Here is a 115343-nt window from a genome sequence, read left to right as displayed (position 1 = left end):
ACCCCAGCCTTAATTTGATTGAACGTCTGTACTTGCCGTCGCATACCTCCAACAATCATGGAAATGCCAAGTGTAAGCAACAGATTTGCCAAGATGCTTCCCACAATACTGGCCTTCACTAATGTCGTCATACCATGTACAAGAGCGATCACAGAGATCAATAGTTCGACTGCATTGCCAAATGTAGCACCCAATAATGCACCGATGGACGATCCGAATAATTCACCAAGGATGCCCGTTTCACGGCCAATAATCCGAGCAAAATACACAATAGCAAAAGCCACAATGACAAACTGTAGTGTTGGGTTTAACGGCAATCGATCGAGCACATAAGCCAAGATAGCTATAGCAACAGCCATAGCTATCTGCCACCATCTCCCTTGCATGTGACGCCACGCCCCCTACATTCACACCTTCTATCTAACCCTCGCTCACCTTCTGCATAGGGGCAGACTCAGTTATTACATCTGGCACCCACATACGTCTATCATCAATTGCCGATGTCTTATAGGAAGTAGGCATTGTACTTAGAACACGCGCCTGTTCCTGCTTTTGTAGCTGATTGATTACTGTCGCACGTGATGAACGAATATACCTCGCTTCAGCCACAATATCTTCTAGTTCTTCTCGCGTCAATGCAATCGCTCCATGAATGTGCTCTTTGATTTCAAGAACACCTTGAACGGCTATAACCAATGCTTTTCGCATCCATTTTTTCGATGTGGGATGAGTAACTGCTCCCACGGTCAACATACCGGCTCCAATCAACCACTTATTCTCGCCTTGCGCCATACCACTTCAGCTCCTTACCCATCCTATGATCTCATAGAGGAAACTTAATCCATGCCAAGACATTATGTTTTGTCTCTTTACTCTTTACTTTAATGTATCCAAATAGATCACTTACAAATCCACTCCACACTTTTGTAAGCGATGCCTTATCTACTTGTCCACTTTGAAATAGACTCAAACTCAAATCTAATGCCTCATGAACCAATACTTGGGCTTGTTTCAAGCGATTTTCTACATCCTGAAACATAGTAATTCCCCCTTACACGTTCGAAGGTTTGCAACAAATAGGCAACAAACGATCCCCCAATGGCCATCAGTAAATAAGGCATTGGCAATGGGGTTGTTTGAAAGATTCTTTGTAATGGCCTACTATAAATCGATCCAATCACTAAAATAAACGATCCCAAAAACGTGGCACGCAATATCTTGTCTGTTGGAATCGGTGAAGTCACCCGTTCATCATCGCGATGCCAGCTCTCTATATGCATAAGTTCTGCTAATGAGAGCGTGACCATGGCCATGGTCTGGGCCATAGCAACACGTTGCGACATGTTTAGGCCTAGCGCAAATACCAAAAGTGTTGGTAAGCTAATGGCAACAGCGTGTGTGATGATTTGTCGAAGATAGCGGACATCGAGCAAATCTCGTTGCGGTTTTAACGATTGGCTCACTCGCCTAGTTTTGCTCGATCTCGTCACAAGTCCAATCGTAGGAGCAGCATCTGTCAAAAGATTGACAAGTAAAATTTGAACAGGAACAAATGGCAAAGGCATCCCTAAAAATACTGCAAGTGCTGCATAGATTACTTCACCTAAATTCCCAGAAAGCAAATAACCAAGTGCTCGTCGAATATTACCAAGTACCTCTCTCCCCTCTCTTACACCTGAAACAATCGTCGAGAAACTTTCATCCGTCACGGTCATCTCACTTGCCTCACGCGTAACTTCTGTACTATTTTTTCCCATCGCAATACCGACGTCCGCTTGCCGTACTGCAGGAGCGTCGTTGACACCGTCTCCTGTCATGGCTACAACTTGTCCACGACTTTTTAGTGCATCCACAATGATTAACTTATGCTGTGGTGCCATACGCGCAAAAATAGAAACCCTTTGCACAGCATCCGCTAGCTGTTCTGACGTCATACGTTCCATCTCTTCACCAGTCAGTACAGCTGTGTTATTGTCATCATCAACTACTAAGCCAATGTCACGTGCCACTGCACATGCTGTATCTGGATGATCACCTGTGATCATGAGTACCCTAATCCCAGCATCGCGACATAATGAAACGCTCTCTTGCACGTGAGAACGAGGTGGATCGATCATTCCGACAATGCCTACAAAGATTAAATCCCGTTCTAATTGATCGCGCATATCATCATTCATCTGCGGCTCAGTCAACCACTGCTTTTCCTCATCGACGAGAGGACGATACGCCACGGCTACCACACGCATTGCTTTTTTTGCATACTCTTGTGCCTCATCAATCATTTTTGTTCGAGATGCTAAGGAAAGTGGTTCGATCCCTGTTTCACCAAGTAAAAAAGTCGATCGAGCAAGAATTTCCTCTAGCGCTCCTTTTGCTATGAGTTCTACTCCCTGCTCATCTTTACAAATCACGCTCATTCGTTTTTTTTCAGATTCAAATGGCCACTCATGAATTCGTTCCACACCTGCCATGTCTCTTACATCTATCCCCGCTTTTAACGCCATTACAAGTAGTGCACCATCTGTTGGATCACCACGTACTGCAAATTGATCTGCATGCATACTTTGTGGCGATTCAGCACTCATCCCATAACGCTTATTGTTGTATAGGAGTTCTGCATTATTACATAAAACACAAAGACGAGCTAACGGTTCCACAAAGTGCGCAGGCGATTGTTCATCGTGATCATGAAAAGTTGTCGTGATATGGCCACGCGGATCATAGCCATTACCTGTAACATGAAACCGCATTTTTGCGGTCCACATATGCCTCACCGTCATCTCATTTTTAGTGAGCGTCCCTGTTTTGTCTGAACAAATCACAGTAACTCGCCCTAGTGTTTCAACAGACGACAGTTTTCTTACAAGCGCACTTGATTTCCCCATACGTCGAACGCCTGCGGTGAGTCCAATCGTGATTAAGAGAGGCAGTCCCTCAGGAATCGCCGAGGCAGCAAGTGCCATTCCTGTGAGTAGCATGTGAGATAGTGGTAAGCCTCGCCATATGCCAACCAAAACGACTAATGCTACTGTCCCTAAAATAAAAAAAACGAGGAGTCGCCCTAAGGCATGTACTCGTTGCTGAAGTGGGGTTTGTGTCACATCTGTGATCGACAAAGACGAAGCAAGTACCCCCATTTGCGTGTTAGCACCAATGGCAGTCACCATCATTTTTCCTCTTCCGCGCGTGACCCCTGTCCCCATAAACATAGCTTCGGATGATCCAATAGCACATCCATTTGCTACACCCGTATCCAATTTCACGTCTCTATTCTCTTGCAAAATCTTTTCGACAGGTTGCGACTCACCAGTTAACATGGATTCATCCATCCAAAGTCCATACGCTTCAATTAATATGCCATCTGCGGGGACACGATCGCCCGCTTCTAATAAAACAATCTCACCTACCACAACTTCCGAAGCTGGGATCACCTGTGCTATACCATCTCGAATCACTGTGGCTGCGTAGGAGGTTAATTGGCGCAGCGCCTCTGTCTCTTTACTGACTCGCCGTTCTTGTAAAGCACCTACGGTTCCATTAACCGCCAAAACCAAACTGATGGTGAGTGCGTCAAAAAACCGCCCGGTTAGAAGTGACACGCCTGCAACACCAACCAAAGTTAAAGACATCCAATCACTGATCTGCGACCACATCACTCGCCATACAGAAGGTTTTCTTGGTGTTGGCAAGACATTATACCCATACGTGGCTATCCGTTGCTCCACCTGCTGCACTGTCAGTCCTCGCGACGTATCAGTACATGAACACTGTTCAAGAGGAGGAGGTAATCTTTGTTCATCATCATTACGCCACTGATCACAAGGCTCTTCTTTTGGGATCACTATAGGTAATGGTGTTACACCATCCATTTGAACTTGTCTCATATGTGCAAAATAGGAAGCACTCACCACATGAATTTGTCGATTCACATCATATGGAAAAATGATTTCGTCTACTTGTTCTTCAAAGCTGATAAGTATCCGTCCTGTAGCATCATCTGCACGAATCTTTGCTTGTGGAAGATAGCGTGTTAGATGCTGATAAATCATCTTCGCTAACACCTTATTTCCACGCATATACGGTACGGCAAATCGCATACGTCCAGGAATTTGACGAACTAATTCACACTCCATGTGTACAGACATTGCTGTTATCGCCACCTTATTGAATCAACTAGACACAAGAAACTGATGCTGCAAAAGCTGTGTTGTGATCCATGTATGAACTTATCTTGAATTAGTATCACTCCAGCAAATTCACATATCCGCGGAAATCACATCCAATTATTTTTAGACATCATGGCGAATCACACAAACTGTGGTAAGATGGCATGTAGAAAGGGGCGGTACCTTTGTCCTTATCCCCTTCTTGGCGTCGCACGCTGTCTTTACTCTGGATTGGCGCCATCGCTATTCTGGTTGCAGTATTTGCATATCAAGAACGCGACGATATAGTACGCGCTATTCCCTACCTCAAGCGTGCAAATTATCGTGTATTGATCTCAACAACGATGTGTGAGATCATCTACTTTATTTTGCAAGCGATAGGCACAACAATTTTATACAACGTATACAATGTACGAGCCAGGTTATCTATTGTAACTGGGATGCTATTTCACGCAACGATGCTAAACGAAGTCATGCCTACATCAGGAGCCTCAGGAACCGCTGGGTTTATTTATTGGGGAAACCGTATGGGTTATGGTTTGCGCACCTCCATTAGCATCAGTATCTGGCTAAGCTTGCTTAGTTATATAGCGATCATTCCGCCTGTTATCGCTTGTATTCGCGTGCTTTTCATGTTGCCAAAAGGTCCCCAAGCAATCATTTGGAACGCTGTTACAATCGGCATCGTTTTCACTATGATCTTGGTACTAGTAGCTGTCCTCTGGACACTCTACCGTGTTCTAGCAAAGTGGGCAGGCACATTCGTCCCATCTGTCAAAAATCACATGTTCGCACGACTTGTCGGGAAGATTCAAAATAAATTACACTGGTATACGAAAAATGAGTTGCGCAAAGAATGGAATATAGTTAGTAGCCATCCTTGGCGTATGTTCATCACCTTAGTTTTGCTGTTTTCCATATACCCTGTTCGCGTATGTATGTTGATGCTGTGTTTTATGGCTATACACTATCCAATTGGATGGTCAGTAGCGATTTATGCGTATTCGCTGACCCTTTTGTTTTCTGTCGTTTCGTTAGCACCAACGACACTTGGGGTAGTAGAGATTGCGTTAACCACTGCACTTAGTTGGTTTGGGGTACCTTTACCCATTGCTTTAGCTGGGACACTGCTCTACCGCATTTCATCATTTTGGTTGCCTATACCGGTAGGTTTGCTTTATCATCCGTGGCTTTTATCGCAAGTTCAACAACACATAAAAGCGCCGTAACTGTATCTGCCCCTTAACGCATATAAATGTTAGGAAGACGTGCAGGAAAACTGAAGATCTTGGAGAACATATCAATACAAGCGGATTGGTTCCGCGATAGATTAGGAGGCTCTACATGAAAGAAGAACGAATGTCGTCTTCCGGTAGCAAAGTCCGAGAGGAGTGGGATCTACGAAGCGATGATATGGTTTCACGCAAATTTAGTCAGGTGATTGCAAACGCTGTAGAACAAGCGCTTAATCACTCATCGAGAAAGAGTTCAAAGGATAATGTGGCTATTTTCGTGGATTATGACAATGTTTACTGGACGCTTATGAATCGCTACAGACATGATCCTGATCACGAAGATATAGATAAAAATCTTTTTGATCGTTTATGGACATTTTATGGTATGGATAATATCCGAATGTTTAAAGCGTATGCAGATTTCGAACAAGTAGATGCGAATCTTACCAGTTTACAAAAGAAACGAATACAAATTCGCCATGTGTATGCCAATGGTAAAAACGAAGATAAAGCAAAGAACGCTTCCGATATCGAATTATCTATCGATGCCATGGAAACTTCATATTCAGATCCTAATATCACCTGCTACGTCTTTGTAACTGCTGATAGCGATATGATTCCTATCATGAGCCGAATGTTGTATAGAGGGAAGCACGTAGAACTTTTTTATGTTGAAGATGCCATCGCTAAACATACCGATATTCGCAACTATGCGCACGAAAGTTACGATTTACTTGAGTTTTTATGCGTTGACATCAGTCCAAAAAATCCATCAGATTTTGTGGACGAAGCCATAGACTATATTACTGAATGGCACGCACAACCAGCCAATAAAACAAAAAATCTAGGACCTAAGTGGTTACGAGATGGGTTAGCTGATTATTTGGCTATTCCAAGCAATACAGCAAGTCAAGTCATTGATCTCCTGCATCGAGGCAATTATATAAGAGAAGAATTGCGCACAAATGAATACGGTACGCATAAGAATATAGTCTTAAACTCAGATGTGGATGTTCCAGAAGAGCAAATTTCTACAAATTTCTAAACAATACTCACATCGATCATGCGCAACAACAAGGTTAGTTAAAGGATTTTCATTTATCACCCCACGACCGCAAATAAATTCCATAAGTCGAATCTTGACAACATATGTCGACTGAGTTTATTATGAAATTGGTTATGAGTGCTCCTATGATATCCGCCCTTATTGCTCGTCATTATGATGTGCGTCGAATAGTCAAAAAGAAGAAGGCCATATGGCCTTCTTCTTTGTATGATCATTACTTTCTTTTTAATGAACATCGTTTGTGTAGTTTTCCAGATCTTAATTGCCCAGAATATGATATCCACTATCTACATGAATCACTTCACCCGTGATGCCACGTGATAGATTACTCATAAGAAATAATGCAGTATCTGCTACTTCAGAAACATCTGTCGCTCTGCGCAAAGGAGCCTTTTCTTCAATCGTGTGTAAAATTTTATTAAAATCTTTTACACCTTTTGCTGCTAACGTTCGAATAGGTCCTGCAGATATTGCATTAACTCGGATTTGATGCTCACCAAGATCGTTGGCTAAATAGCGCACACTCATGTCCAGTGCAGCTTTAGCAACTCCCATGACGTTATAATTTTCGACGACGCGTTCTCCACCTAGATAGGTCATCGTCATAATGCTTCCACCTTCAGTCATGATTTTCTGTGCGCGATGAGCCACAGCAATCAAAGAATACGCTGAGATATTTTGCGCAAGTAAATATCCATCACGCGAAGTATCTACAAATAATCCGCTTAAGTCCTCCACCTTTGCATACGCGATGCTATGCACAATTCCATGTAATACATGGACATTTTCTTCAAGATGGTGAAATAACGCATCCAATTCTGCATCATTTGTCACATCACAACGCAATAAACGCGATCCTGGCATGCCCTCGTTAACTAACGATCGAACACTTTCTTCCATGCGCTCACCTTGATATGTAAAAATCAACTTGGCGCCAGCATCGTGCAATGTTTGAGCAATCGACCAAGCAATACTACGTTTATTAATAACACCCATCACTAAAATATTTTTATCTTTCACTAACATTGATTATTCACTCCTGGTATTTTTGTTTAAACACTCTTTATTCATGTTGAATATACAACAGTAACAATCGAAGAGTCGCTGCAATAGCCTCTCGGTGAGTCCGTTCATACGAATGTGACGAGTCAATACCCGCACCAATGAGAGCTGTGGCTAGATCATATCCTGCGCGTCTTGCAGCACTAGCATCTGATGCATAAAACGGATAAATATCAATGGCATGTGCGACGTGATTGCGCTCAGCTAGATATACAAGCTGTCTCCTTAAATCATAATTATAAGGTCCGCTGGAATCTTTAGCACAAATAGACACAACATACTCTGTAGTTTCCAAACCATCCCCAATCGCACCCATATCCACTGCAATGTATTCAAAGGCAGTTTCGGGAATATTGGAGTTACCTCCATAACCAATCTCTTCATCTGTACTAATAAGAATAGCAAGACTATATGGCAACACAAGTTGTTGCTCCTTAATCACTTGTAATAATTCCAATAGCATGCCAACGCTTGCTTTGTCGTCTAGATGGCGTGATTTCAAATGACCACTTGGCAAAAGTACGGCACGAGCATCAAATGAAACCATGTCTCCAATACGAATGCCTAATGTACGTACATCTTGCTCATTGTTCACCCTTTCATCAAGGCGAATCTCCATCGTATCCTCAGTTCGTTCTTCTGCTTCTTTATAGACATGCGAAGATGCTTTATGAGCAACAATCGTACCAGTATAGGAAGCGCCTTCTAATGTATGTACTAAGCAATATTCACCTTCAACGCCATGAAATCGAAACCCGCCAATGGGAGACATTTTCAAACGTCCACTCGGAAGAATCTGCTTAACAATAGCACCTAGAGTATCCACGTGTGCCGCGAGTACACGAGTTCGTTCCCGCTGCCCTGGCACCTGTACAACTAATCCACCTTTAAAAGTTTTAGACACTGAGAATCCCATCTGTGCAATCTGGCGATAACAATAATCAATTGCACGATCTGTAAATCCAGTGGGACTCGGTATCGAGACTAACTTGAGGATATGACTAATGGCCAGTTCAACCGCATCGTCAAACCCATCTTCGTTCGCTTCTGTATACTTCATGCTTCATTCACCTCAAAATGGCCTATTTTACTCACTGTTTATCTATTGTATCATGATTACCCTATACTCGCATGGCCTGTTCCACAACAAGGCCACCCACGTATGATGAGTGACCTAATAAAAACATATATCCCATTTTAAAAAAAACACATATGATCGTACTACTTGTCCAATAACCAATCATTGACTACAGTCTTCTTTACATACGGTGGCGGGACTGGCACATCGCGCAACGTTGTAGCCACAGACATTGCTATCGCACGTGCGACATGTTCGCGATAAACTGTGGTGCGAAGCCGAGCAGCATCGCTGTTATTTGTTAAAAAGCCTACTTCTATAAGTACAGTTGTACACGGTGAATGCCTTAATACAAAGAAGTTTTTACGAGGTAGGGGTCGTTGGGTAGAACTCGCCACCTGATTCAATGCATGTTGGATATTGGTTGCAAGCGTTTTACCTGATTCTGACGGTGCATAGTAAAATACGATTGGTCCGCGATCATTGACATTAGTTGAACTATTGATATGAATCATCAAAGCGCCAACTGCCTGCGACTTGCGAATAAAGTCCAAGCGATTTTGCAGATCTCGTTTATGTCGACCAGATAGTTTAGATGGAAATAACTTCGATACATCTGTATCTGTATCTCGCGTCATTTGCACCTGATATCCAGCCTGAACAAGATGTGCGCGAATTCGCTTCGACAGATCTAACGTCACATCCTTTTCAATGAGACCAGCTCCAGAAGCTCCTCCATCCACTCCACCATGACCTGGATCAATGACCACTACTTTCGTTTGTGCCTGTGCAGATTGTGGACTATGCATAAACAGCACGGTCCCTATCACTAGATACACCATGACCATATGACGCAAAAGAGATCGTCTGAAAAAAAATATCTTCACTACACCACGTAATTGACTCACGTTCGCATCACCCTGTATGTACAGTCTGCGAACTTGCCCATTTTCATTCATGCACGCAAAGTTTTTTGCACAATTTCCATAATCTGTGGACTTGTAAGTACTCCTAATGCCACTTGATCCTCTTTTGTTCCCTTACGTAAAAGCGAGCCCGTACGGCTTTGTTTTGCATGCACATAGTTTTCTTCACCAGGAGCCATTCTCACTTGTTGCGGTGGAGGCGCACCAAGTTCTGACAATACTTGGCGCACTTGTGCTTCTTGTGCACGCAAGACGATCACCGCCTCTTGCGCAATCCGTTGCACAATGCAGTGTTTCGTTCTCTGATCTGTTACAAATGCATGAAATAAATCTGCCGATGCAAACCGCAATAAAAGAACATCCCACAATACCGCTCGATCATATGCAGCGACCCAATCCTCCACAGAACGAATGACACTTTTTGCAGGTGCTGTCGCACTAAATGTAGTAAGTGCCCGCTCAATATCTTCCATTTGCCAACCGCGATCACATAAAAGTAAAACAGAATCTCTAGTAAGATGATAAGCTGACATTTCGTCAGCGCGTTTCAATTCAGCTAATTCTCCCACTAAAAAATGAACACATGTTGGTGCTTCTTCTGGAACGAGGATGTCCAGATTTGGTTGTACAAAAAACTCTTCACTCACAGATTCCGACCACTTTGGTATCCGCACTAAAAATCCATACTCAACATGTCTACCAATTTCTATCAATCCACATGCTGACGCTATGCGAATAAAATGATCAAGTGAATTTGACCACGAGGGAGGATGCTCCATTGGTTGCAAGATAAGCAAACCGCCTATAGCACGATCTAAGGATAACCACTCGCCTTGCGGCAATTGCCTTAACCAAACCGAAAGCACCGCCATCACATGGGGATGTAGACCGCCCACTAGACGAGGCAATGAAGCCATTAACTGTTCTCGCAACGCCTCATCAGACATCATTAAAAAGCGGTGCAACGCTTTACCGTGTAAGCGCACAGTGTCTGATGAACGATCAATAACGCCCATATCTTCTAACACAAAAATGCTCGCAACGACTCCAAAGGGTACCGCTTCCCAACTTCCAGTCCCTTTAATGCCTTCTATTTGCATCGTGCGCAAATAGCTTTTTAATTTGGGTAATTCTCTTTTATAGGGGATGGATGCTTTAGTCAGTGGCAATGGATATTTTGTCAAATAGATAGTAAACCGTGCGATATCTCGTATGAACATCCGACCATACCGTTCCAATATATTGATCTCACCTACGACCGCAGTGTCGTTGGCGACACGAGGCGTCTCATCCATCAAAAGTTCTACGATATGTGGCACTACCATTTCCTTCATCTCTTCTGGTAGACTATACGCTTCACCGACGTACCACGTCTCTGCTCGAGATAACATCCCTACCCCTACCAATTGTTCAAGAGCATTTTGCAAGGTTGCTCGGTCCTCAGGAAAATATTCTAATAAAGTAGGTAATAATCGCACTGCTGGAATTGCCATCGTGTATCCATCCGCTTGGATTTCAAACAGCGCAGCCATATATACACGTTGCACAAGGGACGATAAAGAATTCCAGACGAGCAAAAATCCTTCTTTTGTTAGTAATCTCTCTGCAATTGCTAGTGCCAACTGATTGCGATCTTTTGAGCCTTCTTTCATTTGCAAAATGTTTTGCAGCACTCGTAACTGTTTTGCCCCAAGAGACAGAAGCACATAAGGCAAACTCACTTTTGTGCCACCTCCAACTGGGATAATTCTGCATGGTCTAAAATTTGATATTCATATCCCTGCTCTGTAAGAAAGCGTTGCCGGCTCAATGCAAACTCCTGATCTTTTGTTTCTTTAGCTACCAGTGTATAAAAATGTGCCAATACACCTTCGGCCTTTGGACGCATAATCCGCCCCAACCGTTGTGCTTCTTCTTGTCTCGATCCAAAGGCGCCAGACACTTGAATAGCAACACTTGCATCTGGTAAATCAATGGAGAAGTTCGCCACTTTCGATACAATGAGGACTTGTATCTCCCCCGTTCGAAAAGCTGCGTATAAACGTTCTCGCTCTTTTTGTTTGACCGACCCCGTGATGAGTGGTGCTTGTAACCTTGCTGCGATGCGTTCCAATTGATCGACATACTGGCCAATCACGAGAATCGATTCCTCTGGATGGAGCTTAATCAACTCTTCCACGGCCTCATCTTTAGACACGGCTTCTGCTGCTATACGTGCCTTTTCGCGCAATTCTGCTTGGGCATATGTACGCCGCTCACCATCTGTAAGTGCAACGCGAATCTCTGAACATATAGCTGTTGCAATCCAACCTTCTGCCTCAAGTTCTTTCCATGGCGCATCGTATTTTTTCGGCCCAATCAAAGAAAAGACCTCATCTTCACGCCCATCCTCCCGCACAAGTGTAGCTGTCAATCCTAATCTACGCCGTGCTTGAATCTCGGCGGTCACACGAAAAACAGGTGCCGGCAATAAATGTACTTCATCGTAAATAATCAGTCCCCAGTTGTGTTCAGAAAGAAGAGACAGATGTGGAAAATGATCTTTTCCACGTGGCCGATAACTCAAAATCTGATATGTCGCAACAGTCACGAGTGCTGTATCTTTCGATTGGCCACTATACTCCGCAACTTGATCTGCAGTAAGCGTTGTTTTATCCAGGCATTCCCTCATCCACTGTCTCGCAGCAGTGACATTTGCCGCCAATATTAGCGTAGATGTTTGCAACAATTCCATAGCCCGTAATCCAATAATCGTTTTACCTGCTCCACAGGGTAGTGTCAGAACTCCAGAACCACCAGTCAATGCCCCACCTTCGTGAAAAGCATTTGCTGAGCGTTCTTGATAGTCTCGCAATTCAAAATCACGTCCATCAGCCAACTGTTTCACTAAGCTAAAATGCAAAGGAAGCCCTTCCGTATACCCAGCTAAATCTTTCACTGGATAACCAATCTTCGTAAGTGCCACCTTAATCGTTCCCCGTGATAGTAAAGGAACTTCTACTTCCGTATCTGAAATCACTTGTCGCACAAGCAAGGCGATCGTTTTATGACGAATAATCTCCGTGAGTACCAGGGGATCTTCAGAAGCTAATATAAGCCCATGTTCGCCTTTGCGCAATTCAAGAATGCCATAGCGATCCATGGTTTCAGAGATAAATCTCGAAATAGCAAGTGGAACATCATAGCGACTCAATTCAGATAATCTTGTTACGATTTCTTCAGAAGAATGACCTGCTGCAGCTGCATTCCAAAGCGACAATGCCGTGACCCGGTAGGTATGAAAATGATCCGGGCTTTTTTCTAACTCCGCAAATTTCGCTAAAACTTGCCGCGCTTCTTCCATGTGTGGATGATGCACATCAAGTAGTATCGAACCATCCATTTGCACAATCACCGGGCGCATCACTACATCCACCTGGTCCATCACACTCCTGACTCATCTAGTAATCCAGTACCTCTATCTTTGCACATAAAATAGCCATAAAAAAACATATTCATATAGTATACCACTTTGTTCTAAGTGTTAACCATACCTTGCCGTTCTTGCAGGGTGCAAGGTATGCATAAGAAAAAGAGACAGCGTAGCAGTTGCGCTGTCTCTTTTTGATCAAGCCCATAGATTCTCTAGCCTACTAGCAACAATTAATAATGTGCAAGGACACGCTCCGTCATTTGATCGGTCGTTACAACATCGTCCTGCCCGCGCGCTAAGTCTTTCGTGCGCGCGCCGTGGGCAATTGCCTTTGCAACTGCTTGCTCCACACGCGTTGCAGCATCATCTACATGTAATGAATACCTTAGTAACAATGCAACAGACAGAATAGCACCAAGTGGATTGGCTATTCCTTTTCCTGCAATATCTGGCGCCGATCCATGAATGGGTTCATATAAACCAATCCCTTGGCCAAGACTGGCAGAAGGTAACATCCCAATAGAACCAGTCAACACGGCTGCCTCATCACTTAAAATATCTCCAAATAAATTTTCCGTTACCAAGACATCAAACGATTGGGGGTGTGTCACAAGATTCATAGCACATGAATCTACTAATTGGTGCTCAACTTCGACATCCGGATAGTGTGAACTTACGTCCTGAACAATCTCGCGCCATAACCGCGAACTATCTAACACATTGGCCTTATCAACGGAGGTGAGTTTTTTTCGCCGCAAGCGAGCAGCATCAAATGCTGTGATCAATACCCGCCGAATCTCATTTTCCGAATAAAACATCGTATCATACGCAAACTGCATACCATGTGCGTCTGATCCCCGTTCACGTTTTCCAAAATAGGCGCCACCTGTCAGTTCGCGTACGATCAGCAAATCCACACGTTGCGCAATCTCTCTGCGTAGTGGTGAAGCGTCTAACAACTCACTAAAAGCTTTCACCGGACGCATATTTGCATATACACCCAGTGTTTTTCGCAAAGCAAGCAACCCTGCTTCCGGACGCAAATGACCTGGCCCCACATCCCATTTGGGACCACCTACAGCACCTAGAAGAACAGCATCTGCCTTGTGTAATGCCTCAAGTGTAACATCAGGTAATGGCACACCATAGGTGTCAAGCGCTTTTCCACCAATAAGGTGTTCACTCATCACAATCTCAACAGACTGCCCCTTAAGTGCATGTTCTAGTACCTGTACTGCCGCCCGCGTCACATCGGGTCCAATGCCATCTCCTGGTAATACTACAATGTGATATGCCACGTTATCCCCTCACTTTACCAACAATGCAGGTGCAACTCGCATGATGGTGTAGCGGTTAATCGCATCAATATACGCCCTAGCAGATGCATCTAAAACATCACTCGCCACATGCCTACCTGTAAATAGTCGATGATTCACTCGCACTTGAACGCGCACTTCACCAAGCGCATCTTGACCTGGCGTAACTGAACTGATTTGATACGTTGCAAGCTCAACCTCTTCACCTGTGGCGCGATCAATCGCGCGGTAGATCGCCTCTACTGGTCCATTGCCAACTGCCGCTTCTTCGCGCACTCCTTGTGGCCCCGTTACTCGAACAGTTGCTGTAGATAGTGGCTGATTGCCACACGATACATGTAAGTAATCCAAGGTATACGTGTGTTGCGCTTCACCATAAACACGTTCATCCACCAGTGCGAGAATATCCTCCTCGGTCACTTGTTTCTTCTTATCACACAATTCCTTGAAACGCATAAATAAATTTTGTAAATCTTGATCGGACAACACATAGCCAAGCTCTTCAACATGTTTAAAGAATGCATGACGTCCTGAGTGTTTGCCTAGCACAAGTTGCTTATTTTCCACGACTCCAACCACTTGTGGATCGATAATTTCATAAGTCGTACGTTCCTTCAGAACACCATCTTGGTGAATCCCCGACTCATGTGCAAATGCATTTGCACCTACGACTGCTTTATTGCCTGGGACAACCATACCCGTTAATCGACTGACTAATTTAGAGGTACGCGCAATTTGACTGAGCTCTAATTTCGTGTCTACACCGTACATATCTGCGCGTAACGCAAGCGCTACAGCCACTTCTTCAAGCGATGCATTCCCTGCTCGCTCCCCGATACCATTCATGGTGACCTCTACTTGGTCAACACCTGCCGAAATTGCCGCCAGTGTATTGGCCACAGCAAGACCCAGGTCATCATGGCAATGTGCGCTAAGGAGAGCAGAACCTAGCTCTACTTGTTCACGCATGCGAATAAACCTTTGTGCGTACTCTTGTGGGAGTAAGTAACCTACAGTATCTGGAAGATTGATAACAGTAGCACCTGCTGACACAGCCGTCTTAACAGCTTGCACTAGAAAATCAAAATCTGTTCGCCCTGAATCTTCTGCAGAAAACTCAACAAAAGGCACCTTTGTTCGTGCAAAACGAACAGCCGAATCAATTTGTTGTAACACTTGATCGCGAGTCATACGCAATTTGTGCTGCATATGGACGTCTGAAGTGGCTAAAAACAAGTGAATACACGGTGCATCAGACGGGCTACATGCTTCATATGCGCGTAATATATCGTTTTCTGTCGCACGCGCTAGAGAACACACGGATACTCCCTTGACAGCACGTGCAATGGTCTGAACTGCAGCAAAGTCACCTGGTGAGGCAGCCGCATAACCAGCTTCAATGACATCTACCCGCAATTTCGCGAGCTGTCGTGCAATCTCTAATTTCTCTCCAGCAGTAAGACTCACTCCAGGGGACTGCTCCCCATCTCGCAGCGTGGTGTCAAAGATTTGAATGTGCTTCACAGGCAATTCCTCCCTCTCTAGCATCGTCTCTCTATTTACGCGCTTCCCTCATGTCGATCAAAACGTCTATCTTCTATTTTCCGATGAAACCCATCATAGAGCGCAAACTTTTTCCAACTTCTTCGATTGGATGATCAGCATTTTGCTCGCGCATCGCTAAGAAAGATGGACGTCCGGCCTGATTCTCCAAAATCCAGTTGCGTGCAAAAACGCCTTTTTGAATGTCAGAAAGCAACCCTTTCATGGCCTTTCGCGTTTCCTCTGTTACGATCTTTGGTCCTGCATTGTAGCCGCCAAATTCGGCTGTATCACTGATTGAGTAATTCATGCGGGACAATCCGCCTTCATAGATCAAATCAACAATCAACTTCACTTCATGACAGCATTCAAAAAAGGCAATTTCCGGTTGGTATCCTGCATCTACCAATGTCTCAAACCCAGCTTTAATGAGGTCTGCAACGCCGCCACAAAGCACCGCTTGTTCGCCAAACAAATCGGTCTCTGTCTCTTCTTTAAACGTCGTCACAAGAACTCCGGCTTTTGTACTCCCAATGCCTTTTGTATACGCTAATGCATACTCAAAAGCTTGCCCACTTGCATCTTGATGAATAGCAATTAAAGATGGAATACCGCCACCAGCTTCATAGACTCGGCGAACAAGGTGCCCCGGACCCTTAGGAGCAACTAATACCACATCAATATCATCAGGTGGAATGATTTGCTTAAAGTGAATATTGAAACCATGTGAAAACATCAACGTTTGCCCTTTGTGCAAATAAGGCAATATTTCTTCCTGGTAAACTTTTGCTTGTCGTTCGTCAGGAAGTAAAAATTGTAAAATATCCGCTATTTGTGTCGCCTCTGCCACAGACATCACACTAAATCCATCTTCTTGTGCTTTGTCAGCTGACTTACCTGGCCTCTGTCCAATGATAACCTTTACGCCACTATCGCGAAGATTTTGGGCCTGTGAATGACCTTGACTACCATACCCAAGAACTGCAACCGTTTTACCATGCAATAATTGTAGATCCGCATCATTTTCGTAATACATTTTCATTGATTAATACACTCCCTAGCCATATCAAGTTGTCGTTCGATACCTATGATTCGTAGTTTCTCTTTTCTCTCTATGCTCTCTCTTTTGTCTCAGGTTATTTAAACATATTCAACTGACCACTTCGCTTGAATGATCCTCTTCTTGTGCGACAGCACGCAATAATGCAGTGACTCCTGTACGCGCGATTTCAAGAATTCCAAATGGGCGCAATAATCCTATCAACGCGTCTACTTTTTCTCCAGAACCCGTGACTTGAACCGTCAACGATCCGTGGCCAACATCCACAATCGCCACCCGAAAAGGTTCGAGTATATGGGAAATCTCTGGTCGTGTCGTTTTATTTGTGGTGACCTTAATCAGAGCCAATTCGCGTTTCACAGCTGGATCTTTTGAAATATCAGTCACCTGAATGACTTCAATCACTTTATCCAACTGCCTCATAATCTGTAGGGCAGTTGCATCATCACCACTACTTACAATGGTCATTCGACTTAATCCAGGTTCTTCGGCCGCACCAACGGTAATACTCGCAATGTTAAAGTCACGCCGTGAAAATAGTCCTGCCACGCGTGCCAATACACCTGGCCGATCATTAACAAGTACAGATAACGTGCGCTCCATCACTCACTCCTCCCATTCTAGAGTCATTTCATCCGTTCCTTTGCCTGGTGGAACCATGGGGAAAACATTTTCTTCTTCTTTTACAACAAAATCAATGATTACAGGACCTTGATAGGCAAATGCTTCAGTAAGCGCGGCCTCTGCCTGTGCAAAGGTAGTGGCTCGCAATCCAAGTGCACCATAAGCCTGTGCTACTTTCACAAAATCCGGAGAGCCAATTTTGCTTTCTGCATATCGACTTTCATAAAAAAATTGCTGCCACTGCCGCACCATGCCAAGATAACGATTATTGATAATCGCTATCTTCACAGGCAATCCGTTTTCTACGACCGTTTGCAATTCTTGAATATTCATTTGAAAACTAGCATCACCAGCTATACAAACTACTGTGGCGTCAGGTTTTGCCACCTGTGCACCAAGAGCTGCTGGGAACCCAAATCCCATAGTTCCAAGACCACCTGATGTTACAAATTGGCGTGGTCGTGAAAACGGATAAAAGAGCGCTGCCCACATCTGGTGCTGTCCTACTTCTGTAGTCACAATGGCATTTTCGTGCGTATGTTTTGCGATTAACTCAACCACCTGTTGTGGTTTTAAATCCTCGTCGCTTGCATGATACTGTAGTGGCCACTCTTCATTCCACAGTAATATTTGTTCATGCCAACCACGCGTATCCAAGTGCACATCACGCAAAAGCATTTCTTTCAATGTAAGTCCTACATCTGCTACGATCGGTATGTGAACAGCGACATTTTTGCCGATTTCCGCAGCATCAATATCCACGTGAATTTTAATAGAATGCGGTGAAAATCGTTGCAATTTTCCTGTCACTCTATCGTCAAAACGCACGCCTAGAGCAATTAATACGTCACATTCAGTTACCGCGCGATTTGCTGCATACGTGCCGTGCATACCAAGCATGCCTGCAAATAAAGGATCGCGAACTGGAAATGCCCCAAGCCCTAGCAAGGTAGATACAACCGGAATCTGAGACCGACTTGCAAATTGACGAACGAGCTCTGACGCACCACTGCTAATGATGCCGCCACCAATATATAGTAGTGGCTTTTTAGCCTGATTGATTGCCGCGATCAGCGCGTCAACCTCTTCCTTCTTCGGAGCACCCGGTAGCTTATAGCCGCGAATATGCGACTCTGGCAATACATGATCACTCGCCGGACCAGACGTAATATTTTTAGGCAAATCAATGAGTACAGGACCAGGACGGCCAGTCGTCGCAAGATGAAAAGCATCCGCAACGATCTGAGGCAAGTCCTTAATATCGCGCACTTGAAAATTGTGTTTTGTCACGGGCATTGTTATACCGATGATATCCGCTTCCTGAAAGGCATCCCGACCGATACTCTCTGCTGTGACTTGCCCTGTAAATATGACGAGCGGAGTAGAGTCCATAAACGCATCGGCAATACCTGTTACAAGGTTTGTTGCTCCCGGACCTGATGTAGCAAGAACAATACCCGGCCTTCCTGTGACACGCGAGAATCCTTGCGCGGCGTGAATGGCACCTTGTTCGTGACGTGTGAGTATATGTCTTATGGGAACCGAATAAAGTGCATCATAAATAGGTAAAACTGCACCACCCGGATAACCAAAGATCGTATCTACACCTGCCTGCATAAGCAGAGAACACAAAAGCTCTGCCCCTGTTCGCACCTCATGAGAATCAGAAACTGCCTGGTCTATCTGCGGTTTCTGTATATCTTCTTCCATTGGCAAAATAGCCGCATCGCCGCTCCCACCCATATCCAGTCTCCCCTCCGGTTGATCTTCATCATGTGCGTAGTGGCACTAACTCATGATTTATGAAAATACTCTTCGCCCTTGTTGTCGAACGATTTTTCGGAATTCAGACAATAATTGCTGTGTGATTGGTCCAGGTTGACCACTGCCAATCTCTCTTCCATCAACTTCGATGACTGGTATGACCTCCGCGGCAGTCCCTGTTAGGAAACACTCATCCGCAACATATACATCATGTCGCGTAAATGGCGTTTCCGTTAATGGCAATCCCATCTCCTCGCAAAGATCCATAATCGCATGACGTGTTATGCCATCGAGCGCACCAAGATAGGTCGGCGGCGTATACACTTTGCCACGCTTCACGATGAAGACGTTATCACCAGACCCCTCGCAAACATACCCTTGAGAGTTGACTGTAAGCGCCTCAAGCGCACCTGCGCGTGCAGCTTCCAATTTTACCATCACGCTATTTAGATAATTGAGTGATTTCACTTGCGGGTTCATGGATGCTGGACTATTCCTTTGCGTAGGTACTGTCACGATACGCAACCCATTTTCATAAAATTCCTCTGGGAATAGACGAACCACATCTGCAATGACGATGACGTTGGCCCGTGGGCAATTGCGTGGATCAAGACCCAAATCTCCATCCCCACGTGATATGACGACTCGAATATACCCGCTCTCCAACTGATTCGCTCGCACGGTTTCGATAATCGCATCGGCCATCTCCTCATACTCTAAAGGAATGGTCAGTAAAATAGATTTTGCTGATTCATACAGCCGAACTAAATGCTCGTCAAGGCGAAAAATGACGCCGTCATAAATCCTAATCCCTTCAAAAATACCGTCACCATATAAAAATCCATGGTCAAAAACGGATACAACAGCTTGTTCTTTTGAAACCAGTCGACCATTCAAATAAATTTTGCGTTCTGGCGACTTTACCTGCAGTGACTGTACTTGTGTTAGGTTTTCTAGTGAATTTTGCAAATGTTCCACCCCGGAATGTTCTGAGTTGTGAGTCGCCAAAAGAATAGACAAGCCCTGTGACAGGAACCTAGTATAGCTCGAAAGCTAACTAGCCAGAACCTGCCACAGGGCTTTTATCCCTAAGGTGTGCACTTAATCATCAAGTGTGATGTCGCTTGGACCAGACCCACAATCGGCGGAACCCTAGACATCCTTCTGACAAACCATGTTGCTACGTTGATTGTACGAAATTTTCATTTATTATATCTTCCAATCCAGCAAAAGGTCAAGAATTTATTGCAGTCTATGTGAAAAAAATATATAATGTCCGTTATAAGAGTACAGTTGTTTCTAATACAAGGACATAAGGTGAATAGCATGGCAGAAGATTCATATTACCTCATTGCATATTCACATCTTCCCGATGTGATTAAGCGAACGATTCAAGTGGCTGACTTCCTAAAACGCCAACCGCGTTCTAGCGTATCCGATGCAGTACGTGCAGTTGGCATTTCGCGCAGTGCATATTACAAGTACAAAGATGCTGCGAAACCATTTCATGCAGTTATGCAAGGGCAAATCGTCACCATCGCACTTACGTTAAAACATCATTCTGGAAGTCTATCAGAGGTGTTAAACACACTAGCCGTGCAAAGAGCAAATATATTAACCATCAATCAATCGCTTCCACTGCAAGGCAGTGCAACTGTAATTTTATCTATCGAGACACGTGAATTGCGGGCAGAATTAGAAGAAACACTGCAACTATTGCGCGGATTAGATGGCGTTTCACAGGTAATGATTGTCGGTCAAGGGTAAAATCTACGGGACGAGGTGCTGAAATGGAAGTCAACATTGGTCTACTAGGTTGTGGCACTGTAGGTTCCGGAGTTGTCGAACTGGTACAAAAGCGCAGTGAAATGATCGCTCGGCTCACTGGTTTGGAGCCCATTATCACACGAGTACTGGTCAGAGATTCACACAAATCTCGTCCAGTTGTATTTAAACATGAACAGTTAACCACAAATGCGAGTGATATTTTAGAAGACCCAGAGATTCGTATGGTCATCGAAACAATTGGCGGCATCGAACCTGCTCGCACATTTATCTTACAGGCCTTACGTGCAGGCAAACATGTGATTACAGCCAATAAGGACCTGATTGCTGAACACGGTGCAGAGATTCTTGACACAGCTGAACAAGTCGGCATGGACGTTTACTATGAGGCGGCTGTAGGTGGTGCTATTCCTTTGATTAGACCTCTCAAAGAATCACTAACAGCCAATGAAATCACCGATCTAAAAGGGATCATAAACGGTACGACCAATTATATCTTATCCAAGATGACAGCCACGGGAGCTGACTTTGACGAGGTATTACAAGAAGCACAAGACCTTGGGTATGCTGAAAGCAATCCAGCGAGTGACGTCGATGGGCTAGATTCTGGGCGCAAGTTAGCCATTTTAGCTTCGATTGCTTTTCACGCAAAAGTAACCTTAGATGACGTAGACGTGACTGGCATTCGGACGATTAGCGCTACAGATGTGGCCTATGCCCATGAACTCGGTGCAGTGATCAAGTTACTTGCAGAAGGTACTGATCGCGATGGTAACCTCTCGCTTCAGGTACGCCCCACACTCGTCTTAAAAGATCATCCACTCGCCCATGTGAGCGATGCTTTTAACGCGCTCTACGTACGCGGCGACGCGGCTGGTGACTTGATGTTCTTTGGACGCGGTGCTGGTTCCTTGCCCACGGCAAGTGCTATTGTAGGCGACATGATTGAAGTGCTGCGCAATTTGCGCATGGATACTGCTTTGCGCGTTCGCCATCTCCTCTTGCCGCACAAGCGTGTTCGGCGAGGACAAGGTGAACCTACACGATATTATCTGCGACTTACGGTTCGTGATCAGTCCGGAGTGTTTGCTCAGATCGCAACCATTTTTGGCCTAGCAGAAGTTAGCATGGAAACTGTCTTACAAAAGAGATCTAGTCATGAGACAGCTGAGATTGTCATTGTCACACATGAAGTTGGGCAAGAACAATTAAATCAAGCACTGACTACCTTGTATGCAACTGACAGTGTGCTAACTGTCCACAACGTTATGCCCGTTACAGGAGGTGCACAGTGATCAACGAACGCAATCAACCCGGACTCTTAACTCGCTATGAAGCTTTTTTACCGCTCACTGAGCAGACGCCACGGTTAACGCTTGGCGAGGGCAATACGCCACTTGTATACGCAAAACGACTCTCAGAACAACTTGAGCTAGATATTTATTTAAAATACGAAGGAGCGAATCCCACCGGCTCATTTAAGGATAGAGGCATGGTGCTAGCTGTTGCAAAAGCAATGGAATCGGGAAGTAAAGCTGTCATTTGCGCTTCCACAGGCAATACATCTGCGTCTGCAGCCGCTTATGCAGCTCGTGCCGGAATGCGCGCAGTAGTCGTCATTCCAAACGGATACGTAGCTCTTGGAAAGCTCGCACAAGCGACGATGTATGGGGCGGAAATCGTCGCCATTGATGGAAACTTTGATCAAGCGCTACAAGTTGTACGGGATATCGCCGATACTGAGCCTATTACGCTTGTGAACTCTGTGAATCCTTTCCGTTTAGATGGGCAAAAGACAGGGGCATTTGAGCTATGTGAACAACTGTCACAGGCACCAGATTATCTGGCTATACCAGTTGGTAATGCAGGAAACATCTCCGCTTACTATAAAGGCTTTATAGAATATGCAGCAACTAACCACACATCGATCCCACGCCTCCTTGGCTTTCAAGCAGCAGGAGCTGCACCTATTGTAGAGGGTCGTCCCATTGAACATCCCCAGACGATTGCAACTGCCATTCGCATTGGTCATCCAGCGAGTTGGCAACTTGCCTTAACTGCCGTACGCGAAACAGATGGTAGCATCGATGCAGTCACAGACGAAGAAATTTTAGCTGCTTATCAGTTGCTCGCACGCACGGAGGGCGTCTTTGCTGAACCCGCATCCTGCGCTTCTGTAGCAGGTCTTATCAAACGCGCAAAAGCTTCACAACTGGATAAAGGAAAAGTAGCTGTTTGTATTCTCACTGGAAATGGTCTAAAAGATCCCGATACTGCCTTTGGAACACAATCGATAACGCCAACTGTAGTCTCTGCAGACAGACGCGCAGTGTGGCAAGCAATCGCCGGAGGTCAACTGTGAGAATCAGCGTATATGTACCTGCTACAAGTGCTAATCTTGGACCTGGCTTTGACTGTATGGGCATTGCTCTTGACTTGTGGAATGAGCTTCATGTTGAACGATCGGAGCAAACGATCATCGATATTGATGGAGTCGGTGCAGACTTTTTGCCGCGCGACGAATCTAATCTTGTCTTGCAATCCATGCGGCTAGTGTACGACCGTTTCCAATTGCCTGTGCCACCCATTCACTTGCGCATGATCAATCGCATTCCCATTGCCGCTGGACTCGGCTCTAGTGCGGCTGCTTTAGTAGGCGGATTACTTCTAGCCAATAACCTACTGGACTCACCCTTATCACGAGCGCAAGTTCTGCGCCTCGCCGTACTCGACGAAGGCCATCCTGATAACGTTGCACCTGCATTTCTCGGCGGTGCAGTACTCGCCTATCTGCATGAAGATGGCGTCACACATGTCAATTTGCCACTGCGCGATAACTTTACGTTTATCGCTGTAACACCTGATTTTCCACTACTCACAGAAACCGCACGTAACGTTTTAGAGCCAACGGTTACCCGTGCTGATGCTGTATTCAATATTGCGCATGCCGGGTTTTTAACCGCCGCTCTTACGACTGGCAATACTGAACTTTTGCGCAAAGCATTACATGATCGCTTACACCAAGATGCGAGAAAACACTTGATACCAGGCTTTGATCGAGTTCGCCAAGCGGCTAAAGCAACAGGCGCCATTGGAATTGTACTCAGTGGGGCCGGTCCAACTCTGCTTGCTATTGTCGATCATCCCCCACGCGCAACAGATATCGCCGCTGCGATGACAGCTGCATTTGCACAAGAGGGAATCACAGCTACTGCTAGAATTTTAACTCCTGCACAAATTGGAGCGTATACTCACACAAAGATGGTTATCAAACAATAGTTTTTGCACAAACTCATCTGAGCAGCACTTACCAGCAGATCGGAGTGAACGTTGTGACTTCCCATCATGAAAAACTAGACGACATGACGATTGCATTTGTAGGTGCTGGTTCCATTGCAGAAGCACTGATCAAAGGCCTCACTGAAACTGGCATTGGACACGCGACACGCCTGCTGGTCGTCAATCGCCACAATCCTGCCCGCCTGGCTTATTTAGAGGCACAGTATGACGTAATTGCTGGCAAAGACATACGCCAAGCGGTCGTCGATGCAGATATTATTTTATTATGTATGAAACCAAAGGACATTCATGAAGCATTACCTGTTATTGCAGCGCATGCTCGCGTAGACGCTCTCTATATCTCTGTCGTGGCAGGATATACGATCCGCAGTATACAAGAAATGATCGCATGTGGGAATCCATTAGCTAGTACTCCCCGCATCGTACGCACGATGCCAAACACATCGTGCGCTGTAGGAAAATCCGCTACAGCTTATGCTATGTCAGATTCTTGCACTGCACGCGATCGCGTTTATGTAGAGGCGATACTTTGTTCTGTAGGAACATCCTGCACAGTAGATGAACACCTCCTCAATGCAGTCACTGGACTCTCTGGCAGTGGCCCTGCTTATGTTTATTATTTAGTAGAGGCGCTGACACTAGCAGGCATGGATGTTGGACTTGACGAACAAACTTCCTATTCCCTCGTTATTCAAACACTCTATGGAGCTGCACACATGCTTACCCATACAGGAGAATCCCCAGCCATCTTGCGCGATCGCGTGACATCTCCTGGTGGCACAACGTTTGCTGGCATTTCAACATTACAACAGTTCGGATTTGAACATGCTATCCGCCAAGCTGTCGTCAACGCAACAAAGCGCGCCACAGAGCTCGGTGATCATTCCTATCCCCCCACACCTTCGTCCAAGTGATGCTCGATGTGGGGATCATCTATACCCAGATGTGTCTTGTGCATCTATACGATTTCAGCTATCATAAAGTGAGAGTCTAACCAATTGTATTTATCATGAGATCGGAGTGGTTCATTGTGCAGTATCGTCGCCTAGGTAGATCAGGTACAAAGGTTAGTGAAATCAGCCTCGGATCTTGGCTTACATATGGAGGTTCCGTCGGACGCGAGACGGCCATTAGTTGTGTGCATCGCGCATACGACATCGGCATTAATTTTTTTGATACAGCAAACGTATACCACAGGGGAGCAGCTGAGACGGTCCTTGGAGAAGCATTAAAAGGTCTTCCCCGCACTTCTTATGTCCTTGCAACAAAAGCGTTTTGGCCTATGGGTGATGGTCCAAATGACCGTGGATTATCCCGTAAACACATCATCGAGCAGTGCAATCTCAGTTTGCAGCGACTCGGTGTTGACTACGTGGATTTATTTCAATGTCATCGTTACGATCCCGAAACCCCTCTAGATGAAACCTTGCGCGCTATGGATGATTTGATCCGTCAGGGTAAAGTATTGTATGCAGGTGTCAGTGAATGGTCGGCCGTTCAGATCGATGATGCCCTTCATACCGCTGATCAAAGAGGCTTTGATCGCATTGTCTCAAATCAGCCTCAGTACAGCATGTTAGAACGTTATATCGAAAAGGATATCCTGCCTCTCTGTGAGCGCGAAGGTGTCGGTCAAGTGGTGTGGTCTCCTTTAGCACAAGGAATGCTAACTGGAAAATACAAACGCGGTCAAAATGCTCCAGAGGGAAGCCGTGCAGCCACTGCGAGTACTTCACAAATCATTGGGCGTCTCATGACTGATGAGAACTTTACAAAAGTAGAACAACTTCAAGAAGTAGCAAATCGCAACGAGATTTCTCTAGCCCAGTTAGCGTTAGCTTGGATTTTGCGGCAAAAGAATGTCTCCTCAGCTATTATTGGAGCCAGTCGACCCGAGCAAGTGGATGAAAATGCGAAAGCTTCTGATGTTACATTATCTGTAGCGGACTTAGAGCATATTGAAACCATTCTCGCATAAGCACATCTCTTCATGTTTTTTGTTTCAGCAATGATTCAGCAAGGAAGGCTGCCATATGACTGGCGGCCTTCCTTTTTTCAGAAGAAATTCATCATTCCCCTCCCCTTTGCTGTAAAATTTCGATACAATAAGAATGAAAGAGGGAGTGATCTTTGTGAATCATGAAGCATTTGTACAATCGCGTCTAGATCTTGTTGTTCGATCAACTGAAATTGACGTAAATGGTCATGTAAATAACGCAAAATATCTAGAATATCTAGAGTGGGGGCGCGAGGATTTCTATGAACAAGGCAGCCTGCCGTATGATGTGCTATTAGGATTAGGATTGATCACTGTCACTGCTAATATCAATATTAATTATCGCAAAGAGGCTAAACAAAACGATCTGCTCACAGTCATCACGCGTCCAGGCCGCATCGGTAATACAAGCTTTACATTAGAGCAAACCATCATCAATACCACGATGGATCTACTCGTGGCTGACGCATCAGTGACGCTTGTCATGGTGGATGCAACGACGCGCAAAGCAGTACCCGTTCCAAATGTCATTCGCACATTTTTCGTATAAGAGCCTGTTCAAAAAGTGGGCAGGTAAGACCCGTACAGTGCAAGGAAAGCGAGCCACGAATGTGGACTGAGCGTACGTTTTGGGTACGTGAGGGAGCGTTCTTGGCGCTGACGCTGCCATGCGCCGGGGAGTTCTGATCCCTTTTTTAACAACCTCTATAAGTAACACGCAAAAAAGATTTCTCTATAAAAACATTGCATAAGCCGTCAGGGGGTGACCATGTGGCAAACAAGATCATCTTGACAGGTGGCGGATCAGCCGGGCATGTCACAGTGAATATCGCGCTTCTTCCAGAGCTTACAAAACGCGGTTGGAACATGGTCTATATCGGTTCAGAAGACGGTATTGAACGAGAATTGATGACACCCTATACAAATGTGCCCTACTACGCCATAAAGACCGGAAAACTAAGGCGCTATTTCGATTGGAAGAATTTTAAGGATCCATTCAAAGTGATTACTGGTGCCTACCAAGCATATGACATTATACGCAAAGAAAAACCACAAGTGGTTTTTTCAAAAGGCGGCTTCGTATCTGTGCCCGTGGTCATCGGAGCATGGCTCAATCGCACGCCGATCATTATTCATGAATCGGATGTAACTCCAGGATTAGCCAACCGAATAGCTATCCCTTTTGCTACAAAAGTGTGCACGACATTTGAAGAGACAAGTGCACATGTGCCAAGCCAAAAGGTTGAGTATATCGGGGCTGTTATCAGAGAAGAATTGCTACAAGGCAGTGCCATCAAGGGAAGAAATACCCTCTTTTTTACAAGGTCCAAACCAACTTTACTCGTTATGGGCGGAAGCCTTGGCTCAAAACGTCTCAATGAGGTCATTCGGGACAGTCTTCCACTACTTTTACAAGAATTTCATATCATTCACATCTGTGGTAAAGGTCAAGTGGATGAAACTTTAACCCATCAAGCCTACCGTCAATTTGAGTATGTAACCGATGAGTTACCTGATTTTTTGGCTACTGCAGACCTCATCATTTCACGCGCTGGTTCAAATGCTATTTTTGAATTTTTGACATTACAAAAACCGATGATTCTCATTCCATTACCTACATCTTCAAGCCGTGGCGATCAGATAGTCAATGCAGCATCATTCCAAAAAAATGGTTATGCTGAAGTGATCCCAGATGAGCAGGTGACAAAAGATCGCTTAGTTCAGACCGTCCATCAGGTCTATGAGCAACGTTCCATCTATATGGGAAATATGCAAAAAGTAAAAAAACGAGATCCTCTTTTGGCGATCATTCAATTAATCGAAAAAACCGCTCTTTCTGATAGAAGCAGGAATAAAAAGGAGAAGTAATATGAATACCACAAACACAAATGCATCCAACCTATCACCATACGAATCGATAGGCGGTGCAGATACCATTTCCCGATTAGTCGACGCTTTTTATCCACGCGTCATTGCACATCCTGATTTAGCACCGATCTTTCCAACAGACATCACCCCTGTACGCGATAAACAGTATCTTTTTCTGACTCAATTTTTTGGAGGTCCGCCACTGTACACGAAACAATATGGCCACCCTATGTTGCGTGCACGACACATGCCACATCAGATCACAAAAAAACGTGCGCAGGCATGGTTATCGTGCATGCAACAAGCGATGGATGAGATTGGATTGCAAGGTGAGATCCGTGAGTTTATGTACTCTCGCTTAGCTATGACCGCGCAACATATGGTCAATCAAGAAGATGATGAACCAAACCCACTTCATCTCACATGATTGACTTCATACTGCCTAGATGACTAATAACTGATAGTAGGCCATGACGCAAGGGTTTGTTGCAAACTCCCTTGTGCTTGGTCATCCTCAAGGACTTGTTGCTTTTGTGCTAGAAAGGTAGACAGCTCTTCTGTAATCGAGTGTAGCAATGAAGCGTGTGATACATGTAACCAATTGTTATAGAGAGCATGAAACCAATGCTCTACATCTTGCATGTAGGACTCCACCTGTGCGATACCAAATGGTTCTAATTTTTCACCCAATCCTTTGCGTCCACCTTGTTCAAAAAACTGCTCAGCATTACGAAACTCACCACGAGCTATTTTTTGTACCTGAGTGGACACTTCAAATTGTGGATGTGGAGGCAATTCATCTGGCGCAGAAGGGATATTATCCGACTGTAGGATATACCCAAGCGGTGGGAGTTTTGCCACCTCTCCTACTCTATGTAGTCGCTCTTCTAAGAGCTTTCGTGCACGTCGGTCTATCCGTATCATCGTCGCTCTCACCTCTTGTTCTACAGCGAGAGTAAGCATACGCATCCACTCTTGCAGTGCAAGTTGCACCTCCCGAGCATCACCTTTGGTAAGATTAGCCGGATGAAAAGCCTGCACGATAAGTTCCGAATGATTAAAATGAATTCTTTGTTTTACATGATAAAGTAATTCACTCAGTTCTTGTTCCAAAGCTACTTCATCTAAAGCGATATCTTGACTAAATAACTCTGAGAGTTGTTGTGCTTGCTGCTCTTGTTTTTCAAACTGTGCCAAAAGTGTTGCACGATCTCCCTCTAACGCTTCAAGGTAACCCTTTATACTTTCAAACACCTGTGCTAGCTCTATCCTTGCTGCTTTCATAGATACAGAAACGAGCCGCCCTGAAGTAAACTCCTTGAGTTCATCGACTAACTTCGTCACTCCAGCCGATTGCCCCAACTGTTCAGCTGTTGGTAGGGCTGCATCGGCAGACAAGTGTAACCTCTGTCTAATCATTCGCTCTATGCCTGTCGCAAGGGGTGACGTCTCTTGCATCATCTTTGCTGCAAGTCCCAATTGACTCGATAAAGCAAATAACCGTGTAGTACGCACACCCAGTCGAGCCAGATTGGCCGTAACATGTTCCTTAACAGTCTCTAGTTCCTCTTCTGAAGAGCGCAGGTCAGATGCATTGATTACAAAAAACATTGTGTCTGTAGCAAGCGCTTCCTTAACTCTCCCTAATTGCATGAGAAACTCGCGATCCGGCTGTGAAAATGCATGATTATAATAAGTGACAAAGACGATCGCATCTGCATCTCGCATATAGCGAAAGGCAACGTCTGTATGGCGAGCGTGGAGTGAGTCTACTCCTGGCGTATCAACTAAAACAACACCATCGCGAGCAAGGATGGAATCGTGATACATATCTACACGCGAAACAAACGCTGCATGTTCCTCAGTTGCAACCATCACGCGTAGTTCTGATGCTTCGATCGCAAGGGTTTCCCCGAGATTTTTTTCCATCGCTTGATATCCCCGTGCAATGCCACGCAAATAACTATAATGCGGTTTTACATGATCCTGCAACTGTGCAACATCAAGGGTATTTAGCGACTCACTAAGTCCCTCCAAGCTTGTAGGTAACTCAAGCATCGCAGCTGAAATCGCTACTTCCTGCGCAACAAGTTCAAGTGTCTTGAATACCACTAGGATCGTACCATGTGGATACTCTTCAGTAGGTGGCAATACGCGATTAATAGCAGCTGTTGTTGGATTTGGCGAAACTGGAAGTACCTGTTCACCAATTAACGCATTGATCAAAGAGGATTTTCCAGCAGAAAAGGCACCAAAAAAAGCAACTGTATATTGTTGTTCTATAAGGCGTTTCGCCCGTTCATCCAACCTTTTTGCGTAGGATTGTAACAAAGGATGTACGCAGGCGGCAGAAGCAACTTGCAACTGGTCAATGACACTTTGCACTTCATCTATCGTGCTACTCACGGTTATTTCCCTTCTCCCTGTTCATCGGCAATCAGAAGTGCACGCAATGATGCAATCCATTGCTCACGCTTTGTAGCCATCTCCACAACTTGTAGCGCAACTTCGTAAGTCGAATGTAACTCTGCTAATTGCTCCGTAAGCTCCCTTTGCTCCAACGCAAACTTCTCTGTAAGTCCAGATTCCAAATCCTTACCCAAACGATGCGCCTTCATCACATAATGATCCCTGATCGATTGTTCTACATGCTTTGCATATTGATACCCATATTCACGATCACGACGTGCTCCTTGTGCGATACACGACTCCATCAATGACTCATCGCCAAAACCCTCTAATGAGGCAAACCCATCGCCTGCAAGCGTCGTCAGTACCCCTTCATCACGCGCTACTTGCATCGCAGCTTGCTTCATGTGTAGTTCAATACCCGACTCTACGCGCACCTTTACATCTGCAAGAAAAGTTTTTAGGCGTCTTTGCCTCTCTGCTTCCACTTTAGCAGCTGTCGAGAACAGTCCAACCTTAAAATGGTCGGAGAGCGACTCGATGTATGCAACTGCAAGTTCTGTAGTTTCATACGGCATGATGATGGCTTGCATTATTGTGCTTGTGAGTTTCCCAACGAACGCCTGCACTCGTTCCAATTTCTTTGTTCGCTCTTCTTCCATTTGCTTTTCAATGATCTGGTATTGATCCAATACCTGTCTGGCTGTTGCAAGCGACATCTCTTGTGATGACAGATTGTCTTGCTCGATTAGCCATGCATCGTGTTCAGCGATCAATGATTGCAAATCAGCCGCGCCTCTTTCAAACGTCTGTGAAGAACGTGCAAGTTCTGGCAACTGATCACGTAAGACTACAAGTTGATTATCTGGAAACTCTGGGTCGAGTGCCGATACATAATACACAATACATGATGCTATTTGCCATTCCTCTAAAGCCCGCTCGATCCCTGCTTTAAATTCATCAAAGGAGAGCTCAAAATCATTATGCTTATCTATCTGATTGACAACTAAAACTACACGTTTCCCCATATCGATCTGTTTTCTTAAAAAAGATAAATTCATATCTGATAACACATGATTATAGTCAGCCACATACACAATCAGATCGGCAAGGTATACAATTTGGTGCGTATGTTCTGCATGCCTAGGATCAGTCGAATCCACTCCAGGTGTATCAATAAGAACGAATCCATCCTGCAAATATGGGATATCATCATAAATACGCACCTCATCAATCCGATCACCATCGCGACAAAGTTTTCCGATCTCATCTGATAGATCACTGATCTCAATGACATCTCCATTTGCTGTAAGTGCCTCTGCATGCGGATATCCATACTCTACATGCACTACATTTGCACTAGTAGGCAATGGACTACTTGGCAACAATGACACGTCTAAAATAGTATTGATTAGTGTTGATTTCCCCGCTGAAAAATGACCAGCAAAAGCGAGTACCACTTGCCCATTCATCCATTTTTGAGCGATCAGATCACTACGTTCTACGCGTTCCTCATCATGTTTTGTTGCAAAACTCGAACGCAGGCGGTGTACAATCGGCAATAACCCTGTCAAATCGTGCATTTTCGTTACTTCATCTGTTGGCACTCGACAAACCGCCCTCTCACACTCTCAGTATTCAACTCACCATCCATGACATCACTCCCTAGTTTACCGAGGATTGACGAGATTGACAAACGGCACCCACTCTATATGAACAAAGGAACTTCTTTTGCATACTGCACAAAAGAAGTTCCTTTGTTGTCGCTACGGATTTATTGCCAAGATCTTTGTTGCGGTTGCCACGCTTGATTCTGCTGTGGACTCTGGGATGATTGGGATGGATCTTGCCAATTTTGTGTGTATTGCCACGGCTGTGCAGCTTGCCAGGGTTGTTGATTTAGGTTATTTTGCTGTGACATTGGATTGCTTTGCCAAGGCTGCTGTTGCTGTTGTGCTGGCCGTCCCATCTGACCGCCTACACCTGCCGACTGTGCCATCTGCATATTTTTTTGTGCATCTTGGCGATGCGTCTGAATAGCCTTTGTCACATCCTGACGATTAGCAGAAGGTCCTGCTGGATACCACCCTTGTCTTGACATGATTTGATAACAATCTGCCTGTTCACTAAGAGTATCATTTAATAGGCGTTGCATAGTTTGACGCACCTGTACACAACTAGATTCAAGGACAGCAGTCGTATATTCACGAGCTTGATGTTTAAGTAACATCAAAATTTCGTGAAAATAATCTTGATCTTGTAGCTGAGTGCCCATCATTTGCGATTGCATCTTGTATAACCCCTCCTACATTAGTGAGCCAATGATTCGTGTTGCTCTAAAACGCGAACTAACTCTTGATGACGCCGCTGGTGCTCACTGACCACATGCTGCAAAAATTGTTTCACTTCAGGTTGTTTTGATGTTGTAGATGCTACAACACACATTTTTTGCAATAAATCTTCTCCACCGAGCATGTCATTGACGTAGGCCAATTCTTTAGAAGTAAGTGCCTGCACGTAAAAACCTCCTTATCTAATCCTCGGGTGATCCATCACAATATGGGATTTCCCGCTTTTAGCATGCACGCAACTCGCTATCCTATACATAAACGGACTTTCTTCCGAGTGATTTTTACGCCATAATGAAACAAGTAGGTTTATGTTCAGTATGAACTGAGAGGGGTTATCCGTGATATGCAACATCTATTTCACTACGATGAACGCTTGCAGCTTGAAGTCCCCACGCTACAGCAAGCATGGACAGCTTACACAGAAGATGAACGGCGTTCTATTCTTGAATATTGGGAACCTATGCGAGGAAAGATTCCTGGAGTCATCGGAAAATATGAAGCGCATATTTCGCAACTGCACGAACAACTGAATAACGAAGAGGATTGGGACACTACGCTACAGATCATGGATAACATCAATGATTATGCAAGCCGCATCAACGACCTCAATATTCTTTATCGCATGCAACCAGATAGCCAATTAACAGATGAATTCGAAGTTGAGTAAAGGGCGTGACTCCCTATCACCAAAACAACATCTTTTTTTAGGTTCGAACACAAAGCCATACTCAAACAACAAGAGCTACCCAGTATAGACGCAGACATCGTGCTTGCCCATCTTACGTACTCCGCTGCAGGATTCGTTCAAACTGCATATATTGCTTATCCAAAAGACTTTCTTCAACCAGATAAACTGGGAAACAAATGGCCAGGTTTTGTCTACTTGCGTGGTGGTATGAGAAGTGTTGGTATGGTTAAACAAGAATGGCTTGTACGTTTTGCAAAACGCGGTGCAATAGTCATCGCACCGACATATCGCGGCAATGAAGGAGGGGAAGGGCGCGAAGACTTTGGTTTAGAGGATCGTGCAGATGCTTTTGCTGCCATTCGCTTATTGCAGAGCATGCCTTTTGTCGATGCCCAAAGAACAACTGTGTACGGTTTTTCTCGAGGTGGACCGCTTGCTTTATTTTGCGCCATGGAACCATCTCTCTCTTTACAAGCAGCGATTATCCATGGTGGTGTCGTTGATCTAGCACTCACCTATGAACAGCGTGTAGATTTACGTCGCATGCTCCGCAGGGTGACAGGTGGCACTCCTACAAAAAAAGCTCAAGCTTATCGATTGAGGTCACCTATTTTTCACATCGCAAACGTTCACACACCGCTATTAATTATTCATGGCAAACAAGATATTCAGGTCGACTTTTCACATGCTGCATTACTAGCAGCAGCGTGCGAATCAGCCAGCATTCCATACACTTTGTGGCTTCTCCAAAATGAGGGACATCATCTACATCCACTTGATTTTGATATACTTACCGATCGCATGTATGACTTTATCCATTCTCAAGCGCCTAGTCCGATTATGGCAATATCTTTTTCCGATCTATAAAAGAGCATACAAAAAAGAGTGCTGAGATAACCCAGCACCCTTTTGTATAGATATTAAAGTTTAGAAACGTTGGCCGCTTGAAGACCACGGTTGCCACGAACGATCTCGAAGCTAACACGTTGTCCTTCTTCCAAGGACTTGTAACCGTCTCCCAAAATGGCGCTGTAATGTACGAATACATCGTCTCCACCTGGAACTTCGATAAAACCAAAACCTTTTTCTGCATTAAACCACTTAACTGTTCCTTCTTGCATGCTGCTGTTCCTCCTACGCCACTTATATAGCGGCACCATCAATTATGCGCCCACAGAAGTCGTAACTGTCATAAAGCATATACTTCAATATACAGTTACTACCACACGCACAAAAGTCCAACTGTATTCAGGAACAGCGCACTTAACTGGCTCTTCCGTTCCAAACAACAGGAATCTTTAGCGTTACACTTGCTGTGTTCGTCTATGTCATTATTGCATATGGACAATGAAATGTCTAGGACTTTTGCCGTGATTCAAATTATTTTTTTTCATACTATGGAAAGTACCTCTGCAAACCGCATACAGGGACAATAAATTAAGAAGTACAATCCTCAGGAGGATCGCTATGTCATCGCGCAAACGAGAGCTCGGAAAATGGTTATTGTATAAATGGTTTTACCGGGATGTGTCTCTGCGTTCTTATCTACCACCAACTCGACCGCTAACAACCGAGAACCTTGATATCTACTTACAGCGATATCGGTCCATTTACCTAAAGCCAGTTGCAGGTTCGCGAGGCCAAAATGTCATGCGTATTTTCATTCACAAGGACGGCACCTACGGACTTCATCGAGAAAATGAGCGGCCGCGCTCTTTTTCGAACCGATCTGAATTGCATCGAACGATCTTACAGTTAACTCGCAGTCGCACATGGATTGTTCAACGAGATGTTCATCTTGCCACTATCCATGATCGCCCGTATGATGTTCGCGTGATGATGCAAAAAGACGAACACGAGCAATGGCAATGCACTGGAATATGCGCAAAAATCGCCGGCCCCCATTCGGCTGTGACCAATATTGCAAGAAGTCACGGACGCGTGGTGAGTCTAGCTGATGCACTCCGTCAATCACATGGTTATACTGCATGGAAGTCCTCCCGCATGCAGCAGAAGTTGTGCAAGCTGGGTTTCAATGCTTGCAAACGCTTAGAAGCATATCAAGCTTACTCAGAGATAGGACTTGATGTCGGCATTGATAAAACCGGAAAGTTGTGGATCCTCGAGGAAAATACAGGTCCTAGCCATGCGTTATTTGCACACTTAGCAGATCAAAGAACTTATTTACACATTCAAAAAGTGGCACGTGCCCGAAAAATTGCCCGTCGTACTCACCGTGCGAAAAAGGGATAGCACAACTTGCTACATCAGTTTGAAGGCGTAAGGGGACATCCGCTTTCTTACCTTACGCCTTCACAAAGAGCTATCTTACAGGGCCGCACGTAAAATCGCTGCCACATCTTCTTTAGCTAGTTTTTTATAGTTTCCAACCGGGCCAACGCGCACTGCATGTTCAGCCATCCGATCTAAGTCTTTATCCCCAATATCATAATCTCCAAGCGTACTTGGCGCATCCATAGAGTCAAAAAAGTGACGAACAGCTTGAATACCCTCTTGCGCTACTTGTTTTGTGGTTTTACCTGTTGGGTCAATGTGGAAAACGCGAGTAGCCATTTGATAAAAACGTTCTTCCCCAGCATCCACAACATAGTTCATCCAATGAGGGAAAATAATCGCCAATCCACCACCATGTGGAATGTCATAGATGGCGCTGACTTCATGCTCCATAGCATGTGTTGCCCAATCTCCTTGAACGCCCATCGATATCATTCCATTTAACGCCATCGTTCCGCAATACATCATGGTTTCACGCGCAGCAAAATCATGCGGATTGTCTAATACCTTTGGAGCATTCTCGATAATTGTCTGCATGACGGATTCCATCATGCGCTCTTGCAAAAAAGTATTTGTAGTATGGGAAAAATACGCTTCTAATACATGACTAAACATATCCACAATACCGTACACAGTCTGCTTTTTTGAAACAGTAAACGTATTTTCCGCATCACAAAATGAAAATTTCGGAAATGTATGCGGTGAGCTTGAACCGATCTTCTCCTGTGTTTCCCAATTCGAAATAACTCCACCTGAATTCATCTCAGAACCAGTAGCCGCCAATGTTAGGATCGTGCCAAATGGAAGTGCATCTTGTGGGCGCTCTTTGCGAGTATAGAAGTCCCATACATCGCCATCATACTTTACCCCTGCTGCAATGGCTTTCGTAGCGTCTAGTACAGATCCACCACCCACAGCCAATAAAAGGTCAACGCCCTCTTTTTTACATAACTCGATCGCCTTATGTACAGTACTAAGTCTCGGATTTGGTTCGATTCCTGAAAACTCCAGTACGGTAACTCCACCTGATTTTAGCAAGTCGACAATTTTATCATATAAACCAAATGTCTTAATACTCCCGCCACCATAGACAAGTAATACTTTAGATCCGTATTTTTTTACTTCTGTAAGAAGATGTTGTTCAATTTGTCCTGCCCCATAATACAGTGCTGTAGGATTCCAAAATGCAAATGGATTCAACGATTGTAACCTCCCAACTCTGTCTGACTGACCTTAGCCAGTATAACTACTCTATCATGTACGCATGCAAAGACCAAATCTGCGACAACGACCCATTTCTCTCCGTTCATTATGCTGCGAATAGACTGTGCCGACTTGACACACGATACATTTGAATCAAACTTTGTTTGAAATGGAGAGATACATTATGGGAGAACGCACACAGTTTGAACCCGGAGAAATCGCACCAAATAATGGAATGTACGTGGAGATCAGTGAATCACCGCACACAGGATCTGTCCCACATGGTGAAGTAATTCAATTAAACCGAGGAGATCATTTTCCTCCAACACAAAATAAAGATCGTAAATGGACTCATAAGAAAAATTAGCCATTCATGATGAATAAGGGGTGTAATGAGTAGGCAGAAAGATACCTTCCTACTCATTACACCCCTTATTGTCGCACTTAACGAATGGACCCTGTTTCCTCATAACGCTTAGCTAAAATGTCGATTTCTTTTTTTAGTTCGGAAACGAGATCTTGTTCAGGAATTTTTCTAATGACTTCACCATAGCGAAATAAGAGACCTTCACCTCTAGCTCCCGCAATACCAATATCCGCCTCACGCGCTTCACCAGGGCCATTCACAGCACAGCCAAGAACAGAAACCTTGATCGGCGCCTTAATGTTTTGCACATATGCCTCAACTTCGTTTGCAATACTTATTAGATCAATATCAATACGACCACAAGTCGGGCAAGAGACGAGTGTCACCGCATTGGATATGATGCCAAACGTTTTCAAAAGCTCATGTGCAACCTTGACTTCCTCCACAGGATCAGCTGATAATGACACCCGAACTGTGTTTCCAATGCCCATTGAAAGAAGTGTACCAAGGCCTGCAGCACTTTTAATGGTACCACTAAATAACGTACCCGCCTCTGTGATTCCTAGATGGAGAGGATAGTCAAATGACTCCGCCGCAAGTCGATATGCCTCAATCGCAAGCGGCACATCCGAAGCTTTCATGGATACAATAATATCATAAAAATCAAGTTCTTCTAAAATTTTGATGTGATGCAATGCGCTTTCTAACATGCCTTGTGCCGTAGGATATCCGTATTTCTCAATAATATGTCGTTCAATCGAACCTGAATTTACCCCGATTCGAATCGGAATACCTCGTTCCTTGCACGCTTTAACGACCTCTTCAACCCGATCCCTATGACCGATATTGCCCGGATTAATCCGCACCTTATCAATACCATTTGCAATTGACTTTAACGCTAAACGATGATCAAAATGAATATCTGCAACTAATGGAATGTGTATCTGTGCTTTAATACTGCGAATCGCATCTGCCGCCTCATCGTTGTTGACAGTGACTCGCGCAATTTCGCACCCTGCCTCTTCGAGACGCAAAATTTCAGCTACAGTCGCTTTCACATCTGCTGTTTTGGTCGTGGTCATACTTTGAATAAATACTCTATCACTGCCACCAATCGTTACATCTCCGACGCGAACGGCACGTGTATCTTTGCGCTGGTACATATTCATGCTCCTTTATCTCGCAAATGCAAGTATGCTACTCATCTATTATACGCCAAGCTGCACCAAGAGACGATAGATTCTGTTTAAGTGACACAAACCACTCATACGTTTCTTTGACCGGAAAAGATGCAAGCTGCTGAACTAAAAGGTATACTAAGCAGGGAAAGCAAGATGAATAAAGGAGAATGTGCAAATGAAAAAAGCAATCTTAACGATGGAAAACGGGAACGTTTTAGAGTTTGAATTGTATCCCCAACACGCCCCAGGCACTGTAGCTAATTTTGAGAAATTATCTAACTCCAATTTTTATGATGGACTCACTTTTCACCGCGTGATCCCGGGATTTGTAAGCCAAGGCGGTTGTCCAGTTGGCAATGGCTCAGGTGGTCCAGGATATACGATTAAATGTGAAACACAAGGAAATCCCCTCAAACATAAAAGAGGCGTACTATCTATGGCCCATGCTGGTAAAGACACAGGTGGTTCACAGTTTTTTGTGGTTCACGATCGCAAAAGCACGGCTCACTTAGATGGAGTACATACTGTTTTTGGTGAGATCCTCTCAGGGGAAGACTACATTGATCAGATCCATCAAGGAGATCGCATGAAATCTATTCGCGTTGAAGACTCTGAAGCATAAGCCTCACAATGTAAACTTTATGCAGGAGTTTTCTAAGATAGCCCCTCACCTTCTAGGATGTGGGGCTATCTTCTATTCTAACCTCGCGCAATTGGACTATCTTCGAAAGAACACCAATCGCTCCAACTGCCTGGGTATAATTTTGCTTCTATCCCTGCCACGTGCAAAGCTAGAATATCTGCGCAAGCACTAACACCCGATCCGCAATAAACTACGACTTCTGACCCCTTTTTAATAGCTGAAAAATGATGTGCCATAGCTACTTTCGGATCATCTGCCTCATAAAGCGGTACTGTCTCTTCCCACGGATAACAAATGGCAGTGGGGATATGCCCTGCAACGGGATCGATCGGCTCAATCTCCCCGCGATAGCGTTTCAAGGCACGAGCATCGATTAGCTGAATCGCAGTCCCTTGATTTGTAACGTGTTTCATTAATTCATCGCGCGACACAATCATCTCTGGGTGGGGTCTATACACTTCGAAAGCTGTCTGATCGAACGAACGTTCCTCAGTCACTGTCTGTTTGAGTTCGATCCCTGTGGCAAGCGGCAATCCAGCTGATATCCAATTTGCCATTCCACCGATGAGTACCGACACGTTGTCATGTCCAAAATAGCGTAACAGCCACCACAAATGGGGCGCCATATCTCCCTTCTCATCATAGGCAATCACCGTTTTCTCCGGTGTAATGTCATGTTCTATGAGCCACGAAGAAAACTTCGCAGTCTCAGGCAATGGATGTCGCCCGCCATGCTCTTCCACATCAGAAGAAAGATCCACCTCCAAATCAGCAAAAATCGCTCCCGGAATATGTCCTTCTTGATATGCCATATAGCCTGCATGTGGTTTCCCAAGAGTCGCTCTGCAGTCCACTATCACTAGATCTTGATCATCCATATGTTTATGTAACCAATCATTTGTAACAAATACTTCTTGCACAGTCATCAACCTCTTTTCATGCGTAATAAACACCTTCCATACGCCTATTGCTTAAAGAGCCTGTTCAAAAAGGGGGCAGGTAAGACCCGCGCAGTGCAAGGAAGCAAGCCAAGAATGTGGACTGAGCGTACGTTTTGGGTACGTGAGGGAGCCTTCTTGGCGCTGACGCTGCCATGCGCCGGGGAGTTCTGACCCCTTTTTGAACAACCTCTTAAATAAAATTATAACATGCTTTACTCATAAGGTTAGTGGTATAACTAGGTGAGGATTTGCATTTAGATTTGCACATTTACAGTGTCAACAAGTACATAAGGAGGCTCCCCCATTGAATGACAAAGTAGACCAGTATTTTTCTAAAGAGAGAATCCATCACCTTGAGCAACTAAGCGCTTTGCTTCGGATCGCAAGCATCAGTGCGCTGTCAGCTCATAAAGCTGACATGGGGCAAGCTGCAGAGTGGATCGCAGATGCCTTAACACAAGCGGGACTAGAACACGTCGCCATCATGCCTACCAAAGGAAATCCAGTTGTCTATGCTGACTATTTGCATTCACCAGGAAAACCTACCGTATTAATCTACGGGCACTACGATGTCCAACCTGTGGATCCGTTGGACCTATGGGACAACGATCCGTTCGATCCGACGATCCGCGATGGGAAGATCTATGCACGCGGAGCTTCTGATGATAAAGGTCAAGTATTTATGCATATCAAGGCCATCGAAGCACTCCTAAAAACAACACACGCTCTAGCAGTAAATGTTAAATTTTGCATTGAAGGTGAAGAAGAAATTGGCAGTGTTCATTTGCCTCTATTTGTCGAGGAGCAAAAGGCATTATTAGCTGCCGATGTTCTTGTCATCTCCGATACAACTATGTTGGGACCAAACGCCCCTGCGATCTGTTATGGACTACGCGGCCTATGCGGACTACAAATTGACGTCCAATCTGCAAAGTCAGATCTACACTCTGGACTATACGGAGGAGCAGTTCCAAATGCCTTACATGGACTGGTTGAACTTTTGGCCACCATGCACACGAAAGAAGGCGCTGTTGCAGTACAAGGGTTTTATGACGATGTCGTTCCACTTACAGATGATGAGCGCAAGGAACTTGCATCATTACCGCATGATGACGAAGAGTATAGGAAGGGATTGGGTCTTCCGTCCTTATTTGGAGAACCAGGGTATTCTACAGTAGAGCGGTATATGGCTCGTCCAACGCTTGAGCTAAACGGCGTTTACGGAGGATTTCAAGGTGAAGGAACAAAGACTGTCATCCCTGCACGTGCGCATGCTAAAATCACCTGCAGATTGGTCAACAATCAGGATCCTGTGCACATAATTGAACTGATTGAGGAACACGTAAAATCTCACACACCTGTTGGTGTAACTGCAAAAGTCACGCGTTTTGATACAGGACGTCCGTTTGTCACAAGTTTTGATTCCGCAGCTATTCGAAGCGCTGCAAAAGCGTATGAAGTTGGTTTTGGCGTTAAACCTTACTATATGCGTATGGGGGGCTCGATTCCTATTGTCGAAGTGTTTGATCGAGTCCTTCATATTCCAGTAGTACTTATGGGATTTGGTTTGCCAGATGAGAACTTCCATGCTCCCAATGAACATTTTTCACTCGATAATTTTGATCGGGGACTACGCACTCTAGCTTATTACTATGAGCATTTAGACACGATCTAGACACGATCCTTACTCACAAGAACAACACCGCAAAAAGAGAATACCCTCACACATTCAAGTGAGGGCATTCTCTTTGCAAACAAACACAAACTATTACTTTACATTAATAACCATAACAACACATAAAACCATTAAATAGATAAGCGAAAACTTGAACATATCCGTAGCCCAAGCAATATCGTCTTTCGCCTTAAAACCCTTAATCCCTTTCACAAGCCAAATCCCGCCAAAAATAAGTGCTGTAAAAAAGTAGATCCAACCTTCTGCATGAACGATTGTTAACAACAATGAGGCAGGAATAAGTGTAGCAGTCCAAATTACAATTTGTCGCTTAGTAGGTGGAAAACCATACACTACAGGGAGTAATGGAATACCCGCAGCTGCATAGTCTTTCACACGACGCATCGCTAATGCCAAAAAATGCGGTGGTTGCCAGAGAAACATGAAGATAAACAAGAGCCATCCAGACATCCCTAAAGATCCAGTGATAGCCGTCCAACCGATTAGTGGTGGCATGGCTCCTGAGACGCCACCAATCACCGTGCTAAGCGTTGTGGTGCGCTTTGTCAAAGCGGTATATACGATCACATAGAAAAATAATCCGATCAGTGCCATTACAGCAGACAATGTATTAGCAAATATACCAAGCAATGAGATTCCAAGAATTCCAAGGATTGCTCCAAGCAAAAGCACGCTCCATGCTGGAATACGTGAATTTGGTAGCGGACGATCCTGTGTGCGAGCCATAAATTGATCAATATCTTGATCCATGTAATTATTAAATGCACAACCAGACATAACCACAAGACCGCTACCAGCAAGCGTGATCAGTGTAAGTCCAAATGCCGGTCTGCCTTGTGATGCTAACCACAATCCAACAAAAGCTGTCATCATATTAGACATCGTTATTCCAGGTTTTACTACATTTACGTAATCACGCATAATATCCCGAAAAGACCCTTGTGTCAAAGATAATGATGGATTAGACGGAGATTCTCCAGTCATACTTAGCGGTTGATCCACAATATTCACCTCCCTACTTCATTCTTACACAGTGTACTATGTTAATCAGTCACCTGAATAAACCATACGATGCTATTGTACACCGTATAGTCCATTTAGACTACTAACTCTTAAAAAATTGCTTTCTTATAGTGCAAATATACCACGCCCATATCTAGTCAAGTCAACCGACGAAATTGTCACATCTTTTCGTCGAGTACAATCCATTCTTGCAAACGCAACCTTTTGATCAACCGCTTATATGCTTCTCGGTAATAGCGCTCATCAATAGGGGGAAGCGTAAGACATTGCATCGCTTCATTTTCTATATGTCCCACCACAACATCCATCCATTGATTCACTAGACACTGCTGATCGAGTGAAGGTTCTATCAATAAATCTCCTACTTTACCTCGTACAATAGTTGGAACAAATTGTGGCCATTCCTTTTGCGTATAAATAGCTTTGCGATAAAATGTTTCCACGAGGCCTTCTCGATCGTTCACCGTATGCACCACATTTACAAATGCACTAATAATAGCTACATCTTGTATCCGTCGCTGTGCTATCCCTGCAAATTTTACACCATGAATCGCCAAGTCAAAGCGACCCGGACAATAGGCGCCATCCACTTCACCAATCGTCACATTTCCCTCTTGCATGCAAGACTCCTGCAACCACTTGGCAAACATCCAAAATGCCTCATCTAAATTGGGCGGATAGGGAATAATCATCGATACATTGACCACACCCAGATCCAGTGCAACAGCCAATCCACCAAATGGACGAACAGCTACTGCAATGCCTTGTTTAGTCAGATCCAACGCTACCTCCTTTACTCCAGGTAGTGTTGCGTCGCGAGAGCCTAATAAAAGAGCATGTTTATGTCGCCAAAAATGTAGTATAGGAATACCAACATCCCTACTGTACAGAGACATAGCCTCTTGTTCAATAAATGGCAAAAGGGCGCTCGCCTGATACACCGGCCGCGCCTGCGATAAAAATATCCCGTTTGTAAAGATTGTACGTTGTTGCAACAGCTACTACCCTCTTCCAGCAAGTAAATATCTACGTGATGATTCTATCACGTATCACATACGAATATCCCGTTCAAGATACTCAGCACGCGACAAGTCTGCACTTTCCACACCCAAATTAATATCTCGAATATCTTCTGAAAAGGGATGTAGTGAAGCTACAAATCCTTTGGGTCTATTTTTAAATGTTAAAACTTTAGATCGAGCCATTGCCTCTGCACCTAAACGAATGTCGCCTAGCACAGCTCCGACATATCCACCTGCGTTAATCGCTTGTATATCAGCAAAATGAGCTGGTAAAACTAGTACATCATCTGATAGATTTTTTACTTCGCGCAAGACCACATTAAACAGCTTGTCTGCCCATTCTTGTGCGCTTCCTTGCAAATCCGCAATGCCTACTTCACCAACTGTAAGGACGTCCGCAGAAAGCATCACTGTGTTCTCAATGACAAGTATGGTATTTCCTCCTGTTTCACCTTCTGTATCTAAGATCTTTACTTGAATATCAATAGAGCCAATATGCATGGTTCCTTGTTTCAACATGTGCACAGGCAGATCTGATTGCCTGACTTCACCATGTGCAATCAAGTATTGTGCATTAGTACGTGCCAGAAGACGCATAGCTCCAGAAATATGATCGGTGTGTACATGAGTATCCACAATATGCGTTATTTGCGCATGCTCACGCTCTGCAATTGCCAAATACTGTTCAATATGCCGCGAAGGGTCTATGATTATGGCCTGACTAGCCGTAACAAGTGCATAAGATAAACACCCTGAAGCCAGTCTGTGTATTTGAATAAGCTTCAACTGCGGGGTCACCAGGATGGTTGATTCAACATAAAAGTCATCCCATTCATAAGGTCCACCTTCTAGATATGATACGTGATAACCTTTTCCTTGTAGCCTCGTAGCCACACGAACTGCAGCGCGATCATAGACAGAAACCATCACTATACGTGAGTTTTCAGGAAGCAATCGATCATTGACTTCATTTTCGTTGAAGTCAAAGTAGGGAATGTTAACCGCTTGCAGCGACATTCCTTTTAGTTGCCAATTTTGAAACTCGTTTTTTGAGCGAATATCAAGTACCGTATATGATTCTCCACGGGCCATTCCCTGCATTATCGATTGAACTGTAATCGTATCGAGAGTCATTGCCTGCTTCCCCCTGTTCACTTGGCACACTAAGGCATAAAATCACCATCTGTATTGTGTGCAACTGACGTTTAGGACATGCAGTTAACGAAGACAACTCAACAGCAAACACAACCAGCCCGCTATAAAGGCCAATCCACCAAACGGAGTAATCGCTCCAATGAACCGCTTTCCACCCATAGCAAGCACATATAAACTTCCAGAGAATAGGATGATTCCTACGACGAAAAGTCTCCCTGCAAAAATCCCAAGCCCCACGTTGGACAGGTGTGGAATAATAGCGCCGAGTATGACTAATCCTAGGGCATGATACATTTGATATTGTACACCGGTTTGGTAAATCGCCAATCGATCTGATGTCAATCGCGCGCGCAATGCATGTGCACCAAATGCACCAAACGCTACTGCTAATAGAGCAAAAATAGATCCTAACACGAGAAAGGATCTATCAAGTGGAAATACAATAGTAGAAGTCATGTGACACTCCGTTCTTTCTAACTTATGAAATTGTTCCTGCATACACATAAAGAGATGTAACGACCGCTTAACCCATCTCATCAAATTTACATTTATTAGCAGCTTAGAACTCTTCTCCAAGCTCATTTTTACCTAACTGTGGAGGTTCCTTTACTAGCTCGTTCTTTGCTTGCAAATTAGCCCCACCAGCCATAGTCCATACTTGAGATAACTCACCATAAGATTCCGTTTTCATCGTAAACGCTAGTTGCTTTTGCTGTACATATTCACTAGCAAGCGCTTCATCTACTGAAAGTACGGGCTGCAGACAGCAATCGACACGCTCACCAAACGTTGTCCAATACTCCAAATCGTAAGTTGCAAACAATTCACAGAGTGCATCATATAATTCACGATCCTCTGATACTGTTTTCATCTGCGCAAAAATCCATTCCGGATGATGGGCAGCCTCACAAAAATTCGCCCAAAATTTCATCTCTAACGCAGCTAAACTAACAAAGCGATGGTCGCGTGTTTCATAGATGTGGTAGCACAATAACTCACCTGACAGTTCAGTCAATCCATGTGTACTATGACTACATTGCGCAGCGAGAGCATGGGTTGTCAACATACCAAGTAAAGCATCCGTCATATTTACATCCAGATAACTTCCCTTGCCTGTTTGTGAAAGTTGATAAAGAGCTCCAAGAATTGCTTCAACTGCGGCAAACGCTCCTAGATGATCAGCCCATTGGACATGTGGTACTATCGGGCAACCAGAGGAATCTACTAATTGAGATAGCATCCCGCTTATCGCCATATAGTTAAGATCATGACCTGCACGTTGTTTATTTAGCCCCGTTTGACCGTAGCCAGTCAATGAACAGTAAACAACTCGTGGATTGAGACGAACCGCCTGCTGATATCCAATGCCAAGGCGATCTGCTACACCAGGGCGAAAACTTTCAATCACGACATCCGCGCGACTGATAAGCGCTTGCGCCTTGGTCACATCTGCTTCCTGAGTAAGATCTAGTTCTATACTTTCTTTATTGCGATTATTCGCCAAAAACACAATCCCAGCAGGTGCATCTTTTGCCCCGATAACACGTGCAGGGTCGCCCCCAGGTGGTTCAACCTTGATTACACGTGCACCCATATCAGATAGTCGCAACGTAGCATACGGTCCTGGTAATAAACGAGTAAAATCAACGACAAGTAGATCTGCTAATAACACAAGGACACCGTCCTCTCAAAGTGGCTATAGCCCCATGTGCTTTGCAATGATTGTCTTCATGATTTCATTAGTCCCAGCGTATATGGACATGACTGCTACATCCCGATATCTTCGCGCTACCTTGTAATCTTCCATATATCCATAGCCACCGTGCAGTTGAAGGCAGGTATTGACCACTTCTTTTGCCATATCAGTTAAAAACCACTTTGCCATCGATACATCTTCAACAATTTCCTCATCAGCAAGGTGTCTTGTAATGAGGTGGTCTAAAAACGTGCGACTCACACGTACTTTTGTGGCCAATTCTGCCAAAGTAAACCGCGTATGTTGAAATCGACTCAGTGGTTGGCCAAACGCTGTGCGACTCTTGACATAAGCGATAGTATCTTTTAGAACTTCTTCTGCTGTTACTTGCCCAGCAATGGCAACAACTAGTCGCTCTTGCTGGAGCTTTTGTGACAAATAGCTAAATCCTTCTCCCTCGCGTCCAAGCAAGTGCCCAACTGGTACACGACATTGATCAAAAAGTAACTCTGCAGTATCCTGACAATGTTGACCAACTTTTTCCAGTTGTCTACCTCGTGAAAAACCTTCCATTCCCCGTTCAACCCACAGCAAACTCATCCCTTTATGTGGCGGATTAGCTGATGGATCGGTTTTACACACAACAAGCACAAGGTCAGCTTGAATACCATTTGTAATAAAAGTCTTTTGCCCATGTACTACATACTCATCACCATCGCGTATCGCTGTAGTAAGCACTCCTGCCAAATCTGATCCAGCTCCAGGCTCGGTCATCGCAATAGCGGTCACAATGGCCCCGGAAGCACATCCAGGTAACCATGTCTGTTTCTGCTCCTCTGTCCCATACTGCAATAAATACGGAACAACAATATCACTGTGTAGAGAAATACCTGTTAATCCCGATCCCACACGTTCCAATTCTTCATCAATAACTACAGAATACGAGAAATCTGCTCCTGAACCACCGTACTCTTCTGGAATGGCAGGTGCTAAAAAACCTTGAGCACCGAACTTTTCCCAAAAAGATCGTGGAACCATGCGATCTGCTTCCCACTGATCATAGTATGGCACAGCCTCTTTTTCTAAAAATCGCCGCACCGAACGGCGAAAAATAGCATGCTCTTCTGTTAAATAGGCATGTTGCACCAAAACACCCCTCTTTCGCATACTGTCAGATCCATGTAGCGCAACGCCCCACTCTTACGATAACCGTTCAATAATCGTAGCGTTGGCCATCCCACCGCCCTCACAGATGGCAATAAGACCATATTGTTTTTGCTCTCTTTGCAATGCATGTACGATAGTTGATGCGATCCGCGTTCCTGTCGCACCAAGTGGGTGCCCGAGCGCAATGGCTCCACCCATGGTATTTACGCGCTCCATAGGCGCTCCAACTTCTTTTTGCCAAGCGAGCACAACAGATGCAAACGCTTCATTGACCTCAAATAAATCAATATCACTAATATTCATACCAGCGCGCCGCAAGACTTTTTGGGTAGCAGGAATAGGACCTGTTAACATCGTAACAGGATCTACACCAACAACTGCAAATGACACAAACCGCGCAAGAGGCTTTAGTCCTAACTCTTTAGCGGTCTCTGCTGAAGCAATCATCACAGCACTCGCCCCATCGGAGATCTGACTCGCATTACCCGCTGTGATTAACTCTAGTCCAGGAAATGCGGGCCTTAACGTCGCCATCTTCTCGATGTTAGTCTCTGGTCTGATCCCTTCATCATCAGTAAACCACAAGGAACGGCCGTCTTGTGAGATAGGCACTGACACGATTTCATTGCGAAATTTCCCTTCTGCTCGGGCAGCTTGTGCCAACTGATGACTGCGATATCCGAATTCATCCAGTTGTGTACGACTTAAACCGTACTTTTTGGCAATCATCTCCGCACCAACCGCCTGATTAAACCAACCAGATTTCATATGGTAGCGCTTCGCAATATCTGCTGTAAGTGGTGTACTCTCATCACTAAAGGACTGTAACATAGGAATCCGAGTCATGGATTCAACACCCGCAGCAATAACCAGATCATATGCACCTGACATCACGCCTTGGGCAGCAAAATGAAGCGCTTGCAGACTGGATCCACACTGGCGATCCAGCGTAACGGCCGGCACTGATTCTGGCAAACCAGCTGAGAGCCAAGCATTGCGCCCGATGTTTACAGCCTGTTCGCCAACCTGATCTACGCAACCGACAATCACATCATCTATACGTTCCGGAGCAATCGGATGGCGACCTATCATCGACTTCAATACATGAGCTAGCAAATCAACAGGATGACTATCTTTAAGTGTTCCGTTGCGCTTCCCTATTGGTGTGCGGATAGCATCGACAATAACAGCTTCAAACATGTACTCACGCCCCGTTTATTTTTATTAGTTATCAATTGATTATATCAGGTTCCGCTTTCTACCACACTCACTTTTTTGACTAGTCTTATACTATATAGGATAATTTCTCTAGTCAGTCCAAGTCCACTTTGAAATTGGGGCAACATGGTATACTAATGAGGCAGGAGAAGGAGGGGAAATGTTAATGTTTGAAAACCCTAATTCCGAACAGATGGCCACCATTTTAAAAGGTGCCAAAACAATAGCGGTGGTCGGTTTATCTGACCAACCAGACCGTGAAAGCTACGCAGTCGCCAAAGAAATGCAAAATCGCGGGTACCGGATCATACCAGTGAACCCGAACATATCATCAGCACTTGGTGAAAAAGCATACCACTCTTTGCAAGACATCCCAGATCCATACGAGATCATCAATGTTTTTCGACGCAGTGAGGCACTTCCAGCTGTCGTAATAGAAGCAAATGCGACCGCGTGTCCTGTCATTTGGGCTCAGCAGGGCGTCTACAATGAAGAAGCGGCAAAGTTAGCTGAGGCTGCGGGAAAAACGATGATTATGGACCGTTGCATTATGGTCATGCATAGTTTATTTGTAAAAGGAAAAGCCTAAATCACTTGATTCCAGTACAGCAAGGCGGTCCTTGCCAGCCCGCTTTGCTTGATACATTGCTTCATCCGCTTTTTGTATCAAGAGATGAATCGCTTGTGATGTTGCGATTTTCATCGTGGCAATCCCCATACTCACGGTTAGAATTAGAGACACTTCACCAATTACAAATGGCTTTTCACGAAGAGCGGTAAGAATAGCAATAGCCGTATTTTTACACTCATCGCCATCCCCTCTTCTTGCTAAGATAAATTCCTCTCCTCCATAACGCGCAAACACCATATCAGAATCTGTAATGGTGCTTTTTGCAGTCTCTACGATGTGACAAAGAACGCGATCTCCCATGCGATGACCATACGTGTCATTGATCATCTTAAAACCATCCACATCAAATACACATGTAGAAATAAATTCGTTCTCTCTCTTCTCGTCTTCAGACCATGCAGTCATCGTTTCCATAAATGCATATCGATTCATCAATCCTGTTAACATATCTAACGTAGCTAGCATTTGAAGACGATGTTGTAATGTGAGATTGGCAACTAAGTTACCAACGTGACGCCAAAAGATAGATAAAATAGCTACCTCAAATGATTCCAGTTGACGAAGTAAAACATATCCACGAACGAGTTCATCAGACATACGCAAAACAGCCATATACCTGTTCGCGTTATTGGCACACAACGGAATGTGACTTAGTTCCTCGCAAGGTATGATCGTACATTCTATGATTTGTGTAAATAACTCAGGATCATCTATGACCTCAGTAGATGTTTGAAATACTTCTTGCAAAGCGAGCTGTACTTCCTGAAAAAGGGATGCATCGTATGTAGCACGTGCTGAAATCCGCAGTACAGTTGGATTCAAAATGTCCAATAATCGCATGTGAGCTAACTCTTGATTGCGAATTCTTCTTGCATACAGTTCATCGCCAATACGCATTGCAATATCCATTAATAAACTAATGTCATCCTCGCTAAACAGATCATCATAACAGCGATATAAGCTCAATATCCCAAGTGGCAATCCAGAGCGTGTGTGCACTGGCAAAAAAAGCGCATTTTTTACCGCATAGTTTTTAATAATAGGCGTGCGAAAATCACTTTTTACATCCCATGTCACATAAGGGCGTGTCCAGAAATCCGAGATACTGCCCATCAAATCACTAAATAAGTCATTTGATTCTGGATAGCGATTTGCAAACAAACCCACGTGCGCTTCTAAGTGTGCATGACTATTAACACCATCCCACTCAATCAATGTGACGATGTCTGCTAAAAACAGTTCCCTCATTTTGGCTATCAATAATTGCAGGACATTTTCACGTTTTGATACATTTTGCATCAGCTTGTGAATTTGATCAATCCGATTCATTTGAATCAATTGTTGATGGTAAAGAACAGTCAACTGCTCATAACTCAACAAATTCCCCATTTAGCCCTACTTCTTTCTCTTTAAGGTTGCCTTCTTTACAGTGCAAGACATACCACACTACCATTGTAATACCCAACTCGTCCATGTAAACGGGCAAATTCACCATAACTATACAATCCCACAAGTGGAACGCCTGACCTCACTGCCTGTAATACGTTCCATTCATCTGAGACCGCTTCGTCAAGTACGTTTGCACGCGCCACACAGCTAAAGACGATCGCTAACTGCGGCTCATGCAAAGAGCCAAGCATCTGAAAACTTGCATCTAAAGCCTCTGCGCTCGCTTTTAAGAGACCCTTTGTATCAGCTCCCATGACGGCAATCAAAGCTCCATCCCTTACACTGCCAAAACACAGTAGTGCGTCACCTTGCTCGCGTAAAACATGCCGAATCTCGTATTGTTCATCCGTCGAGATCATGCCAAGTGGGTGATTTTGTCCGATGCGAGAAATGCGCGAAGAAGACAATGCCAATGCATCTGCGCCTAACACATCTAAATAGGTCTGTACTGCCGGTTTACCATCAAGTTCATAAACTAGCGACCCTTCGGCACGCGTAACTCGTAATAGTCTGCTGTGCGGTTGCCAGCCATGCCTAACTCCAACGCCAATAGGATCCATGCTTTGCATAAACATACCTACAGCAACATGTGAATAAACCTTGCCATTTAAAAATTGATAGGTCTTATTCATCATGCGATCATCTCCTGCAGCACCCCCTATAATGGGGATATCTCCACCGCAAAATGTATAAGCTCCTTCCAAAATCTCTTGCTGATTTGGCGATAAGCCATCTGTCAATAGTAAAAATATCGAGTATGGATCCGTACGTTGAACCTGTTCATAAGCCTTTTGCGCACAGAGAAATCCAGCTTCGTTCTCTTTTCCTTGAAGGATAGGTTCTATTGCCACTCCGAAACGATGGCGACTCGATCGCAAAGTAACAACCACGCAACTATGTATGGAAAATCCGAGAGGACTTAACTCTCCAGCTGTAGTACACCCGACCATCATCACATGTGGAAATGCTTCACTTAGACTAGTGACTAAGATTTCTGGATCATAGTGTGCAGAGGCAAATAACAAGATCATATCTGGAAGTTCATGAGCTTCCATTTGAGCCATGGAAACTGCCTCGCGTATAGCAGTATATGTATCTTTTGCATTGCTTACGCCAATACCAATATCCATATAGACATTCACCACATTTCAACAGCGATTATGAGCAAAGAGATCACATGATGTTTTACTTCAGTCTACGTTTTACACGCAAATTTGTCCACAATTAGCATGCCTCTGGATTGTGATATACTTAGATCGCTTTCTGTACGAAAGTACATGTAACTGAAGTGAGTATAAGAAAGAAGGTTACTGCAAGATGTTTCGAACACTCCTAAAATCAAAAATTCATCGCGCAACAGTCACTCAAACGGATCTTCACTATATGGGGAGTATCACCATTGACCAAAACCTCATGGATGCAGCAGATCTTTTAGAAAATGAGCTCGTTCAGATTGTCAATATCAACACAGGTGCTCGTTTTGACACATACGTGATACCAGGTGCTGCAGGTGCAGGTCAGATTGGGTTAAATGGTGCTGCGGCAAGGCTTGCTGAACCAGGTGATCTAGTCATTATTATGTCTTACGGAATCTTTGACGCACAAGAATTACAAGGGTTACAACCGACTGTCGTCATGGTTGATGAGCACAACGCACCACTCGCCAAAGTTGTCAGTGAAGCTGCTCATAATGAACAACTTGCATCTACAGCAAGAGCATAAGATTCACTGACTTGATATTGCTTCAAAGCATAGGTGATGCTATCATCAAAATGTATAGTAAGATCCGGAGCGCGGCGTTTGCGAACGCCGTATTAACATGCGTCTGGACATTTGACTCAAGGAGGTTTTACATATGCGTCTCGTAGGTCATCCAGCACCTGACTTTGACATGCTTTCCACTAAGGATTTGAATAGCTTAGCAACACGCGTGAAACTATCTGATTACCGCGGGAAATGGCTTGTGATGTTTTTCTATCCTATGGATTTCACATTTGTATGCCCTACAGAAATCACCGCGATGAGCGACCGCGCACAAGAATTTTTCGACCTTGATGCAGAGATCCTCGGAGTGAGCACAGATAGTGTGCATAGTCACAAAGCATGGATTAACACTCCACGCGACAAAAACGGCATCGGTGATATTCGCTTCCCACTAGGTGCAGATATGACAAAACAAGTGAGTCGCGATTACCAAGTACTCATTGAAGAAGAAGGTATTGCTTTGCGCGGACTTGTGATCATCGATCCAGAAGGCGTATTAAAGTATCAAGTCATCCACGACTTGAACATTGGACGTAGTGTCGATGAGACATTGCGCGTGTTAGAAGCATTACAAACAGGTGGATTATGCCCTGCGAACTGGAAACCAGGCGACAAAACACTGTAAGGTGGTATGACACATGCCAATGCGCGTAGGAACATCATTCCCTGGTTTGGAAGGCGCCACGCAGTGGATTGGCGTTGAGACCGCACCACAACTGAGCATTGGACAACCCATCCTTATTCACTTTTGGGCTGTTTCATGTCATATATGTCACGAAACAATGTCTGAAGTGATTCGATACCGTGACATGTATGTACCACAAGGGTTACAATTAATTTCTGTGCATATGCCACGTTATGAAGCGGACACAGAGTTACAAAAAGTATTCGAAGATATACAGACCTATGGTATGACACAAACCATTGCTGTTGACAACATGCATAAGGTCGCAGAGTTATATCAAAACGAGTTTGTTCCTGCTTACTTCTTGTTTGATCGCGAAGGCAATTTAAAATTTCGTGCAGCTGGCGATAAAGGATTGCAAAACGTAGGCAAGAAGTTAGAAGAGCTGTTTGCATAAACGCATGTAAAACATATTGCCCACCGAGGCGAGCGCCTTGGTGGGCAATATGTTTATGCTTATACTTTAGAGTAAAACTTGCGACAACATGTCCCATATGACAATATTAGATATAGACAATGATAAAGGAGGATGAGTTTTGCACAAGTATTGGTTTCACATTGGCTGGTTTCCAGTGCGCTCGTATAGTACTATTTTTCTGCTTGCATTTATATTAGGCCTCGGTTTTACGATCTACGTCATTAAAACGGAGAAAAAAGAAAAATATATCCCAGCATGGCTAGATCTAGGCCCATTACTTTTCTTTGGTGGGGTTATTAGTGCTCGGATTTGGCAAGTTTTTTTCTTTAATTGGACATTTTACTCTAAGTACCCCGGACAGATTATCGCCGTTTGGAATGGTGGACTCTCCATTCAAGGTGGTATTGTGGGGGCAATTATCACCGGTTGGATATTTGCGCGGATCAAAAAAATCCCCTTTTGGGAACTTGCTGATATGGCTGCTCCAGGGATATTGCTAGGACAAAGTATAGGCCGAGATGCAGATTTCATGAATGGCAGTGCGTATGGATCTCCCACAGGTAGTAATTTTGGCATACTCTACCCAGTGGGAACACTTGCCCGTGAGCAGTACGGCAATCACCCGCTGTGGCCCGCCATGTTGTGGGAAGGACAAGCTGATATCCTCCTCTTTGCCATTCTTATGATGTTAAAACTAAAAAAGTGGCCAACAGGTTGGCTCTTTGTTTATTATATGATCAGTTACAACATCGTTCGCTTTTTCCTAGAAATGTTGCGTGGAGATAGTCCTCGTTTTCTATTTAACTGGGATGCTGCACAGTGGACAGCCATCCCCATGGTGGTCGCAGGAATCATTGCTGGCGTCTGGCTATGGTTCGATGAGCGTAGGAGGAAAAAAACTGCTTCCCTCGATGAAACTGCACCTATGCTAGACTAAGCTCTTTGATTGATAGGATGATTGTGATCTGCATGATCGATGCTGCGATTCCAGATGAGGATCATGGCATTAGCTACAAGAATAGACATCGTAACATAGAAAACATCTCGTATCGTGTAAGCCGCCGCAATGGAGCTCCCGATCAACGGCCCAATTAGATTGCCAAGGAAAAGAGAGGACGAGTTCAATCCAAATGCGGTGGCTTGCATATTGTTAGGCGCCATTTTCTTCACTAGAGCATTGAGGGAAGGGATCATTCCTCCGATAAATAGCCCTAGTAAAAACCTTCCCACTAATAAGGTGCCGATACCATGTGCAAGAGCTTGCGGGAGATAAGTTACTGCTGCCATGATAAGAGCTACAATCAATACTTTGCGCTGCCCAATGCGATCACCAAGTCGCCCTAATGTTGGCGCTCCAATCAGATTGGCCACGCCTGATGTAGCAACAACCAACCCCGCCATTATAGCCAAATGCCGTCCATGATAAATAGTTTTTGCGTATATAGTAACAATTGGTTCAATGCTCATCATGCCAGCCTGAGTGACAATGGATGCGATAAAGACAGGCATAAGTGGCATCAATAACCCCCACTCACGTTTAACTTGTACCTTACCTTTTTCTATTTTTTGATGATTTTCTTTCACAAAGATCATCACGACTATACTCGCTAGAAGCAATAATGCACCGGTTAAGAAAAAGACTCCTTTAAAACCAAACGCTTCAGCCAGAACACCACCTATAACCGGTCCAATTAGAGCACCTGCAATACTTCCCGTTTGTAAGGTACCTAATGCCCTACCTGCATATTCATCGGGCGTAATCGACGCTTGAAGCGAAACTGCCATAGAAATAAATCCAGCAAAAATACCGTTAATCAGACGTAACAGAAGTAGCTGCCAGGGTGCAACCACAAAACCCATGAGTGCAGTGACAATTCCCATACCAATACCGGCACGTAATAGCATCATTTTTCTTCCGTACCGATCCGCAAAACTCCCCCAAATTGGTTGAAAAATAAACGCCGTTACAAATTGTGCAGAAAAAATCCACCCTGACCACTGTTCCATCGAAGCTAACTGGTGTATGCCAAGTGTTTCTATATATAAAGGAAGAAATGGAACAACTAAACTTGTCCCTGCCATGACTATAAAATTAGCTGCCCATAATATCCACAACGTACGTTTCCAACTCAACTCATGTCGCCCCAATGTCAAACCCCGTACCAAAGGAACGGGGTTACTAGATATTTCGTTCTTCAAAATAATATCATATTGTCATGCCATTGTAACTACAAGGTTACTTGCATACTCAGTTGATTTAAATGCTCTTTCTCTGAATCACTTAGATGGAACGTTAGCACCTTAGCATTGGCTGCAGCTTGAGAACTACGCGATGCACCCGGAATAGCAAAGACATAATGCCCATGATAATGAATCAACCAGTTAAGTGCCACTTGTCCTGGTTCGACCTCATACTCAAGTGCTAGTCGCTGCAACTCCTCAATCAAAGGCCAGGTTTTTATTAGCCGCGCTTGCCTAAAGCCAGGTAGCCATCGTCGAATTCCAGAAGGTGCAACAGATGTAGCTTGTGCTTTCGCTCGATTCAATTCTCGACCTACATCTGATTTACTTTGTGAATGAAATTTACCAGTTAATATCCCTTGTTCAAGTGGTGAATACGCAATAATAGCCATATCTAATCGTTTAGCGGTATCTAGTATTCCATTTTTTTCAATTCGACGGTCTATCATACTATACTTTACTTGATTAGAAATAAGAGATAAACCATACTGTTGTAATACTTGATGCGCTTCCTCCATTTGCTTGGCAGAAAAGTTACTAACTCCTGCATATTTGATATGACCTGCTGTGATGAGATCCTTCATCGCTTCTAACTGTGCACGGATCGATGATAGTGCGTATGGCTGATGAATCTGATATATAGAAATAGGATAGGGTTGCAAGCACTCTAGGCGTTGCATAATGGTATCGCGAATGGAGCCTGCAGTGCGAGCTACTGGCCACCATTTTGTCGCTATAATCGCATCACTTGGAGGGACGTTTAGCTGTTGTAGTGTGCGAGCAAGCGCCTTCTCCGATTCTCCTTTTCCGTATATCTCAGCTGTATCAAACCAGTTTACACCATGTTGTAAAGATGTTTGAACGATGTCCACGATGGTCTGGTTGCTAAGTGCCGGCCAGTATTTCCCGACTAACCCGTTACCCTTACTAAATTGCCAACATCCAAGCCCAATGGGCGATATGTGTAGGTTGCTTGTTCCTAGTTGGCGCAATATGTGCGTGGGCTTGTTTGATGGTCCATGCTGCTCTGTCATAAAGCTACCCATGTTTAGCCACCACCTTTCTGTCAGATCGGCGCTTGATTGAATGATCTGTGATTTTTATGTAGTCTGATGATCTTTGTATTTTATCATGGGCGATGGATCGACAGCTAGCTATTTTGTTGGAGGTTGTAAGCGCAGGGTGGATGACGCTGTCTAGCCTCATGCATTGCTGCTACTTTACTCGATAGGGTGAGCCGGTCAGACAATGATGCTGCGCCCACGCAAAAGAAGCCGGATGTCAATTTTCAACCCGACTTATTGCTTGTGTCTATCATCGATTGTGAAAGCAAAATCCATCTTCATCTAAAAGATTGAGATTACACCTGCTGTAACATGAACTGATCCATTTGATTCTCAGTGTTAATCACTTTAGAGTTTGACTCATACCCAGTTTGTGCAACGATCATATTACTCATCTCGCTCGTCAAATTAACGTTGGAGCCTTCAAGTGCTCCCTGCTGAATCCCACCCATGCCACTAGAATCGCCTTCACTATATGAATTAGGTCCAGCAGCAGGTGACGCACCATTAGCCTCATACAAAGAATCACCTGCTTTAATTAAACCGTCTGGATTAGTGACATTTGCAAGCGCAATATTATAACTGTAATTTGAACCAGAAGCAGGAATTACAGTTACTAGTCCACTTGCACCGATAGTAAACTCGGAACCAGTGCCTGATATTTGTATGGCAGTCAAAGTGGATGAATTAGTTACACCTCCTGAACCAGAAACACCCATTAAATAATATCCATTAGGATTGACTAAATAGCCATTTGAATCTACATGGAAATCTCCTGCACGTGTATAATATAAATTACTACCCGTGATAGAAATCCCACTAGTTGCGCCAGTAACTGGACTCAACATAAAAAATCCCGAACCGTTAATTGCTAGATCGTCTGGATTTCCTGTATTTTGTAATGATCCTTCAGCAAAATTTGAATAAATCGAAGCGACCTGTGTACCTAACCCAACCTGTACTGGATTCGTACCGCCAATTCCCGATGATGTGCCTGCGGAACCGCCACTCATGGTTTGGCTGAGGAGATCCTCAAAAGTGGTAGAGGAAGATTTGTAGCCTGTTGTGTTTACGTTTGCAATATTGTTTCCTATGACGTCCATCATTTGTTGGAATGCATTCATACCGGATGTTGCGGAATCTAATGCGATAGGCATGTACGGTCCTCGCCTTCTAGAATATATTTCATTTAGCTATGTAATAGATGATAAAACTCATAAATAGAGACGAGTGGTAATCTACTAAAACAGTAGCATAGGTAGAGTAGATCGTCAATGCACATTTCGGCAAATTACAACAAATTGAATGCTTAGATTGGTCGATATTTGTCATGTTTTGAGTTCCGACTGGATTGATTCTGTTAAGTGAAAGCGGTACGCTTAGTTTAGTAGCGGAACGACTGTATATGATATGCTTACGGGTAGGTAAAGGAGAGATTTTATTATGTCTGAACCAACACAAACGATTGAAGGCTGGTATGCGTTACATGATTTTCGTACGATAGATTGGCATGCATGGAAAGCTGCAAGTGAAGAGATACGAGCAGATGCTTTACGCGAACTAACCGCCTATACTGAAAAGTATCGTGCTGACGACCAAAACCGCACGGGCGGATTTGGCGTATATACGATCGCAGGGCATAAAGCGGATCTGTTATTTGTTCATTTTCGCTCTACCGTAAGTGATCTCATGGACAGTGAAACGGAGTTCGATAAGACAAGCTTTGCTACTTTCACGAAAAAACCCTACTCTTATTTGTCCATCGTTGAGTTAAGTAGCTACTTATCAAAACCAGATATTGCGCCAGAAGATGATCCGCAGTTATTGCCTCGCCTACGTCCACAGCTTAGCGAAATGATGCCGCATATCTGCTTCTATCCCATGAATAAGAGGCGCTCTGGCAACGACAATTGGTTTATGCTCAGTATGGAGGAACGCGTACAATTGATGCGCAGTCACGGTATGATTGGACGTAAATACGCAGGTAGAGTGACTCAAATCATTACAGGATCTGCAGGCCTCGATGATTGGGAGTGGGGAGTCACGCTCTACGCCAATGATCCACTAGAATTCAAAAAACTCGTATATGAAATGCGCTTTGATGAAGTCAGTGCGCGCTATGGAGAATTTGGCGTATTTTATGTTGGACATGTCGTTAACGATCAAGAATTGGTTGATTTTTTGCAGCTATAACAACACAGCAAGAAATAGCAGCATCACATGCACAATCTCTATGACAAGCCAAAAGGAAACAGCGGCTCCCAATGATGTGGGGCCGCTGTTTCCTTTACTATCACCTTCTAGAAAGATAGACGAACGATCATGTACCCTAGCCTAATTCGCAGGTGCTGTAGCAGGAGCACTCGGACTAGTAGTACCAGAAGTCCCAGTACTACTACCAGATCCGGCCCCTGGTCCCACTTGGCCTTGGCCACTGCCTACACCTGGCGGGCCATTGCCGCCACCTGGACTATTTCCTGACCCAGACGGTTGAGTAGTGTTTCCACCTGTCCCAGTATTTGTACCATTGCCATTACCGGTAGTTGATGTACCACCACCAGCTGGATTGGAACCAGATCCATTGCCTGCTGGAGTGGAAGGTGTACTTGGATTAGTATTCGTTTGCCCTTTACCCGTTCCAGGGGCAGTAGAGGCTGGTGGTGTTCCGTTGTTAGTACCCGTTCCTGTCGTACCATTCGTTCCCGTTGCTGGACTAGTTGGCGTCGTTGGCTGACTACTACCCGCTGGAGTCGTTGTACTCTGCCCTTTCGCCTTTTGTTTTTTGGCGCTTTGACCAGGTACTACTCCTGGAAAATCCGGTCCAGCCGCTGGAGCCACATCAAATGATCCGCCTGTTGAAGGTAACCCCTGACTTAAAATAGCGGAAAAGACTCGTGGCGGAAAGCTACTAGACCACTGTGGCAAACTATTGGCTAGCGTTGTATCTGGGTAACCCTCCCACACAGCACCAACCACATTTGGCGTAAATGCAGCTACCCAAAGATCGCTGTCTGTATGCGATGTATTGGTATACGCCACAGATCCTGTTTTCCCTGCAACCTCGTGTCCTGGTACCGCAGCACCTGAAACAATGCCATTTACGACGTTATTGCGTAACAGTGCCACCATCTGTGTCGCCGTGGATGGAGACATTACAGTAACCGGTTGCGATTGATTTTGATAGATCACTTGTCCCTGAGCATTAATAATCCGATCAATCAAATGCGCAGGCATCCGCACTCCATTGTCATCAAACGAGCAATATGCATCTGCTAGTTGCAATGGCGAGATACCAGGGTGAATATTGCCAAGTGCAATGGTTAGATTTTGATTGGCCGGACTAGAAAGATTAATTCCCGTTTTTTCCGCAAAGTCAATTCCCGTTTGAATGCCAATCTTATCGAGTAACCATACAGCTGGTACATTCCACGATTCCGCTAATGCCCAGCGTAATGTTACATAGCCATTTTCTGTAGGATGCGTTTCCCAGTCACTCACCGTATAGCTGCCAAACGAGAGCTGATTATTGACACCATCTTTTAAGGCAGAATTTGCGTTCCACTGTCCCGACTGAAGCGCCGGACCGTAAACGACTAACGGTTTCATCGCCGACCCTGGTGAACGCTGTGTTGACACCGCATAATCAAAACCACGATACGTGTATTCATTTTGCCGTCCACCCACCAGAGCCATAATTCCGCCTGTATGAGGATCGATAAATGTAGCCGCTCCTTCAATTTCTTCTGTTGCCGTTGAGAGCGGAGTTGGATAATACGCTGAATCATTAATAACGTTATAAGTCGCCATTTGCAATTGTGGATCGAGTGACGTATAGATTTTCACGCCACCTTGAGAGAGCATTTGCGTACTTAAGTGTAACTGATTCAACTCTTGATACAAAAAGTCCCGATAATAATCATACTGCGGTGGTATGCCTGACAAATTATTCGTTTTTGGATGTAGTTCAAGTGGTTCTTTTTGAGTTTTAACCATTGTCGCATACGAAATATAATGCTGTTCTTCCATGCGTTGCAGTACTTCATTGCGGCGTTGTAGTGCAAGCTTTGGATTCACAAGCGGATCATAGAGCGATGGAGCTTGTGGAAGTCCAGCTAAAAGTGCACTTTGTGGCAACGTCATTTGGTTCATTTGCGATGGCTTTAACCCAAAATACGTATAGGCTGCTTGAGAAATACCTGTAGCCCCATTGCCAAAGTACACATGATTAAAATACATGTCAAGAATTTGCTGTTTAGTATACTGCCGTGAAATTTGAATGGAAAGCAATAATTCCTCTAACTTATAGCCAATCGTTTTATTGTCATTTAGGTACACAAACTTCGCCAACTGCTGTGTAATGGTACTTGCGCCCTGCCCTGTATCTCTATGCAATAAGTCATGAAACGCCGCACGAAAGTAACCTTTAATGCTAAATCCAAAGTTATGATAGAATCCGGCGTCCTCTGTTGCAATAAGTGCCTGTTGTGCATTTAGCGGTATATCTTTTAATGGAACTTGCTGAATTCCAGCTGGTTGTATCTTAAAAGCCAATTGTCCATATCGGTCAAATACTTCTGTCGGCGTACTTGACTGATCGAGCATGCTTAGATTCACACGCGGAGTTGCAAAAAACCAGACAAAGCCTACAACCAACACTGCGAAGATCAACGTGCTAAAGCTCCCTATCCAAGTAATCTTTACCCATCTAGGAACGCGTTTTCGCGACCGTCTCAGCTCCGTTTTTGTAGCAGAGCCTTTGGTTGTTGCTTTCCCTTTTTTATCCATTTCTATCCTCCCTCTACTGCTGGCGACGTTAACATTGTAATAGAGGTCTCATAGTTGTGCAAAGTTTTAAAGCAGATTGTCATCAGAACGCCAAACTTTCTCTGACATCATTCAATACCCTCTATACGTCGATTCTTGTTGAATACCCGGAATATTCCACGGACTACCATACGCCGCTTGAATATAGCGAATCGCGGCGATCGCATTATCAACCGGATTCCAAATATTATCATGCCCAGCTAAAGCGTAGCGCGCAAATGTTTCTGGCAACATTTGCATGAGCCCTGACGCATGTTCACCATCAACTGCAACAGGACATTGCGCAGACGGATTCCCCCCGCTCTCGTATTGTACCAGAAGTAGCAACCATGGTAACCATGATCGAGGTACATCCGTGTCAGAAATGGCTATCGTAAGGTCATTTTGTACAGCAGCAGAGTTCAATAGTGCTCCTGCAGGTGGGGCTGTTACTGCGCTGTAATTTTTCGCCTTCTTAGCAGCCTCTTCCGCTGCCATCCGCGCTTGCTCCATCTCTACTGCAGCAATTTGAGAAGCGAGCCTTTGCATCATCTCAATCTGCTGACCGCGATTGATTTGAGCGACGCTTTTTAACGTCTCAACATGTGCAATTAGATTTTTTTCCACAGTAAATGATGCGGCTATTTTTTCCCGCCCCGCCTTAACACTAGCATATACAGCTTGCGCTCGCTGCTCATCCAATTTTTCGTGAGCCGTGAGTACCTCGAATTTTTTTAAAATACGGGCATCTTCTGTAAAGACTTCCTTTTGCTGAACCAATAAAGCATCCATAGCGGATACTCTATACAAAAAATCGGAAAAACTATGCGCAGCTAACAATACTTCTATGTAGGGAAGTGACCCTTGTTCATACCAAAATTCCAGTTGACCTCGCAACTGTGTATCAGCCACTTCAGCCTTACGTGCAAACTTATCCGTCATTCTGCGATCTTGTTGGATCTGTGCGTGAAGCAATGCTATGATGTGCTCTTGACTCCTCTGTTGCAACTCTGCGCGAATCAGTGACTGTTCTGTTTGTGCCAAACGACTCGCAACTTGTTGTTGCGCTTTTGTCAGGGATACCATTTGCTCCTGCAACTGAGTACTTCGCACTTTTGCTTTTCGATAGTCCTTTTGTAAATGCATAAGTGTTGTTTCTTTTGCCTGCACCTCTGTTGAGCGTACAGCAAACATAGAAAATGCAAAAATGCCACAAAATAATATCATTATGCTTCGATACATGATGGTCTTATTCATACTCTCATAGTAACATGATAGAACAAACTCGACTAGCCTATGATAACAGGAGTTGAAAACTTGTATAACACTTACTATTCTCTACTCTTTGTCACTGTGATCGCTTTTCTATCCCCATGGGCATCTTATCGGTTAACTCGCGGTTTAGTCCCTGCTATTGTAGTTGAAATTTTGCTTGGTATCATCGTAGGCCCTAGCGGCTTTCATTTAACCGAAAGTACAAACTATGTAACTTTTCTCTCTGACCTTGCATTCTCTTATCTTATGTTTTTATCCGGTCTTGAAATAGATTTTGATCTCATCTTGCAAAGTGGTCGTAACAATGAACGTGCACCATGGCTAAAGGGCATCTTGTTTTTCATTACAGCCATGGTCGCTTCAGGAGTTATTGCGTACCTGTTATACGGTCTGCATTTGGTTCATCACCCACTATTTCTAACATTTATCTTGAGTACAACATCGATAGGAATCGTCACCCCTGCTTTAAAAGAAAAGGGATGGCTTTTAGTTCCATTTGGCCAAGAAATTTTAGTTTATGCTTTATTAGCTGATATCATGACGCTCATATTTGTTGCAGCCTACACCACATGGCATACATCTGGCAATGCGGCAAGCGTACTTCTCGTGCTCGTCTTGCTGTTTGTCTTCGTAGCAGTTTACAGAGTACTAAAAGCGGTAAAAGGCATTCACCTCTTTACAGCGGTTGAAAACGCCACTAGTGAACTGGGTCTGCGCGGTTCTTTTGCTCTCATTCTCATCTTTCTAGCACTCGCCCAATTGCTCGGAACACAGGTTGTCGTAGGTGCATTTTTAGCCGGCGCCATCATCAGCTTGCTATCAGAAAAACACTCGGAGCTCACACAAAAATTAAATTCTATAGGATATGGCTTCTTTTTACCCATCTTTTTTGTCAATGTTGGTCTGACCTTTAACTTATCATCGCTCATTGGAAATGCTTATTTCTGGATTAGTCTTGGCATTATTCTTATTGGTATGTATGTAAATAAAATGATAGCCGCTTTATGGTGGATGAAGGGCTTTAAAACAAAAGAACGAGTTGCTGCTGGATTTCTGCTTGGATCGCAATTAAGCTTAACCATTGTAGCCAGTAAACTAGGCCAACAAATTGGAGTCATTCCGTCAGGACTAGCAAACGGTCTCATTCTTTTAGCTATTATCACCTGTCTCATCTCACCTGGTGTGTTCACACGACTTGTGGGATCCCAAACTCAGTTGAAACCACCCAACGCAAACTCGTCACTTCCTGTGGACTTTTTGCCAGAGGGCTGGGTCATCGCTCAAGTTGACGTACTATCACCGCGTTTTAGTCACACGCCCATGCGTAGATTATTACTGCCGCATGATGTCTTGTTTATTTCAATTGAGCGTGGTGAAGAAAAAATAGTTCCCCGTGGCCATACCGTTCTTGAACAATTTGACGTAGTGCACCTGATGGGTTCTATGAACTCCATCGACCGTTTGCGGAATCGTTTCAATAGTAAATAGACGCTTGAATTCACCATCTTTTAGAGTGGTAAAAGAGGACGCAGTAGGAGGGATAGATGAAAAGTGCGCACCCGCATATACTCCAATGGCGTGTTACATTGGTTAAGACATTATCTTCGCGTTCAAGTGCTCACGATCATAGTGGCTATCCTCTTTATTGTGACCATCCCACTTCCATCTATGAATCATCTTCACTTGACTCGTCCTGATCGTGTCTCGATGGTGGCACAGAAACAGCATGTATTATCAGGCACAATCCATCACCAAGTATTCATTCGCGTCCCTATCATCGGACAATTGCCCCAGCTAGAGAATGGATGTGAGGTGACAGCACTTGCGATGCTTTTGCAATTTGACCACATCCACGTAAGTAATCTCACACTTGCCCATCAAATTGCACGCGACAAAACTCCACTCGTCGAAAATAACCAGGGTCAGATCGTTAGTTGGGGCAATCCCAATGACGGGTTTGTTGGAAGTATCACTGGTAAGCAACCTGGATTTGGCGTCTATCATCACCCAATAGCACAATTACTCACTGATTATGTAAAAAACAAAGCGCGAGATTTGACTGGTATTCGCTTTGATGCACTACTTGCTATCATAAAAAGTGGTCGCCCCACGATAGTATGGACGACCACGACGCTTGCACCTGTGCATACATTTGTCACATGGGAGAGTCCTACAGGACCTGTTCATACAACCCTCGATGAGCATGCTGTTTTACTAATTGGTTATACGCAAACCGATGTCATCATCAACAATCCACTTAGTGGATCATTACAATACATACCAATAGGTCCATTTCGCCAAAGCTTTGTACAGATGGGCAGACAAGCTGTGACAATCGCTCCGTTAAATGCTCAAAACCTACGCTAACGATTAGATGCGGAAGCTCGTAACTAATCTAATGTTGAAACAAGCTACGTTAAACCTACATAGATGCGCATGAGATCAACTACATCTTTATGCCCCAATGATTGCGATAAAGCACTTCAGTAAATGGCACACGTGCGCGCCAACCAGATGTTTGAAGAATCGGTTGTTGTGGCCACTCATCTGTATAGCCAAGCGTGAGCAATCCAGCTGGCGTAACATGTGGCGGAATACGCAAAATCTCTTGAACATCCGGCTTCTGATAAATACTCACCCAACCGAGCGCGATATTTTCCGTACGGGCAGCTAACCACATGTTTTCAATCGCACAAGAAACTGAAAAGAGATCAGTTTCAACAATTGAATTGCGCCCTAAGACATGCGTTCCGCCACGTGTGGGGTCATTGGTTACACAAATTGTCAAAGGTGCCTCTAGAATTCCTTCTACCTTTAATCGCAAATACTCATCTCGTTTAGGATCCGCAAAATGGAGAGATGCAGCAAGACGTTCTCGCTCTACGATATCGCGCAATTGCAGTTTAACGATAGGATCTGTAATTAAAATAAAATTCCACGGTTGCATAAATCCTACTGATGGCCCATGATGTCCAGCATTTAGAATGCGCAATAACGCATCTTCTGGTAACGGTGTGGACACAAATCGACGAATATCGCGCCGCAAATAAATCGCTTTGTACACAGCTGCCCGTTCCTCCTGAGTAAATTCCAACTCTGACTGTGAGTAGACTAACCCAGGTTCTTCTCCTACACCGGACAGTTCCGACAGAGTCGCTGCAACCTGTTGCACATGATCCTTATCTCGTTGGCTCTTTGATAAGTTGCTTAATGGCAATCTCTGATCTGCAGAATCTATTTCTTGCGGCTGATCAACTGAATGAAGATGATCCCCTTCGGATACCCCTGCTTCTTCAAACGTTGACATTTCCTTCATGACACGTCCTGCTCCCTGTAAAACAAGAATAGCGGTAACGCCACCAGAAGCTTCTCCAAGTCTCATAGAGAGATCTAAGACTGGACGCAGTTGCAATGCACGTAGTGCCAAATCATGTCCAGGTTCTGGAGAGCGATGACCCGCAATCACGTACTGGACGGCACGAGGTTCAAGCCGTGTTGCTAGCAACACGGCAACCGTACTAATCAATCCATCCGCTATAACGACCGCGCGCTTTGTAGCAGCCCCGAGTAAAACTCCTGCCAACCCAGCAATTTCAAGGCCACCTAACTTACTTAAAACATCAATGGGATCCGATGCATCCGGTTGGTGCATCTGCAACGCGCGCGTAATCACATTCGTTTTGTGTGCTAACGTCGCATCGTCAATGCCCGTACCACGCCCTACAACATCTGCTACAGTCGCGCCAGTAAGTGCGCAAAAAATAGCAGCACTTGTCGTCGTATTTCCAATGCCCATTTCTCCAAGCACTACAACGCGTTTCCCGCCATCTGCGACTTTCTGACCAATCTCTATACCAGTTGCAAGCGCTTGCCATACCTCAGTAAGTGTTAGAGCCTGTTCCCTACAAAAGTTACGCGTACCGCGCCTTACATTGCGAGCGAGCAATAAGGGGTGGTCAATGCTTTCTTTTACCCCGATATCAACCACATGCACCTGTGCTTGCGCTTGCCGTGCAAGGGCATTAATGGTGGCCCCACCATGTAAAAAATTCAATACCATCTGCTTGGTCACGTCAGCTGGATAGGCCGATACTCCCTCTTCGACCACGCCGTGATCACCTGCCATAACCACTACATGCGTTTGATCAAACTCCGCTATTGCAGTTTGCTGGATACCTGCAGCTTGAATTAACCAGGTTTCTAATTGACCTAGACTCCCTTTAGGTTTTGTCAAATGATCAAGCCTTTGTTTTGCTTGCTCCATCGCTATACGATCCAGTCGCCCAATGTGATCTAAAGCCTCTTGTACCACTGCAATGTAATCACTTGTCGTCATCCTATGTCCCCCATCCCTCATGCATCCTGATGTGAACTGTGTACATCAGGATATCGTTACAAACAAACTGACCATTCATTTTTATCAGAAACTGCACAGCGTACAATTGACCCATGATCGACGTTAATCTCCCAATGACGAGTTGGATCATTATACATAAGGGTTGCCAATAAAAGGCGTAGTGGCCCTCCATGTGTCACCACCACAACCGTTTGCGTTAACTCTGTATGATCGCGAATGGATAAAAAAAACTGCTCTTTGACAAAACGAAGTACTCGCGAAAGCACTTGCAGTCCTGTTTCTCCACTAGGTGGTGCCATATGAAGCGAATCATCATAAAAAGCTGTAGCACACTCACTGTAGCGTGACATCACCTCAGCATAAGTTAACCCTTCAAATACACCAAAGTTCATTTCACGCAAATCTGGAGTCAATTGTGCTTTCACATGGTGATCATGTGCGATACGCTGCGCAAGACTTGCTGCGCGTAGTAAGTCACTCCCAAAGACCGCATCAATTGTTTCTGTATACAACAAATCAAGTATGCGTTCTTCTTGCCACTTGCCAAGTGCACTAAGTGGTGAATCCCGGTGTCCTAGATACCGTTTTTGTACATTATCTACTGTTTGGGCGTGGCGAACAAAAATAACGTGTGATGGCATGTCGTTATCCCCTCAAAACGTACGCATAGCAAAAACGAGTGCCACTACGCCTTCGAGAATTTCAACGGCAGCGCCAAATGTATCACCAGTCATCCCACCCAACCGACGATTACACGAGCGAATCAATCGAATGACCACTAAAATACCCACAATCATAGCCATAATACCGATCTCTTTAAGCAACAAAGCTACAAGTAAGATAGCGATGCTATTTGCCCATACAAGCGTAGCTAGTCTCGTTTTACCGATCGCATGTTGCCCTAATCCACGTGTTCTAGCAGGACGCGTAAACCGAAACAATACAAGCAGTACAGAACGAGATGCCACAGGTGTCACAAAGAGCAAAGCTACCAGCTTATAGAGAGGTAAAGAATCGTAGACTGCGATCCGAAGTAAAAACGAAACAGCAAAAACAATAACCCCCATAGCCCCTACTCTACTATCTTTCATAATCGTCAAGACTTCTTCTCTCGAACGATAACTTAGCATGCCATCTGCCGTATCCATCAGGCCATCCATATGCAATCCGCCAGTAAAATACAGCTGCACAGCAACCAACAAAACGGCCATCAGCAAAGACGAAGCGTACAAAATATGTATAATGAGCGCAAACAAAGCATACGTTGCCCCGAGCATTACTCCGACTAATGGATAATACGCATAGCTGCGGTTGACATCTTCTTCATCCACATCAGCAATTCGCGGTGCAGGAAACCGGGTTAAAAATTGCACTGCCAGCACAAACGCTTTGGCTTGCCGGTAAAATGCATCTAACATTCCCTCACCTACGCTCTGGCCATAATTCACAAAATGGCGATAACGTTCCGTCGCGCTTTAGCGCAACTGCCATTCCGGCCATCATCCATGTGACATCCGTTGCTCTGTTTGCAAAACTCGCATTGGCTCGACCAAGCACATCGCGATACACGCGGGCACTTTCATATAACGGAACAATTCCCATCCCTACTTCATTAGACACTATAATAACAGGCCATGGGTACTCTTGTAACGATTCAAGCAGTTTCATCATTATTGAAAACAGTTGTTCTTCTGGAACTGATTCTAAGCCGTCAAAGCTTGCTGTGCCAAGATATGTAGAGAGGCAATCAATTAATAAGACACCAGAACGTTTGGGATCAAGCGCTGCCACCTCTTTATCGAGATTTCGCGGACATTCAACTAACTGAAATTCTTTATCGCGAAGAGTGCGATGTCGTTCAATCCGCATGGCCATTTCATCATCCATTGCTACACCGGTAGCCACATAGGTAACAGGTACTTGCAAAAAATGAGCCTTCGTCAATGCTACTTGCTCTGCATACGCTGTCTTACCACTACGCGCACCACCTAACACCAAGTGCATGTCATCACTCCCCTCATACTCACACATGTGATCACACTGACATACTCACCATAGAAAGTCGTGGATGACCTGTCACAGGATCAGGAAAGCTACTCACGCGTACGCCAAATACCTTTTCCATCAACTGATCTGTGAGTACTTGTAAAGGATCGCCTTGCGCCACAAGTAACCCCTCATGAATAACCATCACGCGAGTGGCATAACGTACTACTTGCTCCAAATCATGCAGTGTGACTAAGATCGTCTTACCTTCAGCCACCAATGCCTTACTTAGTTCAAGTAATTCTACTTGATAGCGTACATCTAACCCAGTCACAGGTTCATCCAGTAAAAGAAGCGGAGCATCTTGCGCTAGCACCTTGCCTAATAACACACGTTGCCTCTCACCGCCAGAAAGTGAACGTATATCACGATCGCGCAGAGAACCTAACCCAGTCTTCTCTAAAATGGCATCAAGTTCATCTGCAAATCCGTGGCGTAAACGCGCGTAAAACCCCATCGCTACAACATCAGCTACAGAATATCCAACATCAATGACTGTCTGTTGTGGCAAGTAACCAAGAATTTGCGCCCGCTTTTTTGCAGTGAGTTTTCTGCCATTCTCTCCCGCTATAGAAATAGCACCAGATGTAGGCTGTATCACTCCCGCAATTAATTTTAGAAGTGTACTTTTACCAGCGCCGTTTGGACCAATCAGTGCTACCATTTCTCCTTGGGAAAGATGACATGATATGTGATGAATCCGCGGTATAAGACTCAAATCTTCACAAGACAATACGTGCATCAGTTCACCCTACCATGTCTGACCTCTATCACTCACTCTACAACAATTTAGTACGCATGAGTAGATAGAGAAAAAATGGACCGCCTAAAAATGAAGTGATAATTCCAACATTAATTTCAAAATTAGAAATCAGCGATCTCCCTACCGTATCTGCCACGATGAGCAATCCCGCACCAAGCAGTGCAGATCCAGGTAACACAAGCCGATGACTAGGGCCCACTAGAGAGCGAACCATATGCGGAACAATGAGGCCTACAAATGCGATAGTTCCACTAACCGCAACAGATGCTCCTGTCATCAGTGCAACAAGGGCTAACATCAGGCGTTTAGTAAACTCTACCCGCACACCACTGGAGTGGGCATTTTCTTCCCCAAGCTGTAACAAATCAAGTTCACGAGTCAATGTAAATGCAACTGCAATCCCAAAAACAACTGGTACTATCACAATTCTTACTTGTGTCCACCCATCGCCATTAAAACTGCCCATCAACCAAAAAACGATACTTCTCATCTGATCGTTATTTGAAAAAGAAAGAATGAGTGACACTCCTGCGTCAAGCATTGAACTGACAACCATTCCCGCAAGTAAAACGCCAATTAGCGATGTTCTTCCACTTTTCGTAGCCAATGTATAAACAATTACGACAGCCACTCCCGCCCCAAGAAAAGCTGCTGCAGGAAGCCACAAAGGCTGTAAAACAGCGAGTGATAAGGCGAGTGCAATCACCGCACCCATGGCACCACCCGCTGATACTCCGATAATTCCGGGGTCAGCCATCGGGTTTTTAAAGACCGCCTGTACAATAACTCCTGAAACGGATAGAGCAGCTCCGACTAAGCCCGCACACAATACTCTCGGCTCTCTAATGGCAGTTACAATAATCGTATTTGTGCGATCTGAATGCGGATGGAGTAATGCACGAAGCACGTCCTGTGCGCTAACATGCACAGGACCCTGCATAACGCCAATGAGAGCGGCGAGTAGTGCGAACAAGCCAAAGATCAGTAGCCAGGGCACACGCTTCACATGGTCTGATACCAGTTGGTTATGCACCATGAGTGGCTCGTAATAGCACCTGTTGCACATCCTCGACACCAAGTACGACATACTGACTAACTGCAGATAAATTGCCATCTGAAACGGTGTACACATGGTGTTCCCGCACTGCCTTCATCCCTTGAAATATCGGGTTATCCAAAAACGCTTTTAATTGCAACTGAGCCGACCCAGAGTCATTGGGTATCAAGATGACATCAGGATTATATGCAAGTATTTTTTCTGCTGAGACGACAGGCCATCCGCTCACATTTGCGGCAACATTGACGCCACCTGCTGCGCGAATCACACTATTGGCAGTCGTGTTTGATCCAGCAATGCTAATCGTTCCTTGATAGTTTGTGTAGTAGAGGACGGAAAGCTTTTTCTTTGGTTGTGAACTTTGCAATTTTTCTAGTGTATTTTCCATTTGAGAAACGACCGATATGGCTTTAGGTTCCTCCCCAACAAGCTTTCCAATAGTTAAAATATGCGATTCAATACTATGGATGGAGTTAAATGTAGTAAATTCATATGTCGGTATCCCGACATGTTGAAGTTGACTGATCAATTTTGGACTATCATAATCAGCAGCCAATATCAGATCTGGATGTATTGCCACTAGCGTTTCTGCACTCGGTTCACCAAGTGCACTCCCTAAAACTCGCAAGTGATGGCGCTCCACATAGGAAACAATGTGAGAGTACATAGGTTGCGTTGCAAAATAGTCAACACCGCTAATTTCTTTTGCGGGAACAAGAGCGCGCAAAATCTCATCTGTACCTAATGTAAGTGAGACAATATGCGTAGGTTTCGCTGGTATCACAACTGTTCGTCCCGTATCATCGTGAACAGTCATAGGAAACGATAGATGTTTAGGGATAGCTATGGATGAATTAGATCCGGTACTTGAACTTTGTGGTGCTAATGTCGCTGTACTTGAAGTACTACTAGCACTGCTAGTTCCACATCCAGTAAGTAGTGTTGTTCCTAAAAGTAACGTAGTCACACTTAGTGAAGCGATGCGCATCCTATTTTTCACAAAAAAACCTCCATGATGATGATCGTCTATGTTTATAGTACTGCACCATAAAAAACCATCTGCTCATGCGCAGACGGTCGAGTAGCCACGTGCTTAAAAAGCCCGTTACAGACATGCACTTTATTAAATTATAGCTATTTTCTTGATGATTGTCGAGGAAACCATCATTCCTCGACAAATTTTGCGAGATTTCATTAACACTTGCAAAGAATTCTATGTTATCATGACACATATATTTTAAAGGTACCTAACAATCCGAAAGTTTCAATGATTATGGTGCCTATTTTCTAAATAGTAGTGAAAGGGGGAATACGTAGTAAACAGGTACGTGGAACGCTAAGAATCGGAATATTTTATTTTATCTTTAGTGATTGTTAGACTTTAGAAGATGGATCACATGGGGTACTTAGGGGGTAAACGAATGCAACAAGGCAAACTAAAACGGCAATTATCCTTATTAGATTTAACATTCCTTGGACTTGGAGCCATTATCGGATCTGGATGGCTATTTGCTGCACAACAAGGTGCACAAGATGCAGGTCCGTCCGCTTGGATTGCATGGTTGATCGGTGCAGTTGCAGTTATGCTGATTGGACTTGTCTACGCTGAACTCGGTGGTGCACTGCCAAGAGCAGGAGGGATTATTCGCTATCCTGATTATTCACACGGACCGCTCGTCGGCTATCTGATGGGATTTGCGGCATTGATTTCATACTCCAGTGTGGCTGGCATCGAAGCTGAAGCGATGCGTCAATACGCGCAACATTGGTGGACGGCACTCGGCACACCAAGTGGTAACCCGACAACACTCGGTTGGTTTATCCAAGCATTGTTGCTATTATTCTTTTTTCTCGTAAACTACTGGAGTGTCAATGTTTTTGGGAAGATCAACTCATTTATTACAGCCCTTAAGTTCGTTGTACCGGCTTTAACGATTATCGTATTGTTTACAAACTTCCATATTAGCAATTTTACTTCTCACGGCTTTGCACCAGGTGGCTTTACGGGTATTGAATCTGCAGTATCTACAGCAGGTATTGTTTTTGCCTTCCTTGGTTTTCGCCAGGCAGTTGATTTTGCAGGAGAAGCAAAAGACCCTCAACGCACGGTTCCAATTGCCATTATTTTAGCCATTTCAATTGGCGCAATTTTGTATATTTTATTGCAAGTCGTGTTTGTTGGTGCAGTTCCTGCCGATGCATTAGCAAAGGGTTGGGTCAACCTAAACTACAATGCCCCATTTGCTGACTTAGCTATTGCGCTTGGCATGGGTTGGCTAGGTACGATTTTATTCGCGGATGCGGTCATTTCGCCAAGCGGAACAGCCAATATCTATCTTTCTTCTACAGCGCGTGTATTGTTTGCTTGGGCTCGAACAGGTACCTTTTTCAAAGTCATGACTCGTGTTAGTCCTAAAGCAGGTGTTCCTCGCCCTGCCCTATGGCTCTCATTTCTACTTTCGCTCTTTTGGACCTTGCCATTCCCGACATGGGGTACATTAGTAGGTGTGGTCTCATCGGCAACAGTCATGACCTATATCATAGGACCAGTATCAGCTGCAGCATTTCGTAAGACAGCTCCAGATCTAATTCGTCCATTTCGACTAGGTGGCATGTCTGTTATTGCACCACTCGCCTTTGTCATCGCATCACTCATTATCTACTGGACGAGATGGAGTATTGATTCATGGCTCATCGGATCACAGCTCATTGTTTTTGTTATTTACTTGCTGTTAAATAAATTGATGCCGACCGATAAAATATCACTTGGTACTCAACTAAAGTCGACATGGTGGCTAATAATTTACTTCATTGTCATGTTTGGTCTCTCTTATTTTGGCTCTAAAGCTTTTGGAGGTACAGGCGCTCTTTCTAACCCTTGGGATCAGATCGTGGTGATCATCATTTCCTTTGCAGCATACTATTGGGGCATCGCCAGCGCATTGCAAAAACCGGACCTTCAACTTGAAGAAACGGAAGAAGACGTTGATTTTTCCGTAAACATCTAAACACACTAAAAACCGAGATGGATAAGAGATGACTCTCTTATCCATCTCGGTTTTTATATCCTTTTTAAAAAAATTCGTTACTCTAAGCGCAGTAAAAGATCTCCGGTCTGAACAGGATCACCTATCTTTACAGCAATTTCTTTAATTTTCCCACTGTGTGGTGCTTGCACTTGCATTTCCATCTTCATCGCCTCAGTCACCACAAGAAATTGACCTGCAGTCACTTGATCCCCCACTTCGACCATAATACTCACAACCGTGCCTGACATAGAAGCCCCGACCTCGCGTTCATCTGATGGATTGGCTTTGCGCTGACCCACCACAGTTTGCGCTTCCTGCTTATCGAGCACTTCAATTTCACGAGGTTGCCCATTTAACTCAAAAAATACGATGCGATGCCCATCTGCACGTACAGAAGACACAGAAATTAACTTGATGATAAGTGTTTTACCTGGCGCTATCTCCACTTCTACTTGTTCACCGGGACGCAATCCATAAAAGAAGGTGCCAGAGTCAAGCTTTGATACATCGCCATACTGTTCATGTGCTTTCATAAAATCCAAGAACACTTGTGGATAGAGAGCATAGGAACTCACATCGCGAGTGGTAATGATGCGCTTAATTTTACTATTGAGTTCGTTTGTCAAAGCGTCAAAATCCACTGCTTCAAGTAGTGTACCAGGACGCACAGTGAACGGTGTGCGGTCTTTTAACACAGCCTTTTGTAACCACTCGGGAAAGCCTCCAGGAGGTTGTCCCATATAGCCCATAAAATAGTCAACTACGGATGCTGGATAATCAAAATCATACGCACGTTTGCGCAATTCTTCTGATGTTAAGTGATTTTGTACCATAAATAAAGCAAAGTCACCAACCATCTTAGACGATGGAGTTACCTTAACAATATCACCGAGCATATCATTTACCTCTCGATACGTTCGTTTCACCTCATCAAAGCGATCGCCAAGCCCCAACGACTCCGCCTGTTTTTGCAGGTTTGTATATTGTCCACCGGGCATTTCATGCTCATATACATCGAGCACTCCAGCTCTAGCATCACTTTCAAATGGTGCATAGTACTCACGCACGGAAGCAAAGTAATTACTTACATCCGCAAGTTTGGAGAGATCCACTTGCGTGTCGCGAGGTGAATTAGCAAGTGCTGCCGTTACTGCCGTTGAATTGGGCTGAGAGGTCAACCCTGACATAGATCCTATGGCCACATCTGCAATATCAAGACCAGCCTCAACTGCCTTGATAATGGTAGCAACACCTGTCGATGCAGTATCGTGCGTATGTAGATGAATAGGTAGCCCTACATGTTCTTTGAGTACTTTCACCAGTTGATAGGCAGCATACGGTTTAAGTAGCCCTGCCATATCTTTAATCGCAAGAATTTGCGCTCCAGAACTTTCTAGTTTTTTGGCGAGATCCACATAGTATGACAAGGTGAACTTGGTTCGACTTGCATCCAAAATATCGCCCGTGTAACAAATCGCCGCCTCCGCAATTTTCCCGTTCATACGAACACGTTCAATCGACAATTGCATATTGGGCAACCAATTCAATGAATCAAAAATCCGAAACACATCAATACCAGTAACAGCAGCTTCATCAATAAAACGAGTCACGACATTATCCGGATAATTGCGATATCCAACAGCATTCGCTCCGCGCAATAACATTTGGAATAAAATATTAGGGATCCGTTCGCGCATCTGTGCAAGTCGTTCCCAGGGATCTTCTTTCAAAAAGCGCATGGAGGTGTCAAATGTGGCACCGCCCCACATTTCAAGCGAAAATAATTGCGGAAACTCGTGTGCAATTACATCTGAGATATTCAGTAAATCGTATGTGCGCATCCGCGTAGCCAATAGCGACTGATGTGCATCACGCAATGTTGTATCAGTTAGCCAGACACGTCCATCGTCCTTCATCCACTGCAGTAACCCATCTACTCCACGCTCGCGCATAATATCGCGTGTACCTTCCGGTATAGGATCACTCGTACCATAGTTCTTTTGTTTTGGTATCTCTACATGTGGCTTTTTAACTCCTGGTTTAACACCTTCTCCACCATTGACTGTCACTTCAGCTATATAGTGCAGTAGTCTATTGGCACGATTTTGGCGCTTTGAAAAAACAAACAGCTCAGGATGGTTTTCAATCATATTGACTGTATACTCACCACTTTGAAACTGTGCGTGGTGAATCACATTTTCTAAAAAAGGAATATTCGTCTTAACTCCACGAATTCTATATTCAGCTAAAGCTCTGCTCATCTTTGCTACAGCGCCGGAAAATGTAAGTGACCAGACGGAAACTTTTTCTAATAGAGAATCATAGTACGGTGTAATGCGCGCTCCGCTGTATCCATTTCCGCCATCAAGCCGTATACCAAACCCGGTCGCAGGACGATACGCCACAATTCGCCCTGTATCTGGGGTAAAGTTATTTTTCGGATCCTCCGTTGTGAGGCGACATTGAATCGCATAACCGAGAACTGCGATATCCGCTTCTGAATGGATCCCAATTCTCTCATCCGATAGTGGATAGCCTTGTGCCACGATAATCTGCGCTTGTACTAGATCAATACCAGTAATGAGTTCCGTGACCGTGTGTTCAACTTGAATGCGTGGATTGACTTCAATGAAGTAATAATCACCATCCGCACCGAGTAAAAATTCTACGGTACCGGCATTGGTATACCCTACCTCTTTCATCAACTTCAATGCCGTCTCACATATCTCTAATCGCAATGCATCGGGTAATCCCGATGGAGCTACTTCAACGACCTTTTGATGACGCCTTTGGATCGAGCAATCCCGTTCGTATAAGTGCACCAAGTTCCCGTGCTGATCTCCTAGAATCTGTACCTCAATGTGTTTTGGATCGCGCACCAGTTTTTCTACATATACTTGTGCTGCACCAAATGAAGTTTGCGCCTCTGAACTCTCACGCTGAAAAGCGTCTGCCAATTCTTCATCACTTTGCACCACGCGCATGCCACGTCCACCGCCGCCACTAATCGCCTTTAGCATGAGTGGATATCCCACTTTGACTGCAAATGCCTTTGCTTCGTCGATAGAGATCGCATGATCAAGTCCGGGAACGATAGGCACTCCTGCAGCCACAGCAGCCTGCCTAGCAAATACTTTATTGCCAAATAGATCTAAATGTTCAGGTGAAGGACCGATGAATTGAATGCCATGATCTTTACACCTTTGTGCAAATTCCGCGTTTTCGGATAAAAAACCATATCCCGGATGTACAGCATCACATCCATGACGCTTCGCAGTCTCAATGATCTCCTGAATGTCCAGATAAGCCTCAATGGGCCCCTTACCTTCACCGATAAGATACGCTTCATCAGCCTTATATCGATGGAGCGATAGACTGTCTTCTTTTGCATAAATCGCAACTGTCCGAATGCCAAGTTCTGTACAAGCGCGGCAAATGCGAATCGCAATCTCGCCGCGATTGGCAACCAGTACTTTTCTAAACGCCACGCCACGTCCCCCTAAAAATACAAACTATTACTCACTCATACTATATCATAATACTCAGATACCTTGAACCATTGATCCAAAGGGAGATTTAATATCTTGATCAAAAATGGGTGAATCAATAAAATCAGGGTCAAGATACACGGTAAATGCAACATTGGCCACTGAAAAATCACCCATATTAAAATAAGCAGCTGTTTTTGTTACAGCATGCGAGTCCCATCCATTTTGAATATTTTGCCCAAAAAAGATGCCACTATCATTTGCTTGTGCAGATGTTTTGATTACTCCACAGTTTACCCAAACCGCCATCGCCAGTAGCCTCCCTCTTTCAAATTAAAAACCTTGAATATGCGCAAGCGATGGAGATTTAATATCATTATCAAAAATTGGACTATCAATGATATCCGGATCATTCAAAAGCGCCATATATACAGTTAACCAGTTGTGATCTCCGGATATTTCACCAATACCTGAGTTTCCTTTAGAATGACTATCCCATCCATTTTGCATGTTTTCCCCGATAAAAATACCACTGTCATTTGTCATCCCACCAACTTTAATCGATCCTAAATTCACCCACACAGCCATAGCCCATCCTCCAATCACGTTACTATACGCTCCATAGAAGCAATCTGTTCGCAACAGAATGCTGATGGGAATATCATAAGACACGTACAACATCATGAATGGAATCACTTTGCAAAACATGTGCATATGTATACCGCATAGGCACAAAACATGGATGAACAACTTGAGAAAAGAGGAAACACTATGGCTGATATAAAGATGAATATTGGACAGATCAAATTAGGATCGATTGCTCAAACTTCCGGGGTATTTGTAGGCTCTAACCTTCAAGCAAAATGGTCATCAACTAAAAAAGAGAATGATGGATTCGGGGATACAACGGGTGATCACAACAAAGCCGTTATCGATGCACGTGTACATGATGGTGATGCAATCGACACCATTCGATTACCACGCGACCACTACTTAAGCTACTCAAAATAGAGGTATACGAGTAGCATCCAAAACTGAAGAAGACATTCATTCAAACAACTGCCGTTTTTTAAATGGCAGTTTTTTTTACATAGCAATATTCAATGTAATATGAAATACACGCAAAACTCACTCAAAACGAATAGGTATCTCGTGACCTTTCCAAGCTTCTTGCGTATCTTCTTTGAACATGCGAACTTCAAGGTATCCCTGCTTGTAATTTGCGCGAATACGCTCCGTTTTCACGCGAATAGGAAGCGGTATATCGCGAGAAAAATCTCCTCGTCCTAATTCTGATAAAATCAGTTGATCATCGACCGCAGGTGTATAGGGTCGCTTAATCTGGCCAGAAAGCCGCAAGCGGTCTGGCAACACAGATATTTTCACATCCCCTGTCTGCACTCCTGGTAATTCTGCAATCACAATTAATTCGTGACGAGTCTGTATCATATCAATTCGCGGTGATCCAGAAGAAGGTGCTGGGCCACTAGGACTCTGCCCAGGTGCTCCACCACCCATTGCGCCAAATGGAAATCCACCGCCTGGCATACCAGGCATGCCCATCTGTCCTGGAGACCCAGTTGGGCCTCCAGGCATGGTTCCGGATCGATCTCCACCCTGTCCTGATTGCGAGAAAAAGGGTGCGGCACTCATCATATCGTTCATATTGATTGATTTCATCAGATTTTGAACAAATTCATCGCCAAATACACGGCGAAATTGCTCTGTCATCGACTGCCACGATTGGCCACCATCAAATCCCTGCGCCATCCTTACATCCCCTCTCCTTGTACTCGGGGACGATATGCACTATATTTTTCCGCCATAATCGAATCAATTACATCAGGATCCTCTACATGCCCACGCGTTCCAGGAAAGGTATTGTGACTCCCTGTTACCTTGCCAAATCCAGTATTTGATTTAGAGTATGCATCCCAATCCGCTTGAACGCTTTGCCCAAAGTTTACCGCAGAAGCACTTTCAATATTAGAAAAACGAATGTACCCAATGTTAAAAGTCATACGAATCCGCATGCAACCCACCTCACTATGCCCCCATAGTATGCAGGGAGCAAGCTTATGGGCACTCAGCGATCGTCCAAAATGATCATGCCGCAATTTTTCAGTTCTTGTATCGCTTCATCGATCATCTGCTCCTCTTTCGCAGCTAGCGTATGCCGATGCATCCCACCTGAAAGACTAAGCAACAATGGCGCCTTATGCTCCTTTACGGATTTTGTAAAGTGCAAAACATCTCGTCTAGAACTAAACATCAGACTCGCCACAAACTCTCCGTAAATCGGATGATCGACCGACACATCGAGTACCTCCACGCCAGCATCCACAAACGTCAATAATTCCTTCTCCGTCTGCTCCGGTGTGTGGCTAATGGTAATCGATCGAAAGACTCGTCCTGAGCGATGATGTGGATGGGTTTTTGGTTGGAAGTAGCCCTGTGGAGTTGCCACAATCGCAAAACCTTTCGCCCGTAAGACTGCAATATCCTGCACAATCACTTGTCGAGTGACACCAAAACGCTGCGCAAGATCAGTTCCTGTCATGGGGTTTTCACTTTCTTGCATTATGCGAATTAATTCATCACGCCGATCCATCTACAAGTCTCCCTCTACCAGCTACACATATTAATCGCCTACGATAAGCAGATCTTTTGTAAACTGAGTGAGTACCTGCGCGCTGTCTTCTGTGATCACGATATCATCTTCAATACGCACACCAAACCGTTCAGGAAGGTAAATACCAGGTTCAATCGTGAAAACCATCCCGGGCGTCAGGACTAATGGATTGCCTTTCATAATACTCGGATATTCATGTACATCTAGGCCCAATCCGTGTCCTGTACGGTGAGTGAAGTAGTCCCCATAACCCGCTTCAGTAATAACTGTGCGCGCCAACTCATCTACATCCTCAGCTGTTATTCCTGCAACGACTCCATCAACAGCTGTTTCCTGTGCTAGTAGTACCACATCATATACTTTACGCGCTTCGATACTTGGCTCTCCAAAAGCAATCGTTCTCGTTGTATCTGCAGCATAACCAGCAATGAGAGCGCCATAATCTAACACGACTAGTTCACCTTGTTCAATTTGCTTGGTTGTAGGGCCACCATGTGGCAAGGCGCCACGCGGTCCAGAACCTACAATAGTCCCAAATGGCGTTCCTTCAGATCCTAACTTTCGCATTTGATATTCCAACTCAGCTGCAACTTCAAGTTCCGTCATTCCCACTTTCAACAAAGGGAGTGTAGATGTCAATGCTGCATCGACTATCTGTGCTGCGCTTTGCAATAAAGCTACTTCGTGAGAATCTTTAATTAATCTTAGCGCCATGGGCACTTCATCTGCAGATACAAGATGCGTAATGCCAACTTGCCGCAACGCATGCTCTTCAAAGATTCTCATGTGACCTGACTCAATACCCACACGACTATCTTGATGCACACCAAGGTCGCTTGCAAATGCCTTCAACGCTTCAACTGGCCCTAACTCATCTGAATAGGTATACACATGGATCTGCAGAGAACGGGGTACACCACTTGCTTCGAGTTTTGGTAAAAGAAGCGCAGCATGTCCGTCCGCATTCATCCCAAAAAGTGTAAGACGTTCGCTCACATGCGCTGTCATTCCTGTTAAGTAGGCAAAGCTAGCACCCGGCCCTACAATCAGGTGAGTATATTCTTTTAACCTCAGTTCATGTGCCAACCGTTCCCACTTAGTCATCATATAATCCCCTTTGTGATCACTTCCTACTGATCATACCAAGGGAGAATGCCATCTTACAAGAGGAGATCTCCTTGCAATTCACGCCATATCGATCGCGCTGTACTTTCCCCAACTAAGGCAAAAGTTTTACGCAACATAGTTTGACCCGCTGCAGCTTCTAAAGAACATACTGCGTCTACGAACTGCTGAAGTGATCCGTATTGCAAAACCAACTCCGAACAAATCCGCGCATTCACTACCGTCGCCTGTACTTTACGGGCATTGCGAATAATTCCTGACTCCCGACTAAGCAAAGACTCTATAACCACTTCATCAAAAGTCATGACTTCACCAATCTGAAAAGCACAAAATGCTTGACGAAAAGCTGACCATCGGTGATTCACTACCGTTTTGCTAAAACCCGCACAAAAGATCAGCTTAGTAAGTAACTCAAAAAAAACTTCATCAGACCCACGCCATGTTGTTGCAGTCTGCAATCTCCTTCGCCCCCATTCATGTAATGGAAGCGTACAACTTTGTAGAAGATGACACCATAATGGGGGGAAGATAAAGAAAGTATGTTGGATATATTCGAATCATAGCGTCTATTTCCGAAAATGAATCTTCGTACTGGGTCTGCGAAATTTTTTCTGTTGCTTCCCGATCCGACTTCGTCCTTGGCGAAATGCTACAATACCTGCCGCAATAAATAGAGCCAACCACAAAAACACAGCCGGTCCAATTGTCTCTGACTCATACGCAGGTTCAAAAGTAATCGTGGACGGCGTGGTACCGTCGATCTTTACAAACTGTCCATCTGCTGCAAATGTAGGTGTCCCAGGTGGAAGAACAACCGCTTGATACGCATCATAAAATTTAATGCCTGCAGCACTGTCTCCTCCATATCGCCAATCGCCTAGAACGGATTGGCCAATCGTCGTTTGGCGCAAAAAAGGATTGGTCGTTTGAAAGGGATCAGCCGAAAGAACTGCCCAAAGTAAAAAGACGACCATCGCACCGACCAAAAGCATAACATACGCTTGTGGCCGTCTGGAACGTCGTCTCTGAATATGAATTTTCGAAGATTGTAAACGCATATGTCCTGCCTCCAATCTCACGAGTTATTAGGCGACATCGCTATACTCTATGAGACAGGCAACATAATTAGCACCTTATCAACCTGCTACTCTTGTGCAGATACCATGGCAGCTAAGCGTTCTACTGCCTGTTCATCATCATTGCCATGAGCTTTTAATGTAATCCCTGCACCGCGCGGAATCACAAGTGACATCACGCCCATAATACTCTTCGCATTCACTGACTTCCCGTCTTTTTCTAACATGACTTCGCAACTAAACTTGTTTGCTTCCTGAACAAACAAGGCAGCTGGGCGCGCTTGCAAGCCCGTTCGCAAATTCACGGTCACGGTTCTCTCTGCCATGATCGTAACCCCCTATACCTCAAGTTCCATGCAACTTCATTTCATTCGTTATTATCACATTATACCAGACGACTTCTAACCACGCTACGATTCCTCGAAGATTCCACGATCTGCTCGTATTTTTTGTGCAATGCTATCTAATTTGCGCAAACGATGATTTAATCCTGACTTACTTACTTTATCAGGTAGTACCTCACATAACTCCTGTAACGTAATATCTGGGTATTGTAGTCTTTTCTCCGCAACCACACGCAATTTAATTGGAAGTTGCTCGAATCCAAGTACTTTTTCAATCAAACGAATATTATCCAACTGCCTAACAGCAGCCAAAATCGTCTTATTTAAGTTAGCCGTTTCACAATTGACTAAACGATTGACCTGGTTGCGCATCTCTTTGACAATACGCACTTCTTCAAAGTGCAATAATGCCTGATGAGCTCCAACCAAGCCAAGAAATTCAACAATTTTATCGCCCTCTTTCAAATAGACGATAAAACCTTTCTTTCTTTGCGTCTTTTTTGCATGGAGGTGAAAACTAGTAAAAACACGTAAGAGTTCATCAGCATTCACCACTGATTTGCAATAAATCTCCAAGTGATAGGAATGGCTGTCTGGGTCATTGAGCGATCCACTCGCTAAAAATGCTCCGCGCAAATAGGCCTTTTTACAACAAGTACTTTTTAAAATATCATGTGGTATACAGGATGAAATGTCTGTACTATCTCGCGCAATATATAGCTGTTCTAAGATGGTAAACACATTGTTGCGCAATCGAATAATATAGACGTTATTCTTTTTAAGCCGCATTTTTCGCTGTACAAGAACTTCTAAATTATACCCAGTTTCCGCCTTTAACAATCGATACATGCGCCGCGCAATGGCTGCATGTTCAGTCGCTAATTCTAAAGCGACAGGTTCAATATCTGTGTTGATTCTTCCACAATGTTGGACAAGCGCCGTCAACTCAGCTCGTTCACAACATGGTTTATCACTTATGGAAGTGAGTTCCTTCTTGGTTTGCGCAGCAAACGACACCCTCACTCACCTCAGTTTCATCTCTTACTTTATCTTGTGTTCCCGACCAATCAAGGATAACACCTGCATCGCAATCATATCCGCATCGTGTCTAGCGTACATTGCATAATGCAAAAAATTGCGCGCAATAACGGTCACACCAAGCGCATGCAGTTTTTCCACATCCGCATGAACAGGATACGACCCTTTTGACTCGTATTGATCGATAACAGACTGCGGAACAGGCGCTGAATTCACAATAATAATATCAAAAAATGATGACCCTACATGATCATAGATCGCTTGTACATGCTGTGAAGCAGTAAAATTGTCTGTTTCTCCAGGTTGAGTCATGACATTACATACATACATCACTTTAGCCTGTGATTTGCGAATCGCGTCTGCAATGCCTGGCACAAGTAAATTCGGTAAAATACTTGTATAGAGGCTTCCTGGTCCAATAACAATGGCATCAGCTTCTGCTATCGCAACAATGGCCTCAGGCAACGGATCTACATTGCTAGGCATGAGTTCTACTTTCTTGATACGCTTTCGGGCGAGCGGTATTTGCGATTCCCCAACAACACGTGAACCATCCTCAAAAGTAGCTGCCAGCGTAATGGCACGTCTTGCTGCAGGCAATACGCGACCACGAACAGCCAGAACGCGACTTGTCTCTTTCACAGCCGTCTCAAAATCACCAGTAATATTAGTCATAGCAGCTAAAAATAAATTACCGAAGCTGTGTCCAGATAATTCAGCACCCGAATCAAACCTATATTGTAATAACTCCGCAAGAAGAGGCTCCGTGTCCGCTAGCGCAATAAGACAATTGCGAATATCACCAGGCGGAGGCATATACAGATCCGAACGTAAACGCCCAGAACTTCCTCCATCATCGGCCACAGTAACAATTGCCGTAATCTCAGCATCTTTTGCTTTTAACCCACGCAACAACACAGGTTGGCCAGTCCCGCCCCCAATGACGACCACATGTGGACGACGAGCCATCTGCCGCTGAACCAATTTTTCACGTGTTCTATCTCGCAATTGCATGCCAGTTAAGGCTAATACCCCAAACACTACACAAAAGACCCCAATGATCAACCATTTTAGGCCATGTGACTGTTCTGTATAATTGCCAAGGAGAATACCGACACCAAGTGCGAGCAAGAGCCAAGCAAACTTTCGCACATGTTCTTTCATCGCTCACTTTCCTTGCCAAGATCGCGATGAGATACCATGACCGTATGCGACTTTTGTAAATGCTCTCGTAGCCTCTCTGCAATAGCAACAGAGCGGTGCCGTCCACCAGTACAGCCGATACCCACAACAATCTGTGACTTCCCTTCTTTGGAGTATTGGGGTAAAAGAAAATCAATCATTTCCAATAGCTTTTTCATAAATTCTTGTGTTGCAGGCCATTGCATTACATACTCATACACATCTGGATCTTGGCCTGTATGTGGGCGCAATTTCTCCACATAATAGGGATTCGGTAAAAATCGAACATCAAACACCAAATCCGCATCTATTGGAAGTCCATACTTAAACCCAAACGAGAGTAGATTAACCGTCAGCTCATCACCACGCCCTGAAGCACCATATCGCTTAGCAAGGATTTCTTTTAATTCAGCAGGCTTTAAACGGCTCGTATTTACGACAATATTCGCTCGCGCACGAACTTCTTGTAGCATGTCGCGCTCTCTAGCTATGCCTTCCACAATACGTCCATGCTCTGGTGCCATAGGATGTCTACGCCTTGATGCCTTATATCGTCGCACTAATGTTTCATCATCTGCTTCTAAATATAGAATCTGATATTCAACACTAGATTGTTCATCTAACTCTTCTAATGCTTCAAAGAGCGTTTCGAAAAACTCCCCACCACGTGGGTCGCACACTAATGCCACACGCTTAATCGTACCGTCTGATTGTCGTACCAATTCGCTAAACTTAAAAATAAGCACAGGCGGCAAGTTATCCACACAGAAAAAGCCTAAATCTTCCAGGCATTGCACGGCCACTGTTTTCCCGGCACCTGACATACCAGTAATAATTAACATTCGCACGCCTTGAGCCATCTGTGCCACTCCTTTTAAGAATACAAGGCCAATTTGCCTGCTCCTACTACTCCTGCATCATTACCAAGTAAAGCAGGTACAATACGAACCGCTTGTGAAACCCGCTGCAAAGCGTAAGATTGAAATGATTTTCGCACAGGAGCAAACAAAATCTCTCCAGCTCTTGCCATTCCTCCACCTATGACAATCACATCTGGATTCAACAAATTGGCTGCCATAGCGAGACCACGACCCAGTGTCTCCGCAGCCACCAGGATCACTTGCTGTGCAAGTTCATCCCCATGATTGGCTGCTGCAAACACATCCGCCGCTGTAAATTGTTGATATTCTAGTGCCGTCACTTCTCCACGAGCAATGCCTTCGTGAACTAAGCGAACCACACCCGTAGCAGAAGAAACTGTTTCCAGACACCCGTAATGTCCACAATTACAGGGTGCCCCCTGAGGATCTAACACGAGATGCCCAATTTCACCGGCCATATGGCTTGCCCCTTGCAAAACATGCCCGTCAATCACAATACCGCCACCAACACCAGTGCCAAGTGTAATACAAAGGGCACTGCGGAACCCTCTACCAGCTCCTGCAAATGACTCACCAAGAGCAGCGAGATTTGCATCATTCTCCATATATACAGGCATATGTAAAGCCGTTTGCAGTGGTTCAACAACGGCTACATCATGCCATCCAATATTAATCACTTCTATGGCAACGCCGAGATCTGAGTCTATAAAACCTGGAATGCCAATGCCTAGCCCCGTAACAAAAGAAGCATCCACTCCACTTTTTACAATCAAATCCTTAGTCAACTGTATAATTCGTTGTAAGATCCACTCTGAGCCTCGTACAGACTGTGTTGCTACCTCATCTTTTACTAGAAGATGTCCTTGTTCGTCTACGATGGCCCCTTTAATAAAAGTCCCACCTAAATCAATGCCAACTGCAACGCGCAAGCCCGTTTCCCCCTTGATCACTCCCATGTCTTTGAATGACATGTTGGTATCATTATTGTAGCACGCCACACAAAAAAAAGACGCAACGAGAGGCCATTGCCTTCGTCACGCAGATACAATCATCAAAAGGGGGTCAAATGTGCTACAAGAAGATCATAGTCCATAAAGATTGCATCGTGATTACACACACATGAAGTTCTCATGACCACAATGAGATTTTATGATATAATGCCCACTGCGTATCTACGGTTACTTCACAGATGTAGAAATCTTCTTGCTTTGATTGATCACAGACTCTAGTTGCGAAAAGAATTCCGGATACGTTTTAGCTGTACATCCTGGATTCTCAATGCGCGTACCAGGTACTCGTAACCCTGTAATAGCAAACGCCATGGCCATGCGATGATCGTCATACGTATGAATGGTAACACCTTCACGCAACCGTTCACAAGGTTCGATCTCTAATCCATCATCAAATTCCACTACCGTAACACCCAACCGATGAAGTTCTGTTACACACGCACGAATGCGATCCGTTTCTTTCATTCGGATATTTGCGACATTGCGAATACGCACCTTCCCATGAGCAAACGGTGCAATGGCAGCTAGTGTTGGAACCATATCAGACATGTCAAACAAATCCACATCAATGCCAGTTAGACCTTCTTTTGGTCCTGATAACTCTATCCAATCCTGCCCATAGTCTATACGACACCCCATATTAGCTAATACTTGTACAAAATGAGTATCCCCTTGCAACGATTGCTTTGAGAGTCCTACTATCTTCACGGTCCCACCGGAAATTGCTGCAGCAGCAAGAAAATAAGATGCCCCCGAAGCATCTGGTTCAATTGCATAATCCTGTGCTATATAGTTGCCAGGTGACACGTGAAAAACATGCCCCACTTGATTGACCTCTACGCCAAATTGCCGCATCATAGCAAGTGTCATCTCCACGTAAGGTGCAGATACAAGTTCACCTTGAACGACAATGGATACCGCCGTCTTGGCATAAGGTGCCGCCAATAACAGACCAGACACAAATTGACTGCTATCCTTTCCGCTCATCTCTACGGTTCCACCCGTTATCCCATTTGCCTCAATTAAAATAGGTGGGCATCCTGTACCTAATTCATCATCAATGCGCACATGTAGACCACGCAACGCGGTGAGTAGTGCCGCAATTGGACGCTCTCTCATCCGCTGTACTCCATCGATCCGATAGCGACCTTCTCCAAGACTGACAAATGCCGATAAAAAACGTGCACTTGTTCCAGAATTACCTATAAATAAGTCCAATCCATGGGTGTGGTGTAACGGATTGATCCCTGCACCATAAACCACAACCTCTTTAGCTTCTTCATCTGTGTCCACTTGATATCCTAATCGTCGCAAAGACTGAATAAAATAACGGCTATCATCCGAAAAGAGAGCGCCTCGAAGACGAGTCGTTCCATTAGCCAAAGCAGCCATGGGTAACGCTCTGTTTGTAATAGACTTAGATCCAGGAACACGTACACTCGCTACAATGGGTGCTAAACACATAGGAACTTCATAGACTGTCGTTTCAAATCCGCTACTCATCTTAACTCTCCCTTGTACTTTCTTGCAACGTTCATCCTCATGAACGGCCCAGAAAAACGCGGACATCTCCATTGCGGCGAGTCTTTTTTTGACGATCGAAGTATTCAAGGACAGCCACTGTGTACTTCCGACTAGCACCTAACTGATCCCGTACATCAGCCACTGTAAAAGGGCCCTTTTCTTCAAAAAAACGTTGCACGACTCCCTCAGCATCTTGCAATACACTTCTTCCGAGAAAAAGATCCTGACTAACAAAGATAATAACATCCGCCTGCACAAGTGCATGTAAGACCTGACGAACCATTTTTTCTTTGCCCTTATACATCTTTTCTAATTCTTGAACAGTAGGTGGCGAAAAGGGGTGATTCACAAGTTCTTCCACAATTGCTGATTGTAGTTGCTGTTCTTCTGCAGTCAATACGATATGTCGACCACGCTTTTGGACGCGTTCCGCATCTTGTTCAAGTAAACCTTGATCAGTCCACGCGGCAAGGAGTACCTCAACCATTTTCGCAGGTACACCCATTCCTTTTAATAATTGATACGCAACTGACTTTGGCATCCATAAGTCATATGTATTTTTTTCATAATAAAGATCTACCGCAACCATAAACTCTCGTGACCATCTAGCAATGAGCAACGTTGGAAAGTAAAGATCACCACTATAGTGCACCACATCTCCTGCTAGCACAAGTTCATCTCGTACAGCCACGATCTCTTCTATGGTTGCTGATACGGCACTTGCTAAATTAGCTAATAACACGCCAGGCGTTTCGCTCATTGCATCTAGTACCCGTTCGTTAATACTTCCTCCTTCACGCCGTGACAACTGTTCAAACACAGCATCACTATGACGTCTATGCAAGCGGGATGGATGTGCGTCGACCACACTCCCGCCTCCTAGAGTATACATAGGAGAGAAGCTACGAATGATAAAGTGATCTCGCGTTTCCACTACAACAGGTTGTTCGAGCATGAGTTGTGCCAACCCTTCCTCTCCCGCCTGTATCTCTTGTTCACGTAGTAATAAGATACGGCCAATCACTTCTGAAGTTCCATGATAAAAGCGTATACGCATACGGTGTTTTATGGAGAATGGACTATTACGCAAAACTTGGACTCTCACATCAATTAATCGACTAGTAGAAAGTGTATGCAAAGTAGCAAGCATCATCCCGCGTTTTAATTCATTTCGGACACTAGTAAACGCAACTGCTGCGCGCTGCCCAGCCATGGCCTGCTGTACTTGTTCTCCGTGAACTTGAATGGAGCGAACGCGCACTTGTTCATTCGCAGGCATCAGTTCCAACGTATCCCCGACGTGAATCTGTCCGCGCCAGATAGTACCAGTCACAACCTGACCAAACCCTGATACAGTAAAAACGCGATCGATCGGCATGCGCAGGTTACCAGTAATTGATTTTGTCTCTACATGAGTGATCGCATCTGCAATCATCGTGCGCAATGTATCTATGCCATACAAAGTTAGAGATGACACGTCAACCATCGGCGAATGTTCAAAGAACGTCCCCACAAGTTGCGAGCGAATCTCTTCGTGCATGAGTTCTAACCATTCATCATCGACCAGGTCTACCTTTGTAATCACAACAATCCCTACATGCAACTCTAACATTTGCAGTATATCAACGTGCTCACGAGTCTGTGGCATCATCCCCTCACGTGCATCCACCACGAGCAAGATGAGATCCATACCTCCAGCACCTGCTAACATATTGCGTATAAAACGTTCGTGTCCGGGGACATCGACCATCCCAACAAGCTGTCCATTTGGCAATAAGAGCGGGGCAAATCCAAGTTCAATGGAAATGCCCCGCTCTTTTTCCTCACGCGTACGATCTGTATCCATCCCAGTAAGTGCTTTAACTAACGCAGTTTTACCATGATCAATGTGTCCAGCCGTACCCACAATAACGAAATCCACACGCATACACCGATCCTCTACTTAACTTATCGCTTCATCCACCAATTATAAGGTTACAGTAATCGCTTGTGCAGCTTTAGCCAATGCTTTAACAGAAACCTCATAGCGACTCGCCACGATAGCCTGTGGTTCTGTTCTCCCCGCAGTGCGCCTAACTACGTATTCTAAAGCAGCTGACCAAACGCTTCGCTTCACAATCTTAGGAAGATCACTATACACATTCATCAAATAGCGAACCCATATGTCGTATGCGACATCGATCAGATCCGAGTCTCTCACAGTAAACGCCGATTGCACATCGCGAAAAACAGCTTCTAATGTTGGATTCCAGGATAACATGTGCTCCGCTTTTGTCGGCAGTTGAATAGTGGTCATCTGCCCACCCATGTATACATCAATAGATCCTATCACATGCATCATTTGCAAAACAAAAAGTCCATTCCAAATCATATCTTCGCCCTGCGTAGGATCTTTGACAAAATCACGCAAAATATGAATCGTCTCTGTATCATGCAGCACAGCTAATGCCTGTAGCGCTTCGCGCTTAGTAGCGCGCGGTCCGCGGAACAAAGCAAAATATAAAGATGAACGCACAGAGGGATCCTTTGCCCACGCCCCCACCTTAGCAAATGCACCAGAATGCACTTGAGCGTTCATGTTTGAACGCAAATGAAATGGCAATTGATAACTATAACTAAGGAGGACGCGATCCCCTTTTTCAATACCGCGATCCATTTCCTGCAAGTAATAATCAGCGATACCGCTATCCGGATCTAGCGCCTGAACTTCTAATAGCCACTGCTTCGCTTGTTTTAATCGATGCTGATTAGCACTAGCTGCTGCCAATGCAAAATACAGCGTGGGATCATGGCGGTCTCCAAACTGCACAAGTTGAAGAAAGATGCGATAGGCAGCTTGGTGTTCACCAAGAATCCCAAGTGTGGTAGCTAATTTATAGCCTTGATCAAACTGCAATGGCATTAATTTTGTCAAAAGCGAGATGAGTTGACGATATTCTTCATGCTCGCCACGCTGCCTAATAAACACCGCAAGATTACACAAAGCATGCACGTTCATCGGTTCTAATTCAAGCACTTCACGAGTGAGTTCAATCGCAGCATCAACATGTCCCAAATAATATTTTGCTAATGCTAAATTATTGCGCGCTGCAACTGCCTCAGGCTGTAGCTCAATCTCTTTTGCGAGTAAACCAATTGCTTCATGAAACTTACCTTCTTCTAATAATGTCCGCGCAAGATCGTGCTCCTTCGTTGACTCATGCTGCTTGCGCCTACTTTCACGCAAAATGTCTCCACCACCAAATTCGTGGATGAGCACATCAAGCATCTCATCTGCATCAGGAGCAAATTCTCCGGTTGGATCTACTTCTAAATATTTGACGACATGTTCTTCAGCTAGCTCATATTCTCCAAGGTTTGCATAGTTATTGGCCATATAAAAATAGCATTCAGCCATCTCAGGTGCGAGATCAGTCAGCACACTATGCAAAATTTCATTCGACTTCTCAAAATCTCCAAGTTCCGACAATACACCAGCCAAATTGCAGTGATTGACCGCATTACTTGGCTCACACTGAACAGCGCGCTCAAACGACTTTAGTGCGCGGGATAAATCATGTCGATTTAAATATCGAACTCCCCGCTCGAAAAAAAAGGCAGCGTCTGGTTCAAACGGAACAATTTTTGATTTTTTTCCCCGTTCTTCCATGAGGTAGCCTCCTTACCTTTCCTTCTGGGAGTAAAGTTACATGTTGATTAATCAAAGTATATCACAGTGACGTTTTCAATGTCATGCCGTCTATTTCATCATATTGTGCCTAAAATTGCTGTTATCCACCATTTTGATTATAATGAAGAGATATATGATGAAAAAGTGACGTTGCATATACATACATGGTGCAATAAGCAACAGACCAAAGCCTCTACAAGGCAAATGTAGACATGATTTTTGCAGCAGCACAATGAAGGGACGGAATATCCTGTGTACGGCATAAACGAATGGATAACAAAGGAATTAGCTAAACACGCAACGATCGACCTAGGCTCCTTAGTGGATTGGCTAGAAACTCCCCCTGATCCATCACTTGGAGATCTTGCATTGCCATGTTTTCGCTTAGCGAAAGAGCAAAAGAAAAGTCCACAGATCATCGCTACAGAACTGGCTCAACTGTTTGAACAAGCACCTATTATTGAACGTGCACAAGCAATTGGACCCTACGTCAATCTACACCTTGATCGCACAAAGGCAATGGCCATGTGGCTTGATGCACTTGCTGCAGATCGTTCCTTTTTTACTAGTACAGAGGGTGCTGGTCAGGTCGTAGCGATCGACTTATCTTCCCCAAACATTGCCAAGCCTTTTTCTATGGGTCATTTGCGCTCCACAATTATTGGAACTGCATTGGCTAATTTAGCTGAGTCCTCCGAGTATACAGTCTTTCGCATCAATCACCTAGGCGATTGGGGTACACAGTTTGGCAAAATGATTGTAGCTTATCATCGTTATGGTGATCTAGATGCGATCAAACAACATCCAATTTCCGAACTGAACCAATTGTACGTTCGTTTTCATGAAGAAGCAAAAGATCATCCAGAGTTAGAAGATGAGGCGCGAGCTGCATTTAAACAGCTAGAAGATGGAGATCCTAAAGCCCATGAGCTTTGGCAATGGATCGTAGATGTAAGCCTTGAAGAATTTAATAAAACATATAGTTTGTTAGGAACTCATTTCACACATATCCTGGGTGAAAGTTTCTACAATGACAAGATGGATGCTGTAGTGACAGAACTGGAAGAGCGCCATTTGCTCGTCGTAAGCGATGGAGCAGAAGTAGTATCTCTCGACACCTTCAATTTACCTCCATGCCTCATTCGTAAGTCTGATGGTGCGACGCTTTATGCCACTAGAGATTTAGCTGCAGCATTATATCGGCATAAGAACTTAGGCGCAAGTCGTCTGCTATACGTAGTTGGTGGAGAGCAGCGTCTACACTTTAAACAACTCTTCCACGTACTCGAACTCATGGGCTATGCGTTTGCACAAAACTGCGAGCATGTAGCGTTTGGTTTAATGAAGATAGACGGCAAAAAAATGTCAACGCGTAAAGGCCAAGTCGTGCGGCTACAGGATGTATTAGATGAAGCCATTGCAAGAGCAGAAGCGATTATTTCCGAAAAAAATCCTACTCTCCAAAATGCAGCAGAAGTTGCAAAAGCCATAGGCGTTGGTGCCGTTATCTTCAATGATCTAAAAACACACAGATTGCACGATATCGAGTTTTCTTTAGATCAAGCTGTCGCTTTTGATGGAGAAACTGGTCCATATGTACAATACACACATGCACGCGCATGTTCTGTGTTGCGTAAGGCCGGATTACTGCCGGAGACCGACTCACCAGCTGTCTCGGTGGCAATCCATTCAGTCCTTGCTATTGAAGAACATTCGAAGAAAGATGAAAGTATAGAGCAATACGCAAATGATGCAACCTGGCAACTCGCTAAGCAGATCAGTCAATTCCCTGAAATGCGCCAGCGTGCACTTGCAGAATCTGATCCTTCGTTAATAGCCAAACAAATACTCGATATATCTCAAGCGTTTAACCGATTTTATCACGACTGCCCTATTCTTACAGCTTCATCTGATGTGAAAAGCTGGCGTTTAGCACTGACAGATGCTACACGCCTAACCATCCGTCACGCATTAGATCTTCTCGGTATTTTGCATCCTGAACAGATCTGATCTATCGAACGAAAAAAGTGTGACCGCTTATAAAAAGCGGTCACACTTTTTCCGTTCACTATACTTTCACAACTTTTAAAATTTCGATGCTTTCCTACATCATGAGTTATGCGGCACAACCCACATGTATTGCAATGGATCCACTAGGTTAGGATTAATATAGAAGCCCTTCACCCACGGCTGGACAGCTGCATCGTAAACTGGATAAACGAGCGGAATCCACGGCGCCTGCGACATAATGATATTTTGTGCTTGCTTATACACATTATCGCGAGCTGTTCCTGCTGGCATAAGCGCTCCTTGATTCAATAACGCGTCAACTTGTTGATTACTATAATCGGTCGAGTCGTTTACTGGAATCTGATTCGTATTAAAGAGCGTATTTAAAAAGTCGGACGGATCCGGAAAATCTTCAATCCAAGCTAACGTAAACATGTTTTGTTTCCCTGTTTCGTTATTCGTTAAAAAAGTATTCCAAGATGTTTGATTAACCTGTGCATGTACGCCAATTTGTGAAAACATCTGTTGAATCGCTTCAGCCGTCTTAAGATCGGACGGATTGCTATTATCCGTATAAATAGTAGTGTTAAAACCATTGGGATAGCCCGCTTTTGCTAGCAATTGCTTCGCAAGTGTTGGATTATACGTATACTGATCTTGTGCGGGTAACGTCGGCTCATACCCAGATGGCATACTCGGTGGAATGATCTGATTGGCCGGAAGCGCAAGCCCATCCAAAATACGCACAAGCACTTGTTTATTCACTGCGTCTTCTAATGCCCGTCGGACAGCGACATGCTTCGTAGGACCAGATACACAATTCAATCCCAAATAATTAATAGATACCTCAGTCTTTTTTACAATATCCCCACTATAGGTAGGATTATTGGATAACGGGAGGTAGTCTTCTGATGGAATGCCTCCTTGGTTCCAAGAGATCAGCCCCGTTTGTCCTTGTTCAAAATGAAACAAAACGGCACTTGGAGAATTGTTAATATTAAATACAATTTTATTTAAATAAGGAATCCCTTTAACAAAGTAGTTAGGATTTTTCGTTAGAACATAATCCTTGCCGGGAGTATAAGAGGCAAGTTCAAAAGGCCCTGTTCCCATCGGATGCAAATCAATATACGATTCTGGATGTGCAGCTATATAGGATGGATCGACAGCCGAGAAAAAGGGCATCGCCATAACATACAAAAACGTTGCACTAGGATGCTGCAGTGTAATCTGCAACGTATTACTATTTAAAGCCTGTAAACCAGAAACCGAGTTTGCTTTACCCGCAACATACGCAGCTGATCCTTTGATAATGGGATCAATAAAACCTTGTCCGCCTGACTGCATGTTGTTGTTAAGTACACGTTCAAATTCGGTAATGAAACTTTGCGCTGTAACAGGATCACCATTCCAAAACTTTGCTTGCTTAATATTAAATGTATAGACTTTTCCACCGTCAGAAATAGTGTATGTTGCCAGATCAGGGACAATATTATTTGTCGCTCCTTGATAGGTAACAAGTTGATTAAAAAATTGTAATACAGCTTCATAAGAAGTTGTATCATACGCTTTTGCCGGATCAAGGTGCGGAAACTGACTGGATAAATCCATCTGCAAAGTGCCACCATACACTGGCTGTGTGCTATTTGTTGCTGTATCGCTACCCGACTGCGATGGAGTCGCAGTCTGCGTTCCACACCCAGCTAATGCTGTTCCAATCATAGCAACGGAAGCCACTACACCAAGTAAACGTAATTTATTGCGCTTCATTCTTTGTCCTCCTTTTATTTTACATACAGAATTCCGATATGTGAGAACAAAGATATGATCTCTTTGTTAACCTGTAATCTTAAGGAAATAATGTAATGTTATCGTAATGTAAATCTATTATTATAATATATTTTTTCGTATACATAGTCAAGTCAGAAAATAAAATAAAAAAAGTAAGGTGTATGGTTCACTTATCATGAACCATACACCTTACCCACCAAAAAACGTAATCTATACTATTAATACGTAATTCGCGGATCTACAATACCATACAAGACATCAACTAATAAGTTAAACAAGACAACAAACAGCGCGGCGAATAGGACTGTCCCCATAATAACAGGAACATCGAGGTTATTGATGGCTTGTACGGTCAGCTGTCCAATCCCTGAATATCCAAATACATCTTCAATAACCACCACACCGCCAAACAAACTGGCAATATCAATGCCACCGTACGTCATCACAGGAATAATTGCATTACGCAATGCATGACCAAAAATCACGCGATTTGGACTCGCACCTTTAGCTCTTGCAGTACGTATATAGTCAGAACTCATGACATCAATCATAGAAGATTTTAGCAAACGAGCATAATAAGCAGCACCTGTTATAGCGTAAGTAAGCGCTGGTAATATAACAAAGTTAAATCCACCAGTTCCACCTACAGGTAACCATCCAAGTTTAAATCCAACCCAATACATCAATTCAAGTCCAACAAAAAAGACTGGCAATGAGATCCCAACAAGTGCAAGTATACTAACGACATGATCAACGGCTTTTCGGTCATATAAAGCGGAAATAATACCTATCGGAATACCAATGAGTAATTCTGCAATCCAAGCTGTGACCGCAAGTTGAGCTGTTGCCCCTGCCCGTTGACTAATCAACGTTGTCACTGGTTGGTCAAGCACATAAGAAGTACCTAAATTACCCTGCAATAGATTCCCCATATAATGAACATATCTTACGGGTAATGGTTCATTGAGTCCTAATTGTTTCTCCACTTGAAGTACAAGTGCTTCCGATGCGTGAGGCCCGACAATCGCACGAGCGGGATTCGCAGGCACAAGATATGCAAGCGAGAAAGTAATGATCGAAATCCCAATCAAAACGACGATTGAGCCACCGATGCGACGAATAATATAAGCAATCACATAGGCACCTCCTACTCAAGATTCGTTTGGCTTGAGCTCTCACTCAAGCCAAACGGTTCACAGTTTAACATCTACTTACCTTAGTGCTTTGCAATCCAGATATATTGCAAGGGATCCATTAAGTTTGGATTCACATAGAATCCTTTCACCCAAGGTTGTACTGCTGCGGCATACACAGGGTTAACCAGTGGAATCCATGGAGCTTGTGACATGATGATGTTTTGTGCCTGCTTGTACACATTGTCTCGTGCCGTACCTGCTGGCATGATCGATCCCTGATTGAGCAATGCATCGACTTGCTTATTGCTGTAGTTTGTCGAATCATTGACAGGAATTTGATTGGTATTGAACAGCGTGTTTAAAAAGTCTGATGGATCTGGGAAATCTTCGAGCCATGCCAAGGTGAACATGTTCTGCTTACCTGTCTCATTACTAGCCAAGAAGGTATTCCACGAAGATTGATTGATCGTTGCATTGACGCCCACTTGTGAAAACATCTGCTGCACAGCTTCAGCCATTTTCAGATCGGTTGGGCTACTATTATCTGTATAGATCGTGGTATTGAATCCTTTTGGATACCCTGCCTTAGCAAGCAACTTCTTTGCAAGTGCTGGGTTATACGAATAACTCGCATTTGCAGGTAAATTTTGCTCATAACCAGAAGGCATGCTAGGTGGAATGATCTGATTGGCTGGGACAGCCAACCCGTCTAATATACGAACAATGACTTGTTTGTTGACTGCGTACTCAAGAGCGCGACGCACAGCCACGTTTTGTGTAGGACCAACAGCACAGTTTAGACCAAAGTAATCTGTTGCCACTTCCGTTTGCTTCACAATATCGCTTGCATACGTCGGATTATTGATAAGTGGCAAGTAATCTTCCGTTGGAATACCACCCTGATTCCAAGAAATCATACCCGTTTGACCTTGCTCAAAATGGAAAAGTACAGCACTTGGTGAGTTATTAATATTAAATACAATTTTATTCAGGTAAGGAATGCCTTTAACAAAGTAATTTGGGTTCTTTGTTAAAACATAATCTTTACCTGGGGTATATGAAGCTAATTCAAAGGGTCCGGTTCCCATCGGATGAGTATCAATATAGGACTCAGAATGAGCCGCAATGTACGTTGGATCAACGGCTGAGAAAAATGGCATGGCTAGCACGTACAAAAATGTAGCACTTGGATGCATCAGTGTAATTTGCAATGTACTGCTGTTAATTGCCTTCAAACCTGAGACATTTGTAGCTTTACCAGCCACATATGCTGCTGATCCCTGAATGAGCGGATCAACAAATCCTTGTCCACCAGACTGCATACTATTACTTAACACACGTTGAAACTCTGTAATGAAACTTTGCGCCGTAACTGGGTCACCATTCCAAAATTTAGCGTTCTTAATGGAAAAAGTATATACTTTCCCACCATCTGATACGGTATAAGAGGCTAAATCAGGAACAATCGTATTCGTTGCCCCTTGATATGTCACAAGCGTATTATAAAACTGTTCAACAGCCTCTTCGGAGGTTGTATCATACGCTTTGGCCGGATCAAGGTGCGGGAATTGACTTAACAGATCGAGTGTTAACGTCCCCCCATACACTGGCTGCGTACTACCGCCACTTGCTGTTGTGTTACCTTGTTGCGAAGTCGTTGCGGACTGTGTGCCGCATCCTGCAAGCGCAGTACCGAGCATTGCCATCGAAGCAATGACTCCCACCATGCGCATTTTACTGACATTCATCTGTGTACCCCCTTAATGACTAAACCAGATTACCTTTACTCTTCCCAGAGCAATGTAATCTAAATACAAACTCTCCAACACCTTGTCCACTTCTGTTTCTCTATTTAGCGAACTCGGCGTGGATTGAATAGCTCTCGTAAACCATCCCCTAGCAGATTAAAGCCTAGCACTGAAAATAGCAAGGCAAGCCCAGGATAATAGAGTAGCCATGGTGCATATTCAAATACTTGTTGACCCTCAGCTAACATACTTCCCCAACTAGGAGTAGGGGGCTGTACACCAATGCCAAGAAAACTCAAAGTCGATTCTAGCAACATATTATTCCCAATTGCAAGCGTCGTAAGGACAATCACAGGCGCCATAATGTTAGGCAATATAATTCTAAACAAGATACGAAATTGCCGACTACCCAGCGCACGAGCTGCCTGAACATACTCAAACTCCTTGACTGCCAACACCTGTGCGCGCACAATCCGCGCAGTACTTGCCCAACCGAGCACACCTATCGCAATAAAGATATTACTCACAGAAGGCGTTAAAACTGCGACAAGTGCTACGACAAAAAGGATAAAAGGGAAGGCTAACATAATGTCTGTTATGCGCATAATCACGCTATCGATCCATTTACCGTAATAGCCAGATATAATACCGAGTGACGTACCGATAAATAAGCTAATCAAGCTAGCAAATACACCGACTTCAAGCGAAATGCGCGCACCAAATAATAACCGACTATAAACATCTCGCCCAAGATCATCAGTACCCATGATAAACGTATGATTAGGGGCAAGGGGTGCACCATCTGCAGCCAGGCCATTGGCAAATTGAAAATCTGGATTAAACGGGGCCAATTTCCCTGCAAAGAGTGCGACGAAAATTAATATAAGCACCATCAAGCCACCTACAAACACAAGCGGATACGCTTTTAGTACACGCACAAATTTACTCTGCGCCTTCCGTTGCGGATGAGCTAGTGTCTGAGTAAGTTTTGTTGATGGGGGTGTTATTGCTTGTGACATATCGCACCTCCGTTCGATTAATTATATAAATGACAGGCAACGAATCGGTTGGGTTCGACCTCTTTCCACTCTGGGGCAGTTGTTTTACAAATCGCCATGCAATCTTTGCACCGCGGGTGAAAGTAACAACCACTTGGTGGATTCGAAGGACTTGGTAAATCTCCTTGTAAGATAATGCGTTCGCGTTTAATCTCTGGGTCAGGAATTGGAACAGCAGAAAGTAATGCCTGCGTATAGGGATGTAGCGGCTTTTCATACAGTTCTTCAGCTGGTCCTAGCTCAACTAACTTACCAAGATACATCACGCCAATTCGATCGCTGATATGTTTAACAACACTTAGATCATGAGCGATAAAAACATATGCTATGCCATATTCGTTTTGCAAATCATTCATGAGGTTCAATACCTGTGATTGAACAGATACATCGAGTGCAGATACAGGTTCATCTGCAATAATGAGTTTGGGACTGACCGCAAGCGCCCGCGCAATACCGATGCGCTGCCTCTGTCCACCAGAAAATTCATGCGGGTAACGATTCATGCGACTACCCGAAAGACCAACTGTCTCTAACAAATCGATGACTTTCTTTTTACGCTCTGCAGCTCCTCCGTGAAGTCCGTGAATAATCATGGGTTCTTCAAGAATTTGTCGCACCGTATATCTAGGATTAAGTGATGCGTAGGGATCCTGAAATACGATCTGCATTTCTTTGCGCATCTTGCGCATCTCTGTTTGACCTAATTTACGAATATCTTTTCCATCAAAAATAACTTCGCCACCAGTGGGTTCAATCAAGCGTAAAATACTTCTACCTGTCGTAGACTTCCCACATCCACTTTCACCTACAAGTCCAAATGTTTCCCCTGCTTTTACATCAAAACTGACTCCGTCAACAGCTCGTACATTTCCCTTTGTGAGGCGCATAACACCCTTTTTTATGGGAAAGTATTTCTCCAATCCACGAACTTGCAACAATGCATCACTCATACGACTCTCCCCTTTTCTTCCACGAGCCAACAACGTGCATCGTGATTATTGGAGACAGATAACAAAGAAGGTTCCTCTGTGACACAGCGCTGCGTGGCGTGCGGACAGCGTGATGCAAATCGACAACCAGCGGGCATGAGCTCTAGACTTGGAACATTTCCTGGAATAGACGACAAGCGTTCTTGTCTACCTTCAAGGCGTGGAATAGAACTCAATAAACCGATTGTATAAGGGTGTGAAGGATTGCGGAAAATATCCTTAACATTCCCCTGTTCAACAACTTTTCCTGCATACATGACAACTACGCGATCGCACATCTCCGCGACGACACCAAGATCATGCGTAATCAGCAAAATCCCCATATCTAGTTCTGATTTCAGCTTGCGCATCAAATCTAAGATCTGAGCCTGTATCGTTACATCAAGTGCAGTAGTGGGCTCGTCCGCAATTAACAGTTGCGGATTACAAGCCATCGCAATCGCAATCATAACCCGTTGACGCATACCACCTGACAATCGATGTGGATATTCTTCAACAATCTCTTCTGCTCTTGGGATTCCCACTAAATTGAGCAGTTCAACCGCCTTTTCACGGGCTTTAGCTTTGCTGTAGTTTTTGTGAATGCGAAGCGATTCACCAATCTGTCTTCCAATCTTGTGAACGGGATTTAACGAGGTCATAGGCTCTTGAAAGATCATCGCAATGTCATTCCCGCGAACCTTGCGCATGTCACCATCTTTCAAACCGACCAGTTCCTTGTCACTAAATCTGATCGACCCCGCCTCAATCTTTCCGTTTGCCGTCAGTAATTGCATAATGGACAGCGACGTAACACTTTTACCGCACCCAGACTCACCTACAATACCTAGTGTCTCACCTTTATTAACGGTAAAACTCACATCTTCAATTGCAGGCAAAAATCCATTGGCCGTTTTGAAGCTCGTCGTAATCCCCGAGACTTCTAGTAATGTCGACATGTGATCACCTCGATTTCGTCATTCAGACTAACAAATTCAATAGCAAGTTGCAATAATTCGAGACTCAAAATAAATTCTTTTCATAAACTGAGCGTATAAGAATTCTTTCATCCATTCTGTAATTCACATGTTATCACATTTAAGTGATTCATTCTCTATCAATATTAGCCACATTAAGAAATTACACACAAAAGCCAGACCAGTTAACGATCGGTCTGGCTTCTACGAAAAAACAGGTACATATAACTCACTACCGTTCCTCAAAATATCTTCGTTGTAACTCATGTAAAATAGCGTCCAAAGAAATCTCTTGCTCACGCAACATCACAAGAAGATGATAAATCAAATCAGCAACTTCATATTGTACTTCGGAAGCATCGCGATTTTTTGCACCGATAATGACTTCCGCAGTTTCTTCTCCCACTTTTTTAAGTATTTTATCAATGCCCTTTGTAAATAAGTACGTCGTATATGATCCTTCTGGCATAGTTTTTGCTCGCTGAGCGACACGTTGCTCTAAAAGTTGCAAAATATCAGTAGGTCGTTGTCCGCGATCCCCCGTCGTCAACCATGGTGTTTGTTCTCGTTCCAAGTCTTCCTTTCCAATAAAACAGGAAACTTCCCCCGTATGGCAAGCCGGACCTGCAGGCACCACTTGAAAAAGCAGTGTATCTTCATCGCAATCGTAAAAAGCGGAGCGAATGGATTGAGTATTCCCGGATTTTGCACCTTTATGCCAAAGCTTCTTTCGGGATCGACTATAAAAGCAAGTCTCACCTGTCGATAAAGAGATTTTCAACGATTCACGATTCATATATGCAAGCATCAAAACCTGTCCAGTCTGCACATCTTGAATAATCGCCGGAATTAAGCCATGTTCATCAAAACGTAAGATTGAATCATCTATCTGTGCATCAAGAACCAACTGACTCACGCACAACAACTCCTCTTTTTCGTAATTCCCGTTTTACTTCGCCAATTGATGTTTCCTTAAAATGAAAAACACTTGCAGCTAAAGCTGCATCCGCTTCACCTTGCGTCAATACATCGTAAAAGTGTTCTGATGTACCCGCCCCACCAGAAGCAATAACTGGGATGGAGACAGTCGATGCCACTTGTTTTGTCACCCTTACATCATATCCATTACGCTTCCCATCCTGATCAAAACTCGTTAGGAGGATTTCCCCTGCACCATATCGTTCAACTTCCTTCGCCCACGAGAGAACCGTCTTTCCCGTATGAATGCGTCCCCCACCAATCACCACTTCATAGTCCTGTAACTCTACTGACCACTTGGCATCAATCGCCACGACCGCACACTGCGACCCAAAACGACGTGCGACTTCTAAAATCAGTGAAGGATCTCTTACAGCTGCAGAATTGAGTGAAACCTTATCGGCTCCTGCGAGAAGTACTTCTCGCACTTCATCCACATGTTTGATCCCACCACCTACAGTCAGAGGAATAAACACCTGTGATGCCGTTTGACGGATGATATCCAATAAGATTCCCCGTTGTTCATGTGTAGCCGTAATATCCAAAAGCACCAGCTCATCTGCACCTTGCGCGTCATACTGTGCTGCAAGTGCAACTGGATCCCCAGCATCTCTTTTATTTGCAAAAAATGATTCGTGTTTTACAACGCGACCCCGATCCACATCAAAACATGGAATAATACGCTTTGCTAACACAAGTTACACCTCTTTCATACGCGCATGAGCGAGTACATCTACTAGTGACAACCTGCCTTCATAGAGTGCTTTACCAAGTACAACACCAAAAAGACCCTCAGATTGTTTTTCTACAATCGCATCAATATCTCCCAGATCCTTTACCCCACCTGATACAATGACTTTGAGACCAGTCTGCTGCGCTAATGTAAGCGCACCTAGCTGATTGATTCCAGACATCATACCATCCCTTGAAATATCAGTATAAATGCACTCTTGTAAACCAAATCCTTTTAACACGCGTCCAAACTCTTCTGATCGTATCTGTTCTCGATAAGTCCACCCAGAACTGGCTACATAGCCTTCTTTACTATCAATCCCTACAATGACACGATCGCCATATAAATGAATCATTTCTTGTGCAAAATCTAGATTGCGGACAGCTGCCGTTCCCAATACACAACGCCAAACTCCCGCATCATACCATCGTTCAAGATCTTCTTTCGAGCGAATTCCACCACCTATTTCTACCTTTAAATAGGTGGTCGACATGATGCGCGAAACAAGTGAGTACGTCGCGCGATCAAAAACTCCAGAGCGCGCAGCACCCAGATCAACGATATGAAGATGAGTCGCTCCCGCCGCCTCATATGATTTGGCAGCGTCAAGCGGATCACCATACTCTTCTTTACGTTCATAATCACCTTGCAGTAACCGCACGGCTGCACCCTCAAATAAGTCGATGGCCGGTAATACAATCATGCTCTTCCCCCCTTTCACCCCGATCGATAAACGCAATAAAGTTACTCAATAGTTGTAGACCGACAGTCGAGCTTTTTTCAGGATGAAATTGCATACCAATCACTTGATCCTGTACGACAATAGCAGGAATCTCTTGATAGTAATCTACACTAGCTACGACTACCTGTTGATGATCCGGAATTGCATAATAACTGTGTACAAAATATACAGAATCACCCATTTTTATATCCTTTACGAGCGGATGTTCACGACTCTTTTCTAACTGATTCCATCCTACGTGTGGGATTTTATGCGTACCTTGCATCCGTTTGATACTACCAGAGATGAGCCCAAGTCCTGCGTGCTCCCCATGCTCTTCGCTCGTATCAAATAACATTTGCATGCCAAGGCAAATCCCAAGTAACGGTTTCCCCTCTGCAGCATATTGTTTTATCGGGGTAATCAACTCGCGAACACGCAACTGATTCATTGCATCACCAAAAGCTCCAACACCGGGGAGAACCACTCCATCTGCCCGTAATAGAACAGAAGCGTCATCCGTGGCAATAACATCTACCCCTAAATGAGTAAAGGCCTGACCCACACTCCTTAAGTTCCCCACCCCATAATCAACAATGGCAATCATATCGACAACCCCTTACTACACCGTTCGCAAACGCGAAACCATATGATCTACTTCCGTAGAACGCAGTTGATAACTCCTCCGATTGGCCACGAGACGAGCAGACACTTCGGCTACTTGCGCCAATACTACCAGACCATTGTCACGCAATGTTCGTCCTGTCTCTACTAGATCAACAATACAGTCAGCTAATCCAATTAACGGTGCGAGTTCCACGCTACCTTGCAGTGAAATGACTTCAATTTGCTTTCCCAACTTACGAAAATATTCTGTCGCGTAGCGTGGATACTTTGTTGCTACTCTAGATACATTGGAAAGGTCTGTATGTTCTGGACCTGCCACAACCAATCGGCACATCCCAAACCCTAGATCTAATAACTCATACACATCGGCAGACTTCTCGTATAACACATCTTTCCCCACAATGCCCAAGTCAGCCGCTCCATGCTCTACATACGTCGGTACATCGACAGGTTTTGCTAGTAAATATCGAATGTTTTGCTCCTCGTCAGCCACCACTAAGCGCCGTGTATCTTCAACATCTGCTGGTAGTTCTAATCCACCTAAACGCAACTTTAATGCTGTGTCTACCAAAATGCGCCCTTTAGCTAAGGCAATCGTGATCACCGTGTCTACCTCCTATCACTAGACCCTACACCACAAGACAGGTAATACTCCCACATCTGTTTAAGCAGTCTATCTTTTGTTTTCAATTGTCCCGCTTCATCAAATTCGCCGAAACATCTCGCATTTGCTCTTCCACATGTTACATCGATGTCATCGTTACACTCTGCACGCGATGTAGCCACTGCATATCCGCGCAAACGCAGATAATCTGCAAACGCAAAAGTCTGTTTACGATGTTCAGTCAAATAACACAAGTGAATTTGCATGGCTTCTTCCACTACATGAGAGGTCACCTTGAGTAAACGTTCAATATGTGTAACACATCCAGTTGCAGGTGCCTTTCGTCCAAATTGCTCTAATAACCCATCATAGCGACCACCAAAACAAATGGGTGCTCCTAATGCTTCTGCATATCCTTCAATGACAATGCCTGTATAGTATTCGTGATTGAGATATAACCCTAGATCCACTTGAGTGACATCTGCAACCCCATGTGCTTCTAGCACAGCAAATAATTCTTCCCACTCATCACACGCCTGTTTTGCTCGCTCATCAAGTGCTAGCTCTCTAGCAATGGCAATGGCTTCAATGCCACCCCGAATACGGGGAAACTCTTTTAAGCGAGACAACCACTCACTATTCAATCCTACTTCTCCGTCTAAAATCTGCTCATAATGCACCAAGTCACGTGCTACCAAAGCTTTTCGCAACGCCACTTGCAACCCCTCACTAAGTGGCGCAAGCATCGCTCGAAGGTATCCCATATGCCCGATAGCAAACCGAAAGTGTTCAATGCCAAGACTCCGCAATGCAGTCGCCATAAGTGCGATGACCTCTGCATCTGCATCCGGACTCGCATCCCCAATCAATTCCACTCCAGCCTGCGTCATCTCTACCGGTTCGTGTAATCGTCCATCATCTGCCTGATACGTTTTGGCTGTATAGGCAATTCGGATAGGGTAGTTCATGTCAGAAAGGTCTGTAGCAACAACGCGTGCAACGGGAGTAGTCATTTCAGGACGTAAAGCCATCGTTCTTCCACTGCGATCAAACATACGGTACAGTTGTTCTTCATGACCGTGTAACCCTCGCGCTATCGTCTCTACATACTCGATCATCGGCGTTTCGAGCATCTCATATCCGAAGCTTTGAAATACAGCAATCATCTCTTGTTCAATCCATCGTTTTTTATGCAGTGATTCTCCATATAGATCAATAGTTCCAGTTGGACGTTCGAGATACGTCGGATTCATCGCACAATCTCCGTTTCGTTGCTTTAGTTCGCTAATGAGCTAAAGCATTTCATGTCAGTATCCTATCACCCTAGTGATGCCGTGTCAATCATCATGTTCTACCATACTCGACATCAACTTCTCCGATAATTCCCTTGCAGCATGATAACCCATACGCTTTAATCTCTGGTTCATGGCAGCAACTTCAATAATAATAGCCAAGTTTCTCCCCGGTCGAACAGGTACTGTTAAGCACGTTAATTCAAAATCGAGTATTTTTCGCTTTTCTTCATCCAACCCAAGGCGATCATAAGAACGATCATCTTGCCATGCCTCAAGTTCAATCATCATTTCAATTCGCTTATGTGTGCGAATAGCACCTGCTCCAAATAGCGTCATGGCATTGAGTACACCTAATCCTCGGATTTCTAATAAATGTTGTAATAATGGTGGTGCTGTTCCCACTAATGTATCTTCAGAAATTTTCCGAATCTCGACTGCATCATCCGCAACCATTCGATGTCCACGCTTTAAAAGTTCTAATGCAGTTTCACTTTTACCAATTCCACTTGCTCCAACCATTAATATCCCTATCCCATAAACATCAACCAATACCCCATGCACAAGTGTTTCTGGTGCGAGTCGCAAATCCAAAAAAGTGGTTAATTGTGCAATAAACCTTGGTGTAGATAGTACCGTATGTAAAAGTGGGACATTGGCCTTAGCTGCAACTGCCATTAGATTTTGCGTCACAGGAAGATCGCGCGTTACTACTACACAGGGGAGATTTTCATATGAAAACACGCGCAACAAGCGATCGTGTGCTTCCTCATCTGAAAGTGATGCGAGATAAGCCATTTCCGATTGTCCTATGACTTGAACGCGTTCCGATGGAAAATACTTTAAAAATCCAGTTAAAGCAAGTCCAGGACGATTAATCTCCATCGTCCCCACCCTTCGTTCTAAACCACCCCCATCCGTAATGACAGTTAACGCTAATTCGTCACACAATTCAGCTACAGTAACATACTTTTCCATACTCATCTCTCCTCATACATCAATTCATAGGTCGTTTATACTCCCTTAGATAAGGAAAAAGAGAGGATGCCCACATACGGGTACCATCCTCTCATCACGCTTCATAAAAAGCGTACTCACTTTTGCCTCTCACAGATCTTCTTCGATCCATTAAAAGAGGTTGTTCAAAAAGGGGTCAGAACTCCCCGGCACATTGCAGCGTCAGCGCCAAGAACGCTCCCTCACGTACCCAAAACATACGCTCAGTCCACATTCTTGGCTTGCTTCCTTGCACTGCGCGGGTCTTACCTGCCCCCTTTTTGAACAGGCTCTAAAAGATAGCAAGTTCACTCTCTTTATCAAACAGATGAATTTTATCCATATCAATAGCCATTTTCATCTGAGTACCTACTTGCACATCCCCGCGAGCAACAATTCTCGCGTTGACCATCTGACCACTGATATCAAAGAGTAAATACATCTCAGATCCCATGTGCTCCACTACATCTACTGTTGCCTCAAAAATACCACCAGGAAACGTTTCAATATACATAGGTTCATCATGCACATGTTCTGGGCGAATGCCAAATACAACTTCTTTACCGATCATTCCCTCATTGCGAATACGGTCATGCTTACCTTGTGGAATGACAAGAGAGATCCCTGGAGCCACAAATCGGATCGTATCTCCCTCTTGTTCTATGCGCCCTGATATAAAGTTCATCGAAGGTGATCCAATAAATCCAGCCACAAATAAGTTGCGTGGATGACTGTATATCTCTTGTGGAGTCGCTACTTGTTGAATAAATCCATCTTTCATGACAACAATGCGATCACCCATCGTCATAGCTTCCGTTTGATCATGCGTAACATAGATAAATGTAGTCTGTAAACGCTTATGCAATTTACTAATCTCAGAGCGCATCTGTACGCGTAATTTAGCATCCAGATTCGAAAGCGGTTCATCCATCAAAAAAGCTTTAGGTTCACGAACAATAGCCCGTCCTAGCGCCACCCGTTGTCTTTGACCACCTGATAATGCTTTAGGTTTACGATCTAATAAATGAGCAATATCAAGAATCTGAGCTGCTTCACGTACGCGTTTATCAATTTCTGGCTTGGGAAAGTGCCTTAGCTTTAAACCAAACGCCATATTTTGATAGACAGACATATGCGGATACAGTGCATAGTTTTGAAAAACCATTGCAATATCACGATCTTTTGGCGCTACATCATTCATCTTTTTGCCATCAATCGTAAGTTCCCCATCGGAGATTTCCTCTAAACCTGCAATCATGCGTAGAGTCGTGGATTTCCCGCAACCAGAAGGCCCAACCAATACAATAAACTCTTTATCCGCAATATCTAAATTAAAGTCAGTTACAGCCACTACATTACCTTGGTATCGCTTATAAATGTGAGATAGAATCACTTCGGCCAAAAAAATATGCCCCTTTCACAATCAACTCTTGTTGTACATGTCTCCTACAGTATAGCTTGCCCTGAATGGATCATACTATATGGCAACGTACACAAAGATTACGGATCAGATTTGGATAGATCGTTCTATACATATGTAGTTACATCTTTCATTTTATAATCGATTAAGTAACAAGGCACTCCAGACTGTCATCGCATCATCAAACCGTCGAATATCATATCCTGTCAGTTCTCGAATCCGTTCAATGCGGTACAGCAAGCTATTGCGATGCAGGTACAGTCGCCGCGCTGTCTCACTCATATTTAAATCGCACTGGATAAAGATGGTCACTGTCTGCTCCAGCTCATTACCAAGTGCAGTTATTGCAGCCACAGGTAACACATGATCTGCATATGCTTGCCGCAAATTTGGCTTAATCGAATAGAGCAACTCATAAATACCCAATCCCCGCATCGATAATACGCGTTGATCAGGAATAAACCGCTCAGCAGTTAAGATCAAGTACAGCATGCGTTTTGCTGTGCGCAACAGTTCAGGGAAACTTTTTATCGGCTCACTCCAAACGACTCTACCTTCAATAAACGATTCGGAAAGTAATCCATCTACAAGAGCGTACGCCGTTTCCTCCCCTACGATCATACCATTGTCCCCTCGCTCTTTGTTAGATAAAGGGAAAATACCCGCGATGAGTGACTGATCGATGACAACATACGGACTCTCCTCGGGACCCTGTCCAAGCGATTCCAATGTTTTTCTAATTTCACTGCTCACTTCCTGCACTGAGCTGTTTTTAGGGCGTACAGATATCAAAAAAACAGGCCATGACCATGGAACAGTCATGTTTTCAATATCATCTTCGATGCGAATGGCACTCGCAAACGCTTCTGGCGTTTCATGTAGGGCATCAGTTAATCTAGTTTCCCATCGCATATGGCCAGCCTCTTCTTCTCCGCGAAAATGGAGAAGGATAAGGCGCAAAAGTTGCCATTCTGTTGTATTGAGTAGATCTCGAGTTACATACGCATAACGCAATCTCTCATACCCATCGTCCATTAGAAACCACACATGATCATCGATCATGATACCTGCTCTGACTTCCTTTTCAGGCACAGCTACAACGTCCGCAGGGACTTCTTCAACAAATTGCATGCGCTCTAGAAACGCCTCGATCACTTGCCGATGATAGCGCAGCCTATCCACCCCGTTTCTAACTTTCATTAACCAATCCGATCCCCCACATGCGTTATCCGCTCAGGAGTCAATAAGACTACGCTTCCTTCTTCCCCCACTGCTCCAAGAACTAACACCTCAGAGACAAATCCTCCAATTTTACGAGGAGGAAGATTGGTGACGGCTACAATTTGCATACCCACTAGATCTTGTGGTTGATATAGAACAGTAAGTTGAGCTGAGCTCCACTTGATCCCAAGTGAACCGAAGTCAATTTCCAGCTGAAAGGCAGGCTTTTTAGCCGTTGGATGCACTCTAGCAGATAGAATGGTACCCACTCGAATATCAAGCATTGAAAAATCTTCTATGCTCGCCAAATCAATCGCCCCTTTTTATACCTTACATTGCTCTCTCATCCGCTCTAAATCCCGTTCCAAGATAGGAGACAAATACTTCCCAGTATACGAACCTGGTGTGGCACAGATTTGTTCGGGCGACCCTTGCGCTACCAGTTGTCCCCCTTGATCGCCACCTTCAGGCCCTAAATCAATAACATAATCTGCAGTTTTAATTACATCAAGATTATGTTCAATAACAACCACACTATCACCTGCGTCCACAAGACGCTGCAAGACAATGAGTAGGCGTTCAATATCTGCCACATGCAATCCAGTTGTGGGTTCATCTAAGATATACATTGTTTTACCTGTGCTGCGACGATACAACTCCGAAGCAAGCTTCACTCTCTGCGCCTCACCGCCAGATAATGTAGTTGCCGCCTGTCCTAAGCGCATATATCCAAGTCCAACATCAACTAACGTCGTTAGCTTTCGTGTAATGCGCGGTACATTTTCAAAAAATGTAGACGCAGTTTCAATCGTCATATCAAGCACGTCCGCAATTGACTTGCCTTTATAATGGACTTCTAGCGTCTCGCGGTTATAACGTCTACCTTTACACACTTCACAAGGAACGTATACATCCGGAAGAAAATGCATTTCAATTTTTATAATGCCGTCGCCGCGGCACGCCTCGCATCGACCACCGCGTATATTGAAACTAAACCGGCCCTTTTTATAACCCCTAATTTTTGCTTCTGAAGTGGTCGCATACACATCGCGGATATCATCAAAAACACCAGTATACGTTGCAGGATTCGACCGCGGCGTACGCCCAATCGGAGATTGGTCGATATTGATTACCTTTTCAAGGTATTCAAGTCCACTTACCGACTTAAATTTACCAGGGCGAGTCATCGCTTTATTGAGCTGAGATGCAAGTATTTTATAGATAATTTCATTGACTAGCGTACTCTTACCTGACCCTGAAACCCCAGTCACACAGGTGAAAAGACCAATCGGAATGTTTACGTCGAAGCCTTTTAAGTTATTTTCGTGCACTCCTTTAACCACGAGATAACGTTCATCTGGTGTCCGCCGCTCCAAGGGAACAGGAATAAATTTCCTTCCACTTAAATACTGCCCTGTGAGCGACTTTGGATCTGCCATGATCTCTTCTACAGTTCCCTGCGCCATGACTTGTCCCCCATGAACGCCTGCCCCAGGACCGATATCAATAATCTGATCAGCCGCAAACATCGTATCTTCATCGTGTTCTACAATGATAAGCGTATTGCCAAGATCGCGCATATGAGTCAATGTACGAAGCAACCGCTCATTGTCTCTCTGGTGTAATCCGATACTAGGCTCATCTAAAATATACAAAACTCCAACTAAACTACTCCCAATTTGCGTAGCTAGCCTGATCCGTTGCGCTTCTCCTCCTGACAACGTGCCTGCAGCTCGACTCAAGCTAAGATAAGTCAGCCCTACATCGCGCAAAAAGCCAAGACGAGCAGCAATTTCCTTTAGCACTAAGTGCGCAATCTGCTGTTCCTTCTCAGACAGCGTAAGCGCATCGAAAAAACGAATCGCATCCCCGATGGATAGACTAGTTACATCTGCAATATTACTACCCTCAATGCGCACAGCTAAGCTATCTTTTCGCAGACGTTGCCCCCGACAGGTTGGACATGGGCGGCTAGCCATAAATCCCTCAATAAATTCACGAATCGATTCGGACGCAGTTTCCCGATAGCGACGTTCAAGGTTAGGAATAATCCCTTCAAATAAAACTTCTATTTGTTTTCTTTGTCCAAAATCATTGTCATAGACAAACACAATCTTTTCAGTAGGTATACCATACAATAATGTCTGAATCTGTTCTCCAGACAATTGTTCAACTGGGACATCTGTGGGGATAGAAAAGTGTTTACAGGCGGCTTTTAACAGGTGTGGATAATAGGTTGACGTAGAACCAATCCAAGGAACTACCGCTCCTGCATCAATCGATTTTGTAGGATCAGGAATCACAAGTACTGTATCCACTTCTAATTTAACGCCAAGACCACTACACGCTTCACAGGCCCCAAATGGGCTATTGAAAGAGAACATACGAGGGCTGATCTCACCCACGCTATAACCGCAAACAGGGCAAGCAAGATTTTGACTAAAGAGTAATTCCTCTTTTTGCATGACATCTACAACAACAGTTCCATCCGTTAAACTGAGACCTGTCTCCAATGAATCTGCAACGCGCGCCTGTGCTTCAGGCTTGACGACGATTCGGTCTACCACAACGGCAACACTGTGTTTTTTGTTTTTTTCAAGCACAATCTTTTCACTCAAATCACGCAATTCCCCATCTACGCGCACCCGCACATATCCACTCTTGCGCAAGTCTTCAAATACTTTAGCATGTTCGCCCTTTTTGCCATTAATAATGGGAGCTAAAATTTGTATTCGTGTACCTTCTTCTAAATTCATCACACGATCAACCATTTGATCCACTGTCTGTGAAGAAATCGGTATACCGCACTTTGGACAATGCGGTCTACCAACACGCGCAAAAAGCAAGCGTAGATAATCATAAATTTCAGTCACCGTACCAACCGTTGAACGAGGATTGCGGCTGGTCGTTTTTTGGTCGATCGATATCGCTGGAGATAGTCCCTCAATCGCATCTACATCGGGCTTCTCCATCTGCCCTAAAAATTGTCGGGCATAAGATGAAAGCGACTCTACATATCGGCGCTGCCCCTCCGCATACAATGTATCAAATGCCAGAGATGACTTCCCCGATCCACTTAACCCCGTAAGAACCACAAGACGATCACGTGGAATCACGAGATCGATATTTTTTAAATTGTGAGCGCGAGCCCCCTTAATCACGATGTTCTCATGGGCCATAACCATTCTCCTCTATCACCACTGTTTATTGAATGCATTATTTTTAGCCGTCTATATTACGAACCTGATAGTTCTACTATCAGATCGCGCAACTCTGCCGCCCGCTCAAACTGCAGCGCTTTTGCGGCGTCTTTCATTTCTTTTTCTAAGCGCCCTACGAGCTCTTTACGTTCCGCTTTAGTCATACTCTTCACTTTGCGTTCTAGGTCATCGCTATCGGTTAAAGACTTAGTAGCCTCAATCACGTCTCGAATCGATTTTTTAATCGTTTGCGGAGTTATGCCATGCAACGTATTATAAGCTATCTGAATTTCACGTCGGCGATTGGTTTCAGAAATGGCAACATCCATGGACCTTGTCACGCGATCAGCATACATGATCACTTCTCCAGATGCATTACGTGCAGCCCTTCCGATTGTTTGAATTAAGGAGCGCTCTGCTCGCAAGAAACCTTCTTTATCCGCATCTAATATGGCTACAAGAGAAACTTCAGGCAAATCCAGACCTTCTCGCAACAAGTTGATGCCAATCAATACATCAAATACCCCAAGACGAAGCTCACGTAGGATCGACATCCGTTCCAACGTTTTAATGTCGCTATGTAAATATCTAACTTTAATTCCAACCTCTTTTAAATAATCCGTTAAATCCTCAGACATTTTCTTGGTGAGCGTCGTGACAAGCACTCTTTCATCACGATTCGTGCGCTTGCGAATTTCGCCAATAAGATCGTCAATTTGTCCTTTAATCGGACGCACGTGAATCACAGGATCGAGCAATCCTGTGGGTCGTATAATTTGTTCAACAATATTTGCGCTCACATTGCTCTCGTAGTCACCTGGAGTAGCAGACACAAACACGGTTTGATATGTGTACCTGCTAAGCTCCTCAAAGCGCAATGGGCGATTATCTGCAGCAGATGGCAACCTAAACCCATGTTCAATGAGTGTCATTTTACGCGTGTGATCTCCACCGTACATACCGTGTAACTGCGGAATGGTGACATGCGACTCATCAATCACCAATAAGAAATTCTTAGGGAAATAATCGAATAATGTGTAGGGTGGTTCTCCTGC

107 protein-coding genes (2 of these 107 cut by a window edge) are annotated in these 115343 nt (G+C 44.3%); 28 read left to right on the top strand and 79 right to left on the bottom strand.

The features are described 5' to 3' along the window. The 4 genes in view from cax to MM817_RS05460 are tightly spaced (at most 34 nt apart) and all read right to left on the bottom strand, a layout consistent with a single transcriptional unit that may run on beyond the window. Positions 1–386: the beginning of a calcium/proton exchanger gene (gene cax, locus MM817_RS05475; protein ID WP_241712437.1), read on the bottom strand. Its footprint begins 670 nt before the window's first position; the window shows 386 of its 1056 coding nt (coding positions 1–386); its start codon is at positions 384–386; its stop codon lies off the left edge, out of view. Between the two features lie 34 nt (positions 387–420). Continuing rightward, on the bottom strand, positions 421–792 hold the full coding sequence (locus MM817_RS05470; RefSeq protein WP_241712436.1) for a hypothetical protein: 372 nt from the start codon (positions 790–792) through the stop codon (positions 421–423). 31 nt (positions 793–823) lie between these two features. Next, a complete protein-coding gene (locus MM817_RS05465; RefSeq protein ID WP_241712435.1) occupies positions 824–1039 on the bottom strand; it encodes a hypothetical protein in 216 nt (71 codons plus the stop codon). Next, positions 987–4145: a cation-translocating P-type ATPase gene (locus MM817_RS05460; protein WP_241712434.1), complete on the bottom strand. Its 3159-nt coding sequence runs from the start codon at positions 4143–4145 to the stop codon at positions 987–989. Before MM817_RS05460 ends, MM817_RS05465 begins: the two co-directional genes overlap by 53 nt. Positions 4146–4351: 206 nt before the next feature. Between MM817_RS05460 and MM817_RS05455 the strand changes: the two genes are divergently transcribed. Continuing rightward, positions 4352–5395 (top strand): lysylphosphatidylglycerol synthase transmembrane domain-containing protein, encoded by a 1044-nt coding sequence (locus MM817_RS05455; protein ID WP_241712433.1) that lies wholly within the window; start codon positions 4352–4354, stop codon positions 5393–5395. A 115-nt stretch (positions 5396–5510) separates the two neighbouring features. Next, a complete protein-coding gene (locus MM817_RS05450) occupies positions 5511–6446 on the top strand; it encodes an NYN domain-containing protein (protein WP_241712432.1) in 936 nt (311 codons plus the stop codon). A 279-nt stretch (positions 6447–6725) separates the two neighbouring features. On the opposite strand, the gene fabI is transcribed toward MM817_RS05450, so the two are convergent. The 11 genes from fabI to ilvE form a co-directional block, all read right to left on the bottom strand. Continuing rightward, positions 6726–7493 carry an enoyl-ACP reductase FabI gene (gene fabI / locus MM817_RS05445; RefSeq protein WP_241712431.1) on the bottom strand — a complete coding sequence of 256 codons (768 nt, stop codon included), beginning with the start codon at positions 7491–7493 and terminating at the stop codon, positions 6726–6728. A 37-nt stretch (positions 7494–7530) separates the two neighbouring features. Then, positions 7531–8589, bottom strand: coding sequence for a M42 family metallopeptidase (locus MM817_RS05440; RefSeq protein WP_241712430.1), 1059 nt, complete (start codon positions 8587–8589; stop codon positions 7531–7533). Positions 8590–8750: 161 nt separating this feature from the next. Then, the gene (locus tag MM817_RS05435; protein ID WP_241712429.1) at positions 8751–9515 is read right to left on the bottom strand and encodes an N-acetylmuramoyl-L-alanine amidase family protein; all 765 of its coding nucleotides are present in this window, start codon (positions 9513–9515) and stop codon (positions 8751–8753) included. 47 nt (positions 9516–9562) lie between these two features. Further along, the gene (locus MM817_RS05430) at positions 9563–11254 is read right to left on the bottom strand and encodes a helicase-associated domain-containing protein (protein WP_241712428.1); all 1692 of its coding nucleotides are present in this window, start codon (positions 11252–11254) and stop codon (positions 9563–9565) included. Then, positions 11251–12957 (bottom strand): DNA repair helicase XPB, encoded by a 1707-nt coding sequence (locus MM817_RS05425; protein WP_241712689.1) that lies wholly within the window; start codon positions 12955–12957, stop codon positions 11251–11253. The genes MM817_RS05430 and MM817_RS05425 overlap by 4 nt, the downstream gene beginning before the upstream one ends. 218 nt (positions 12958–13175) lie before the next feature. Further along, a complete protein-coding gene (gene leuB, locus MM817_RS05420) occupies positions 13176–14243 on the bottom strand; it encodes a 3-isopropylmalate dehydrogenase (RefSeq protein WP_241712427.1) in 1068 nt (355 codons plus the stop codon). Positions 14244–14252: 9 nt separating this feature from the next. After that, positions 14253–15785 carry a 2-isopropylmalate synthase gene (locus MM817_RS05415; RefSeq protein ID WP_241712426.1) on the bottom strand — a complete coding sequence of 511 codons (1533 nt, stop codon included), beginning with the start codon at positions 15783–15785 and terminating at the stop codon, positions 14253–14255. Between the two features lie 73 nt (positions 15786–15858). After that, on the bottom strand, positions 15859–16845 hold the full coding sequence (ilvC, locus tag MM817_RS05410; RefSeq protein WP_241712425.1) for a ketol-acid reductoisomerase: 987 nt from the start codon (positions 16843–16845) through the stop codon (positions 15859–15861). Positions 16846–16953: 108 nt separating this feature from the next. Further along, entirely contained in the window at positions 16954–17466 is a 513-nt protein-coding gene (gene ilvN / locus MM817_RS05405) for an acetolactate synthase small subunit (RefSeq protein ID WP_241712424.1), read from the bottom strand. Positions 17467–17469: 3 nt separating this feature from the next. After that, positions 17470–19197, bottom strand: a complete 1728-nt coding sequence (gene ilvB / locus MM817_RS05400) for a biosynthetic-type acetolactate synthase large subunit (protein WP_241712687.1) — start codon at positions 19195–19197, stop codon at positions 17470–17472. Between the two features lie 90 nt (positions 19198–19287). Further along, entirely contained in the window at positions 19288–20154 is an 867-nt protein-coding gene (gene ilvE / locus MM817_RS05395) for a branched-chain-amino-acid transaminase (protein WP_419723373.1), read from the bottom strand. Positions 20155–20577: 423 nt separating this feature from the next. Here ilvE and MM817_RS05390 point away from each other — a divergent pair, with 423 nt between their 5' ends. The 9 genes from MM817_RS05390 (at position 20578) to MM817_RS05350 (ending at position 28628) form a co-directional block, all read left to right on the top strand. Then, positions 20578–21018 carry an ACT domain-containing protein gene (locus tag MM817_RS05390; protein WP_241712423.1) on the top strand — a complete coding sequence of 147 codons (441 nt, stop codon included), beginning with the start codon at positions 20578–20580 and terminating at the stop codon, positions 21016–21018. Between the two features lie 23 nt (positions 21019–21041). Beyond that, positions 21042–22331, top strand: coding sequence for a homoserine dehydrogenase (locus MM817_RS05385; protein ID WP_241712422.1), 1290 nt, complete (start codon positions 21042–21044; stop codon positions 22329–22331). Beyond that, a complete protein-coding gene (gene thrC / locus MM817_RS05380) occupies positions 22328–23398 on the top strand; it encodes a threonine synthase (protein WP_241712421.1) in 1071 nt (356 codons plus the stop codon). Before MM817_RS05385 ends, thrC begins: the two co-directional genes overlap by 4 nt. Further along, on the top strand, positions 23395–24315 hold the full coding sequence (gene thrB / locus MM817_RS05375) for a homoserine kinase (RefSeq protein ID WP_241712420.1): 921 nt from the start codon (positions 23395–23397) through the stop codon (positions 24313–24315). Before thrC ends, thrB begins: the two co-directional genes overlap by 4 nt. Before the next feature lie 53 nt (positions 24316–24368). After that, positions 24369–25250, top strand: coding sequence for a pyrroline-5-carboxylate reductase (gene proC / locus MM817_RS05370; RefSeq protein WP_241712419.1), 882 nt, complete (start codon positions 24369–24371; stop codon positions 25248–25250). Positions 25251–25366: 116 nt separating this feature from the next. Continuing rightward, positions 25367–26314, top strand: coding sequence for an aldo/keto reductase family protein (locus MM817_RS05365; RefSeq protein WP_241712418.1), 948 nt, complete (start codon positions 25367–25369; stop codon positions 26312–26314). A gap of 154 nt (positions 26315–26468) precedes the next feature. Then, positions 26469–26882, top strand: a complete 414-nt coding sequence (locus MM817_RS05360) for an acyl-CoA thioesterase (protein WP_241712417.1) — start codon at positions 26469–26471, stop codon at positions 26880–26882. Between the two features lie 221 nt (positions 26883–27103). After that, on the top strand, positions 27104–28201 hold the full coding sequence (locus MM817_RS05355) for an undecaprenyldiphospho-muramoylpentapeptide beta-N-acetylglucosaminyltransferase (RefSeq protein WP_241712416.1): 1098 nt from the start codon (positions 27104–27106) through the stop codon (positions 28199–28201). Position 28202: 1 nt separating this feature from the next. After that, positions 28203–28628 (top strand): globin domain-containing protein, encoded by a 426-nt coding sequence (locus MM817_RS05350; RefSeq protein ID WP_241712415.1) that lies wholly within the window; start codon positions 28203–28205, stop codon positions 28626–28628. Between the two features lie 23 nt (positions 28629–28651). Here the strand turns inward: MM817_RS05350 and MM817_RS05345 are convergent, their stop codons facing one another. The 4 genes from MM817_RS05345 to MM817_RS05330 form a co-directional block, all read right to left on the bottom strand. Further along, a complete protein-coding gene (locus tag MM817_RS05345; protein ID WP_241712414.1) occupies positions 28652–30607 on the bottom strand; it encodes a dynamin family protein in 1956 nt (651 codons plus the stop codon). Positions 30608–30609: 2 nt separating this feature from the next. Further along, positions 30610–32217 carry a dynamin family protein gene (locus tag MM817_RS05340; RefSeq protein ID WP_241712413.1) on the bottom strand — a complete coding sequence of 536 codons (1608 nt, stop codon included), beginning with the start codon at positions 32215–32217 and terminating at the stop codon, positions 30610–30612. A 167-nt stretch (positions 32218–32384) separates the two neighbouring features. Continuing rightward, positions 32385–32900 carry a spore coat protein gene (locus MM817_RS05335; protein ID WP_241712412.1) on the bottom strand — a complete coding sequence of 172 codons (516 nt, stop codon included), beginning with the start codon at positions 32898–32900 and terminating at the stop codon, positions 32385–32387. Between the two features lie 20 nt (positions 32901–32920). Further along, positions 32921–33127, bottom strand: coding sequence for a spore coat protein (locus MM817_RS05330; protein WP_241712411.1), 207 nt, complete (start codon positions 33125–33127; stop codon positions 32921–32923). A 177-nt stretch (positions 33128–33304) separates the two neighbouring features. On the opposite strand from MM817_RS05330, the gene MM817_RS05325 reads away from it, so the two are divergent. Next, a complete protein-coding gene (locus tag MM817_RS05325; protein ID WP_241712410.1) occupies positions 33305–33628 on the top strand; it encodes a hypothetical protein in 324 nt (107 codons plus the stop codon). 99 nt (positions 33629–33727) lie between these two features. Further along, on the top strand, positions 33728–34516 hold the full coding sequence (locus MM817_RS05320; RefSeq protein WP_241712409.1) for an alpha/beta hydrolase family protein: 789 nt from the start codon (positions 33728–33730) through the stop codon (positions 34514–34516). A gap of 53 nt (positions 34517–34569) precedes the next feature. Here MM817_RS05320 and cspD read toward each other — a convergent pair whose 3' ends face one another. Next, complete coding sequence (gene cspD / locus MM817_RS05315; RefSeq protein WP_109429811.1) at positions 34570–34770, bottom strand: cold-shock protein CspD; 201 nt, start codon at positions 34768–34770, stop codon at positions 34570–34572. Positions 34771–35116: 346 nt separating this feature from the next. Here cspD and MM817_RS05310 point away from each other — a divergent pair, with 346 nt between their 5' ends. Then, positions 35117–35902, top strand: coding sequence for a YheC/YheD family protein (locus MM817_RS05310; protein WP_241712408.1), 786 nt, complete (start codon positions 35117–35119; stop codon positions 35900–35902). A 75-nt stretch (positions 35903–35977) separates the two neighbouring features. Here MM817_RS05310 and MM817_RS05305 read toward each other — a convergent pair whose 3' ends face one another. After that, positions 35978–37144, bottom strand: a complete 1167-nt coding sequence (locus tag MM817_RS05305) for an iron-containing alcohol dehydrogenase (RefSeq protein ID WP_241712407.1) — start codon at positions 37142–37144, stop codon at positions 35978–35980. Positions 37145–37331: 187 nt separating this feature from the next. Between MM817_RS05305 and MM817_RS05300 the strand changes: the two genes are divergently transcribed. Beyond that, complete coding sequence (locus MM817_RS05300; RefSeq protein ID WP_241712406.1) at positions 37332–37514, top strand: YjzC family protein; 183 nt, start codon at positions 37332–37334, stop codon at positions 37512–37514. A gap of 77 nt (positions 37515–37591) precedes the next feature. On the opposite strand, the gene ispG is transcribed toward MM817_RS05300, so the two are convergent. Further along, positions 37592–38677, bottom strand: coding sequence for a flavodoxin-dependent (E)-4-hydroxy-3-methylbut-2-enyl-diphosphate synthase (ispG, locus tag MM817_RS05295; RefSeq protein WP_241712405.1), 1086 nt, complete (start codon positions 38675–38677; stop codon positions 37592–37594). Positions 38678–38870: 193 nt separating this feature from the next. On the opposite strand from ispG, the gene MM817_RS05290 reads away from it, so the two are divergent. Beyond that, positions 38871–39317: a peptidylprolyl isomerase gene (locus MM817_RS05290; protein WP_241712404.1), complete on the top strand. Its 447-nt coding sequence runs from the start codon at positions 38871–38873 to the stop codon at positions 39315–39317. 77 nt (positions 39318–39394) lie between these two features. On the opposite strand, the gene MM817_RS05285 is transcribed toward MM817_RS05290, so the two are convergent. Then, entirely contained in the window at positions 39395–40291 is an 897-nt protein-coding gene (locus MM817_RS05285; RefSeq protein WP_241712403.1) for a sulfurtransferase, read from the bottom strand. Positions 40292–40583: 292 nt separating this feature from the next. Between MM817_RS05285 and MM817_RS05280 the strand changes: the two genes are divergently transcribed. Then, a complete protein-coding gene (locus MM817_RS05280) occupies positions 40584–41954 on the top strand; it encodes a dipeptidase (RefSeq protein WP_241712402.1) in 1371 nt (456 codons plus the stop codon). Positions 41955–42047: 93 nt separating this feature from the next. On the opposite strand, the gene cyoE is transcribed toward MM817_RS05280, so the two are convergent. The 7 genes from cyoE to MM817_RS05245 all read right to left on the bottom strand — a co-directional run bounded on the left by cyoE (position 42048) and on the right by MM817_RS05245 (position 49238). Next, the gene (gene cyoE / locus MM817_RS05275; protein ID WP_241712401.1) at positions 42048–42977 is read right to left on the bottom strand and encodes a heme o synthase; all 930 of its coding nucleotides are present in this window, start codon (positions 42975–42977) and stop codon (positions 42048–42050) included. A gap of 179 nt (positions 42978–43156) precedes the next feature. Then, complete coding sequence (locus tag MM817_RS05270; RefSeq protein ID WP_241712400.1) at positions 43157–43993, bottom strand: lipoate--protein ligase family protein; 837 nt, start codon at positions 43991–43993, stop codon at positions 43157–43159. 54 nt (positions 43994–44047) lie between these two features. Then, a complete protein-coding gene (locus MM817_RS05265) occupies positions 44048–45154 on the bottom strand; it encodes an MBL fold metallo-hydrolase (protein WP_241712399.1) in 1107 nt (368 codons plus the stop codon). Between the two features lie 84 nt (positions 45155–45238). Next, complete coding sequence (locus MM817_RS05260) at positions 45239–45631, bottom strand: DUF423 domain-containing protein (RefSeq protein WP_241712398.1); 393 nt, start codon at positions 45629–45631, stop codon at positions 45239–45241. 103 nt (positions 45632–45734) lie between these two features. Then, positions 45735–46847 carry a CaiB/BaiF CoA transferase family protein gene (locus MM817_RS05255; protein ID WP_241712397.1) on the bottom strand — a complete coding sequence of 371 codons (1113 nt, stop codon included), beginning with the start codon at positions 46845–46847 and terminating at the stop codon, positions 45735–45737. Between the two features lie 24 nt (positions 46848–46871). Then, complete coding sequence (locus tag MM817_RS05250) at positions 46872–48017, bottom strand: acyl-CoA dehydrogenase family protein (protein ID WP_241712396.1); 1146 nt, start codon at positions 48015–48017, stop codon at positions 46872–46874. A gap of 54 nt (positions 48018–48071) precedes the next feature. Continuing rightward, positions 48072–49238 (bottom strand): thiolase family protein, encoded by a 1167-nt coding sequence (locus MM817_RS05245; protein WP_241712395.1) that lies wholly within the window; start codon positions 49236–49238, stop codon positions 48072–48074. 178 nt (positions 49239–49416) lie between these two features. On the opposite strand from MM817_RS05245, the gene MM817_RS05240 reads away from it, so the two are divergent. Beyond that, complete coding sequence (locus MM817_RS05240; RefSeq protein WP_241712394.1) at positions 49417–49845, top strand: CoA-binding protein; 429 nt, start codon at positions 49417–49419, stop codon at positions 49843–49845. Here the strand turns inward: MM817_RS05240 and MM817_RS05235 are convergent. Together MM817_RS05235 and MM817_RS05230 are read right to left on the bottom strand one after the other, a co-directional pair. Next, complete coding sequence (locus tag MM817_RS05235; protein ID WP_241712393.1) at positions 49822–51276, bottom strand: sensor domain-containing diguanylate cyclase; 1455 nt, start codon at positions 51274–51276, stop codon at positions 49822–49824. The genes MM817_RS05240 and MM817_RS05235 overlap by 24 nt on opposite strands. Positions 51277–51311: 35 nt before the next feature. After that, positions 51312–52466 (bottom strand): FIST signal transduction protein, encoded by a 1155-nt coding sequence (locus MM817_RS05230; protein WP_241712392.1) that lies wholly within the window; start codon positions 52464–52466, stop codon positions 51312–51314. A gap of 187 nt (positions 52467–52653) precedes the next feature. Here MM817_RS05230 and panD point away from each other — a divergent pair, with 187 nt between their 5' ends. From panD to lgt, 4 genes are all read left to right on the top strand, one after another. Beyond that, the gene (gene panD, locus MM817_RS05225) at positions 52654–53058 is read left to right on the top strand and encodes an aspartate 1-decarboxylase (RefSeq protein WP_241712391.1); all 405 of its coding nucleotides are present in this window, start codon (positions 52654–52656) and stop codon (positions 53056–53058) included. A 133-nt stretch (positions 53059–53191) separates the two neighbouring features. After that, positions 53192–53725: a peroxiredoxin gene (locus tag MM817_RS05220; RefSeq protein WP_241712390.1), complete on the top strand. Its 534-nt coding sequence runs from the start codon at positions 53192–53194 to the stop codon at positions 53723–53725. 13 nt (positions 53726–53738) lie between these two features. Next, positions 53739–54182, top strand: a complete 444-nt coding sequence (locus MM817_RS05215) for a TlpA disulfide reductase family protein (RefSeq protein WP_241712389.1) — start codon at positions 53739–53741, stop codon at positions 54180–54182. A 139-nt stretch (positions 54183–54321) separates the two neighbouring features. Continuing rightward, complete coding sequence (gene lgt / locus MM817_RS05210) at positions 54322–55140, top strand: prolipoprotein diacylglyceryl transferase (RefSeq protein ID WP_241712388.1); 819 nt, start codon at positions 54322–54324, stop codon at positions 55138–55140. Here the strand turns inward: lgt and MM817_RS05205 are convergent. The 3 genes from MM817_RS05205 to MM817_RS05195 all read right to left on the bottom strand — a co-directional run bounded on the left by MM817_RS05205 (position 55137) and on the right by MM817_RS05195 (position 58665). Beyond that, a complete protein-coding gene (locus MM817_RS05205) occupies positions 55137–56336 on the bottom strand; it encodes an MFS transporter (RefSeq protein ID WP_241712387.1) in 1200 nt (399 codons plus the stop codon). The two genes, lgt and MM817_RS05205, sit on opposite strands and share 4 nt — an antisense overlap. A 95-nt stretch (positions 56337–56431) precedes the next feature. Further along, positions 56432–57490 (bottom strand): aldo/keto reductase, encoded by a 1059-nt coding sequence (locus MM817_RS05200; RefSeq protein ID WP_241712386.1) that lies wholly within the window; start codon positions 57488–57490, stop codon positions 56432–56434. 314 nt (positions 57491–57804) lie between these two features. Further along, on the bottom strand, positions 57805–58665 hold the full coding sequence (locus MM817_RS05195; protein ID WP_241712385.1) for a flagellar hook-basal body protein: 861 nt from the start codon (positions 58663–58665) through the stop codon (positions 57805–57807). Between the two features lie 286 nt (positions 58666–58951). On the opposite strand from MM817_RS05195, the gene hemQ reads away from it, so the two are divergent. Further along, positions 58952–59701, top strand: coding sequence for a hydrogen peroxide-dependent heme synthase (gene hemQ / locus MM817_RS05190; RefSeq protein WP_241712384.1), 750 nt, complete (start codon positions 58952–58954; stop codon positions 59699–59701). A 141-nt stretch (positions 59702–59842) separates the two neighbouring features. On the opposite strand, the gene MM817_RS05185 is transcribed toward hemQ, so the two are convergent. Together MM817_RS05185 and MM817_RS05180 are read right to left on the bottom strand one after the other, a co-directional pair. Beyond that, entirely contained in the window at positions 59843–62293 is a 2451-nt protein-coding gene (locus MM817_RS05185; RefSeq protein WP_241712383.1) for a transglycosylase domain-containing protein, read from the bottom strand. Positions 62294–62404: 111 nt separating this feature from the next. Beyond that, on the bottom strand, positions 62405–63553 hold the full coding sequence (locus MM817_RS05180) for a transglycosylase SLT domain-containing protein (protein WP_241712382.1): 1149 nt from the start codon (positions 63551–63553) through the stop codon (positions 62405–62407). A gap of 75 nt (positions 63554–63628) precedes the next feature. Between MM817_RS05180 and MM817_RS05175 the strand changes: the two genes are divergently transcribed. Then, positions 63629–65074 carry a cation:proton antiporter gene (locus MM817_RS05175; RefSeq protein ID WP_241712381.1) on the top strand — a complete coding sequence of 482 codons (1446 nt, stop codon included), beginning with the start codon at positions 63629–63631 and terminating at the stop codon, positions 65072–65074. A gap of 63 nt (positions 65075–65137) precedes the next feature. Further along, on the top strand, positions 65138–65953 hold the full coding sequence (locus MM817_RS05170; RefSeq protein WP_241712380.1) for a C39 family peptidase: 816 nt from the start codon (positions 65138–65140) through the stop codon (positions 65951–65953). 79 nt (positions 65954–66032) lie between these two features. Here MM817_RS05170 and cobT read toward each other — a convergent pair whose 3' ends face one another. From cobT to MM817_RS05130, 7 genes are read right to left on the bottom strand one after another with little or no spacing between them, the layout of a single operon-like run. Continuing rightward, positions 66033–67922: a nicotinate-nucleotide--dimethylbenzimidazole phosphoribosyltransferase gene (cobT, locus tag MM817_RS17225; RefSeq protein WP_336605150.1), complete on the bottom strand. Its 1890-nt coding sequence runs from the start codon at positions 67920–67922 to the stop codon at positions 66033–66035. Positions 67923–67978: 56 nt separating this feature from the next. Continuing rightward, the gene (locus tag MM817_RS05155) at positions 67979–68584 is read right to left on the bottom strand and encodes a histidine phosphatase family protein (protein ID WP_241712379.1); all 606 of its coding nucleotides are present in this window, start codon (positions 68582–68584) and stop codon (positions 67979–67981) included. 12 nt (positions 68585–68596) lie between these two features. After that, a complete protein-coding gene (gene cobS / locus MM817_RS05150) occupies positions 68597–69361 on the bottom strand; it encodes an adenosylcobinamide-GDP ribazoletransferase (RefSeq protein ID WP_241712378.1) in 765 nt (254 codons plus the stop codon). A 4-nt stretch (positions 69362–69365) separates the two neighbouring features. Further along, positions 69366–69947 carry a bifunctional adenosylcobinamide kinase/adenosylcobinamide-phosphate guanylyltransferase gene (locus tag MM817_RS05145; protein ID WP_241712377.1) on the bottom strand — a complete coding sequence of 194 codons (582 nt, stop codon included), beginning with the start codon at positions 69945–69947 and terminating at the stop codon, positions 69366–69368. Between the two features lie 31 nt (positions 69948–69978). Next, positions 69979–70731 carry an ABC transporter ATP-binding protein gene (locus MM817_RS05140; RefSeq protein WP_272879740.1) on the bottom strand — a complete coding sequence of 251 codons (753 nt, stop codon included), beginning with the start codon at positions 70729–70731 and terminating at the stop codon, positions 69979–69981. Between the two features lie 37 nt (positions 70732–70768). Further along, positions 70769–71785, bottom strand: a complete 1017-nt coding sequence (locus MM817_RS05135; RefSeq protein ID WP_241712375.1) for a FecCD family ABC transporter permease — start codon at positions 71783–71785, stop codon at positions 70769–70771. Continuing rightward, on the bottom strand, positions 71778–72809 hold the full coding sequence (locus MM817_RS05130) for an ABC transporter substrate-binding protein (protein WP_241712374.1): 1032 nt from the start codon (positions 72807–72809) through the stop codon (positions 71778–71780). Before MM817_RS05130 ends, MM817_RS05135 begins: the two co-directional genes overlap by 8 nt. A 421-nt stretch (positions 72810–73230) precedes the next feature. On the opposite strand from MM817_RS05130, the gene MM817_RS05125 reads away from it, so the two are divergent. Further along, entirely contained in the window at positions 73231–74817 is a 1587-nt protein-coding gene (locus tag MM817_RS05125) for an APC family permease (RefSeq protein ID WP_241712373.1), read from the top strand. Positions 74818–74894: 77 nt separating this feature from the next. On the opposite strand, the gene MM817_RS05120 is transcribed toward MM817_RS05125, so the two are convergent. From MM817_RS05120 to MM817_RS05110, 3 genes are read right to left on the bottom strand one after another with little or no spacing between them, the layout of a single operon-like run. After that, positions 74895–78326, bottom strand: coding sequence for a pyruvate carboxylase (locus MM817_RS05120; protein ID WP_241712372.1), 3432 nt, complete (start codon positions 78324–78326; stop codon positions 74895–74897). 54 nt (positions 78327–78380) lie between these two features. Further along, positions 78381–78635, bottom strand: a complete 255-nt coding sequence (locus MM817_RS05115; protein WP_241712371.1) for a hypothetical protein — start codon at positions 78633–78635, stop codon at positions 78381–78383. A 24-nt stretch (positions 78636–78659) separates the two neighbouring features. After that, complete coding sequence (locus MM817_RS05110) at positions 78660–78914, bottom strand: hypothetical protein (protein WP_241712370.1); 255 nt, start codon at positions 78912–78914, stop codon at positions 78660–78662. A gap of 183 nt (positions 78915–79097) precedes the next feature. Between MM817_RS05110 and MM817_RS05105 the strand changes: the two genes are divergently transcribed. Next, the gene (locus tag MM817_RS05105; RefSeq protein WP_241712369.1) at positions 79098–79337 is read left to right on the top strand and encodes a hypothetical protein; all 240 of its coding nucleotides are present in this window, start codon (positions 79098–79100) and stop codon (positions 79335–79337) included. A 117-nt stretch (positions 79338–79454) separates the two neighbouring features. Here MM817_RS05105 and MM817_RS16895 read toward each other — a convergent pair whose 3' ends face one another. The 14 genes from MM817_RS16895 to MM817_RS05035 all read right to left on the bottom strand — a co-directional run bounded on the left by MM817_RS16895 (position 79455) and on the right by MM817_RS05035 (position 92787). Next, on the bottom strand, positions 79455–80096 hold the full coding sequence (locus MM817_RS16895; protein ID WP_272879738.1) for an Hsp20/alpha crystallin family protein: 642 nt from the start codon (positions 80094–80096) through the stop codon (positions 79455–79457). 2 nt (positions 80097–80098) lie between these two features. After that, positions 80099–80359, bottom strand: coding sequence for a spore germination protein (locus MM817_RS05095; protein WP_241712368.1), 261 nt, complete (start codon positions 80357–80359; stop codon positions 80099–80101). A gap of 53 nt (positions 80360–80412) precedes the next feature. Continuing rightward, positions 80413–80937: a transcription repressor NadR gene (locus tag MM817_RS05090; protein WP_241712367.1), complete on the bottom strand. Its 525-nt coding sequence runs from the start codon at positions 80935–80937 to the stop codon at positions 80413–80415. A 30-nt stretch (positions 80938–80967) separates the two neighbouring features. Beyond that, complete coding sequence (locus MM817_RS05085; RefSeq protein ID WP_241712366.1) at positions 80968–82062, bottom strand: M24 family metallopeptidase; 1095 nt, start codon at positions 82060–82062, stop codon at positions 80968–80970. Positions 82063–82118: 56 nt separating this feature from the next. Next, the gene (locus MM817_RS05080) at positions 82119–82541 is read right to left on the bottom strand and encodes a DNA-3-methyladenine glycosylase I (protein ID WP_241712365.1); all 423 of its coding nucleotides are present in this window, start codon (positions 82539–82541) and stop codon (positions 82119–82121) included. A gap of 108 nt (positions 82542–82649) precedes the next feature. Continuing rightward, entirely contained in the window at positions 82650–83141 is a 492-nt protein-coding gene (locus MM817_RS05075; RefSeq protein WP_241712364.1) for a hypothetical protein, read from the bottom strand. Between the two features lie 86 nt (positions 83142–83227). After that, complete coding sequence (locus MM817_RS05070) at positions 83228–83485, bottom strand: HPr family phosphocarrier protein (RefSeq protein WP_241712363.1); 258 nt, start codon at positions 83483–83485, stop codon at positions 83228–83230. 84 nt (positions 83486–83569) lie between these two features. Then, positions 83570–84520, bottom strand: a complete 951-nt coding sequence (whiA, locus tag MM817_RS05065; RefSeq protein WP_241712362.1) for a DNA-binding protein WhiA — start codon at positions 84518–84520, stop codon at positions 83570–83572. Positions 84521–84544: 24 nt separating this feature from the next. Continuing rightward, positions 84545–85705, bottom strand: a complete 1161-nt coding sequence (locus MM817_RS05060) for a gluconeogenesis factor YvcK family protein (RefSeq protein ID WP_272879737.1) — start codon at positions 85703–85705, stop codon at positions 84545–84547. Continuing rightward, on the bottom strand, positions 85702–86583 hold the full coding sequence (rapZ, locus tag MM817_RS05055; protein WP_241712361.1) for an RNase adapter RapZ: 882 nt from the start codon (positions 86581–86583) through the stop codon (positions 85702–85704). Before rapZ ends, MM817_RS05060 begins: the two co-directional genes overlap by 4 nt. A 14-nt stretch (positions 86584–86597) precedes the next feature. After that, a complete protein-coding gene (locus MM817_RS05050; protein WP_241712360.1) occupies positions 86598–87533 on the bottom strand; it encodes an ROK family protein in 936 nt (311 codons plus the stop codon). 249 nt (positions 87534–87782) lie between these two features. Further along, positions 87783–89117, bottom strand: a complete 1335-nt coding sequence (gene aroA / locus MM817_RS05045; protein WP_241712359.1) for a 3-phosphoshikimate 1-carboxyvinyltransferase — start codon at positions 89115–89117, stop codon at positions 87783–87785. Positions 89118–89154: 37 nt separating this feature from the next. After that, on the bottom strand, positions 89155–91065 hold the full coding sequence (gene selB / locus MM817_RS05040) for a selenocysteine-specific translation elongation factor (RefSeq protein WP_241712358.1): 1911 nt from the start codon (positions 91063–91065) through the stop codon (positions 89155–89157). A 39-nt stretch (positions 91066–91104) separates the two neighbouring features. Next, positions 91105–92787, bottom strand: a complete 1683-nt coding sequence (locus MM817_RS05035) for a tetratricopeptide repeat protein (RefSeq protein WP_241712357.1) — start codon at positions 92785–92787, stop codon at positions 91105–91107. 273 nt (positions 92788–93060) lie between these two features. Here MM817_RS05035 and argS point away from each other — a divergent pair, with 273 nt between their 5' ends. After that, positions 93061–94818: an arginine--tRNA ligase gene (gene argS / locus MM817_RS05030; protein WP_241712356.1), complete on the top strand. Its 1758-nt coding sequence runs from the start codon at positions 93061–93063 to the stop codon at positions 94816–94818. Positions 94819–94917: 99 nt separating this feature from the next. Here argS and MM817_RS05025 read toward each other — a convergent pair whose 3' ends face one another. The 18 genes from MM817_RS05025 to uvrB all read right to left on the bottom strand — a co-directional run. Beyond that, positions 94918–96588, bottom strand: a complete 1671-nt coding sequence (locus MM817_RS05025) for an ABC transporter substrate-binding protein (RefSeq protein ID WP_241712355.1) — start codon at positions 96586–96588, stop codon at positions 94918–94920. Between the two features lie 239 nt (positions 96589–96827). Further along, positions 96828–97745, bottom strand: coding sequence for an ABC transporter permease (locus MM817_RS05020; RefSeq protein WP_241712354.1), 918 nt, complete (start codon positions 97743–97745; stop codon positions 96828–96830). A gap of 80 nt (positions 97746–97825) precedes the next feature. Next, positions 97826–99493: an ABC transporter substrate-binding protein gene (locus tag MM817_RS05015; protein WP_241712353.1), complete on the bottom strand. Its 1668-nt coding sequence runs from the start codon at positions 99491–99493 to the stop codon at positions 97826–97828. Between the two features lie 104 nt (positions 99494–99597). Then, entirely contained in the window at positions 99598–100512 is a 915-nt protein-coding gene (locus MM817_RS05010; protein WP_241712352.1) for an ABC transporter permease, read from the bottom strand. A 17-nt stretch (positions 100513–100529) separates the two neighbouring features. Continuing rightward, positions 100530–101501 (bottom strand): ABC transporter ATP-binding protein, encoded by a 972-nt coding sequence (locus MM817_RS05005; protein ID WP_241712351.1) that lies wholly within the window; start codon positions 101499–101501, stop codon positions 100530–100532. Then, positions 101498–102478 (bottom strand): ABC transporter ATP-binding protein, encoded by a 981-nt coding sequence (locus MM817_RS05000; protein ID WP_241712350.1) that lies wholly within the window; start codon positions 102476–102478, stop codon positions 101498–101500. Before MM817_RS05000 ends, MM817_RS05005 begins: the two co-directional genes overlap by 4 nt. 250 nt (positions 102479–102728) lie before the next feature. Beyond that, positions 102729–103412 carry a bifunctional phosphoribosyl-AMP cyclohydrolase/phosphoribosyl-ATP diphosphatase HisIE gene (hisIE, locus tag MM817_RS04995; RefSeq protein WP_419723371.1) on the bottom strand — a complete coding sequence of 228 codons (684 nt, stop codon included), beginning with the start codon at positions 103410–103412 and terminating at the stop codon, positions 102729–102731. Beyond that, complete coding sequence (gene hisF / locus MM817_RS04990; protein WP_241712349.1) at positions 103393–104169, bottom strand: imidazole glycerol phosphate synthase subunit HisF; 777 nt, start codon at positions 104167–104169, stop codon at positions 103393–103395. Before hisF ends, hisIE begins: the two co-directional genes overlap by 20 nt. Before the next feature lie 3 nt (positions 104170–104172). Next, complete coding sequence (locus MM817_RS04985; protein WP_241712348.1) at positions 104173–104910, bottom strand: 1-(5-phosphoribosyl)-5-[(5-phosphoribosylamino)methylideneamino]imidazole-4-carboxamide isomerase; 738 nt, start codon at positions 104908–104910, stop codon at positions 104173–104175. After that, entirely contained in the window at positions 104879–105535 is a 657-nt protein-coding gene (gene hisH / locus MM817_RS04980) for an imidazole glycerol phosphate synthase subunit HisH (RefSeq protein ID WP_241712347.1), read from the bottom strand. The genes MM817_RS04985 and hisH overlap by 32 nt, the downstream gene beginning before the upstream one ends. A 15-nt stretch (positions 105536–105550) precedes the next feature. Further along, positions 105551–106159: an ATP phosphoribosyltransferase gene (gene hisG / locus MM817_RS04975; protein WP_241712346.1), complete on the bottom strand. Its 609-nt coding sequence runs from the start codon at positions 106157–106159 to the stop codon at positions 105551–105553. A gap of 5 nt (positions 106160–106164) precedes the next feature. Further along, the gene (gene hisZ, locus MM817_RS04970) at positions 106165–107412 is read right to left on the bottom strand and encodes an ATP phosphoribosyltransferase regulatory subunit (protein ID WP_241712345.1); all 1248 of its coding nucleotides are present in this window, start codon (positions 107410–107412) and stop codon (positions 106165–106167) included. Positions 107413–107496: 84 nt separating this feature from the next. Continuing rightward, positions 107497–108429, bottom strand: coding sequence for an HPr(Ser) kinase/phosphatase (hprK, locus tag MM817_RS04965; protein ID WP_241712344.1), 933 nt, complete (start codon positions 108427–108429; stop codon positions 107497–107499). A 310-nt stretch (positions 108430–108739) separates the two neighbouring features. After that, positions 108740–109849: an ABC transporter ATP-binding protein gene (locus MM817_RS04960; RefSeq protein ID WP_241712343.1), complete on the bottom strand. Its 1110-nt coding sequence runs from the start codon at positions 109847–109849 to the stop codon at positions 108740–108742. 153 nt (positions 109850–110002) lie between these two features. After that, entirely contained in the window at positions 110003–111067 is a 1065-nt protein-coding gene (locus MM817_RS04955) for a PucR family transcriptional regulator (RefSeq protein ID WP_241712342.1), read from the bottom strand. Further along, complete coding sequence (locus MM817_RS04950; protein WP_241712341.1) at positions 111067–111396, bottom strand: tRNA-binding protein; 330 nt, start codon at positions 111394–111396, stop codon at positions 111067–111069. The genes MM817_RS04955 and MM817_RS04950 overlap by 1 nt, the downstream gene beginning before the upstream one ends. A 15-nt stretch (positions 111397–111411) precedes the next feature. Then, positions 111412–114267: an excinuclease ABC subunit UvrA gene (gene uvrA / locus MM817_RS04945; RefSeq protein ID WP_241712340.1), complete on the bottom strand. Its 2856-nt coding sequence runs from the start codon at positions 114265–114267 to the stop codon at positions 111412–111414. Between the two features lie 56 nt (positions 114268–114323). Then, positions 114324–115343, bottom strand: the 3' portion of a protein-coding gene (gene uvrB, locus MM817_RS04940; RefSeq protein WP_419723370.1) for an excinuclease ABC subunit UvrB. The gene runs 966 nt beyond the window's last position; only the last 1020 of its 1986 coding nucleotides appear in the window; the start codon falls outside the window, past its right edge; the stop codon is at positions 114324–114326.

The organism is Sulfoacidibacillus ferrooxidans (assembly GCF_022606465.1).
In the GTDB taxonomy this organism is placed as follows: Bacteria; Bacillota; Bacilli; order Alicyclobacillales; family SLC66; genus Sulfoacidibacillus; species Sulfoacidibacillus ferrooxidans.
Note: the sequence above shows the minus strand (reverse complement) of the source record. Positions and strands in the feature narration are given on the sequence as shown.

Coding starts and splice junctions, on each gene's coding strand:
- MM817_RS05470 (WP_241712436.1), bottom strand. CDS start 792: ATGGCGCAAGGCGAGAATAAGTGGTTGATTGGAGCCGGTATGTTGACC.
- MM817_RS05465 (WP_241712435.1), bottom strand. CDS start 1,039: ATGTTTCAGGATGTAGAAAATCGCTTGAAACAAGCCCAAGTATTGGTT.
- MM817_RS05460 (WP_241712434.1), bottom strand. CDS start 4,145: ATGTCTGTACACATGGAGTGTGAATTAGTTCGTCAAATTCCTGGACGT.
- MM817_RS05450 (WP_241712432.1), top strand. CDS start 5,511: ATGAAAGAAGAACGAATGTCGTCTTCCGGTAGCAAAGTCCGAGAGGAG.
- fabI (WP_241712431.1), bottom strand. CDS start 7,493: ATGTTAGTGAAAGATAAAAATATTTTAGTGATGGGTGTTATTAATAAA.
- MM817_RS05440 (WP_241712430.1), bottom strand. CDS start 8,589: ATGAAGTATACAGAAGCGAACGAAGATGGGTTTGACGATGCGGTTGAA.
- MM817_RS05425 (WP_241712689.1), bottom strand. CDS start 12,957: ATGGACCAGGTGGATGTAGTGATGCGCCCGGTGATTGTGCAAATGGAT.
- ilvC (WP_241712425.1), bottom strand. CDS start 16,845: ATGAAAATGTATTACGAAAATGATGCGGATCTACAATTATTGCATGGT.
- ilvN (WP_241712424.1), bottom strand. CDS start 17,466: ATGGAGCGCACGTTATCTGTACTTGTTAATGATCGGCCAGGTGTATTG.
- ilvB (WP_241712687.1), bottom strand. CDS start 19,197: ATGGAAGAAGATATACAGAAACCGCAGATAGACCAGGCAGTTTCTGAT.
- MM817_RS05390 (WP_241712423.1), top strand. CDS start 20,578: ATGGCAGAAGATTCATATTACCTCATTGCATATTCACATCTTCCCGAT.
- MM817_RS05385 (WP_241712422.1), top strand. CDS start 21,042: ATGGAAGTCAACATTGGTCTACTAGGTTGTGGCACTGTAGGTTCCGGA.
- MM817_RS05350 (WP_241712415.1), top strand. CDS start 28,203: ATGAATACCACAAACACAAATGCATCCAACCTATCACCATACGAATCG.
- MM817_RS05335 (WP_241712412.1), bottom strand. CDS start 32,900: ATGCAATCGCAAATGATGGGCACTCAGCTACAAGATCAAGATTATTTT.
- MM817_RS05325 (WP_241712410.1), top strand. CDS start 33,305: ATGCAACATCTATTTCACTACGATGAACGCTTGCAGCTTGAAGTCCCC.
- cspD (WP_109429811.1), bottom strand. CDS start 34,770: ATGCAAGAAGGAACAGTTAAGTGGTTTAATGCAGAAAAAGGTTTTGGT.
- MM817_RS05310 (WP_241712408.1), top strand. CDS start 35,117: ATGTCATCGCGCAAACGAGAGCTCGGAAAATGGTTATTGTATAAATGG.
- MM817_RS05300 (WP_241712406.1), top strand. CDS start 37,332: ATGGGAGAACGCACACAGTTTGAACCCGGAGAAATCGCACCAAATAAT.
- ispG (WP_241712405.1), bottom strand. CDS start 38,677: ATGTACCAGCGCAAAGATACACGTGCCGTTCGCGTCGGAGATGTAACG.
- MM817_RS05290 (WP_241712404.1), top strand. CDS start 38,871: ATGAAAAAAGCAATCTTAACGATGGAAAACGGGAACGTTTTAGAGTTT.
- MM817_RS05265 (WP_241712399.1), bottom strand. CDS start 45,154: ATGACTCTCGATACGATTACAGTTCAATCGATAATGCAGGGAATGGCC.
- MM817_RS05260 (WP_241712398.1), bottom strand. CDS start 45,631: ATGACTTCTACTATTGTATTTCCACTTGATAGATCCTTTCTCGTGTTA.
- MM817_RS05245 (WP_241712395.1), bottom strand. CDS start 49,238: ATGTTTGAAGCTGTTATTGTCGATGCTATCCGCACACCAATAGGGAAG.
- MM817_RS05240 (WP_241712394.1), top strand. CDS start 49,417: ATGTTAATGTTTGAAAACCCTAATTCCGAACAGATGGCCACCATTTTA.
- MM817_RS05235 (WP_241712393.1), bottom strand. CDS start 51,276: ATGGGGAATTTGTTGAGTTATGAGCAGTTGACTGTTCTTTACCATCAA.
- MM817_RS05230 (WP_241712392.1), bottom strand. CDS start 52,466: ATGGATATTGGTATTGGCGTAAGCAATGCAAAAGATACATATACTGCT.
- panD (WP_241712391.1), top strand. CDS start 52,654: ATGTTTCGAACACTCCTAAAATCAAAAATTCATCGCGCAACAGTCACT.
- MM817_RS05220 (WP_241712390.1), top strand. CDS start 53,192: ATGCGTCTCGTAGGTCATCCAGCACCTGACTTTGACATGCTTTCCACT.
- MM817_RS05215 (WP_241712389.1), top strand. CDS start 53,739: ATGCCAATGCGCGTAGGAACATCATTCCCTGGTTTGGAAGGCGCCACG.
- MM817_RS05200 (WP_241712386.1), bottom strand. CDS start 57,490: ATGGGTAGCTTTATGACAGAGCAGCATGGACCATCAAACAAGCCCACG.
- MM817_RS05195 (WP_241712385.1), bottom strand. CDS start 58,665: ATGCCTATCGCATTAGATTCCGCAACATCCGGTATGAATGCATTCCAA.
- hemQ (WP_241712384.1), top strand. CDS start 58,952: ATGTCTGAACCAACACAAACGATTGAAGGCTGGTATGCGTTACATGAT.
- MM817_RS05185 (WP_241712383.1), bottom strand. CDS start 62,293: ATGGATAAAAAAGGGAAAGCAACAACCAAAGGCTCTGCTACAAAAACG.
- MM817_RS05180 (WP_241712382.1), bottom strand. CDS start 63,553: ATGTATCGAAGCATAATGATATTATTTTGTGGCATTTTTGCATTTTCT.
- cobT (WP_336605150.1), bottom strand. CDS start 67,922: ATGACGACAAGTGATTACATTGCAGTGGTACAAGAGGCTTTAGATCAC.
- MM817_RS05155 (WP_241712379.1), bottom strand. CDS start 68,584: ATGCCATCACACGTTATTTTTGTTCGCCACGCCCAAACAGTAGATAAT.
- cobS (WP_241712378.1), bottom strand. CDS start 69,361: ATGTTAGATGCATTTTACCGGCAAGCCAAAGCGTTTGTGCTGGCAGTG.
- MM817_RS05145 (WP_241712377.1), bottom strand. CDS start 69,947: ATGCACTTGGTGTTAGGTGGTGCGCGTAGTGGTAAGACAGCGTATGCA.
- MM817_RS05140 (WP_272879740.1), bottom strand. CDS start 70,731: ATGCACGTATTGTCTTGTGAAGATTTGAGTCTTATACCGCGGATTCAT.
- MM817_RS05125 (WP_241712373.1), top strand. CDS start 73,231: ATGCAACAAGGCAAACTAAAACGGCAATTATCCTTATTAGATTTAACA.
- MM817_RS05115 (WP_241712371.1), bottom strand. CDS start 78,635: ATGGCGGTTTGGGTAAACTGTGGAGTAATCAAAACATCTGCACAAGCA.
- MM817_RS05110 (WP_241712370.1), bottom strand. CDS start 78,914: ATGGCTGTGTGGGTGAATTTAGGATCGATTAAAGTTGGTGGGATGACA.
- MM817_RS05105 (WP_241712369.1), top strand. CDS start 79,098: ATGGCTGATATAAAGATGAATATTGGACAGATCAAATTAGGATCGATT.
- MM817_RS16895 (WP_272879738.1), bottom strand. CDS start 80,096: ATGGCGCAGGGATTTGATGGTGGCCAATCGTGGCAGTCGATGACAGAG.
- MM817_RS05095 (WP_241712368.1), bottom strand. CDS start 80,359: ATGCGGATTCGTATGACTTTTAACATTGGGTACATTCGTTTTTCTAAT.
- MM817_RS05090 (WP_241712367.1), bottom strand. CDS start 80,937: ATGGATCGGCGTGATGAATTAATTCGCATAATGCAAGAAAGTGAAAAC.
- MM817_RS05085 (WP_241712366.1), bottom strand. CDS start 82,062: ATGACTAAGTGGGAACGGTTGGCACATGAACTGAGGTTAAAAGAATAT.
- MM817_RS05075 (WP_241712364.1), bottom strand. CDS start 83,141: ATGCGTTTACAATCTTCGAAAATTCATATTCAGAGACGACGTTCCAGA.
- MM817_RS05070 (WP_241712363.1), bottom strand. CDS start 83,485: ATGGCAGAGAGAACCGTGACCGTGAATTTGCGAACGGGCTTGCAAGCG.
- MM817_RS05060 (WP_272879737.1), bottom strand. CDS start 85,705: ATGAAAGAACATGTGCGAAAGTTTGCTTGGCTCTTGCTCGCACTTGGT.
- rapZ (WP_241712361.1), bottom strand. CDS start 86,583: ATGGCTCAAGGCGTGCGAATGTTAATTATTACTGGTATGTCAGGTGCC.
- aroA (WP_241712359.1), bottom strand. CDS start 89,117: ATGAGTAGCGGATTTGAAACGACAGTCTATGAAGTTCCTATGTGTTTA.
- selB (WP_241712358.1), bottom strand. CDS start 91,065: ATGCGTGTGGATTTCGTTATTGTGGGTACGGCTGGACACATTGATCAT.
- MM817_RS05035 (WP_241712357.1), bottom strand. CDS start 92,787: ATGGAAGAACGGGGAAAAAAATCAAAAATTGTTCCGTTTGAACCAGAC.
- MM817_RS05025 (WP_241712355.1), bottom strand. CDS start 96,588: ATGAAGCGCAATAAATTACGTTTACTTGGTGTAGTGGCTTCCGTTGCT.
- MM817_RS05015 (WP_241712353.1), bottom strand. CDS start 99,493: ATGAATGTCAGTAAAATGCGCATGGTGGGAGTCATTGCTTCGATGGCA.
- MM817_RS05010 (WP_241712352.1), bottom strand. CDS start 100,512: ATGTCACAAGCAATAACACCCCCATCAACAAAACTTACTCAGACACTA.
- MM817_RS05005 (WP_241712351.1), bottom strand. CDS start 101,501: ATGAGTGATGCATTGTTGCAAGTTCGTGGATTGGAGAAATACTTTCCC.
- MM817_RS05000 (WP_241712350.1), bottom strand. CDS start 102,478: ATGTCGACATTACTAGAAGTCTCGGGGATTACGACGAGCTTCAAAACG.
- MM817_RS04985 (WP_241712348.1), bottom strand. CDS start 104,910: ATGATTGTATTACCGGCCATCGACTTATTTGAGGGTGCAGCCGTGCGG.
- hisH (WP_241712347.1), bottom strand. CDS start 105,535: ATGATTGCCATTGTTGATTATGGGGTGGGGAACTTAAGGAGTGTGGGT.
- hisZ (WP_241712345.1), bottom strand. CDS start 107,412: ATGAATCCGACGTATCTCGAACGTCCAACTGGAACTATTGATCTATAT.
- hprK (WP_241712344.1), bottom strand. CDS start 108,429: ATGGAAAAGTATGTTACTGTAGCTGAATTGTGTGACGAATTAGCGTTA.
- MM817_RS04955 (WP_241712342.1), bottom strand. CDS start 111,067: ATGAAAGTTAGAAACGGGGTGGATAGGCTGCGCTATCATCGGCAAGTG.
- uvrA (WP_241712340.1), bottom strand. CDS start 114,267: ATGGCCCATGAGAACATCGTGATTAAGGGGGCTCGCGCTCACAATTTA.